This is a genomic window from Vibrio sp. H11 (assembly GCF_004804295.1).
GTDB classification, from domain to species: Bacteria; Pseudomonadota; Gammaproteobacteria; order Enterobacterales; family Vibrionaceae; genus Vibrio; species Vibrio ostreae.
The window spans coordinates 1-107,598 of record NZ_SSHN01000015.1 but is presented as its reverse complement, the minus strand read 5'-3'; the positions used below and the strand labels follow the sequence as shown (position 1 = coordinate 107,598).

Annotated in this window: 96 protein-coding genes, 2 tRNA genes, 1 pseudogene and 1 riboswitch; of the genes and pseudogenes, 61 read left to right on the top strand and 38 right to left on the bottom strand. The window is 47.7% G+C overall.

All coding sequences use genetic code 11. From position 1 onward, the window contains the following. Nucleotides 1-216: 216 nt before the first annotated feature. Nucleotides 217-1,119 (bottom strand): LysR family transcriptional regulator, encoded by a 903-nt coding sequence (locus E6C74_RS18595; protein ID WP_136487549.1) that lies wholly within the window; start codon nucleotides 1,117-1,119, stop codon nucleotides 217-219. A 146-nt stretch (nucleotides 1,120-1,265) separates the two neighbouring features. Between E6C74_RS18595 and E6C74_RS18590 the strand changes: the two genes are divergently transcribed. The 4 genes from E6C74_RS18590 (at nucleotide 1,266) to E6C74_RS18575 (ending at nucleotide 4,491) form a co-directional block, all read left to right on the top strand. Continuing rightward, a complete protein-coding gene (locus E6C74_RS18590) occupies nucleotides 1,266-2,138 on the top strand; it encodes an MBL fold metallo-hydrolase (RefSeq protein WP_136487548.1) in 873 nt (290 codons plus the stop codon). Nucleotides 2,139-2,203: 65 nt separating this feature from the next. Then, complete coding sequence (locus tag E6C74_RS18585) at nucleotides 2,204-2,533, top strand: hypothetical protein (RefSeq protein ID WP_136487547.1); 330 nt, start codon at nucleotides 2,204-2,206, stop codon at nucleotides 2,531-2,533. 25 nt (nucleotides 2,534-2,558) lie between these two features. Then, nucleotides 2,559-3,176, top strand: a complete 618-nt coding sequence (locus E6C74_RS18580; RefSeq protein WP_136487546.1) for a GNAT family N-acetyltransferase — start codon at nucleotides 2,559-2,561, stop codon at nucleotides 3,174-3,176. An 82-nt stretch (nucleotides 3,177-3,258) separates the two neighbouring features. Then, complete coding sequence (locus tag E6C74_RS18575; protein WP_136487545.1) at nucleotides 3,259-4,491, top strand: multidrug effflux MFS transporter; 1,233 nt, start codon at nucleotides 3,259-3,261, stop codon at nucleotides 4,489-4,491. Nucleotides 4,492-4,741: 250 nt separating this feature from the next. Here E6C74_RS18575 and E6C74_RS18570 read toward each other — a convergent pair whose 3' ends face one another. From E6C74_RS18570 to E6C74_RS18525, 10 genes are all read right to left on the bottom strand, one after another. Continuing rightward, complete coding sequence (locus E6C74_RS18570) at nucleotides 4,742-5,575, bottom strand: hypothetical protein (RefSeq protein ID WP_136487544.1); 834 nt, start codon at nucleotides 5,573-5,575, stop codon at nucleotides 4,742-4,744. A 109-nt stretch (nucleotides 5,576-5,684) separates the two neighbouring features. Continuing rightward, nucleotides 5,685-6,347 carry a hypothetical protein gene (locus tag E6C74_RS18565; RefSeq protein WP_136487543.1) on the bottom strand — a complete coding sequence of 221 codons (663 nt, stop codon included), beginning with the start codon at nucleotides 6,345-6,347 and terminating at the stop codon, nucleotides 5,685-5,687. Nucleotides 6,348-6,607: 260 nt separating this feature from the next. Further along, nucleotides 6,608-8,746 carry an AAA family ATPase gene (locus E6C74_RS18560; protein ID WP_240798221.1) on the bottom strand — a complete coding sequence of 713 codons (2,139 nt, stop codon included), beginning with the start codon at nucleotides 8,744-8,746 and terminating at the stop codon, nucleotides 6,608-6,610. A 23-nt stretch (nucleotides 8,747-8,769) separates the two neighbouring features. Further along, nucleotides 8,770-9,207: a VPA1267 family protein gene (locus E6C74_RS18555; RefSeq protein WP_102484573.1), complete on the bottom strand. Its 438-nt coding sequence runs from the start codon at nucleotides 9,205-9,207 to the stop codon at nucleotides 8,770-8,772. Continuing rightward, entirely contained in the window at nucleotides 9,207-9,884 is a 678-nt protein-coding gene (gene gmtX, locus E6C74_RS18550; protein WP_136487541.1) for a gamma-mobile-trio protein GmtX, read from the bottom strand. Before gmtX ends, E6C74_RS18555 begins: the two co-directional genes overlap by 1 nt. After that, nucleotides 9,884-12,541 carry an integrase family protein gene (locus E6C74_RS18545; RefSeq protein WP_136487540.1) on the bottom strand — a complete coding sequence of 886 codons (2,658 nt, stop codon included), beginning with the start codon at nucleotides 12,539-12,541 and terminating at the stop codon, nucleotides 9,884-9,886. The genes gmtX and E6C74_RS18545 overlap by 1 nt, the downstream gene beginning before the upstream one ends. After that, nucleotides 12,541-13,998, bottom strand: a complete 1,458-nt coding sequence (gmtY, locus tag E6C74_RS18540) for a gamma-mobile-trio recombinase GmtY (protein WP_136487539.1) — start codon at nucleotides 13,996-13,998, stop codon at nucleotides 12,541-12,543. Before gmtY ends, E6C74_RS18545 begins: the two co-directional genes overlap by 1 nt. Nucleotides 13,999-14,150: 152 nt before the next feature. Continuing rightward, nucleotides 14,151-14,501: a DUF2750 domain-containing protein gene (locus E6C74_RS18535; protein ID WP_136487538.1), complete on the bottom strand. Its 351-nt coding sequence runs from the start codon at nucleotides 14,499-14,501 to the stop codon at nucleotides 14,151-14,153. A 209-nt stretch (nucleotides 14,502-14,710) separates the two neighbouring features. Further along, nucleotides 14,711-15,271, bottom strand: a complete 561-nt coding sequence (locus E6C74_RS18530) for a DUF1415 domain-containing protein (protein ID WP_136487537.1) — start codon at nucleotides 15,269-15,271, stop codon at nucleotides 14,711-14,713. A 104-nt stretch (nucleotides 15,272-15,375) separates the two neighbouring features. Then, the gene (locus tag E6C74_RS18525) at nucleotides 15,376-16,602 is read right to left on the bottom strand and encodes an MFS transporter (RefSeq protein ID WP_136487536.1); all 1,227 of its coding nucleotides are present in this window, start codon (nucleotides 16,600-16,602) and stop codon (nucleotides 15,376-15,378) included. 118 nt (nucleotides 16,603-16,720) lie between these two features. Between E6C74_RS18525 and E6C74_RS18520 the strand changes: the two genes are divergently transcribed. Further along, entirely contained in the window at nucleotides 16,721-17,590 is an 870-nt protein-coding gene (locus E6C74_RS18520) for a LysR family transcriptional regulator (protein WP_136487535.1), read from the top strand. An 81-nt stretch (nucleotides 17,591-17,671) separates the two neighbouring features. On the opposite strand, the gene E6C74_RS18515 is transcribed toward E6C74_RS18520, so the two are convergent. Then, nucleotides 17,672-17,905, bottom strand: coding sequence for a glutaredoxin family protein (locus tag E6C74_RS18515; protein WP_136487534.1), 234 nt, complete (start codon nucleotides 17,903-17,905; stop codon nucleotides 17,672-17,674). Nucleotides 17,906-18,126: 221 nt separating this feature from the next. On the opposite strand from E6C74_RS18515, the gene E6C74_RS18510 reads away from it, so the two are divergent. Genes E6C74_RS18510 through E6C74_RS18500 form a run of 3 tightly spaced genes read left to right on the top strand, consistent with a single transcriptional unit; the run spans nucleotide 18,127 to nucleotide 20,128 of the window. After that, nucleotides 18,127-18,630 carry a M48 family metallopeptidase gene (locus E6C74_RS18510; RefSeq protein ID WP_136487533.1) on the top strand — a complete coding sequence of 168 codons (504 nt, stop codon included), beginning with the start codon at nucleotides 18,127-18,129 and terminating at the stop codon, nucleotides 18,628-18,630. A gap of 2 nt (nucleotides 18,631-18,632) precedes the next feature. Continuing rightward, on the top strand, nucleotides 18,633-19,844 hold the full coding sequence (rlmF, locus tag E6C74_RS18505; RefSeq protein ID WP_136487532.1) for a 23S rRNA (adenine(1618)-N(6))-methyltransferase RlmF: 1,212 nt from the start codon (nucleotides 18,633-18,635) through the stop codon (nucleotides 19,842-19,844). 53 nt (nucleotides 19,845-19,897) lie between these two features. Next, a complete protein-coding gene (locus E6C74_RS18500) occupies nucleotides 19,898-20,128 on the top strand; it encodes a hypothetical protein (protein WP_136487531.1) in 231 nt (76 codons plus the stop codon). Between the two features lie 66 nt (nucleotides 20,129-20,194). Here E6C74_RS18500 and pilW read toward each other — a convergent pair whose 3' ends face one another. Continuing rightward, the gene (gene pilW / locus E6C74_RS18495; RefSeq protein ID WP_136487530.1) at nucleotides 20,195-20,872 is read right to left on the bottom strand and encodes a type IV pilus biogenesis/stability protein PilW; all 678 of its coding nucleotides are present in this window, start codon (nucleotides 20,870-20,872) and stop codon (nucleotides 20,195-20,197) included. A gap of 312 nt (nucleotides 20,873-21,184) precedes the next feature. Beyond that, nucleotides 21,185-22,126, bottom strand: coding sequence for a homoserine O-succinyltransferase (metA, locus tag E6C74_RS18490; RefSeq protein WP_136487529.1), 942 nt, complete (start codon nucleotides 22,124-22,126; stop codon nucleotides 21,185-21,187). Between the two features lie 140 nt (nucleotides 22,127-22,266). Here metA and E6C74_RS18485 point away from each other — a divergent pair, with 140 nt between their 5' ends. After that, nucleotides 22,267-22,641 carry an ATP-binding protein gene (locus tag E6C74_RS18485; protein WP_136487528.1) on the top strand — a complete coding sequence of 125 codons (375 nt, stop codon included), beginning with the start codon at nucleotides 22,267-22,269 and terminating at the stop codon, nucleotides 22,639-22,641. 86 nt (nucleotides 22,642-22,727) lie between these two features. Here the strand turns inward: E6C74_RS18485 and E6C74_RS18480 are convergent, their stop codons facing one another. The 5 genes from E6C74_RS18480 to E6C74_RS18460 form a co-directional block, all read right to left on the bottom strand. Then, nucleotides 22,728-23,885, bottom strand: a complete 1,158-nt coding sequence (locus tag E6C74_RS18480; RefSeq protein WP_136487527.1) for an ABC transporter permease — start codon at nucleotides 23,883-23,885, stop codon at nucleotides 22,728-22,730. Further along, a complete protein-coding gene (locus tag E6C74_RS18475) occupies nucleotides 23,872-25,119 on the bottom strand; it encodes an ABC transporter permease (RefSeq protein ID WP_136487526.1) in 1,248 nt (415 codons plus the stop codon). Before E6C74_RS18475 ends, E6C74_RS18480 begins: the two co-directional genes overlap by 14 nt. A gap of 2 nt (nucleotides 25,120-25,121) precedes the next feature. Next, a complete protein-coding gene (locus tag E6C74_RS18470) occupies nucleotides 25,122-26,096 on the bottom strand; it encodes a biotin/lipoyl-binding protein (protein ID WP_136487525.1) in 975 nt (324 codons plus the stop codon). Further along, a complete protein-coding gene (locus tag E6C74_RS18465; protein WP_136487524.1) occupies nucleotides 26,093-27,529 on the bottom strand; it encodes a TolC family protein in 1,437 nt (478 codons plus the stop codon). Before E6C74_RS18465 ends, E6C74_RS18470 begins: the two co-directional genes overlap by 4 nt. Before the next feature lie 203 nt (nucleotides 27,530-27,732). After that, on the bottom strand, nucleotides 27,733-27,951 hold the full coding sequence (locus tag E6C74_RS18460) for a hypothetical protein (protein WP_136487523.1): 219 nt from the start codon (nucleotides 27,949-27,951) through the stop codon (nucleotides 27,733-27,735). A 350-nt stretch (nucleotides 27,952-28,301) separates the two neighbouring features. Between E6C74_RS18460 and E6C74_RS18455 the strand changes: the two genes are divergently transcribed. The 5 genes from E6C74_RS18455 (at nucleotide 28,302) to E6C74_RS18435 (ending at nucleotide 33,574) form a co-directional block, all read left to right on the top strand. Further along, nucleotides 28,302-29,927 carry a sensor histidine kinase gene (locus E6C74_RS18455; protein ID WP_136487522.1) on the top strand — a complete coding sequence of 542 codons (1,626 nt, stop codon included), beginning with the start codon at nucleotides 28,302-28,304 and terminating at the stop codon, nucleotides 29,925-29,927. Beyond that, nucleotides 29,924-30,607 (top strand): response regulator, encoded by a 684-nt coding sequence (locus E6C74_RS18450; protein ID WP_136487521.1) that lies wholly within the window; start codon nucleotides 29,924-29,926, stop codon nucleotides 30,605-30,607. Before E6C74_RS18455 ends, E6C74_RS18450 begins: the two co-directional genes overlap by 4 nt. A 187-nt stretch (nucleotides 30,608-30,794) precedes the next feature. Further along, entirely contained in the window at nucleotides 30,795-31,490 is a 696-nt protein-coding gene (locus tag E6C74_RS18445) for a transporter substrate-binding domain-containing protein (RefSeq protein WP_136487520.1), read from the top strand. Nucleotides 31,491-31,513: 23 nt separating this feature from the next. Further along, on the top strand, nucleotides 31,514-32,488 hold the full coding sequence (locus E6C74_RS18440; protein WP_168797059.1) for a chemotaxis protein: 975 nt from the start codon (nucleotides 31,514-31,516) through the stop codon (nucleotides 32,486-32,488). Between the two features lie 399 nt (nucleotides 32,489-32,887). Continuing rightward, on the top strand, nucleotides 32,888-33,574 hold the full coding sequence (locus tag E6C74_RS18435; RefSeq protein ID WP_136487518.1) for a DUF2726 domain-containing protein: 687 nt from the start codon (nucleotides 32,888-32,890) through the stop codon (nucleotides 33,572-33,574). Here the strand turns inward: E6C74_RS18435 and E6C74_RS18430 are convergent. Then, entirely contained in the window at nucleotides 33,566-34,621 is a 1,056-nt protein-coding gene (locus E6C74_RS18430) for a GGDEF domain-containing protein (protein WP_168797058.1), read from the bottom strand. The genes E6C74_RS18435 and E6C74_RS18430 overlap by 9 nt on opposite strands. A 277-nt stretch (nucleotides 34,622-34,898) precedes the next feature. Between E6C74_RS18430 and E6C74_RS18425 the strand changes: the two genes are divergently transcribed. The 7 genes from E6C74_RS18425 to E6C74_RS18395 all read left to right on the top strand — a co-directional run bounded on the left by E6C74_RS18425 (nucleotide 34,899) and on the right by E6C74_RS18395 (nucleotide 41,589). Further along, nucleotides 34,899-34,975: transfer RNA gene (locus tag E6C74_RS18425), tRNA-Val, on the top strand. 37 nt (nucleotides 34,976-35,012) lie between these two features. Continuing rightward, nucleotides 35,013-35,089: transfer RNA gene (locus E6C74_RS18420), tRNA-Val, on the top strand. 544 nt (nucleotides 35,090-35,633) lie between these two features. After that, on the top strand, nucleotides 35,634-36,617 hold the full coding sequence (locus tag E6C74_RS18415) for a tripartite tricarboxylate transporter substrate binding protein (protein WP_136487517.1): 984 nt from the start codon (nucleotides 35,634-35,636) through the stop codon (nucleotides 36,615-36,617). A gap of 100 nt (nucleotides 36,618-36,717) precedes the next feature. Then, nucleotides 36,718-37,212 (top strand): tripartite tricarboxylate transporter TctB family protein, encoded by a 495-nt coding sequence (locus tag E6C74_RS18410; RefSeq protein WP_136487516.1) that lies wholly within the window; start codon nucleotides 36,718-36,720, stop codon nucleotides 37,210-37,212. A gap of 11 nt (nucleotides 37,213-37,223) precedes the next feature. Continuing rightward, a complete protein-coding gene (locus tag E6C74_RS18405) occupies nucleotides 37,224-38,726 on the top strand; it encodes a tripartite tricarboxylate transporter permease (RefSeq protein WP_136487515.1) in 1,503 nt (500 codons plus the stop codon). 299 nt (nucleotides 38,727-39,025) lie between these two features. Further along, entirely contained in the window at nucleotides 39,026-40,663 is a 1,638-nt protein-coding gene (locus E6C74_RS18400) for a sensor histidine kinase (protein ID WP_240798220.1), read from the top strand. A 239-nt stretch (nucleotides 40,664-40,902) separates the two neighbouring features. Then, complete coding sequence (locus E6C74_RS18395; protein WP_136487513.1) at nucleotides 40,903-41,589, top strand: response regulator; 687 nt, start codon at nucleotides 40,903-40,905, stop codon at nucleotides 41,587-41,589. A 58-nt stretch (nucleotides 41,590-41,647) separates the two neighbouring features. Here E6C74_RS18395 and E6C74_RS18390 read toward each other — a convergent pair whose 3' ends face one another. Genes E6C74_RS18390 through E6C74_RS21240 form a run of 4 tightly spaced genes read right to left on the bottom strand, consistent with a single transcriptional unit; the run spans nucleotide 41,648 to nucleotide 44,276 of the window. After that, nucleotides 41,648-42,592 (bottom strand): ABC transporter substrate-binding protein, encoded by a 945-nt coding sequence (locus tag E6C74_RS18390; RefSeq protein WP_240798219.1) that lies wholly within the window; start codon nucleotides 42,590-42,592, stop codon nucleotides 41,648-41,650. 17 nt (nucleotides 42,593-42,609) lie between these two features. Next, nucleotides 42,610-43,398, bottom strand: a complete 789-nt coding sequence (locus tag E6C74_RS18385) for an ABC transporter permease (RefSeq protein WP_136487512.1) — start codon at nucleotides 43,396-43,398, stop codon at nucleotides 42,610-42,612. After that, nucleotides 43,391-44,113 carry an ABC transporter ATP-binding protein gene (locus E6C74_RS18380; protein WP_240798222.1) on the bottom strand — a complete coding sequence of 241 codons (723 nt, stop codon included), beginning with the start codon at nucleotides 44,111-44,113 and terminating at the stop codon, nucleotides 43,391-43,393. The genes E6C74_RS18385 and E6C74_RS18380 overlap by 8 nt, the downstream gene beginning before the upstream one ends. Before the next feature lie 34 nt (nucleotides 44,114-44,147). Next, a complete protein-coding gene (locus E6C74_RS21240; RefSeq protein ID WP_276605447.1) occupies nucleotides 44,148-44,276 on the bottom strand; it encodes a hypothetical protein in 129 nt (42 codons plus the stop codon). Nucleotides 44,277-44,367: 91 nt separating this feature from the next. Then, nucleotides 44,368-44,465, bottom strand: a riboswitch (TPP riboswitch). A gap of 215 nt (nucleotides 44,466-44,680) precedes the next feature. Here E6C74_RS21240 and E6C74_RS18375 point away from each other — a divergent pair. After that, nucleotides 44,681-46,276: an ABC-F family ATPase gene (locus tag E6C74_RS18375; protein ID WP_136487510.1), complete on the top strand. Its 1,596-nt coding sequence runs from the start codon at nucleotides 44,681-44,683 to the stop codon at nucleotides 46,274-46,276. Between the two features lie 193 nt (nucleotides 46,277-46,469). After that, nucleotides 46,470-47,003 (top strand): hypothetical protein, encoded by a 534-nt coding sequence (locus E6C74_RS18370; RefSeq protein ID WP_136487509.1) that lies wholly within the window; start codon nucleotides 46,470-46,472, stop codon nucleotides 47,001-47,003. 23 nt (nucleotides 47,004-47,026) lie between these two features. Here the strand turns inward: E6C74_RS18370 and E6C74_RS18365 are convergent, their stop codons facing one another. After that, nucleotides 47,027-47,491 (bottom strand): Lrp/AsnC ligand binding domain-containing protein, encoded by a 465-nt coding sequence (locus E6C74_RS18365; RefSeq protein ID WP_240798218.1) that lies wholly within the window; start codon nucleotides 47,489-47,491, stop codon nucleotides 47,027-47,029. A 192-nt stretch (nucleotides 47,492-47,683) separates the two neighbouring features. Here E6C74_RS18365 and E6C74_RS18360 point away from each other — a divergent pair, with 192 nt between their 5' ends. Continuing rightward, entirely contained in the window at nucleotides 47,684-48,700 is a 1,017-nt protein-coding gene (locus tag E6C74_RS18360; protein WP_136487507.1) for a 1-aminocyclopropane-1-carboxylate deaminase, read from the top strand. A gap of 219 nt (nucleotides 48,701-48,919) precedes the next feature. Here E6C74_RS18360 and E6C74_RS18355 read toward each other — a convergent pair whose 3' ends face one another. Then, the gene (locus tag E6C74_RS18355) at nucleotides 48,920-49,834 is read right to left on the bottom strand and encodes a LysR family transcriptional regulator (protein WP_136487506.1); all 915 of its coding nucleotides are present in this window, start codon (nucleotides 49,832-49,834) and stop codon (nucleotides 48,920-48,922) included. A 359-nt stretch (nucleotides 49,835-50,193) separates the two neighbouring features. Between E6C74_RS18355 and E6C74_RS18350 the strand changes: the two genes are divergently transcribed. The 9 genes from E6C74_RS18350 (at nucleotide 50,194) to E6C74_RS18310 (ending at nucleotide 60,887) form a co-directional block, all read left to right on the top strand. Next, nucleotides 50,194-51,720: an ABC transporter substrate-binding protein gene (locus tag E6C74_RS18350; protein WP_136487505.1), complete on the top strand. Its 1,527-nt coding sequence runs from the start codon at nucleotides 50,194-50,196 to the stop codon at nucleotides 51,718-51,720. A gap of 96 nt (nucleotides 51,721-51,816) precedes the next feature. After that, nucleotides 51,817-52,734, top strand: a complete 918-nt coding sequence (locus E6C74_RS18345) for an ABC transporter permease (RefSeq protein ID WP_136487504.1) — start codon at nucleotides 51,817-51,819, stop codon at nucleotides 52,732-52,734. A gap of 13 nt (nucleotides 52,735-52,747) precedes the next feature. After that, nucleotides 52,748-53,653 carry an ABC transporter permease gene (locus E6C74_RS18340; RefSeq protein WP_136487503.1) on the top strand — a complete coding sequence of 302 codons (906 nt, stop codon included), beginning with the start codon at nucleotides 52,748-52,750 and terminating at the stop codon, nucleotides 53,651-53,653. Between the two features lie 28 nt (nucleotides 53,654-53,681). After that, entirely contained in the window at nucleotides 53,682-54,671 is a 990-nt protein-coding gene (locus E6C74_RS18335; protein ID WP_136487502.1) for an ABC transporter ATP-binding protein, read from the top strand. Beyond that, the gene (locus E6C74_RS18330) at nucleotides 54,671-55,492 is read left to right on the top strand and encodes an ATP-binding cassette domain-containing protein (protein WP_136487501.1); all 822 of its coding nucleotides are present in this window, start codon (nucleotides 54,671-54,673) and stop codon (nucleotides 55,490-55,492) included. The genes E6C74_RS18335 and E6C74_RS18330 overlap by 1 nt, the downstream gene beginning before the upstream one ends. Nucleotides 55,493-55,637: 145 nt before the next feature. Beyond that, entirely contained in the window at nucleotides 55,638-57,056 is a 1,419-nt protein-coding gene (locus E6C74_RS18325) for a M20 family metallopeptidase (protein ID WP_136487500.1), read from the top strand. Next, a complete protein-coding gene (locus E6C74_RS18320) occupies nucleotides 57,046-58,200 on the top strand; it encodes a M20 family metallopeptidase (protein WP_206208445.1) in 1,155 nt (384 codons plus the stop codon). The genes E6C74_RS18325 and E6C74_RS18320 overlap by 11 nt, the downstream gene beginning before the upstream one ends. Nucleotides 58,201-58,310: 110 nt before the next feature. Then, nucleotides 58,311-59,630 carry a D-serine ammonia-lyase gene (locus E6C74_RS18315; protein WP_136487499.1) on the top strand — a complete coding sequence of 440 codons (1,320 nt, stop codon included), beginning with the start codon at nucleotides 58,311-58,313 and terminating at the stop codon, nucleotides 59,628-59,630. Between the two features lie 180 nt (nucleotides 59,631-59,810). Further along, nucleotides 59,811-60,887 (top strand): iron-containing alcohol dehydrogenase family protein, encoded by a 1,077-nt coding sequence (locus E6C74_RS18310; protein ID WP_168797057.1) that lies wholly within the window; start codon nucleotides 59,811-59,813, stop codon nucleotides 60,885-60,887. Between the two features lie 84 nt (nucleotides 60,888-60,971). Here the strand turns inward: E6C74_RS18310 and E6C74_RS18305 are convergent, their stop codons facing one another. Further along, nucleotides 60,972-61,865, bottom strand: coding sequence for an MBL fold metallo-hydrolase (locus E6C74_RS18305; RefSeq protein ID WP_136487497.1), 894 nt, complete (start codon nucleotides 61,863-61,865; stop codon nucleotides 60,972-60,974). 463 nt (nucleotides 61,866-62,328) lie between these two features. Here E6C74_RS18305 and E6C74_RS21235 point away from each other — a divergent pair. The 3 genes and pseudogenes from E6C74_RS21235 to E6C74_RS18290 all read left to right on the top strand — a co-directional run bounded on the left by E6C74_RS21235 (nucleotide 62,329) and on the right by E6C74_RS18290 (nucleotide 65,789). After that, nucleotides 62,329-63,645, top strand: a pseudogene (locus E6C74_RS21235) (PAS domain-containing methyl-accepting chemotaxis protein). 237 nt (nucleotides 63,646-63,882) lie between these two features. Continuing rightward, a complete protein-coding gene (locus E6C74_RS18295) occupies nucleotides 63,883-64,854 on the top strand; it encodes a calcium/sodium antiporter (RefSeq protein WP_136487496.1) in 972 nt (323 codons plus the stop codon). 77 nt (nucleotides 64,855-64,931) lie between these two features. Then, nucleotides 64,932-65,789 (top strand): mechanosensitive ion channel family protein, encoded by an 858-nt coding sequence (locus E6C74_RS18290; protein WP_136487495.1) that lies wholly within the window; start codon nucleotides 64,932-64,934, stop codon nucleotides 65,787-65,789. A gap of 148 nt (nucleotides 65,790-65,937) precedes the next feature. On the opposite strand, the gene E6C74_RS18285 is transcribed toward E6C74_RS18290, so the two are convergent. Beyond that, nucleotides 65,938-67,581, bottom strand: a complete 1,644-nt coding sequence (locus tag E6C74_RS18285; protein WP_136487494.1) for a BCCT family transporter — start codon at nucleotides 67,579-67,581, stop codon at nucleotides 65,938-65,940. 308 nt (nucleotides 67,582-67,889) lie between these two features. Between E6C74_RS18285 and E6C74_RS18280 the strand changes: the two genes are divergently transcribed. From E6C74_RS18280 to E6C74_RS18240, 9 genes are all read left to right on the top strand, one after another. After that, nucleotides 67,890-69,665 carry a methyl-accepting chemotaxis protein gene (locus E6C74_RS18280; RefSeq protein ID WP_346762939.1) on the top strand — a complete coding sequence of 592 codons (1,776 nt, stop codon included), beginning with the start codon at nucleotides 67,890-67,892 and terminating at the stop codon, nucleotides 69,663-69,665. 277 nt (nucleotides 69,666-69,942) lie between these two features. Beyond that, complete coding sequence (glyA, locus tag E6C74_RS18275; RefSeq protein ID WP_136487492.1) at nucleotides 69,943-71,205, top strand: serine hydroxymethyltransferase; 1,263 nt, start codon at nucleotides 69,943-69,945, stop codon at nucleotides 71,203-71,205. A gap of 48 nt (nucleotides 71,206-71,253) precedes the next feature. Beyond that, a complete protein-coding gene (locus tag E6C74_RS18270) occupies nucleotides 71,254-72,507 on the top strand; it encodes a sarcosine oxidase subunit beta family protein (protein ID WP_136487491.1) in 1,254 nt (417 codons plus the stop codon). Between the two features lie 13 nt (nucleotides 72,508-72,520). Next, a complete protein-coding gene (locus E6C74_RS18265; RefSeq protein ID WP_136487490.1) occupies nucleotides 72,521-72,805 on the top strand; it encodes a sarcosine oxidase subunit delta in 285 nt (94 codons plus the stop codon). A 12-nt stretch (nucleotides 72,806-72,817) separates the two neighbouring features. After that, a complete protein-coding gene (locus E6C74_RS18260) occupies nucleotides 72,818-75,835 on the top strand; it encodes a sarcosine oxidase subunit alpha (protein WP_136487489.1) in 3,018 nt (1,005 codons plus the stop codon). After that, nucleotides 75,828-76,496: a sarcosine oxidase subunit gamma family protein gene (locus tag E6C74_RS18255; protein WP_136487488.1), complete on the top strand. Its 669-nt coding sequence runs from the start codon at nucleotides 75,828-75,830 to the stop codon at nucleotides 76,494-76,496. Before E6C74_RS18260 ends, E6C74_RS18255 begins: the two co-directional genes overlap by 8 nt. A gap of 65 nt (nucleotides 76,497-76,561) precedes the next feature. Further along, nucleotides 76,562-77,431 (top strand): formyltetrahydrofolate deformylase, encoded by an 870-nt coding sequence (purU, locus tag E6C74_RS18250; protein ID WP_136487487.1) that lies wholly within the window; start codon nucleotides 76,562-76,564, stop codon nucleotides 77,429-77,431. A gap of 14 nt (nucleotides 77,432-77,445) precedes the next feature. Then, nucleotides 77,446-78,825 (top strand): L-serine ammonia-lyase, encoded by a 1,380-nt coding sequence (locus E6C74_RS18245; RefSeq protein WP_136487486.1) that lies wholly within the window; start codon nucleotides 77,446-77,448, stop codon nucleotides 78,823-78,825. Nucleotides 78,826-79,279: 454 nt separating this feature from the next. Beyond that, nucleotides 79,280-79,876: a DJ-1/PfpI family protein gene (locus E6C74_RS18240; protein ID WP_136487485.1), complete on the top strand. Its 597-nt coding sequence runs from the start codon at nucleotides 79,280-79,282 to the stop codon at nucleotides 79,874-79,876. Nucleotides 79,877-80,141: 265 nt separating this feature from the next. Here the strand turns inward: E6C74_RS18240 and E6C74_RS18235 are convergent, their stop codons facing one another. After that, a complete protein-coding gene (locus E6C74_RS18235; protein WP_136487484.1) occupies nucleotides 80,142-80,672 on the bottom strand; it encodes a chorismate mutase in 531 nt (176 codons plus the stop codon). Between the two features lie 230 nt (nucleotides 80,673-80,902). Here E6C74_RS18235 and E6C74_RS18230 point away from each other — a divergent pair, with 230 nt between their 5' ends. Beyond that, nucleotides 80,903-81,208, top strand: a complete 306-nt coding sequence (locus E6C74_RS18230; protein ID WP_136487483.1) for a YkgJ family cysteine cluster protein — start codon at nucleotides 80,903-80,905, stop codon at nucleotides 81,206-81,208. A gap of 115 nt (nucleotides 81,209-81,323) precedes the next feature. Further along, the gene (locus E6C74_RS18225; RefSeq protein WP_136487482.1) at nucleotides 81,324-82,265 is read left to right on the top strand and encodes a D-2-hydroxyacid dehydrogenase family protein; all 942 of its coding nucleotides are present in this window, start codon (nucleotides 81,324-81,326) and stop codon (nucleotides 82,263-82,265) included. Between the two features lie 107 nt (nucleotides 82,266-82,372). On the opposite strand, the gene E6C74_RS18220 is transcribed toward E6C74_RS18225, so the two are convergent. The 4 genes from E6C74_RS18220 to ugpC all read right to left on the bottom strand — a co-directional run bounded on the left by E6C74_RS18220 (nucleotide 82,373) and on the right by ugpC (nucleotide 86,247). Continuing rightward, nucleotides 82,373-82,612 (bottom strand): hypothetical protein, encoded by a 240-nt coding sequence (locus E6C74_RS18220; RefSeq protein ID WP_136487481.1) that lies wholly within the window; start codon nucleotides 82,610-82,612, stop codon nucleotides 82,373-82,375. Between the two features lie 194 nt (nucleotides 82,613-82,806). Further along, on the bottom strand, nucleotides 82,807-83,850 hold the full coding sequence (locus E6C74_RS18215; RefSeq protein WP_206208443.1) for a glycosyl hydrolase 53 family protein: 1,044 nt from the start codon (nucleotides 83,848-83,850) through the stop codon (nucleotides 82,807-82,809). 197 nt (nucleotides 83,851-84,047) lie between these two features. Beyond that, the gene (locus E6C74_RS18210) at nucleotides 84,048-85,055 is read right to left on the bottom strand and encodes a LacI family DNA-binding transcriptional regulator (RefSeq protein WP_240798217.1); all 1,008 of its coding nucleotides are present in this window, start codon (nucleotides 85,053-85,055) and stop codon (nucleotides 84,048-84,050) included. Between the two features lie 88 nt (nucleotides 85,056-85,143). Further along, nucleotides 85,144-86,247, bottom strand: a complete 1,104-nt coding sequence (gene ugpC, locus E6C74_RS18205) for a sn-glycerol-3-phosphate ABC transporter ATP-binding protein UgpC (RefSeq protein WP_136487479.1) — start codon at nucleotides 86,245-86,247, stop codon at nucleotides 85,144-85,146. A gap of 223 nt (nucleotides 86,248-86,470) precedes the next feature. Between ugpC and E6C74_RS18200 the strand changes: the two genes are divergently transcribed. The 6 genes from E6C74_RS18200 (at nucleotide 86,471) to lamB (ending at nucleotide 94,655) form a co-directional block, all read left to right on the top strand. Further along, a complete protein-coding gene (locus E6C74_RS18200) occupies nucleotides 86,471-87,709 on the top strand; it encodes an extracellular solute-binding protein (RefSeq protein ID WP_136487478.1) in 1,239 nt (412 codons plus the stop codon). 92 nt (nucleotides 87,710-87,801) lie between these two features. Further along, on the top strand, nucleotides 87,802-89,106 hold the full coding sequence (locus E6C74_RS18195; RefSeq protein WP_136487550.1) for a sugar ABC transporter permease: 1,305 nt from the start codon (nucleotides 87,802-87,804) through the stop codon (nucleotides 89,104-89,106). 3 nt (nucleotides 89,107-89,109) lie between these two features. Beyond that, nucleotides 89,110-89,952 carry a sugar ABC transporter permease gene (locus E6C74_RS18190; protein ID WP_136487477.1) on the top strand — a complete coding sequence of 281 codons (843 nt, stop codon included), beginning with the start codon at nucleotides 89,110-89,112 and terminating at the stop codon, nucleotides 89,950-89,952. A gap of 16 nt (nucleotides 89,953-89,968) precedes the next feature. Beyond that, a complete protein-coding gene (locus E6C74_RS18185) occupies nucleotides 89,969-91,201 on the top strand; it encodes a glycosyl hydrolase 53 family protein (protein WP_136487476.1) in 1,233 nt (410 codons plus the stop codon). Beyond that, nucleotides 91,201-93,270, top strand: coding sequence for a beta-galactosidase (locus tag E6C74_RS18180; protein ID WP_136487475.1), 2,070 nt, complete (start codon nucleotides 91,201-91,203; stop codon nucleotides 93,268-93,270). The genes E6C74_RS18185 and E6C74_RS18180 overlap by 1 nt, the downstream gene beginning before the upstream one ends. Before the next feature lie 143 nt (nucleotides 93,271-93,413). Continuing rightward, the gene (gene lamB, locus E6C74_RS18175) at nucleotides 93,414-94,655 is read left to right on the top strand and encodes a maltoporin LamB (protein WP_136487474.1); all 1,242 of its coding nucleotides are present in this window, start codon (nucleotides 93,414-93,416) and stop codon (nucleotides 94,653-94,655) included. A 104-nt stretch (nucleotides 94,656-94,759) separates the two neighbouring features. Here lamB and mrcB read toward each other — a convergent pair whose 3' ends face one another. The 4 genes from mrcB to E6C74_RS18155 form a co-directional block, all read right to left on the bottom strand. Then, a complete protein-coding gene (mrcB, locus tag E6C74_RS18170; RefSeq protein WP_136487473.1) occupies nucleotides 94,760-97,102 on the bottom strand; it encodes a penicillin-binding protein 1B in 2,343 nt (780 codons plus the stop codon). Nucleotides 97,103-97,255: 153 nt separating this feature from the next. Beyond that, a complete protein-coding gene (locus E6C74_RS18165) occupies nucleotides 97,256-98,293 on the bottom strand; it encodes a GTP-binding protein (RefSeq protein WP_136487472.1) in 1,038 nt (345 codons plus the stop codon). Nucleotides 98,294-98,529: 236 nt separating this feature from the next. Then, entirely contained in the window at nucleotides 98,530-99,123 is a 594-nt protein-coding gene (locus tag E6C74_RS18160; protein WP_136487471.1) for an undecaprenyl-diphosphatase, read from the bottom strand. A 358-nt stretch (nucleotides 99,124-99,481) separates the two neighbouring features. Then, complete coding sequence (locus E6C74_RS18155) at nucleotides 99,482-100,456, bottom strand: integron integrase (RefSeq protein WP_136487470.1); 975 nt, start codon at nucleotides 100,454-100,456, stop codon at nucleotides 99,482-99,484. Between the two features lie 227 nt (nucleotides 100,457-100,683). On the opposite strand from E6C74_RS18155, the gene E6C74_RS18150 reads away from it, so the two are divergent. From E6C74_RS18150 to E6C74_RS18115, 8 genes are all read left to right on the top strand, one after another. Further along, nucleotides 100,684-101,757 (top strand): hypothetical protein, encoded by a 1,074-nt coding sequence (locus tag E6C74_RS18150; protein WP_136487469.1) that lies wholly within the window; start codon nucleotides 100,684-100,686, stop codon nucleotides 101,755-101,757. Nucleotides 101,758-101,859: 102 nt separating this feature from the next. Then, a complete protein-coding gene (locus tag E6C74_RS18145) occupies nucleotides 101,860-102,174 on the top strand; it encodes a hypothetical protein (protein WP_136487468.1) in 315 nt (104 codons plus the stop codon). A gap of 129 nt (nucleotides 102,175-102,303) precedes the next feature. Continuing rightward, the gene (locus E6C74_RS18140; protein WP_136487467.1) at nucleotides 102,304-102,921 is read left to right on the top strand and encodes an SMI1/KNR4 family protein; all 618 of its coding nucleotides are present in this window, start codon (nucleotides 102,304-102,306) and stop codon (nucleotides 102,919-102,921) included. 127 nt (nucleotides 102,922-103,048) lie between these two features. Next, complete coding sequence (locus tag E6C74_RS18135; protein WP_136487466.1) at nucleotides 103,049-103,885, top strand: hypothetical protein; 837 nt, start codon at nucleotides 103,049-103,051, stop codon at nucleotides 103,883-103,885. A 137-nt stretch (nucleotides 103,886-104,022) separates the two neighbouring features. Further along, nucleotides 104,023-104,331 (top strand): hypothetical protein, encoded by a 309-nt coding sequence (locus tag E6C74_RS18130; RefSeq protein WP_136487465.1) that lies wholly within the window; start codon nucleotides 104,023-104,025, stop codon nucleotides 104,329-104,331. A gap of 71 nt (nucleotides 104,332-104,402) precedes the next feature. Next, nucleotides 104,403-105,161, top strand: a complete 759-nt coding sequence (locus E6C74_RS18125) for a hypothetical protein (RefSeq protein ID WP_136487464.1) — start codon at nucleotides 104,403-104,405, stop codon at nucleotides 105,159-105,161. Between the two features lie 79 nt (nucleotides 105,162-105,240). Beyond that, nucleotides 105,241-106,149, top strand: coding sequence for a DUF4365 domain-containing protein (locus tag E6C74_RS18120; protein WP_136487463.1), 909 nt, complete (start codon nucleotides 105,241-105,243; stop codon nucleotides 106,147-106,149). A 103-nt stretch (nucleotides 106,150-106,252) separates the two neighbouring features. Then, nucleotides 106,253-106,864, top strand: a complete 612-nt coding sequence (locus E6C74_RS18115; protein WP_136487462.1) for a hypothetical protein — start codon at nucleotides 106,253-106,255, stop codon at nucleotides 106,862-106,864. Between the two features lie 127 nt (nucleotides 106,865-106,991). On the opposite strand, the gene E6C74_RS18110 is transcribed toward E6C74_RS18115, so the two are convergent. After that, the coding region (locus E6C74_RS18110) for an IS3 family transposase (RefSeq protein WP_136487461.1) at nucleotides 106,992-107,598 on the bottom strand (607 nt) is incomplete at its 5' end.

Here is a 107,598-nt window from a genome sequence, read left to right as displayed (position 1 = left end):
TTTATTTGATTACTTTAAAAGGTACGCTAATGAGTCCCGTCAATTTCCCTCGGTAGTTATTGTAATGACAAAGTCGCTTGGTAATTAAGGTACGACAGAATCGCTTGGTGATCACACACGTAAAAGTACCTTCGTAACTCAGTTTTGGACATAACCGTGTTACCTGTCTTGCTAAATTAGCGGGTAATGGATTAGTGAAAGAATGGAAAACCTTTACTAAATAGACGACCAATCAGGTGATGTCGCCATCTCTTCAGCCAGAAAATCAATAAAGCCTCGTTGAAGCGGTGTCACTTGTTTACGATTGGCATACACCGCATATACTCCTAAGGGTCTCGGCTCCCATTCGGTTAGCAGCTCAACCAGCTGACCACTTTCTATCAGAGGTTTAGCTGCAGCGACTGGCTGTAAACTGATTCCATGTCCCTTTGTTGTCGCTGCCAACAATACTTCAGATAAGTTCGAACTAACATTGCCTGATATTGCGACGGATTCTGGCCCGTTCGGACCATCAAAAACCCACGCTGCTTTTCCATAGTAGGCAAAAGATAAACAGTTAAAGTAAGCCAGTGATTGGACATCGGCAGGCTTACCTCTTCTCTTGATATAGTCAGGTGCCGCACAAACAACCGAACGGCATTCTCCAATACGCTTTGCTACGACATTTGGCTCTAGGTCATTAGTAATACGAATTGCCAGATCAATTCGCGACTCAACCAAATTGACAGGGTCGTCAGTGGTAAGAATATCAATAGAAGTCTGAGGCCAGTTCTCTATAAACTTACCAACTGCATCAATAAGAAAACTTTCCACAAGAGACAAACTGGTTGTCAGCCTTAGTTGACCTTTTAACTCCGTAGAATTCTGACTACGAATATTTTCAAGAGATTCTGTCATTCCTAAAAGCTGATGAGCAACATTTAAAGTTTGTTCTCCAGCGGAGGTCAGGCTCAGGCGCCGGGTTGTTCGGTGTAAAAGCCGCGTATCCATCCAGGTTTCGAGTTCAGCAAGGTAACGAGATACTTTCGCCCGGGAAATGTCTAATTTGTCAGCTGCCCCGCTTAAGCTTCCTTGCTCAACAATCGTTGAAAAAACACTGAGAGCTGTAAGCCTATCCATATCCACCACCTTATTAGACCGAAAAATGAAACAGTAATAATCGAATTATAGGGTATTTGCGTTAATTATAAACCAATATAATCGTCTCCATTGAACAAACACGCGCATTACGTGTTTTCGTTAAACAACACAAGTAAAGGTCACCTATGAAAAAACTAACAACAACTCTTACTGCTGGCGCACTACTTCTATCAGGTCAGGCTCTGGCGTCAGATCTAACGTTGCAACAATACAAACCAGGCGAAGACGCGATCTTCCCAGTCACATCTACATTGGTAAGCGGCCAGAAAGATGCGATTTTATTTGATGCTCAATTTAGCCTTAGCGACGGCCAGGCTCTGGTTAATATGATTAAAGAAAGTCACAAAGAACTAACCATGATTTACATCACGGCTGGTGACCCAGACTACTACTTCGGCCTGCAACCACTATTAAAAGCATTCCCGGATGTTAAAGTGGTTTCAAGTCCTTCAATTGTTGAACACATTAAGGACACCAAAGACGCGAAACTAGAACACTGGGGACCAATCCTCGGTGACGATGTCCCGACAGAACTGTTCGTTCCTCAGCCATCTGAGCAAACAACATTCTCACTTGAAGGCCACGATATCGAAGTTAAAGAAATGGGCACATACCAGGCTTATATGTGGATTCCATCACTAAAAACTGTCTTTGGTGGTGTGTCACTAACCTCTGGCATGCATGTTTGGACTGCAGATACACAAACAGAACAGGCTCGTGGTGCCTGGGTTCAGTCACTGGAGAACATGAAATCGCTTAACCCTGAACTGGTTATTCCTGCTCACTACTTAGGTGATGCACCTGAGAAAGATGAAGCGATTGATTTTACAATCGAGTACCTGAAAACATTCGAAGCTGCATTATCTGAAGCGGACCAACTTGAAAGCAAAAAATCAGAAAAAGTCATTTCTATTATGAAAGAGGCTTACCCAGAGCTACCAGGTGAAAGCGACTTAGAACTTGGCAGCCAGGTAAACACTGGCGAAATGGAATGGTAATTAGCCATTAATTAGCACTTAAGAGTCAGTCAAAAACTGGCTGGCTCTCTTAAGGAGGATGCACTATGAATCCCCAATTAACTCAATTATCAGGGCTGAGATTCCAAATCGACTACCCTGACTTTTCATTTGAAAACCAATATCTGGATGAAAAGACGATTGTATGGAAATCGATCAACGGTCCATCAATGACAGGTAAAGCCGCCGGAGAAGAAGTGACCGAGCAGGCAACGGTTATAAACTTAGCCGTGAATCAATTCCTTGTCAGTTGGGTAGAAGAGAGTGGTTTAGGTGTCACGCAACATCTTAACTTCAGCTCAGGTCAAATCCATTCTCTGATCCGTGATGATAAAAACATCATCGCCGAAACAGGCAAGTTAACCATTCTGAATTGAACCAAACAACAAAAGCAGGTTAAAAATGACGCATATTCACTACCGTAAAGCCGTTCAGCAAGACTTCGAGACGATTGCCGGTATGTTCGCCGCCAATATGGATCTTAGTGTATTCACTTCAGTAAGAGACGCAGACGCTCTTGAACACCTGGCAACCATTTTTGTTGCCGGTGATTTTATGCGCAGTACTTTTATTGAAATAGCAGAACACGACGGAAAAATATGCGGCGTCATCTTAGGTTCAACCAGATTGACTCGAGAAAAGGCGGTAGAATTTGACTACAAAGGGGTTGTCAAACAAGCTAAAGCTGCATTACAAACAACGGCTGCCGGCCAACAAGTGCTTAGAGAACTGAAGCAACAACAAAAATCGTTTGGTCAGATGCCGGAACATGATTGTGACAGTGAGCTATTGTTTTTCTGTGTCGACAACAATTATCGTCGTCACCAAATTGGGACCACCTTAGTCAATGCATTTGAGCATTATTTATCAAACATGAATGCGAAAGGCTACTCATTGCACACGGACAATAAATGTAGCTATCAATACTACGAAAAAAATGGATATCAACGTATTGATACCCGCACTAACAGTTATGATCCTCAGGTGGAACACTACACCTACATCAAAACTCTCGTTTAGAACCTGCAACCGGATATAGATAAAATCAAGAACATAATCCTGATTATTTATCTGTATCCAAAGCAAATCAGGAATTTATTATATGACAACTAAAACTCACTCATCCCAAACCGTGAGTATGTTGCTGGTTACACTGTTGGCTTTACTAACAGCGTTAGATGCTATGGCTATTGATCTGTATTTACCCGCAATGCCAACTATTGCAGAAGCACTACAAGTTTCACCAGGTGAAGTCCAGCAGACACTGGCTGTCTTTTTAGCCGGTTTGGCCATTGGACAGGGTATCTATGGGCCTTTGCTCGACAGATTCGGCCGTAGAAGCCCATTGCTGATTGGTGTCGGAATTTTTGTTGCTGGTTCTGTTATCGCAGCTCTTTCACCATCGATAGAATGGCTTCTAGTTGCCCGCTTTGTTCAAGCATTAGGTGCAGCGGCAGGCCTGGTCGCACCGAGAGCTATTATTGATGATCTATATGAGTTAGAAGATTCGGCACGTATGCAATCCATTCTAATGCAAGTAATGATGGTTGCGCCTATCGCAGCCCCAATTCTCGGTGGGGTACTACTTCTTCACTGGCAATGGAGTAGTATTTTCTGGGTAATGGCAATACTTGGGTTGCTTGGTTTAGTATGGGGAGCTAAAACGGTACCAAACTCTCAACCGGTAGAAGAACGAGTATCACTGAGTATAAAAGCAATAATCCATGGCTATGGCGGGTTACTTCTACAACCACGATTTGTCCTTTATACAATCGCAAGTGGTTTAGTACTTGGATCCTTTTTCTCTTATATCAGTGGCTCTTCTTTTGTCTTCATTGAATACTTTAAATTAAGTGCAACGCAGTACAGTCAAATATTTGCCGCCAACTCTGTTGGGCTTGTTATCGGTGGTGCAATCAGCAATCAACTGATCAAGCGTGGTTTATCAACCCACAAAATTATGATACTTGGTACTCTCGGTTATACACTGTTCGCTTTCCTATTGCTGGTTGTCGTTGAGTTTTCTCTCTCTTCACTGCTCAGTTATGCTGCATTACTCAGTTTAACTATTGCGTGTTTAGGTCTTGTATTCGGCAACTTAGTCGCCTTAACCATGAATGCTTCAACATCACCGGCTGGTGTAACGTCTGCGATGATGGGTATGGCACAATACCTTCTGTCTGCCGTTATCGGATTTATGGTTAGCCTGACACCAACCAGTATTGTTCAGCTTCCAGCGACAATTGCAATTTGTGGAGCGATAACCATCCTACTTTGTATCATTGCACCAAACCTCAGACCACAATCTTCCAATTTAAGAACAATACAGGGTTGAATTTAAATAAAGTTAGATACTTACAAATCAAGTAAGGCGAGGGTCAACTCGCCTTATGTCGAGCATTAGATAAATTTAGTCAAATAATGTTCGACCCCGTTCTAGAGAAACAGCCATAAACACGGAATGGGGCATAAACGTGCTAGCAATGATCACGCAAGCACATCTCTGGACAAAGACGTGTCAGTGACTCTTCTAATTTAGCTATTTATGGATTACTCTGGGTGAGGCAAGCTGTGCGATAGTTTTGTTATAAGCAATTTTCACGTTCGCACGCCATTAGCATTCCAGATGTAGTAAAAGTAAAATTATCATCACTAGCTATATGCAATGTACCGTTACTGTACACGTAGTAAATTGCATAAAGAACTGGCAACTGGTAGTGACGACTACCAATGCCTTTCGGCTTACTCATAAGCTCTTCTTCTAACTCATCTTCTTCTTGTTCTAAAACTAGAGAAAGAATTTTAAGTATTTGCCATAGCTGCAAACTGTTAGAAGGCATACTTATCACCATGTTGGTAGACCGACGCCTCCTTTGTTCGATAAATGACATCATTTCAGAATCAAAGTTGGATAACTTATCACTACTTGAATAGAGATCTTCTAGCGTCTCAATAATTTCAAAGTAATCTTGAGAACCATCAAGTCCCAATGCTTCATTAAGACTTGTTCGCTTCAATGTCTCGTAGGTTACATCAAGAGCTAACTTTTTTTCTTTTAGATGCTCAGTCGCAACATCTCCCTGACTAGCCTCAGTTATGATTGCATCTAAATATGCGATTAAAATACTTGCTGAATTCTTGGTTACAGTGAAATCTGACCGCCCAACATAATCTATTAGCCTATAACTGAGGTCTTTTAAACGAGTGTACTTTTCTTCTTTTTCCTTATCTTTTTTCTGAGAAATAAACGTATGAACAGCCCAAAGAAACACAGCAACTGTTGCGGCTTTTGATGCTACATCGATCCATGTTAAAAAACCTGAGTTTAATTCAAGAAAAACTGTCGAGATAGCTGATAAAATTAAAAGGACACCTTGAAACAACAAGATCGATACCAATGAAATTATAACTACTTGCACAATTCCCCCTTAGCTTATAACGCAGAACATCAGGTGCGCCTCGATGACTCACCAAGCACGCAGAACCCATTAAAAAACAACCAGCGTAACGCGTTCACCTTGATATTTTTTATGCTTTTTCCTGTGACTTACGTCTAAAGTGGTGATTAGGTGTACAAATCATATTAGTGTCCGAACTAATTTTATGAGTAACCGCATACACTGATTTTAACTGCGTCGAAACACCAGTAATAGCTGTATAGAGCTGAAACAAAGACACCTGCTCTGAAATCGACTGATTAATAACGCTCAACTTTTTACGCTTATCAACGTCTGAATGAAAAAAGTCAGAATTAAACCAAAGATTAATTATTTCTCGGTTGCTTACGGGGTGCCCCATTGAGTCACTCATATCACAACCGTTCATCAGTCCATTGTACTGCTTGCGCACTAAATCGAGGTAATTGCATGCCCACTCATCTTTGGCTCGTTTTCTCAAAAGGCTAATAACCGATTCCAGCTTTGTTGGCTCTTTTTCGGCATAGAAAAATCGGAATTTAAGTGCAAGGTTTTGAATATGGTCTAGATCTGGAGTATTAGCTTCAAACGTTGCTTTTTTTACTTCTGGATCGTCTGATATTGCATGTTTCGCGATGGCTCCAACGTAATAACGCTTCATTGCGTTTGCGAAGCTTTCCACTCTTCGCCTAAACTCATATATGCGAAACAACTCTTCTTTAGAAAGTGGTTCAAGCTCACTTTCTCGACTTATCAAATAATCAGGAATGTGCATCTTTTTCCTTGAGGAATAACACTTTATAGGTGGCATTTTTCTGTGTTTGCATTCCGTCTATGTTGCTTCAATTTATTATGAAACTCAACCAGTATCCGTTTGTTGCGCGAATTGAAGATAGATTTCATGAAGAAAATACCAAAACTTTCCGTACAAGTTCCCAGAACATGGATTAGAAAATTTTGATCTACCTGAGTGCGCGTCTTTAGTGAAGGGCATCTACTCTAAACGATTTTGGGGCATAAATGAGTTTAAAACTGTTAACTCAACAGTTCTTTCAGGTAACTATTCCGCTTATGAGAGTGACTAGGTGCCTCGGTGATACGCTTCATATCATCTCTACTACCAACGATATGGATTTCACTTTCAGCTCTCGTAATTGCCGTATAGAGCCATGCTCTATCTACTATTCCTCCGTTTTGCAGAGCGATGATGATGCGTGGAAACTGTGACCCTTGAGCTTTATGTAGGGTGATTGCGTAACCCAACTCCATGCAGTCGAGAACGGATTGTGTTATTTCGACCTTTTCACCTGTATCTAGCGTCACTTCACCGTAACTATCACCAGAAGGTTTGGCGTTGGTTAGAATACCAAGTGAGCCGTTCTGAATACCTTTGTCGTAATGATTCTGAGTAAATAACACCGCATCATTCATGCGAAGTGGCAAAAAGAACTTATCACCATTGATTTCGAACTTAAGGTTAGTGCTATCTGGGTTAACGGCTTGTTGGGTGAGTTTATTGATTTCTGATACGAGTGCCTTGGTTGGAGCCATGACGCGACTGTTTTCAGGACACTGTTGGTAAAGTTCACAACAGACTTTGGCAATGTCTGTTTTACTGGTTTCGTGAAAGTGTATTGCTCCCGAACTTAATCGATCAGGCATCACACCTTGATTGATGAGCTTTGAGTATTCGGGGATACCCGTTGAACCTTCCTGTCTCTTGACGATATCTAACATCGTATTAGCCACCGTTTTTGCTTCAACGATGTCTGCCAACACCTTGCCGCAGCCGATTGGTGGAAGTTGGTCGGGGTCGCCAGTGAATATTAATCGTACAGAGGGGTGAATGTGATTCACAAGACGATACATGGTTGGCAAGTCAATCATGCTTGCCTCATCAATCACCAGTAGGTGATTTGTTTTCTCTACACTGGGTTCTATGGGGTCTTCACGCAGTAATTTGGCAATGGTTGAGGTAACAAAACCGATGGACTCATGAAGTCTCATTGCAGCACGACCGCTGAGCGCAACGGCGTGTATTTCAAATCCAAGTTGATGATATGCCCTGAGAGCCGTTCTGAGTACCGTTGTCTTGCCTGTTCCTGCACCGCCCGTAATACAGCTTAGCGAATTATCCAGACACGTTATGACGGCTTCGATTTGTTTAGGAGTTAATTCGTAGGGAAGCTCCGCAACCGCAGAGCAATACGCAGCATTGGCGTTTTCATCAAACAAGTCATTTCGCTTATTCAGTGTTTTTAAGCGCTTGGCAACGACACTTTCCATCAGAAGTTGCGCCGTTGGATGGTAGGTTCCTGTGTCGGGGTTTAAAATGTACTGAGCTTTATCATGACCTGATTGGAACGCCTGAGTGACCAGTGCTTTGTCTTTCAATAGTTTGTTGAGGTAAGGACGCACATTGGCATGAGTGGTATAGGTGTGACCTTTTTCAATCTCCTTGCGAATCGCCATTTCCAGAGCAGCGCTGAGCCTTCTTGGGTCATCCTTCGCAACTTCGCTCTTAAAATCCATTACCTTGATAATATCTTCAATGGCACTGAACGAAAGACCAAAGCCCATCAGGGTATAAGGATTACCCTTGATAACCTCGATAGAGGCTTCGCCATGATGCTTGAGCAGCCGTTGCTGCACACTGGCGGGGATGTTGTGTTCGCTCATCCAGTTACAATGTGCCAGATTTTTGTATTTGGCGTACCCCTTAAAGAGTGCTTCTACTGAATCTTTACTCAGAATCGATGTCAGAAGCTTTCTGGACTCTGGGGTGTCATTTCTCAGTGTGGCATGGAATTCTTTACCCAAGAGCTGCCAGAGCGCTCTTGCTTTGCTTTCGCCAATACCCTTGAAGTCACTTTCTCTGGCGATAAAGCGTATCAGTTGCTCACCCGTTTCGGGTAAAGTGCATTCAATATGCTTGGGTGATTCATAAGTGTGCTGCTGCATTACATAATCACCCATCTCCATATTTTCTATCTGGCGAGCGCCTTTGACTGACCAATGCTGACCCAGCGTTGGAAGCACAGGGATGCTATCGGGGTCGGCTTTGATGGTGACGTAATACTTCCCACTATTGGTTTTGTAAGAGTCTTTCGCCAGCGGTACACCGCTGAATATCACCATCTTGGTCGAGCGATAAGGGATACTGGTTACACGCATTTGGTCTTCATGCAAAGGGGGATTCATCGTGGCATCAACCCCATTTCGGATAAGGTTTCAGATAGCTCACCAAAGCGCTCAAGTCGCTTTTCAAGCTCCTTGACCTTGGCTTTCAATTCAATGTTCTCAGCTTCTAATGACGACACTCGCTTTGAGTCGAGAAGCTTTCGATTTGCTGTGTTGTCGTAGGCTTGAGGTTTGCCCTCATTCTTCTTGGCAGCGTCGGTCAACGGTGGCAGGACACCTTTACCGCGCAGCTCATCTTCTAAGGCTTTGAGTGCTTTCTTGAGGGCAGGATTTTGGTTTAAAGCCGATTTTCCACAGCCAATACCCTTTGCCACTTCAATACGATTAAGCTGACCTCTGAACACGATTTGTTTAAACTCATCGTCCGTCTGTGTGGCTTTCCAGACCTCAAATGCCTCAAGGTTTTGTTGCGCTTTCTGCTGCCCACTTGCCATTAGTTATCTACCTCACCCAATAGCTTGCGAAGCCCTGTGACAAATCCTCTAGGGAATACTTCGCTGTTGTATTCCATGTCTTTTACCTGACCTGCCTGAGTAGTTTGCCAGTCGTTCTTTTCCATACATTCATCAGAAATGGCATACGCTAAGGCTTTTTTCTCTGATTCGGTGAGTACACCTGATAGGGATGGCAGCACTTCCACGCTTGGTTCTGCGGTGGTGTCAAACTGGCGCACAGGGCGTTTGTCGATGGTAATATTGGCGTGTTGCTTAAGCAAATTAACCTCTTTGCGGTAACGGTTACGCTCGGCAATGATTTGACCAAACAAGGCGCGTACTGCAGGGTCTGGGATGCGCTCTAACAGTTTATTATCCGCAGGGATGGATTTAGACCGTGAGGTGTTGGATAGCGGTTTTTTGGTATTGGTATTGCATTTTGCCGCCCACGCTTCGATGAGTGTTCGGTAGTGCTTGTTACGGGTAGCACGCAAAGCCTCATACGCCAATCCACCATTTTCGGCAGACACCCGTCCAATTTGCGTGATGGAGAAGTCACGCTGACCTGATTCTGCATAGGCTTTCAGTGTGTCATTGAGCTTATCGAGGTTTTGCTGCGTGCGAGGCACTTTGCCTTCTTTTAAGTCAGCCAGAATAACATCAATATCGAGTTCCATTAGTCCTCCAATAAGTTCGGTAGTGCTATGCCATCTAGGTTGATGACTTTATTACTCAGAGCATGAATACCCTGAGAGAACAGCTTGTTATCAGTCAGGTATTCACCCGCTTCGATGTAGCTCGCCACTTTGCGGAAGCCTTCGAGCTTGTCGTCAGGGTCAGCGATTTTTGCCATATGACGCAGCATGGCATTGGCAGCGATGAGTTGTTGTTTGTCGTCCATTTCCATGAAAATTGGTTCAAAGCCTTTTTTCATCAGTACACGGCTAAGTTGCATTGAACGCTTTTGAATCACAGGGGTTTTGCGCAGTTCGTCCTGCAAATCAGGGTAGAATTCTGCATCGTCACAAAGCAGTGATAAATGCAGCAACTCTGAGTCGGTTTCAATAAACTTCAGGGCATGACTGACATCTTGCTCAGAGCCAACTGCAATCAGTTTATCTTTGGTGTCATCGTCATTTCTGGCTTCTTCGACACGCATGATTTTGTTGATAAGCTCAAAGCACGCAATCCAATCTTTTGCGTATTCATCGGCTTCGACTTGCTGTTTTTCCCAGCGGCGCTGTAGGGCTTGCAGTTCATCATGCTTGATAAACGCTTTGCCTTGCTCTTCACAGAAGAACTGCTCGTCTTTCAACGCTTCCAGTTCACCCTCGATTTCCACAGATAGGTTAGCGGCTTGATGCGCTTTGTAACTCAGTTGATTGAACTGGGCATTGAGCGCAGGAAGGTAGCGTGCCTCGGTAATAAACCAGCGGCAGCGAGGGCAGTTTTCAGGCCCGTGTGGCACATTACTATAAACGCGGTTGGTAACAGCTTTTGCATCTCGAATCAAATCTCCACCGTTCCAGCAACCACCAAGGGTACTGACTTCATTCGATTTCACGGTGTTGCCACCGACCAGACACATCCCACACGAGCGCTCCTCCCAGCCTATCGGGTTGCGGTTAACCAATGCCACCTGAATGCTGCCCTCACTGTGATACACCATCTTGCATTGGATTTGCTCCATTGAGGCATCTTTGAGGAAGTTTCGCACCGATTGTTTGGATTTGGCATCCAGTGCGTCATGCGCTTCATCCATTTTCTCTGCCATCACAGATGGCGTAATTTTGTTGTAGTAGATGGTCATCAACAGGCGTGTATGACCCGCCAATAACTTAGAAATCACAGGCAGTGGCAATTGCGTGTCCATCGTATACGACGTGATGAGTGAGACTCGTAAGCTGTGAAGGGGAAAGAGTGTGGAAACCCTAATACTAGTACTTTCTGGGTAATCCACAACCAGTTTTAAGCGTTCACCGTTATCGAGTGTATTCCCATACTCTGCGAGTTGGTTTTCTAGCGTAAATAGGAGTTGATACCAGAAAGAATCTGTTGCTGTGGCCGAAATTGGCTTGTGTTTATCTTCACCCTTTGCTGAAGCATCACGAAACAAAAAGGCAATTTCGCCCATGCTTTCTAGCTGTTGCTCCGATTTCTTTTTGCCAGTGTGCTTTTTCAGCAGCGTGGTGCAGTCGGTGGGCTTTGCAATTGGGTTGTATTTTTCTTGCCAGTTACGCAGTTTTTCCAGCCAGTACAGCACTTCTTCGTTCTGCCAAGGGATGATGTAACCACGTTCCAGCTCATCTTTGTTCTGGTCGGCAGTTTTGTTGGTGTTGATATACAAGCCTGTGGAATACAGTCCTGTCATGGTGTCGTGAATGCGGCGGAAGATGCCTTTTCCGAACGGGCGTTTTTCACTGCCAAGTGCAAAATCATGTTGGCTGTTCACTACCCACTGACCTTGTTCATAGCGCCATGTATCGGCTTCACCACTGTCCAGCATCCGCACCTGATAGGTACGCAGTGGTAGATGGAGTTTCATGAAAATCACCATCGCTTTGACGGGCGACCATATTTGGTGAATGGTGATTTTCTTATCTTTACGAGTCACTTCTTTGGTACGCCACACGCAGTCAGGGTCGGACTTATCAATCAGCTCAGGCTCCACTTCGAACCAATCACCACCACTACCTTGTGCTAATTGCCCTGTTTGCTGCTGCGCCCATGTCCAATGTTTGAAATGTCGGTAGTGATAGGCAGGCAACAAGGATTCATCGTTCTTAAGGTTTTGCTCAATGACGGTCAGTTCGGTTTTATCTGGCAACGGACAAAGGATTTGGCGCAAGTCCTGAATGTAGCGAAAAGGCAAGGGATTGCGAACGGTTTCTGTCGCATTATCTTGCCGTTTGATTTTGATGAGCGGATTTTGAACCAGTGGTACTAACTTGCCATTATCATCTTCTTCCGAGAACACTTTTTCGATAACGAAGTCGATGAAATCACAAGGATAGTTCACGCCTGTTTGGATTTTATTAGGGTAATTTTGCGTTTTTTTAACCAGTTTTTCCAACTCTTCGCTAGAGCATTTGTGTCCTTGGTAGCCCTTAAAAAACAAATCTATATTGTTAATGGCATAGGGTGCATATTCAGCAAGATAGGATTCGAAGAATCGAGCCACAGCGTTTTGTTTATGGTCAATACCAGTGGTTTGTGTCGCCATCCACTCTGCTGCTAATTCCTGCCATTGCTGCCACTCAGCACCGAGCGTGGTTAGCATCCAAGAGAAGGTTAAATCCGATGAGCGTCCGTCATGTTTTCTTTTTTTCGCCATTACTTACCTCTCAATTTTGGATGTTTGCCAGTGAAGTACCCCTGTGGGTCGATGTCATCAAAGCCATGCTCAACCAGTGCTTTCCAGTCGAGTGCTTTGACTTTGGATTCAGGATTTGCCAGTTGCAGTGTCGCTTGGGTGAGTTCGTCAGAGATTTCCTGCTGACCTTTGCCTGTGTAGGGGATTTGTGAATCTAGGGACTTATGGTGCATACAGCGTTGAATCACCAGCGGGTTCAATCCTGAACGCTCTAATCGTCTACCGTAATTATGACGATGCCCGTGAGGGTCTTTACCTTCAGCCTTGTTTGGTTCTAAACCTATGCGCTTCAAACCGTTGGCGTAGTTATCATGAAATGCGTTGATGGTGTAAGGGTTGCCTAACGCGCTGTGATGAAAAGAAATAAACGCATAAGGGTGATGACAGTCGATGCAGGCGCGGTACTTTTGGTAGTTTTTCCACAGTGACATAAACACCTTGCCATAGTCAGTTGGAAACCATTGAACCTGTATGTAGTTATCTTTATGGTCAACCACACGACCTTTCCAACCGAGATGCGCGGTGCCTTTCATGCGTTGACGAGGGATACGCGCATACTTTTCTTTTAAGTACGTTTCTCTATTTTGATTTTTAGAACATACTTCAGGGTCACTTGGTGCTTTGCCATCGACTTCATTGTAAATTCGAACGATTGCACTATCTGGCTCATAGGGGTCTTCAAACACATCTGTCACCCAAAGGGTTAAAGCCTCGCTTTCGCGTAATCCGCCACCGTGCATGAGCAGGAGTATTAATTTGTCCCTGAGTGCCACTCGTGGGTCACTTGCACCACCAATACCATTGATATAAAAATCTTCCCAATGCTTTTCAGGAAAGGCGATGGCGTCATCTTCGGTTTTGGTGAGCGGTGTACGACCTTTAATGGTTCGTGCCTTGCGGATAGTTTTATTGACGGTCTTATCTTCGATATGACCAAGGAAGTCGTTTTGGTTTTTGCGATACCAAGCAGCGTAATTTAATCGCTGCTCATGAGGAGTGGCATCACGCAAGGGGTTCATAGGTACAATGCCTTGCTTGTCTGCCAACCAGTCGGTAAATGTCGTTAGTCGATGAATATGCTTATTCACGTTACTGGTTGAACTTGGCACCCAATATAAACCAGACGGGTCAATCCCATCCTCACCAATGGTTCCTGTATATAAACGTTTAGCAAATGTCTGGAAAAGTAACTTCGGATCGTCAAACAGCCCTCTATTGGCTTCCATATAGTCCAGCAACAAGGACACCGCTTTAAGAAATCCATTCATGACGGAGTTACTCACACCGTCCGCCTCTAGCTTGAGTAGGTAGTCAGTGACCGTACTTAACTCTCCTTGCTCAGTTAGCAAGATTGGCAGTTGGCTTTTGATGCCCGTATTGTCCTCTACAATCGTCGCTCTGACTTTTACTGATGACAAATCATGCTTCCCTTATACATAATGTACATATAATTGACTATATGCCTAAAGTCAGGACTGTGCAATAAAAAGGCAGATTTCTCTGCCTTAATACACAATATACACCCTTTAAGTTACTATATATAAACATCAGGCGCCTTAATTAAAAGCAATTACAGATACAGCTTGGCAAGTTCTACTGGCTCAAGCTCTTTGCCTTCCAGCGTCGCGTTCCAGTTGATACCAACCAGTACACCGTCTTCATCCAGCGTGATCAGCCAGTCTTCAACGAAGATATCAAGCGGGATTTCCAGCACTTCAAAATCGGCCCACTCTTCAACGTTATGCAGCTCTGCATCTTCTTTTGAAGACCAGAAAGGCATGACTTCGCTTTCTTCAAATTCTGTCGACTCACAAGACAACCAGCCTTCTTCATTGCGCAGACCCCAAACCAGGTTGTTTTCTTTGGACTCTTTGATGAACAGCTCAAGGTTAGCTTGAATATCTGTCGTTAATTTGCTCATTTTATTCTCTCACTAAGAATGATGGCGTAAGAGTAGCATTTTCAACGGCTAAATCCCATTAAGAATTGGTTCCTGTCCTGCCGTAACAGCAAGAAATATCCCCTTCTTACTCGAAGCTGCAGCGGTACTGGCTACAACTCCAGATTGTTTGGGTATAGCATCATTTAACCGCCTACGGATATCGGCGGTTAGCTCATCGGATAACGGAATTAACCAAACAGATAAGGAAACAGCGCTTTACGTTCGGCTTCACTCAGGTTGGAGACCCGCTCGATATTGATGTCGGGGATCGCTTCCGGGTTCGGATAGTGCTTGAGCACCTTTTCCATGCTCTCTTCGCGGATCAGGTGAAAGATCGGGTAAGGGGCGCGGTTAGTCAGGTTTTCGGCATCTTCCGGTTCGCTGCCAGCAAAGCAGTAATCCGGATGAAAAGTGGCGACCTGGTAGACACCTTCCCAGTTTTCCTGGCGGATCAGTGCTTCCACCCAGTCGATGAAGAAGTTGTAATCGGTGAAATCATGCAGCATGTCCGGCACCACTACCAGGGTGGTTTCCAGTTCGTCGGGCTGCTTGCTGTCGAGTTCCAGCAGTTGATCCAAGATATCCTGCAGCAGATCTTCTTCGCGGGTTGCGTTGCTGACCTGGATTTTGATCTGCTTATTGCGTTGGGGCTTTGCGGCAAAAGGGCACAGGTTCAGGCCAATGACTACGTCGTCTAACCATTGGTTAACGCTGGCAGCAATGGCTTGATTGTTGATGGTTGAGCTCATGTTATTTTGTCGCCTTTATCGGTAGAAATAGTGTTGCGAATAAAATTGGCGCCAAGAATAACATAATTTGTCGCTTGGATAGCGGTTGCGCGCGAGCACTAAGCTTAATTCTGGTGTGATGAGTTCAGTACTGCCGTTGCGCTGTTGTTAACGATCTTTTTCTGGCGCAGGCTCAGGCGCCAGCACAAAGTAAACAGCATCGCATACAGTGCCATACCACCGCTGGTTACCATCTCCCAACCGCCATGCTGCCAGCAATAGAGCAGGAAGAATCCGCCGATACTACCGCCGACGTAATAGTGCACCAGGTACAGGGCTGTCGCGGTGGCCTTGGCTTCGGTCGCTTTCTGGCTGACCCAGGCGTACGCCAGTGTGTGAGTAAAGAACGCGCCGAAACTGATCAGCATCAGCCCCAGCATCATAAACGGAATAGATTCAATCATCGCAATCAGCATACCGGACATACTGAGCAGAGCGCCCAGCACCATGCCCGGAATCGGCGCATAACGCCTGCTCCAGTTGGCAGTCAGTTTTGAACTCAGTGTCCCGGCCAGGTAACACAGGAAGATCAGCGAAGCCAGACCGATCGGCATGTTGTAAGGTTCAGCGACCAGACGAAAACCCATCACCGAATAGAGGTTAACAAACAAAGCGAAGTTGGTGCCGCCAATCAGCATCGCCAGCCATATTGTGCGGTTGGAAAGGTGTTTGACCAGCGCACGGTTGTGATGAAAGAACATTCCGCGCTGGGGCTTAAAGTGTGCTTGTACCGGCAGACAGAAGAGTACGATGACGGCACCGGCCAGAGTAAAGGCGGACATGGCCATCACGGCTTGCTGCCAGCCCATGGCATCGGTGAGTAGCCCGCCGACGATACGGCCGCTGATACCACCAAGGGAGTTCGCCGCAATATAACCGCCAATCGCTTTACTGAATGCTTGTGGAGACAGCTCTTCGACCATATAGGCGACGGCAACTGAGGCGAATGCAGCTAGCGCGACGCCCATTAATGCGCGTGCCAGAACCAGTACCCAGAATTCGCTGCTGATCAGCATCAGGGCGCCAATAGCCGGCATAGCGAACAGACCAAGCAACATAACGCGGCGTCGCCCAATCGCTTCGGAGCTGATCGCCCAGGGCACCAGGCTGGCGGAAAGCGCGAGTGTTGCGGCGGCGAATACCCAGTTGATCTGGGTTTCAGAGACCGCAAAGTGTTTGGCCATGTAGGGCAACATCGGCTGGAAAAGATACAAATTACAAAAGACCAGGAACGATCCGAAGGCGAGGGCGAAAGTGACTTTACGATACTGTGGACTGTGCAATTCGATCATGTTAACAACTCGGATAAGGCGGTTACGGCAATGTGATCAAACTACCAGTGTGACGCGAATTAATAAAATATATTAAAAATATGGTTGTAATATATTTTATATATGGAGAACGTCAGTGATGGAAACCCGGCACCTGCGTCATTTTGTCACCGTGGCGCGCAATGAAAGTTTTACTCATGCTGCTCAGGCGCTGCATATCGCTCAGCCGGCCCTGAGTATCTCAATCAAGAAGTTCGAGCAGCAACTTGGTGTGGTCCTGTTTAAGCGCGATGAGCGTAAAGTGACGCTGACCCATGAAGGTCAGGTACTGCTGGAGCATGCGACGCGGATTTTACAGCAAATCGAAGATGCACAACTGGCTATCGACGAGCTGAAAGGGTTAGTCAAAGGTGAAGTGCGCCTTGGTGCACCGAGTATGATGGGCTCTTACTTTTTTCCGCAAATTGTGATGGCGTTTAAAAGCCACTTTCCGCATCTTAAGATGACGGTAGTCGACGCAGGCACGCAATCAATTCGTAAGATGTTGTTATCCGGCGAGCTGGATATCGGGGTGATTCTCAATCAGGATTTGCCGCCGGATCTGGAAGTGGATCCACTGCTTGCTTCCCAGATGGTTGCGGTGGTCGGTAAAGAGCACGAACTGGCGCAGCATCAGCAAATTGAATTTGAAGAGTTCTTCCGGCACGAGCTGGTGATGTTCAAACCGGGTTATTTTCACCGTGAATTCATCGACAAGGTATGCAAAGAGCACAAGCTAAACGCCAATTTCTCGTTTGAAACCAATTTGCTGCCGATGATCCTCAGCATTGTGAAGCATGAATATGCGGTAACGGCGCTACTGGAGCTGGTTACGGATAACGAACCGGAGGTGAAAGCGATTCCGTTCCATCCGCCGGTGTGGCTCGATCTGGCGCTGGCATGGCGCAAAGATGGCTACTTATCCAATGCCGACCGGACCTTTATAGAGTTTGTGAAGCAGTACGTGTGATCCCGTGCATGAGTGATCCAGAGGTTCGTCCCACTATGAGTGCCGGTCAATCTTTCCGGCACGGTGGCTTTCTGCGGGCGTTTAGTTTTTGCTGTTGTAAATGCGCTCAAAGTTGCTGGGATTCCAGCCGATCATGACGCGATCGCCGATTTTCAGCGCTGGCAGGCTGCGTGCACCCATAGCGTCGAGCTCTTTACGGCCGCGTTCCATTTTCGCGTTGCATAAACGGTATTTGATGCCTTTGGCGTCCAGGTGGCGCTGGGCATCTTTGCAATGCGGACATTTATCTTTAACGTAAAGTACAACTCGTTTCATGGTTCGGGCCTGTAAATGGAACAAGGGCGCTGAGTTTAACCATCCAGCGGATCAGATGCAAACCCGCATCGGTTTTGTCAGCATTCAATCTTCTGCCCCGGCTTGACGGATTTTTTGAATCCGTGGCGAGTAAATCGCGGATGATTCAGCGCCAGGTTTCGGGTACACTTTGCGCCCCCGACTTTTCGCGAACATGTTTGACCTGAAAAAGCGTTGTCAATATGAATCCCGTACTGAAATATATCCAGGGTTATCCTGATCACATTATCGAATCGGTAGAACGCCTGGTCGACGCCGATAAACTGGTCAGCTGGTTCGAGCAGCGTTATCCGCAGCGCCATGACGTCCAGAGTGAGAAGGCACTGTATGCCTACACGCTGGAGATAAAAAACCAGTACATGAAGAAGACCGCGCCACTGAGCAAAGTAGTGTATGACGGTAAGATTCACCTCATCAATAACGCGCTGGGCCTGCACACCTATGTTTCCCGGGTGCATGGCAACAAAATCAAAGCCAAAAATGAAATTCGAATTGCCAGTGCATTTAAAAATGCGCCGGAGCCGCTGCTGCGTATGTTAGTGGTGCATGAACTGGCTCACCTGCGCGAAAAGGAACACAATAAAGCGTTTTATCAGCTTTGTTGCCATATGGAACCGAATTACCATCAACTCGAATTGGATGCGCGCTTATACATGATGGTTCTTGAACTGAGAGCAGGAAAATAATCATGCCTAAACCACCACTTAAATCATCCGGCAACCACCCAGCTCGTGTCACTGACAAACCGCGTCGTTATAAAAACCGTCAGGATAAAGCAGAACAGCCGAAAGCAGAGCATCAACGTAAGTCGGACGCGAAACCTGGCCGTAAGCCGTCTGGCAAAACAAATCCGCAAACGGCGAGTCAGCGAACGCCGGGTCAGAAGCCCGGCAAATCGCCCTCGGCGAAGCCGCAATCAGCGAAACAGACAGGAAAAGCCGGTCTGCATGTCCGTAACCGTCACAAAGGGAATTATGATTTTGATGCTTTGTGTCAGGCTTTACCGGATCTCAAGCGTCACCTGATCAAAAATCCCAAAGGGGATTGGACGATTGCCTTTTCTGATCCACTGGCGGTGAAACTGCTTAATAAAGCCTTGCTGGCTCATCATTATGGTGTGATGAACTGGGATATTCCGGAAGGCTATTTATGTCCGCCTATTCCGGGACGTGCAGATTATATCCACCGCGTGGCGGACTTGCTCAGCCAGGATTTTCCGGCGCTGAATCATAAAGCCATACGAGCGTTAGATATTGGCATTGGTGCCAACTGCATTTATCCGATCATCGGCGTGACCGAGTATGGCTGGAGTTATGTCGGCAGCGACGTCGATCCGGTATCGGTCAAACAGGCCAACCTGATTGCCAGCAATAATCCGTTATTGAAAGGAAAAATTGCAGCGCGACTGCAAAAAAACAGTAAGGCGATGTTCAGCGGCATTATCGGGGCTGATGAGCGTTTTGATGTGACGACTTGTAACCCGCCGTTTCATGCTTCGCTGGCCGAAGCACAGCAAGGCACTGAACGTAAAATTCGTAACTTGCGTGATAACCAGCGTAAACGTGGAGCGCCGGTCGTGCAAATGACAGCGCCGCAACATAGCGCGAATACGCTTAACTTTGGGGGTCAGAAGGCTGAGTTGTGGTGCCCCGGAGGCGAAGCCGAGTTTATTAAGAATATGGCGCAGGAAAGTCAGCACTTTGCCAGGCAGGTTCTGTGGTTCACGACCTTGATCTCGAAAAGCGATAACGTACGCTGGATGAAAAAACAGCTTCAGAAAGTCGGCGCGGCGTCGATACAGATAGTAGAGATGCAGCAAGGCCAGAAAATCAGTCGTTTTGTGGCCTGGACTTTTCACAATGCGGAGCAACGCAAGCTGTGGTTAAGCTTAAAGCGCTAAACTTATGTAGAAGTTAACCTACTCAACGGAATAAACAGTCAAGGAGGTGTAGAATGGAATTCGAATTCTATTCACCGTGTCAGCCGGATTGGTTGTGTGTGCCTTCACTTTCCATTTTGTCCGTGTTGTTTCTGATCGGATTGGGGCTGTTTATTCGCATCCTGTATCGTGAATACAAAAAGATTAACCGTTCCACCAAGGTGCGTCGCCTGCGCCGGACCCATTATCGGGATCGCAAAGGTGGCAAGGATGGCCGTCCGACCAATATCAACCAAAAACGCTAGTGACTAAATGACAGAGGTAGTTGTTGATTTACATGATAAGTCATTCACTTCAACAGAAGCCGGCGCTCAGCGCTGGTTTTTTTGTGTCTCCGCCCAAGCCGCATTCACTTCCAGCCAAAGTTGTTGCACTGCCTTTGGGTTACCGAAACGCTGGCTAAACCCGCGCAGCGTGTTACGAGCATCTTCTGTGTTACCCGCAGCTAATTGCATGCGGGTCAGTGCCAGCCAAGCGGAGGCTTGAGACGGGTCATAATCCAGGCTGCGGTCAAGATAATGTATCGCTTGTTTTTGGTTGCCGGACTTGTTTGCACACAGCGCCGCATTTTCTAAAGTGGCGGCGGGCTGATTGTAACCCGGCCTTTGCAGCGCCTGATTAAACAGTGTATCAGCAGAAAGGTAGTCGCCGTGCTTACATAAAAATGTGCCAAAGTTGTTCAACACATCCCCATTTTCAGGATGGTCTAGCCGGGCTTGCAGATAGACGTGACGCGCTTTTTCAGTTTCACCGACCTGGTCCAGATAGTGCGCCAGCGCTAATTGAGAACGGGCGTAGTCCGGCGCATGACGCGCAGCGCGGTAAAGATTTTCACGTGCTTTATTCATATTACCTTGGCTGAGATAGCCTAATCCCAGATCAATTCTTGAATCGGCCATCGCCTGAGGATGATTGTCAGGGATATCGGTAACAGTGACACAGCCTGCCGTCGTTATTATCCCCACTAGCATCAGTTGTTTGAATTGCATTCTATCCACCTCTGTATACCCCAACCGCGCGTTGCAGTACAAAGCTAACGATGCTTTGCGCGCTTGCAGCGATACTTTTGCTTGCAGCTAACCCCTTAGCGTCTGCTAGCTTTGTTTCGATTAACAAATAGTAAGCAGCATGGTGGTGGCGCGGCAGCGGTCTGAGAGGATAATGCGAGCCACCCGGCATATTTATTGTGGCTTGTGAGAGAGATGCCTAATGGCTGAGGGGATGAAAAAAGGCCGCGTGATGGGCGGCCTTCCAATGTCATCAAAACATGTTAGTGAACTGTGGCGAATCTCGATGGAGAATTAATCGTCTTTGGTGAACTTATCTTCGCTGAAATGCTCCAGATCGTACGGCGTTTGCTGATAAACGCAGTAGTTCAGCCAGTTAGCGAACAACAAGTGTCCGTGACTACGCCAGCTGGCACGTGGGGTGTTATCAACATCATCATTCGGATAATAGTTCACCGGCATGACCGGTTCCAGGCCCGCACCCAGATCACGAATGTACTCGTTATGCAGGGTCAGTGCGTCGTACTCCGGATGACCAGTCACAAACACGTTACGTTTATCTTTAGTCGATGCAAGGTAAACGCCTGCGACATCAGATGTCGCAAGAATATCCAGGTCGGTATGAGTTTCCAGATAACCAGGCGCAAAATCGGCATAACGTGAATGCGGTGCCAGGAAGGTATCATCGAAACCACGCAGCAGCGGATGGTACGGCTGCAGGTTTTCATGCACATAAACCCCGGACAGTTTCTCTTCACGTGTCTGTTTGGGCAGGTTATACAACAATTTCAGGCCGGCTTGTGCTGCCCAACACACATAAAGTGTTGAGGTCACATGCTCTTTGGCCCATTTCATAATCTGCTGCAGGTGATCCCAGTAGACGACATCTTCAAATTGCACTAAACCTAAAGGCGCACCAGTAATGATCAGACCATCGAAGTTACGGTGTCTGACCAGTTCAAACTGGCGATAAAATTCGTTTAAGTGCTCTTCTGGTGTGTTCTTGCTTGGGCGATCATCGATACGCAGCAGTTCAATATCCACCTGAAGCGGTGAATTTGATAACAGACGCAGGAACTGAGTTTCGGTTTCAATTTTTTTTGGCATCAGGTTAAGAATCAGAACCTTCAGCGGACGAATACCCTGGGTCGATGCGCGGGTTTCCGACATGACGAAGATATTCTCAGTACGTAAAACATCAGTTGCAGGCAGTTGATCGGGGATCTTAATCGGCACAGCTTTCTCCCTAAGCGTTACATTTGGACGTCTATACATCTAGACTTATAACCTAACTGATAGGCGTTGTCGATAGCAAAATGCGTGCGCCACAAAATTAAGTTAGTATGCCGGCTACGATTTGCATAATTTGAACACATATGATTCCGACACTGACCTTAATTCGTGGTTTACCCGGCTCGGGAAAATCGACGTTAGCCCAGTCTTTACCGGCGGTGCATCTTGAAGCGGATATGTTTTTTATCAATGCGCAGGGCGAATATCACTACCGTCCGGAGCAGATAGCACAGGCACACGCCTGGTGTCAGCAAGAGACAGAAAATTGCCTCAAGCAGGGCAAAAGCGTAGTGGTCGCCAACACGTTTGTGCGGCACTGGGAGATGACTGCGTATAAGAAAATCGCCCGTCAGTACCGGGCAAAACTGGTGATTAAGGTATGTCGTGGCGAGTATCCCAACATCCATGGCGTAGAGCAGGCGACCATCGAACGTATGCGTAAAAAATGGCAGGACTAACATCAGCGAGCACGGCTTAATGCGCGCTTTGCCCCACCGTCCCTCATCTCACATCCGCGGTGTTAGAAGGCGGGCTAGCCTGACAGCTATCCTGCTTGACTGACTTTCACAGTTAAAGCGCCGTGATTGCGCTGCAGCTGCCACCAAGCGAGGCTGCCCCATGCCACGGCTTGTGCCCACAGCAGGGTCCATTGCGGCGCGATTTGGCGCCATTCTGCCCCCATCTGATTGAGTGCCAGAAAGCCCTGGATGCCGGGTGTACTCGGGAACAGGTTCGACAGCCAGATGATAGGTGTAGGTATAGCTTCCAGAGGCCAGATAAATCCGGCGGAAAACACCAGCGGCATTGAGCTTATCAGCACGATCAATGTGACCAGTTCGCGGCGTGGTGTCACCGCTCCGAGCCAGATCCCGATAAAACAGGCTGTGAGCAAAAACGGCAGCAGCAGAGTCAGTAATTGTATCGGCTGACCTATCGTACTCACGCCTTGCAAGCTGAAGCTGGCCCCGAAATAGTACATGCTGAGCAGGTAGTAGAACGCCACTATGATGAAGGTACGCATGAAGAGCAGGGGCAGTACCGGAATCTGCTGCCAGTCGCCTGACTCAGCTCGCTGCGTGCCGGTTAACAGCCCGGCAGACATCGCCAGAGTTTGCTGCAGAATGAGGATAAACACCGCAGGAACGACGTAATCGACGTAACCGACACGCGGATTAAAAGTCGGCTTTAAATTCGATTGCACTGCGGCATAGTGATGGGCCGCACTCTCAAGAGGTTCCCCTTGGCTCAGCAGGCGGGTCACCCGGGCACGGGCCGACAGCGTGCCGCCCGCTTGCGCCAGACCTTCAACGATAGTGCCGTAGACCAGAAAGTAGGAAGCGTCTCCGGCAAATGCCAGGGTCGGGCTGGTACCAAGTAGCAGATCTTTATAGAAGTGCTCTGGTATCACCAGTATTCCGCTCACTTTCCGATCCAGAAAAGCCTGCTTTGCTTGTTCCAGCGAATGATCCCGTTGCACCACTTTGACCTGCGGGGTGGCATCGACCATGCGTTCGAGCTGATAGCTAATCTGACTCTTATCCAGATTCACGATGCTGATCGCCTGCTCACGCGGCGTTTGATGGCTGTAGGGGAGTGGATAGAGGAATGAGTAAAACAGCACGCCACCAAACATGGTCAGCATAACGACCGGATTGCTCAATAAGGCCTTTAATTCGGCTTTAAATAAATCAGTCAGTCGCATGGTCACTCCTTACCGGTGTCGTGCGCAGATGCTTGCGCATCAGGACGACCGTTAACAGCAATGGGAATAAATACCCGAACATCGGCAACAGATGTGTTAGCGACTGGAACCCGCCCAGACCGTAGCTGACCTGACTGACCTGCACTTCGATATAGTGACTGACCGGCAGCAGACTGCGCCAGGCCTGGGCAATCGTCCCCATATCGCTGGTTGGAAAGGTAATGCCCATAAAGGCAAAACTGGGGGCGGTAAATGCACCCGCGAAGCTCATAGCACGTGCGGGATCCAGGCTAAGGAAGAAAAAAACGGCGCCCATGATCATACAGCCGATAGTGGTAATCATCTGGGCCAGGATTAAGACCAGCAGGTTACCATGCATCGGCCATTGCAATACGCTGTAGAACCAGAACAGATACGCTGCGCCCTGAATAATGAAAATTGGATAGTAACGCAGCAGTGTCTGGCTCAGATGCAATAAGGGCCGTTGGCCAAGCCAGCGATGTAATCCATAAATTCGAGTATTGGCGCTGAGAATCAGAATGGTGCTCACCACGATAACAATCTGCCAGATGGCCGGAATAATGGCAGACACCAGAAATTGGGCGTAATTGGTGTTCTTATTAAATAATGGCGTGATTTGAGTGCGTATCGGCACGACCTGGCCCATTGCGCTCTGGGTGGTCTGATTGCCGGCGGAGAGGCTTGTGACGATCCCTATTTCAGCGTTGAGCATTGCGACGGCCTGCATGATTGCTGAGCTGATGACCCGTCCGACCAGAATGTACTGGCTGTTGTAAAACGTGGTGACCTGCGGCAATTCACTGCGATAGACCGACTTATCAAACTGGCTGGGAATCACAATAAACGCGTAGATGTTGCTGGTGACCATGTCCTGCTTCGCTGCAGCGACATTCTGGTATTGGCGGGTGACCGCTAAGGTTGACGTCGCATCAAGATGGCGCTGCAACTGACGCGATAGCTGACTGTGTGACAAATCCACCACACCGATGGGCAGGTTATGAACGATACCGGCTGAGAATATCCACCAAATACTGGCCGCCAGCAGGATAGGCAACCAGGTCAGGCAGGCCAGCAACCATTTATCCTTGCGCAGCAGCGGCCACTGTGCAGGCAGGCGACCAGCGTCGCCTGCAGCCGGACTGGTACCGTCGGCAGCACGGCTCGCCACGTGATGAGCGCCGCTATGACTGCGGTCAACCGAAGCGTGCTTCATGGCTACAACTCAACCACCAGGCTCATGCCCATACGTAAATCCGTCTGTGGATTTGTCGGGCGCGCTTCGACTTCAAAAGTCCGTAGATCAAAGCCCTGCGCCGAATCTGTCGAACGCCAGGTGGCAAAATCACCCATGACTTCAATATGGGAAACGGTAAATTCAATCTGCTTATCGAGTGCGGGAAGATAGGCCTTGAACGTGCTGCCTTTTTTAAACTGACTGAGCAGATCTTCACGCACATTGAGTACTGCCCAGGAATCCTGTCTATCCACCACGGTGACCACGGGAAAGCCCTGTGGTGCTAATTCGCCACTTTGCATCAGGACTTGCGCGACTTCGCCGTCAAACCAGCTTTCAATCTTAGTATCGGCAGCGTAGGCCTCAACTTCCGCCACGGCACCTGCTGCGACGTTGACTTTTTCCTGAGCGGCTTGTTTGGTTTCGCTGCGCGCACCTTCACGTGCCATGTTATACATCTGCAACGCTGCGCTTTCGGTGTACTTGGCGGCTTGCCACTGGGTGTTGGCTTCATCGCGTTTCTGTTCAGCCACTACGCCGTCTTTATAAAGGTTATTGACCCGCTGGTAGGTTTTCTCGGCCAGTTCTGCAGCGGCTTTAGCTTTTAACCATTGATCTTGCGCCGCACGTACCTGTTGCTGACGCGCGCCGTTTTCAGCCTCTTTGGCCATGGCACCAGCGGCTTTCTGGTTGGCGACCGCCTGTTCGAGTTTGGCTTCGATTTCCGGGCTGTGCAGGCTGAAGATTAACTGGCCTTTTTTTACTTCATCGCCTTTACGCACGAACACCTGATCAATACGACCGGCCACTTTGGAAGAAATGCTGTATTGTTGGGATTCTATCTGACCTTGCAGGCGCACCGGTTCTGGTTGATAGGCCAGATAAAAGCTGTAACCGATCCAGCCTGCGGCGGCCAGAGCGATAATCGCGAGCAGAGGCGTTTTAACGGTTTTCATGAAATTGGGTTCTCCGTCATCGAAATGGCAGCAGATGGATTCGGCGCTGTACTGAGTGGCTGTGCACTTTGCTGGTATTGTGGGAAAGTGGCCATTTCACTGGAAATAGCCAGTAGTTTGGTCAGTGCGATCAGATAGTGAAAGCCGGCCACCGCCTGTTGGGTACGAATGCTGGCGAGGTATAACTCGGCATCGACTACATCCACTGAGGTCGACAGTCCTTGAGTGAAGGCTTTCTGGCGTAAGCGCAGGTTTTCCTGAGCCAGTTGCAGGCTCGAGTTAAGTCCTTCCACTTCTTCCTGAGCTTGCTCGGCTTCTTTATAGGTTTTTTCAACCAGCACACTGAGATCTTGCTTAGCCTGTTCACGACGGTATTTCACCTGGGTGACCAGACTGCTGGCGGCTTTCACTTGCTCACTACGCCCGGTATTTTCCACCAGTGGCACATTGACGCCGACGCCGACTAACCAGTCCGGGCGCAGGTCACTGGCGAGGGAGTCATCTTCGTATAAGTTGTAAGTGCCGTACAGATAGACTTCTGGGTAGTATTTGCCTTTTTCAGCTTTGATAAGGCTGCTGGCCTGTTTTTCTTTCGCGTTGAGCAAGTCCAGCCCCGGGTAAGTCGCCAGTGTCTGATCGATGAAGGCGCTCATTGGCGGTAAGCTGGGGTTGATAAACAAATCACCGCTCGGCTCAACCATTTGTGGTTGGTTGAGGATTTGGGTGAGGGCGCTTTGAGCAATATCGAGATCTTTTTGCGCTTTTTTACGCTCAACGGTTGCTTTATCAAGCGATGCTTCGGCCTGCAATCGCTCGACTCTGGCGATCTGGCCTTGCTGTTCGAGCTTAAGCGCGTTGTCCCGATGTTGAGTCAGCCCTTTTTCTACTTCAATACGGGTTTGCAGCACTTCCTGCGCTAAGACCACGCTGAAATAATACTTGGCCAGGTCTTCATATCGTGCCTGAACTTCCATCGCCAGTTGGCTTTGTGCTTCTTCCTTTTTGCCTTCGGCAGCATTTTGCGCAGCAGTAATGCGACCACCGGTAAAAATAGGCCAGACTGCCCGAATCGAAGAGCTGAAAATATCGCGTTCCGTGATGGTAGAGGTCAGAGAGCCGAGAGAGGTGAAAAGAGGGGCTAGAGCAGCCGGTGCGACAATGCCCCCTGCGCTGTCTGCGACCTGCTTAAGTGACAATGTCACATCTTGGTCGAGGCGGGTATAATTGGCTCCCACGGTCACTGAAGGTAAATTCAGACTGGAAGTGGCGTTATGCAGGTGCTCAAAATGATCTACGTTGGCGCGCTCGGCGGCTAACGAATGGTTTTGACGCTGCAAAATCTCCCACGCCTGGTCAAAGGAGATCGGCGCTGCAAACGCTGACGGGAGCGCCAACAGAGAAGTTAACAGCACACTGATTGATTTCACTTTCATGCTTTAGCTCAAACGTCGATATTAGAGTTTATACTCTATGTTATCGGTTTTCCGTTGAGTATAACAGCATTTTCCTGATCAACACATCAAGAGTCAAATGCGTAGACTTAGAGTCGATTTAGCGTTGGTTAGGCCAATTTTATGCTGCCTTTGGGCCCTATCGTTGCTGAGGAACCCAGTCCTGTTTCTGCTTGTAGACAGGCTCATCGTCCGGGACAGTGAAAGTCGGCGCGCCACACCAGCTCTTCTGTGCTTTGAATGGTATCGAGCAGATCTTGTCCTGTCATTTGCGGTATCGATAGCACGACTTGCAGATCATCCTGCTGCTCTGATCCGTAAGCACGAACATGAGTAAAAGTTGACTGCAGGTGCTCGGCCAGCATTTGTTGCGACAAACATATTCCAAACGCATCTCTTTCCATGGTGAGTATCCTTCTTACGATAGTAGCGCAAGCGACAAACCAGGATTGAGTTAATTATTATGTTGGCCCTGCCTGCAACGTTTCTGCCCTCACTGCCCAATCAGTATATGACCGAATGAACCTCTACAGGCTAAAAAAAACCAAATCGCATGTGATCTATGTCATGTTTTATTGTTGCAAAAAAATCCAGTTGTTGATGATTTTTTACTCAATTTGATGCTGGCGAGGATGTATGAAAATTTGTCACTAAAATGAGCAAGTTGCTAACACACGCTGTGTTCACAGTTATCGAACCCGCTTTCGCACCTTTGTTAAATTAGTGTTAGTTTTGGGCGGACAGGGAGATATTCATGACATGGAACGATATCAGCTTTCGCAAACGTATGCTGATTATAATGACATTGTCCGGCTTGATTGAGTTGTTGGTCTTGGTCGCCGCCGGCTTTGCCTACATCAAACATTCTCAGGAAGAAGAGATGGGGCTTAAGGCTCTGGGCGTGGCTTCGTTTCTGGCCCGCTCGTCGATAGTGATTGACGTTATTCAACGTGCGGATGACTCTGATGAGATCCAGCAACGTTTCCGCGATTTAACCCAATTGATCGGCGCCACTTTCATCGTGATTGGTGATGATAAAGGGATGCGGATTGTTCATCCGATTGACGCGAGAATCGGTAAGCCAATGGTAGGCGGTGATAATGAGCGCGCTTTGCTGGGCGGTGAAGAGTACATCTCGTTTGCACAGGGCTCTCTGGGGCAGTCGGTGCGCGGTAAGGCCGCGGTAGTTGACAGCAACGGCCAGGTGATCGGCGTTGTTTCGGTGGGGTATCTGCTCGCTCGTTTACAAGACAGGATCGAACCATTTCTGACGTACCTTATCGCGATCACCTTTTTGGTGTTAATTGCCAATGGTATTGTCTCAAGTTATGTGTCACGTCGTTTTCAAAAGGCGATTCTGGGCTTTGAGCCGGAGGAGATTGGCCGTCTGTATGTCGAGTTGGATGTCACCATGAGTACGATCAGAGAGGGTATTCTCAGTATTGATGATAAAGGCGTATTGCGTTCAATTAATAAAAGCGCCTGTGACATTTTAGGTATCGACCGCGATAAGGCCATTAATCGCTTGTTGACCGACTCATTACCCAATAGCGATCTGTACAAAGTGCTGGAAACCGGGGCCATAGACCATGATATCGAGTTGTATCTCAACAAACAGCGTTTGATTGCCAACCGAAGTCCGATTGTTGTTGAAGGCAGAGTGGTCGGGGCGGTATCCAGCTTTCGTTTGCGTGGTGAGATCAACGAGCTTACGGAGCAGCTATCCCAGACCAGAGAGTACGCAGAAATGCTGCGCTCTCAAACTCATGAACATCGCAATAAACTCAATACCATCAGTGGACTGGTGCAAATGGGAGAGCTGGAGGCGGTACAGCAGCTAATTGGTCAGGAAACCGCCCATTACCAGAGTTTGATCGAGTTTCTGCGTGAAACGATTAAAGACCCGTTGATCGCCGGTATGCTGCTGGGTAAGACAGAGCGAGCGCGTGAGATTGGCCTGGAGCTTAATGTCGATGATGGCTCGCATCTGGCCTGTTTACCGGGTTATATCAACGCGGAAGACATAGTGACTATTCTGGGCAACCTGATAGACAATGCCTTTGATGCGACACTGACTGCGATACGCCACTCGCAACGTTTTCCAAAGGAGAGGCGTGTTATCGATGTCTCGATCAGCGACTACGGCAATGAAATCATACTTGAGGTTGAAGACCAGGGTTGTGGTTTGCCTCAGGATTTCAGCCCGGAGCTGTTGCTGCAAAAAGGGGTATCGAGTAAAGCGAAGTATAACCGGGGGGTTGGATTGTATCTGGTCAAGCAGTTATCTGATCGCTATCAGGGTCAATTAGAGATGTATAGTAATGACAAAGAATATGGAACACGTATGACGGTTTATCTGCCCAAGGAAGAACTGCTATGACAACCCGGGTATTGATCATTGAAGATGATGTAGCGATCGCTCAGTTGCATCATAAATATCTTAACCAGACGGGTGGCTTTGATGTGGTCGGGATTGCAACCTCACAAGCGGAAGCCGAGATGCAGTTAGAAGTGCTGCAACCGGATTTAGTGTTACTGGATGTTTATCTGCCGGACGGCACGGGCTTGGATATTCTGCAGTGGGTACGCAACCGTAATGCCCGCTGTGACGTGATCCTAATTACCGCGGCGCGTGATGTGGAAACACTGCAGCAGGCGATGCGCGGCGGTGTGGTCGATTATCTGCTCAAACCCGTGATGTTTCCTCGTTTGGAAACGGCCCTGAAAAAGTATTTGGCACGTCAGGTTGAGTTGGGAAAATTGGCCGACTTGGATCAGGGACTGGTGGATAAGATGTTAACCTCTTCTGCTCAGCAGGATATGTCAGCCTCGCGGTTACCGAAAGGCATAGACAGTGTAACGCTGGATAAAATCCGCCAGTTGTTCGCCGATTCTGTCACTCTCACAGCCGATGAGGCCGGTGAGAAAATAGGGGCCAGCCGCACGACCGCACGACGCTATCTTGAGTATTTGATTGGTTCGGGAGAGCTGGAAGCGGATGTCCGTTATGGTTCTGTGGGCCGTCCTGAGCGCAGCTATAAGAAAGTCACTCGAATATGAGGTCAATCGGACAGCCAGTCATTGCAGAGTAGAATTTTTGCGACCTTGCTCTCGTCTAAGCCCATCTGACTCATCTAGCGTTAAAGTTCAGTAGAGTCGCAAGGGTATCAGAATGAGAATAACGAAACGGTTAGCAAAGTCGGCTGTTGTGTCGGTTTTGGTCTGGTCTGTGTCATCAGCTGCGGATATGAGTGAGCTGACTTTCTACACTGAAGAGTACCCGCCTTATAATTTTTCAAATAATGGCCAGATTACCGGCATTGCAGTGGATTTGTTGCAACAGGCCAGCCAGCAAGTTGGCCGTGAAGTTTCAAGTGAGCAAATTGTCATGCAGCCCTGGCCGAGAGCTTATCGCTCGGTGTTGCTCAAACCCGGTTCGGTTCTGTTTTCTACAACCCGGACTCAGCACCGCGAATCCCTGTTCAACTGGGTCGGACCGATAGGGGAAATCCGGGTTTCCGTGTTGGCTCGCAGTGACACCAAAATAAAAATTGACCAGCCCATTGACCTGGCGAAATATCGCATCGGCGTTATCCGGGATGATGTCGGTGAACAGCTCCTGCTCCAACTCGGCATCCCGCGAGAGTTGATGCAGGAAGCGGCCAATGTCGGCGTGCTGACCGAATTGCTGCTCAAAAACCGTATCGATCTTATCGCCTATAACGAACAGGCGACGCACTGGTGGGCTATCAGGTCGGGCTACCAGGCAGAAGATCTGGCGACAATTTTTGTTTTGCAGCAAGGCTTACTCTATTTCGCCTTCAATAAAGAAATAGATCAGCAGTTGGTGAATGACTTACAAAAAGGGATTGATATAATTAGGGATACTTCCGGTACAGATGGCGTGAACTTATATCAGGCCATTTTAGACAAATACCGATAACTTGCCTAACTGAAGTGACCAATATGAGTAACCCTAGCAGTAACATTCTTCTTGAAAGCGGTACCAACGAATTAGAAATAATTGAATTTCATCTCGAAAAACAACTGGCAAATGGCGAAACCAAAACCTGTTATTACGGCATTAACGTCGCCAAAGTCAGAGAGGTGATCCGTGTACCGGACACCACCGACTATCCCAATGCTCAGCCTCATATGATTGGTGTGTTCTCTTCACGCGACATTTTGACACCGTTAGTGGATCTGGCCGGTTGGCTCGGTGTACCGACCAGTTCGGTAAACAGCAACAAATATGTGATTGTGACTGATTTTAACCGCATGACCAATGGCTTCCTGATTGACAGCATCAGCCGCATTCATCGTATTTCCTGGAATGATGTCGAATCTCCGAGTCAATTTCTGGAGTCAGGTGAACAGGACTGTGTGGTTGCTGTGGTGCGTAAAGAAGGCAAGCTGATCATGATCCTCGATTTCGAGAAGATTATTGCTGACATCAATCCAGAATTGAGTATGGAGAAGTATGATGTGAAAGTTGACCGCTCGGTCAACCTGAATCAGACCATGGTCAGTAAGCGTAATGCGAAAACGGTGATGGTGGTCGATGATTCAGCATTCATCCGCAGTCTGATTCAAGATACGTTAAGTACTGCTGGCTATAACGTTATTGCCAGCAAAGATGGTGGTGAAGCGCATGAGAAATTGATGGACGTCGAGCGTATCGCAAAAGAAGAAAATCTGGCGGTCAGTGAGCTTATTGATGCGATTGTATCTGATGTGGAAATGCCGCGCATGGATGGAATGCATTTACTGAAGCGATTACGCGATACCGAAGCGTACTGTAACACCCCCATCGTGATGTTCTCGTCTCTGATGAGTGACGACAACCGTACCAAAGCTTTGTCGCTCGGAGCCAATGACACCATTACCAAACCACAAATTGGCAAGCTGGTATCCTTAATGGACGGTTTAATCTTCAGTTAAGTCTTCCGACCTGAGCTAAAGCGCGAGCCAGCAATGTGACATGAATCGTCACAGTAATGACGGGGCGCGGCTAAGCTTATTGCGTTTTGTTGAGTGATTGGGGCCCGCATTGGCGGGTCTTCTTGTTAGTTTGGCCGCTTCACCATAGTTGTGTGGCTTCGCGAGCGCTTTTCGGCTTTGAGATAGTTCTCTGGACTGGAGATAGCTCAAGGAACTTAGTGTCAGGTTTACACATTCTGCAAAATCGGAGAAATCTGCTGGCCTTTCGGGAAAACATCAGTTATCTATGAAAGAGTTAGCTTCCGAATCTAATAGTGATGGTGGTGAGTTCGGGGATGATATTTTATCGTTCAGGCTTTGGGAGCAGTGCTTGAATTTTATAGCGGTTAAAGGAACGTCATGACTAATATCTTCATCATTGTGGCACTGCTGGTGGTCTTTTTTGTGGTGATTCAAAAGTACGTGATTCGCCATGATGACAGCAAAAGTTACGCTTACCGTCGTAAAGGGCCAGTTTTGACTAGCGCAGAAAGCACGTTTTATCACGCATTAACCGCTGCAGTAGGAGAGCACGGAATTGTGTTGACCAAAGTCAGTATGACCCAGGTGGTTACCCCTTCAAAAGGTCTGAATAAGAAGCAGTGGTTTATTGCCAACCACCGGGTGGCCCGCAGCCAGTTTAATTTCCTGGTGTGTGATGCCAGAACATTGGAGCCGCGCGTGGTTGTGGAACTCGATGATGGCAAGGAGCTGACCAAGCTTAAGGTTGAACGAGAAAAGTTGCTGATGCAGGTATGTAAGACGGCAAATATCCCTTTAATCGGTGCCAATATCCGTTACAGCTATCAAGTGGGCAAACTGCGCCGGTTACTCGCCGCGCATATTGACTTGATCGAAACCGACAAAGAAGTTCGTTTTTGTAAACGTTGTGGCAGCCCGATGAACATCAAAGTGGCCAGTCAGGGCGAGTTCAAAGGTCGTCGATTTTTTACCTGCAGCCGTCAGCCACACTGTACTTATACAGAAAATTACAATGTGGTATTTGAACTGGATGATGATGGGGAAGACGCAGAATCACTAACCTGATTCAGCTTGCGGTTGGCACTCGGCACATTCGACCGTCTGGCAAATACGAACCTGATTGCGTCCGTTATGTTTTGCCCGGTAGAGCTCTTTATCCGCCAACTTGATCAAATCGGTCAGTTTATCTCCGGCCTGATACTCACAAATGCCCACACTTAAGGTTAAGTGAATTGTCTGCTCGCGATAGTAGAATAAATGGGTTCCAACTGCGCTGCGCAGGCGCTCACCCATCTTCTCCGCCTGTTCGAGATCCGTATCAAACAGAGTGACACAGAATTCTTCGCCGCCGATACGATACAAATTATCTTCGCCCACCACATTGGCCAGTATTTGGGCTGTTTCTATTAATACCTTGTCACCGGAATCATGTCCGTACTGATCGTTAATCTGTTTAAAGTAGTCCAAATCAATCAGCAGAAGGCTGAGTGAATCTACGCTGCTGCGATGCTTCTCAAAGTGGTTAAAGGCCGCTCGCAGTGACAGGCGATTATGGGCCCCGGTCAGAGCGTCGCGTGATGCGAGGTAAGTCAGAGAGTTCTCGATATTCTCGCGGTTGAATTCGTAGCGATGTGAAACAATCCAGACCCCGCAGTAACACAAGATTAAGTTGACCATGGTGGTCAATGCATTTAAAGCCGAAACCTGAATCACGTCATCGTAGACACTCATAACCTGAGCAAGCAGGACAATGCCCGACATAAGGCGGCCCTGGTTGAGGCCGAGCAGGGCATAGAGCACTATCGGGCAGAAGATCGTCCACAAATAGAGGCCATCTGCTAAAGGTTGCAGGTAGGTGCTGATGCAGATGATAAACATCATTAAGTAAACGTAACATTGGATGTGACGATGTTTGTGCTTACGCTGTGCAGCAAGGCGGGACACGTACAGCGAGTAAAGAGTGAAAAACAGGTAAATTGAAGCGAGCACAAACTCCTGTTTGTTGAAGTATAACCAGGAGAAAGCCAGTGCGACTGCGAACAAGAATAGACTCAAACCAGCCAGAACAGAGCTTCGTAGTGTGTGCGAGTGATCAAACAACCGTGAATCCATGTTCTTTTGTCTCAATTGTGCGTTTAGCGACCAATAAAAATTTATACTACCTCTAAGTAGGTAGCAATCAAGAGTTTTGTTGAATTAAAGTCACAAAAGGAGAGCTGCTTCAGCACAGCGCCCACTGTTTTAATATGATAAAACTCAATTAATGACACGCTGTTGGGGTAAAAAATCAACAAAGTGTCTACAGAAAAGCCAATCGATTCAAAAATAAAGAAATTTGACTTGCACGCATGAAAATCTGTCGTTAATATCCATCTCGTTCTCAGGGAAAGCGTCCGTAGCTCAGCTGGTTAGAGTATCGCCTTGACATGGCGGGGGTCGGTGGTTCGAGTCCACTCGGACGCACCATGAGAAAACACTCAGCAAGTGTATAAACATGCAGTGTGCGTCCGTAGCTCAGCTGGTTAGAGTATCGCCTTGACATGGCGGGGGTCGGTGGTTCGAGTCCACTCGGACGCACCAAAATTTCTTACAAAACCCGCTTTTTAGCGGGTTTTGTCGTTTCTGAAGTGTGAGTTTTTCTCTGTGGCAGTTGGTTATCGTTGCTGTTGCTTCATCTGCACTAATACATTTCATTTGCTCGAATGCACTTCAATTTCTGACCGCAGCGGCATTCACGTCTGCATCTTCCCGATATCGTTTACGCTTTCCATTACAAGCCTTAGCCGATTTGTACGCTCGAAGTATAGGCCCGCCGAATCTTTATTCCGCTGCCAGCACCTCGGCCATATCGCCCGCAAAATCTGGCGCAAATAATTAACACCATAAAAACCATAAGCGTCATTATTTGCCACGCGAATGTTGCCCTTTATCGCAACAAATTACCGAATTGTTAATTAGTATCGTCAGGCTTGCAGCAGTTCAGGTTCTCGCTGTGGACTTAGTCGCTGCTTGCCACACTGTCCAACCTATCTGCTCAATAAATGAAGCGCGCGGGTGAGGTACTGTTACCTGCGTGTTGCTCATGAATGGATTCCCAAATACAAAATAATTAAAGGATAGCGCTATGAGAAAGCTAACATTTGCTTTTGCACACCTGCTGATTGCTGCCACTACACTGGGTGCAATGTCTTCGGCATCTGCCAATGATTACCCGCCAAGAACCGTTAATATGGTCGCACCTGCCGGCGCAGGTGGCGGATGGGATTTAACCATTCGTACCGTGGCCAAAACACTGAAAGACGAGAACCTTGTCAGCTCAAATCTGCCGGTTATTAACCGTCCTGGCGGTGGTGGTGCCGTTAACCTGACGTTCATGCAAACTCAAAAAGGCAAAGGCGATTTGATCTCGGTCTATTCTCCGCCAATTCTGCTGACCAATCTGACGGGGATGACGCCATATAGTTACAAAGACACCACGCCTTTGGCGCGTTTGATTTCTGATTATGCCGCATTTGTTGTGCCGCAAGATTCGCCTTACACCTCGATTAATCAGGTGATGGACGCTCTCAAGAAGGATCCTAAGTCGATCAAAATTGGTGGCATCTCCACCGCGGGCTCTATGGACCACATTCAGTTCCTGCTGGTGGCTAAAGCCGCGGGCGTTAAAGACCTGAGAGATATCGATTACGTTTCTTTCCAGGATGGTGGCGTCGTTGCTCAGGTACTGGGTGGTCACATTGATCTGATTTCGACCGGGCTTGGTGATGTCGCGGGTCTGTTGGAAAGCGGTAAGCTGCGCGCACTGGCACAAACAGCTGACAAACGCATTGGCGAGGGAGCGATGGCTAAGATCCCGACCGTGAAAGAGCAGGGCATCGATGTCACGTTTGAAAACTGGCGTGGTTTGTTCGGGCCAAAAGATATGCCAAAAGAGGCGGTGGATTACTGGCGTGATGCACTGCAGAAAATGACTGAAACTGCCGAGTGGAAAGCCGCGATGAAACGTAATGGCTGGGAAGCTGCGTATCAGGATCAGGCTGAATTTGAGCAATTTCTCTCTGCGACCAATGAACAATACAAAACACTGATCCAAGAAGTGTTCCGATAAAAATTATTACAACAATAGCTGTTGGCTCCAGGTAAGGAGCCAACAGATTGATAAAGGGAATTGCCCTTTATGTTTCAGCTGGAATAAGGACTTCATTAACATGAACAAACAAACACAGCCTGCAAACTGGGACGGACTGACCGGCGTGGTCAGTATTTTGTTTGGTCTGGGCTATGGCGGCTATGCCTATTTGTTACCACGGCCCATGTTTGGTAACCCGTGGGAACCCATTTTTATGCCATTGGCGATTGCCGCGCTGACGATTGTGATTGGCATTCTGCTGATTATCAACGGGCGTGTTGCACCATCAGTGGCAGCAGTGCAAGAGTTTATTGCGCAGCACGCGCAACGTAAGACACACCGTTATCGGATTGTTTTGAGCTGTGTAGCGGCTTTTGTCTACGCGCTAATTTTTGAGCATGCCGGCTACATGCTAAGCACGGCGATATTTATGTTCGCGATGCTGCTTATTACCAGCGGTGTCGGGGCATGGAAACGTTCGTTATTGATCGCGGTACTGTTCTCGACCGGTATCTATTTTATTTTTAGTGAGTTGTTGGCAATTAATCTGCCGACCTCTCTGATGTTTAGCTAAGGAGCCAGGGTATGACAGATATTTTTGCTAGCCTTCTGAATGGATTCGGAATTGCTCTACAGCCATATTATTTAATGTTGATCACTCTGGGTGGGGTGATGGGCACCATTATTGGTATGTTACCTGGCCTTGGACCTGCAACCGGTGTGGCAGTACTGCTACCGATGACTTATGCCATGGGACCGACGGCATCACTGATCACCATGACGGGTATCTACATGGGCGCGATGTTTGGTGGTTCCCGTAGCTCGATTCTTATCAATACTCCGGGAGACGGCGCGGCACTGGCGGCGACGTTTGACGGTTATCCGATGGCGATGAAAGGCCGGGCGGAATCGGCGCTGGCGATCTCGGCGATTGCGTCTTTGATTGGTGGCACGATAGCCGCGGTATTAATGACCTTCCTGGCTGAGCCAGTCGCAAATTTTGCGATTCGATTCGGACCTGCCGAGTACTTTATGCTGATGCTGGCGGCACTGTCGATGACCGTGTCCATGTCGAAAGGCAACATGCTAAAAGGTTTCCTCTCTATGGCCATTGGCCTGGCCATTGCGACCGTGGGCATTGACGCTCAGTCAGGATTAAGCCGTTTCACCTTTGGTGTGCTTGAACTGCAGACCGGGGTTGATTTTCTGGTGGTGATTATCGGTATCTACGCCTTGGGCGAAGTAATGAAAAGTATGGAAGCGCTGAGTGATGGCAGTAAAAAAGCGCAGACTAAGTTTAAACGTATCTGGATCAGCAAAGATGACTGGCGTCGCTCGAAATGGCCGATTCTGCGTAGTGCACCGGTTGGTTTTATCATCGGCGCGTTGCCAGGCGCGGGCGGCACCATGGCTTCTTTGATGTGCTACAACAATGAAAAGCAGCTTTCTCCGCACAAGGAAGAGTTTGGCCATGGTGCGATAGAAGGGCTCGCAGCGCCGGAGTCGGCGAATAACTCAGCCTCTATCGGCGCGATGATCCCTATGTTGTCTTTGGGTATTCCCGGTTCAGGTACAACGGCTGTGATGATGGGTGCACTCCTGATGCTGGGTATCCAGCCTGGACCTTTACTGTTTACCCAACATCCGGATACCGCCTGGGGCCTGATTGCCAGCCTGTTTATTGCCAACATTATTCTGGCATTTGTCAACATTCCTCTCGCTGGGATCCTGGTACGTATGCTGGCGATTCCTGCCAACGTTCTTTACCCGATAGTGCTGGGTCTGGCTTTTGTTGGTTGCTATGCAATCAGTAGTGCGGTCGTCGATTTCTACATTCTGATTGTGCTGGGTGTGATGGGAATGGTGATGCATAAAGTGAATATCCCGACTGCGCCTATGATTCTGGCGGTGATTGTGGGCAGCCAGATGGAGCAGTCGTTCCGTCAGGCGTTTAGAATCTCCAACCAGGAAATGGGTATTTTCGTTCAGTCCGGTATTGCTCAGGTGCTGTTGGCGGTCACTGTGATCTCAGTGTTGTGGCCACTGCTGAGTAAACTACGTCGTCAATCCGAGTTGAAAACGGCATAACAACCCCTGAACATCATGCTGCTTGGGCTGATGTGATTGAGTGATTCTCCAAAAGCCAAAGTCATCATCTGATTTTGGCTTTTGTCGTTATTTCACTCGGTGTCAGTGTCTAACGAATCGGTATTGACCTCGCATAGCAGGAAGATGTTTCACATATCAAAGTTTGGTAGTAAATATGTTTCAACCAAATGCCATCCTGTTACCTCCGTGTTATTCTTGCGGGCCTTTGTTGTTGTATATCTGATGTTGTCTCACCTATGACGATCCCAAGCCAAGCCCCTGTTAAAAAGACCCACAGCTTGTTATCGAGCCGTCCTGTTTTAGGCTCTGTGCCGGTGCGCTGGCGTTTCAGAAATAAAATTTTTCTGTTGTTACTGACCTTATTGCTGATCCAGGCATTGGTGATGGCCTGGGGGTTCTATCAGACTTTATCCTCTTCGGTGGATCACCAGGTCAGAACCCGCGCCCTGATTCAGGCTAGGGAAATTGCCAGCGATCCCGAGTTGATTGCCAGCGTCGGGCGCCGGGATAAGCACACCATCAGGGTGATTGCAGAACGGTTGATGCGGGATTCAGATGCCAGTTTTATTGTCATTGGTGACCAAAATGGCATTCGTCTGTTTCATCCGGTGGATGACCGGATTGGGCGTGCGATGCAAGGGGGCGATAATGATGGCGCCTTACTGCGCGGCGAGTCTTACACCTCATTAAGAGAGGGGTTCCTTGGCTATGGTGTACGCGGAAAAGCACCGATCAAGAATGCCAGTGGGCAGATCATTGGTGTCGTTTCAGTGGGATATCTGCTGACTCGCTTTGATCACTGGCTGAAAGAGTATTTGCAGCCTCTCATAGTGGACATGCTGGTTTTACTGATTTTGGTGTTTGCATCGGTGTGGCTGTTTACCCGCCACATTCAGAAACAAATGAACAATATGGAGCCGGAGCAGATAGCTCTCTCCTGGGAAATCCAGCGCTCAATTCTCAATGCGGTTTATGAAGGTATCATAGCGGTGGACCGCCAAGGTCAAATGATGATCGTTAACCCCTCAGCGCAGCAATATTTACCGGAAGCAGCGGCGAACCGGTATCAGGCGAACATCGCTGATTATCTCGATGACTGCGCCTGGCTGGAGCAAACCGAGTTGAATCCGTTGCGTCGTCAGCCAAAAGATGAATTCTATCAGCTCAATGGATTTCAAATTGTCGCGAATCGCGAGCCGGTCATGCATGGCGATGAACTGGTCGGTTGGGTCATCAGTTTTCGCGAACAGAACGATATTCATGCGGTGAGTGCCAGCCTGACCCAGATTAAACAGTACAGTGATAATTTGCGCGTATTACGGCATGAGTTTTCTAACAAACTGACCACTCTGGCCGGATTATTAAAAATGGGTAAGGCGGATGAAGCGCTGCAGCTCATCAACAGTGAAAGCGATGACAAGCAGGCTACCCTGGATTTTATTAAGCAGGCTATTTTACTCAATCAGGTCGCGGCATTTTTGCTGGGCAAAGCCCTGAGAGCAAAAGAGCTGGGGATCACACTGAATTTGGATCCGACTTGCCAGCTTTTAGCGCTGAAAGGAAAACTGGATGAAAATCAGCTGTGTACTATTTTAGGCAATTTGATCGATAACGCGTTTGATTCCTGTCGTCTGAGCGGTGTCGCAGCCCCTGAAGTGGGGGTTCTGATCACGGATGCCGGCCAGGATCTGCTCATCGAAATATCAGATAATGGCACAGGATTAAGCGCGCAAGAGAAGACGGCTATTTTTGCCAGAGGTTCGACCCGTAAAGCCGATGCTGCCAATCATGGCATCGGTTTGTATCTGGTTGAACGGCATGTGGAACAGGCCGGTGGCTTTATCAACATTGATGATGCCATTCCGCAGGGATGTATCTTTTCGGTCTTTATCCCGAATAGCCCGCTTGAACCATAAACTCATAACTATCGCTAAAACCATAACCATAACCATAAATATAAACATAAAACGCCCGGTATTGGATGAGATGCCATTGCAGTCGGGTCAGCACAATTATCGGCTTTAATTCCGAACCAGACGCGGGCCTTCCCGGCTGCGGGTGTACCGCAGTCCGGGGATAAAAGGCTCACGTGTTACGCTGATGCCTTTGGGGGCAGGGGCTTGGCCTTAAAGCCGTTTTGGAACGAGGAAGTGAAATGGACAAAATAGACGTTGTTATCATCGAGGATGATCCTAACATTACCCAAATCTATCAGGAGATCATTAAGACCACGACTCGATTTCAGATTGTCGGAATAGCCGAAACCCTAAAAACCGCCCAAACCATCATTCAGGCTTATCAGCCGCAACTGATTCTGCTCGATAACTATCTGCCAGATGGTCTCGGTATCGATTTATATCGTGATCTGATCAGCCAGAAAAAGAAAAGAAAAATGGATGTGGTACTGATTACCGCCACCGACGATGTTGATTCGGTGCGTGAAGCCATGCAACTGGGATGTTTTGACTATTTACTCAAACCGATCTCATTCGACCGCTTTCAAGAAACCTTGCAGCGTTATCTCAACCTCAACAATGCGATGAAAGCGTACGACAATCTCAATCAGAAGCATATTGATGATCTGTTTAACCTGCAGCACCGAAAACAGCAGGTTAATTTGTTGCCCAAAGGGATTGAGCAGGTCACTTTAGACCGTTTTATCAGCCACTTTTCCCGCCATAGCGGGCAAAAGTTTACCGTTGAACATGTCAGTCAGAGTACCGGTGTCAGTAAAACCACCGCGCGCCGGTATCTCGAGTACTGCTCAACTCATGGTTTGATCGTCAGTCAGAATGAGTACGGTAAAGTAGGGCGACCGGAAAGAGTGTATATCAAGTACTAAGTGTCGCACAGGCAGCCAGTGTTAAGCGGATATATTCAAAACACTGGCTGCAGAGCGGTTATTTAAGTGTCACCACGTAGTCTGCTGCTGCCGGCAGCTTAGCGATCAGCTTGTGCTGATACAAAAACTCCGCGTATTGATCGTAGCGTTGCAGATCAGCAGCAGCCGGGCGCAGGGCAAAGCGGGTCAGGGTATCTTGCCAGGCTTTATGATTGAGCTCATTATCCAGTGTATCGGGTGAGTAAGCGACGAAATCACGCCACGCCTGTTCAGGGTGATTAACGATGTACGTGACCGCCTGCTGCAGTGCCTGATTAAATGCGCCAATCGCTTTCTGGTTATAGTGATCGTGGTTGGCAACAATCACCAGCTCGTCGTAACTGGGTACACCATGTTCTTCCGGGTAAAATGAGACGGCCTTATAGCCTTCCAGCGCCAGTTGGTTAGTCTCGAAATTACGTAGTCCGCCCCAAATCGCATCCACTTTGCCTGAGGCAAGGGATGCAGAAAGTGCCCAGCCGACGTTAATGATGTTCACATCGGAATAGCTAACCCCTGCAGAGCGCAGCATGGTTCCTACGTTAGCTTCTTCATTGCCGGCCAGAGCGATACCGATTTTCTTCCCTTTCAGATCTTTTAACTCTGGCTGCTGTCCGTTATCCAGCATCATCAGGGCGTTGAGCGGTGTGGCGATTAAGGTGGCAGTGCGCACCAGCGGCAGCCCTTCTGCCACGTCCATGGTCAGGTTGGGCTGGTAGGTGATCGCCAAATCGACTTTATTGGCTGCGACCAGTTTAGGGGGAGTACTCGGGTCTGCTGGCTCCTGGATGTCGACGTCAATGCCATGCTGCTCAAAGTAGCCTTTCTGCTTGGCGATCACGATCGGGCCATGGTTCGGGTTGACGAACCAATCGAGCATCAGGGACAACGTTTCTGCACTGGCCGGGGCGGCAAACGCCGTCAGGCTGAGCAAGCTTAGTGAGGTAATCAGATTTTTAAACACGGGGTATTCCTATACGTTTAAGGTTTCCAGGGGATCCATCGCTTGAGTAGTAGGTCGACGGAAAAATAGAGTGAGAGTGAAATCAGTGATAACACCAGCAGAGCCGCAAACATTTCACTGATCATCATGCGGGCATTGGCCTGCAGCATCAAATAGCCTAATCCTGAGCTGGACCCGACCCATTCGCCGGTGATCGCGCCGATGGGGGCGACAACACAGGCCACCCGAATGCCAGACGCTATCGACGGCAGCGCATGCGGAATTTGCAGTTGAATCAGGGTTTGCCAGCGGGTCGCGTTCATGGTTTTGGCCAGATCCAGGTAACCCTGCGGGGTGGAAGTTAAACCGTCATAGGCGCAGGTGGTCATCGGGAAGAAGATAATGATTGCCGCTATCACCACTTTCGAAGCAATGCCGTAACCGAGCCACAGCATAAAAATCGGGGCCAGAGCGAATACCGGTATCGCCTGGCTGATGATAAGAACCGGTAATAACCAGCGTTTCACGGGTTGAAACAGCAGCATCTGCAAGGCGAAAAATAAGCCGCAGCTCAAACCGAGCAGCAGACCAAACAGGATTTCCTGTAACGTCACCCAACCATGGGCCAGCAGGACATCGTAGCGTGCCAGCACTTTAAGGAAGACTTGCTGGGGGCTGGGCAAAATAAAGCTCGGCAATTCAAAAACAGCGATAGCACCCTGCCATAACGCCAGAATAAATATCACGGTTAACGTCAGTTGGATAAGACGCGCAAGTCGGCGTGGTTGGGCTGCCGCTGAGCTGTGCATGAATGGATGATTAAGCATGACGGGCTCCCAAGCGGGCAAAAATCTGATTGTGTAATTCTGTGGTTGCCTGGTCATAGTCTCTGGGGGCTGGCGTGACCGGTAAGTTGAGTGACTCAAGACGGGCGGCGTTTTTGTCCAGGCTCTTTTCCAGAATAAACAGGCGATCAGCCAACCGGCAGGCCTCGGCCGGATCGTGGGTAATCAGCACCACGGTTTTTCCAGCCAGCAACTGGTGAGAGAGCTGCTGCAGCTGATGACGCGTCACGGCATCCAGCGCTGAAAAAGGCTCATCCATCAGCACGACCGGCTTATCCTGCAATAAGGTTCTGGCCAGAGCGACCCGCTGACGCATCCCGCCGGAAAGCTGCCCGGGCTTGTGATGGATAGCTGAAGTTAGGCCCACTAGTTCAAGCAGATGCTTGGCTTTGGTGATGACCTGCCGGCAGGCTTGATTTTTCAGACGCGCTGCAAGGCAGACATTATCCAGTACACTCAGCCACGGCAGCAACAGATCCTGTTGCGCCATATAGGCGATATTGCCTGAGAGGCCTGAACCCGCCTGCGCTTGCCGTCCGCCACTGATTTCACATTCGGCTGGCAGCAGCCCGGCGAGATATTTGAGCAGAGTGGTTTTACCGCAACCGCTCTGACCGAGGATGCAATTCCATTGGCCGACACCCAGCTCCAGACTGAGCCGGTGCAGAGTAGGCTGCGGTTGCTGCGCGTAGCGCACCGTTAAATCCTCGATGGCAAGGACAGGGGATGAGTTATGCACGCTGATTCCCTTGTTCAATCACAGGGAAACACAGTTCGACGTGAGCAAAGCTCAACGCACTGTTCGGGTGACTGACTGGAATGACATTGAGTCGTGCAGAGACTGACTGGATTGGGTTCATCACTGTTCCTTGCTGGGTGTCGTGCGCAGGAACAGTCTGGTGCAGAAATACGGATACCGTATCACAGCACAAGATAATCAATCGATGGAGCCATGCGATTGGATTAGTTCCCTACGCCAGTATTAACTGAATCAGGTTCAACGGGTCTCGCTTTGCGATCTCAGCCAAATGGCCCCCCGACTAACGAGCGCAGCATAGCAATGAATGAATCGGCTGTACAATATATGAAAAGTGATTTAGTGATAATCTTGATTTAGCCGCCTCACGCCGCAGCGATGCTTTGATTATCAATGTGCTTTTTAGGGGTGATGTTAATCACAAAAACTGATAGAATCCGATTACTTTGAAAAGTTGGCCAGTGCCAACTTTTCGCTTATTTACAATCCAACAACTTGGGATTCCCTGTGCTAACGACTGCAAACATCACCATGCAATTTGGCGATAAGCCATTATTTGAAAATATCTCGATTAAATTTGGTAATGGTAACCGTTACGGCCTGATCGGTGCGAACGGTTGTGGTAAATCCACGTTTATGAAAATCCTTGGCGGTGAACTGGAGCCGTCTTCTGGTTCGGTTGCAAAGGATCCGAATGAACGTATGGCCAAACTTGGTCAGGATCAGTTTGCCTTCGAAGCATTCACTGTCATCGATACAGTGATCATGGGTCACAAAGAGCTGTGGAAGGTAAAAGAAGAGCGCGATCGTATTTACGCTTTGCCGGAAATGACCGATGAAGACGGAATGCGTGTGGGCGATCTTGAAACTGAATTCGCTGAAATGGACGGTTACTCGGCTGAAGCGCGTGCCGGTGAATTGCTGCTTGGCCTGGGTATCCCGGAAGAGCAACACTTCGGTCTGATGAGTGAAGTGGCTCCTGGCCTGAAACTGCGAGTGCTGTTGGCACAGGTTTTGTTTGCGCAGCCAGAGATCCTGCTGCTTGACGAACCAACCAACAACCTGGACATGCACACCATCGCCTGGCTGGAACAAACTCTGCTGGCGCGTAACTGCACCATGATCATCATCTCGCACGACCGTCACTTCCTCAACACCGTATGTACGCATATGGCGGATCTGGATTATGGTGAACTGCGTCTGTTCCACGGTAACTACGATCAGTACATGATTGCGGCAGAACAAGCCCGTGAGCGTCTGCATGCTGATAACGCGAAGAAGAAAGCACAGATTGCTGAGCTGCAAACCTTCGTAAGCCGCTTCTCGGCTAATGCATCAAAAGCGAAGCAGGCGACATCACGTCAGAAGCAACTGGATAAAATCCAGCTTGATGAAGTAAAGCCGTCCAGCCGTCAGTCGCCGTTCATTCGTTTTGAGCAGGAAAAAGAGCTGTTCCGTAACGCACTGGAAGTCGAAGGTCTGAAACAGGGTTACGAAGAGAACATTCTGTTTAACGGTGTGAATCTGATGGTTGAAGTGGGTGAGCGTATCGCCATCATCGGTGAAAACGGTATTGGTAAATCAACCCTGCTGAACACCCTGGCTGGTGCGATGGAACCGATGGCGGGTATGATCAAGTGGTCTGAAAACAACAACATCGGTTTCTACGCGCAGGACCACGCTCACGACTTTAGTGAAGATATGTCACTGCTGGACTGGATGGGTCAGTGGAAGAAAGAGGGCGATGATGAGCAGACCGTGCGCGGTATTCTGGGTCGTATGCTGTTCTCACAAAATGATATCAAGAAATCGGTAAAAGTGATTTCTGGTGGTGAACAGGGTCGTATGCTGTTTGGTAAGCTGATTATGCAAAAGCCAAACATCCTGCTGATGGACGAACCAACCAACCACATGGATATGGAATCGATTGAAGCATTGAACCTGGCTCTGGAAAACTACAAAGGCACACTGCTGTTTGTTTCCCATGACCGTCAGTTCGTATCATCGATTGCAACGCGCATCATCGAGATCACCAAAGAAGGTGTGAACGATTTCCACGGTACTTACGATGAGTATCTGGCGAAACAAGGCCTGATGGGTTAACGACGGTTTAATCCGTTCAAGCCAAAGAATTATCTGAACCACCGCATTATGCGGTGGTTTTTTATGCGCGTCGCAAAACTGTCTGACTATCGGAGTATTTTTTGGTCGCAGCATCTCAAGCGCTATCGACTACACTTTTGAGCATAGATTCACAAAGAGGTTATCCGGATCTGGACCGGGGATGGAGGCGGCATTGGACGCGCAAACTCTTGCATCACATGGATTCTTGCTGGTGGCAGGGCTGCTGGTACTGTTGCTGACAGTTTGGGTGGTTTATCAAGTCGGTCAGCATGGGCGGCGAGATCGCCTGGCGCACAGTTATGCACGGCACCGAATGGCGTGGCAGGCGCAACTCAAGCAAGATGTCTCTGCTTTCAGTGCATTAGCGATGAAGCATTACTACAGCGTTAAAGATTTAGACCGCTTGCTGGCTGAGAAAGTCTTTGCCCAGGATGTGCGAGAATTGAATCAGCTGCGGGTCCGGGTACGTCTCAGCCTCGACCCTTATCAAACCATCGACAGTGACGATACCAAGTTGATCCGCAGTATGCGCCGGGTCATCGTCCATTTTGAAACCCAGCACTATAACGGACTGGATTATGAACTATTGCGCATTGAGCGTTGTGCGCAGCGCATCCTGCATCAGGAGCGGCACAAATCATCACGTTTGGCGCGTTTGGGTTCTATAGAGTCGGATACTGCGGTGGGTAACTCACCACGTTCCTGAATCCAGCCTCAATTTCGTCTGGCTCAAAACGCCAGTGGTGCATTCTCTTTGACTTCTTTCATCACAAAAAAGGTGCGGATTTGACGTACGCCGGGCAGAGCCAATAAATGATTGGCGTGCAGTTGATTGAAGCTTGCCATGTCCTTTACGCGGATTTTGAGAAAATAATCAAACTCACCGGCGACCAACTGACAGTCAATGATCATTTTGAGTTTCACAATCGCGGCTTCAAATTCAGCAAAGCTTTCCGGGGTAGAGCGGTCCAGCACCACGCCGACGATAACCAGTGCCCCCAGGTCAATATCGGCCGGATTTAATTCCGCGCGCACTGATTTTACCACGCCTTGTTTAAATAGCCGATCGACCCGGCGGTGACAGGTCGCGGGACTGATGTTGGCCAACTCAGCCAGTTCAGCATTGCTCTTGCGTCCGTCCTGCTGCAACAGTTGCAGTAGTTTGCGATCGGTCTTATCTAACGAAATGTTCATGAAAGAACCTTCCATAATATCGATACATATGATTTTTATTTAAACACTAATGGGTATTTATGGAAATAATTGATTAAAAATAATTCGAAATTAGAAAGCACATTTCTCGTGGGTTTGGGTAGTCTGTATCCATAGACGGCAGACAATGTCTGCTGATGAAATCGGAATCAGGCGACAATAAGGAGATTGCCCATGAATCTGGAAAAATTTGAACGTTACCCGCTCACTTTTGGCCCAACCCCAATTGAAAAGCTGAGCCGTTTGTCTGAGTTTCTCGGTGGCGATGTCGACATTTATGCCAAGCGCGAAGACTGTAACTGTGGCCTGGCGTTTGGTGGTAACAAAATTCGTAAACTGGAGTACATTGTGCCAGATGCGATTGCGTCAGGGGCTGATACCCTGGTTACCATTGGTGGTGTGCAGTCTAACCATACCCGCTTAGTGGCAGCAACCGCCGCGAAAATTGGCATGAAGTGCCGTCTGGTACAGGAAAGCTGGGTACCGTTTCAGGATGCAGTGTACGATCGGGTCGGAAATATTCTCATGAGCCGGGTGATGGGTGCCGAGGTTGAACTGGTCAATGATGGCTTTGACATCGGCATTCGCGAAAGCTGGAAAAATGCGCTGGCGGATGTGGAAGCGAAAGGGGGTAAGCCTTATCCGATTCCTGCTGGTGCCTCGGAACATAAATACGGGGGCCTGGGTTATGTTCAGTTTGCTGAAGAAGTCCGTCAGCAGGAACAAGAGATGGGCATCAAGTTCGATTACATCGTCGTGTGTACTGTTACTGGTTCAACGATGGCAGGTATGGTGGTGGGCTTTGCTGCTGACGGCCGTGCGCGTAATGTGATTGGTATTGATGCGTCGGCAACGCCGCAACAAAACCATGCTCAGGTCCTGCGTATCGCTCAGAATACGGCTGATTTAGTCGAACTGTCGACACCAATCACCGAAGAAGACATTGTCATCATTGATGATTACGCTTATCCGGAGTACGGTGTGCCATCTGAAGAGACCAATGAAGCCATCCGTATCGCAGCCCGCACGGAAGGGATGATGACGGATCCGGTTTATGAGGGTAAATCGATGCAGGGCCTGATTGATCTGACCCGTAAAGGCTTCTTCCCGAAAGGATCTAAAGTTCTGTATGCGCACCTGGGCGGCGTACCGGCTATCAACGCTTACAGCTACATCTACCGTAACGGTTAATATTAACATGACACCGTAGCTAAAGTTGGCATAATTATTTAAGGCCTCGCTGAGCGAGGCTTTTTGCGTTGATATAATTTTATTAAACACAGTGGTGTTAATGGTCGATTCAATATAAATAGTAATGTTTATCATTACTGGTTTATGACGGTGTAAATAAATTTTTTCTTGTGGTTGTATGAATTTATTTTTAAGTCACCATCATATTAAAATAATTTTTCACCGGTTTGGTTCTAGCTGGTTAATTAAAAATTCGAGCACAGATTGCACCGCTTTGGGGAGTGTTCTGCCCGCTAAAACTTGTAATTCAATATTTCTCAATCCCATCGCTTTGTCGGTAATCGGGATGGCTTTCATCCTGCCATTTTTGATCAACTGTCGGACGGATATTTCTCCGGACAGAGAGACCCCCGCCCCGTTGATCACAAACTGATTCAGCGCTGACATATAAGAACTGACCAGCGCAGGCTCATAGGTCAGTTGCTGTTGACTGACGCAAATATCAAACAGTTGGCGCAGGGTCGTATTCGGATAAGGAATCGCAATCGGGTAGGCGAGTAACTGGGCAATACTGATGCGCTTTTTACTGGCTAAAGGATGATCCGGATGGACAATTGCATGAATCGGCGCTGGCTGGGTGTGCACCACCCGGATATCCGCTATCGGGTTAAGGCTAAACGCAATGCCAATGTCAGCATCACCATTACGAATCGCTTCTGAGACTTTAATCGGCGGGTAAACTTCTAATTTAAAATGAATTCTCGGAAAGAACTTCTGATAGCTACTGATCACGTTGGGCAAAAATTCCATTGCAAACCCTTCGGTTGTGGCGATGGTGACCTGACCTTTTTGCAATCCTTCTAACGCTTCGATTTCCCCCAAAACCCGGTCTGTCTCCAGTATCACTTTACGTGCGTAGACTGTCAGCAGCTCACCGGCAGTACTCAATACCATACCGCGCGGGCGGCGCTCGAACAGGGGTGTACCGAGTAAATCTTCCAGACCGGTAATTTGCCTGCTTATGGCGCTGGTTGCCACATTAAGGTGCAACGAGGCTTCGCTGATCGAGCCGCAACGGGCGACTTCAAGAAAGTAGCGTAGCGACGGCGAAGTAAGCTGGTGAACGGCTGCCATGAAGTTCTCCTCTGTGTCGTTCAGGTGATGGCACGGTTAAGTCTTGATAAAGCAATATGTTTGCCAGAACGGCAATGGAATATTGCTAATTCTCTAATTGTGGCAATTGAGAGTTTTAACTAGCATTAATTTAAAGGTCATCAAAAAGGAGTTAATGAAATTTACACATTCATGGACGAAGAATATTAACGCAGTTAAAGGCTAAGTCGTGAATGATGATGAGGTTAAAAATCTGGAAGTGGAATAAATATTGCTGGTATTTTCAATAGCAAGATAAATTTAAATGTTATGGATCGTTTTATCGAAAATATCAGTGAACAACTTGTCGATGATTTTAAATTAAGTATAAGGATGTGCTTATGTGGTTTCCAAGAAAACTAATCTCTCTGGCTGTAACCGGTGCGCTGGCACTGAGTTCGCACAGTGCTCTGGCCAACAAATCTGATGATACCTTGGTGTTTGCCTCCAACAGCTGGCCGGAAAATATCAGCCCGTACCACAACAATTTGCGCGAAGGGACGGTATTAGGGCATCTGGCCTGGGATACCCTGATATATCGGGATCCGGCCACGGGCAATTACCTCCCTATGCTGGCGACCGAATGGGAATGGAAAGATTCCACCCATCTGGTGTTCAAGTTGCGTCAGGGGGTTAAATTCCAGAATGGGGATGACTTTACTGCTGATGACGTCGCGTTCACCTTCAATTACGGCCTTTCTCCCGACTCCAAAGTTGTCACACTGCAAAACATCAACTGGATTAAACAAGTCAACAAAATCGACGCTTACACAGTAGAATTCGAACTCAAACAACCTTTCCCCGCCGCTTTAGAATACCTCTCTGGCCCTCTGCCGATTTATCCGGAAAAATACTTTAAACAAGTCGGGTTAGCCGGCTTCAACAACGCGCCGATTGGCACCGGCCCCTACCAGATCACCAAGGTGACCAATGGTGAATCGCTGGAGATGAAGCTCAACCCGAATTACTTCGCTGACAGCCCAATCAAGCAACCAAGTATTGGTCATCTTAAGTTTGTTCTCATCCCGGATCCGGACACTCAGATTGCTCAGTTAATGACAGGTCAGATTGACTGGATCTGGCGTGTGCCGTCGGATCAGGCAGAGCAATTGAAAATGATGCCGAATTTGTCAGTGCTGAGCAGTGAGACCATGCGGGTAGGCTATCTGACACTGAACAGCCTGGGTACAGACTCAGAAGATTCGCCGTTCAAGAAGCTCAAAGTCCGTGAAGCGGTCAACTACGCCATCAACCGCGATGGTCTGGCGCATGAATTAGTGCGTGGAGGCAGTCGCCCGCTGTATACGCCGTGTTTCCCTGAGCAGTTTGGTTGTGAAGAATCGGCGGCCAAGCACTATGAGTACAGTCCTGAAACCGCGAAGAAGTTGCTGGCAGAAGCCGGTTATCCGGATGGCTTTGAGACCGATATTTACGCATATCGCGACCGCGAATATGCCGAAGCCATCATTGGCGACCTGCGCAAAGTCGGCATCAAAGCCAAACTCAAATACATGAACTATGCGGCGCTGCGCGATTCACTGCGTGCCGGTAAAGTGCCGATGTCGTTCCAGACCTGGGGTTCATACTCGATCAATGATGCTTCCGCTATGGTCAGTGTCTACTTCAAAGGCAGTGCCGATGATGGTGACAAAGATGCTCAGGTCAAAGAGTGGCTGGAGATCGCCGATACCTCCATCAAACCGGAAGAGCGCATTGAGTACTATCAGAAAGCGATTTCGCGTATCACAGAAAATGCCTACTGGGCGCCGATGTTCTCTTTCACCAGTAACTACGCGTTTACCTCGGATCTGAACTTTACCGCGTATCCGGATGAACTGCCGCGCTTCTGGGAAGCAAGCTGGAAGTAACCTTACTGTGGGCTGCGCTATTTTGTGAATACGCAGCCCTGATATCACACGCTTCATTTAATTCATCATGTGAGTGATGGAACAGGGAGGTTCATCATGTTGGGATACTGCATACGCCGCTTTCTCATGGCGCTCAGCGTCGCACTGACCGTTTCCGTGGTCTGTTTTATGTTACTTCATCTTTCGGGAGACTTGGCAACCGCCATCGCCGGCCCGGAAGCCACTTCCGAACAAATCGAGCAGATCCGGGTCCAGTTCGGGCTGGATCAGCCGATGACGCTGCAATACTTCAACTGGTTATGGGGCGCGCTGCAACTTGATTTTGGTGAGTCCTACTATTTTACCAACTCGGTTATTGAGTTGATCAGTGAACGTTTGCCAGTGACGTTGTCACTGGGTGCAATTGCCCTGGCTGTTGCGACTCTGGTTGCCATTCCGCTCGGCGTGATTGCCGCGATCAAACAGGATACCTGGATTGATCGTGTGGCGCTGATGATTGCGGTGTTCGGTCAGGCGATGCCAAGCTTCTTCTTTGGCCTTGTCCTCATCATCATCTTCGCCGTCAATCTGCACTGGTTACCGGCCGGTGGCTCGGGCACCTGGCAGCATTATATTCTGCCGGCTATTGCTCTCGGTTATTACGCCACACCGTCGATCATGCGCCTGACCCGGACCGGGATGCTCGAAGTGCTCGGTTCGGATTATATTCGTACCGCAAGAGCCAAAGGCATCAGTGAAACTCGGGTGGTGGTCAAACATGCGCTGCGCAATGCGGTCATTCCCGTCGTGGCGCTGATGGCGGTGGAACTGGGTTTTATGCTCGGTGGTTCGATAGTGATTGAGTCCGTGTTTTCATTACATGGCCTTGGTCAGCTTGCCTGGGATTCCATTGCCCGTAATGACTATCCGGTGGTGCAGGCTATTGTGTTGCTGATTGCGGTATTTTATATCGTGCTGACGTTCCTGGCTGACCTGCTTAACGCCATGCTCGACCCTAAATTACGCTTCGCTTAACAAGGAGGTTAAGATGAGTACGATCACATTGTCATCATCCGCGAATTCAGCGCTGCCGGAAGTGCCGGCCTGGCGCAAAGGTCTCAATAACATTCTTGGTCATCACAGCCTGGCACTGGGTGCGGGTATACTGCTTATCGTAGCGTTAAGTGCGCTGCTCGCGCCGCTGATTGCCCCGCACGACCCATATGCACAGGATGTTACCCAGCGCATGATTCCACCAGTCTGGAATGAAAAGGGCAGTTGGGAGCATATTCTCGGTACCGATAAACTGGGGCGTGATTACTTCAGTCGCCTGCTGTACGGCGCGCAGATCTCACTCTTGATCGGTCTGGCGGCCGCGGCGATTTCGGGCTTGATCGGCACCGTGATGGGCGTGCTGGCCGGTTACTTTGGTGGCCGCACTGATGCAGTGATCAGTTACTTTATCACCACGCGTCTGGCGATGCCGGTGATTCTGGTCGCACTGGCGATGGCTTCCCTGGTGGGGGGATCTCTCGAGATTGTGATTGTGCTGCTTGGTCTGTTGCTGTGGGACCGGTTTGCGGTGGTGGCCAGAGCGACGACCCAGCAGTTACGTGAAGCAGAGTTTATCGCCTCAGCCAAGGTGCTCGGCGCATCAACGCCCTATATTCTGACCCGCGAATTGCTGCCGAATATTCTCAGCCCTCTGATTGTAGTGGCGACGCTGGAAATGGCGCATGCCATCTTGCTGGAAGCGACCTTATCTTTCCTCGGATTGGGTGTACAACCCCCATTACCATCGTGGGGCCTGATGGTGGCCGAAGGCAAATCTTATATGTTCTTTCAGCCCTGGGTTATCGCGATCCCCGGTATAGCTCTGATGATTCTGGTGCTGGCAATTAATCTGGTTGGTGATGGTCTGCGTGACCTCAATGCGCCGCAAAACCGCAGTTAACTGCTCAAGGATGAAAGGGAGAAACACGATGGAACCGATATTGAATGTTAAAGGACTGACCGTTTCACTGCCCACAGCCAATGGCTCACTCAACGCAGTACGAGGCATTGACCTGACGGTTAATAAGGGCGAAATGCTGTGTATCGTCGGTGAGTCAGGCTGTGGTAAATCGATGACGTCAATGGCATTGATGGATCTGCTGCCTAAGCGCGCCCGGTGCAGCGCCGAGAGCTTGAATTTTGCTGGTCACGACTTGCTGACGATAGGCAAAAAGGAACGTAATGCACTGCGTGGCCTGCGTATGTCGATGATTTTTCAGGAGCCGATGACCTCGCTCAATCCGTCTTACAAGCTTGGCGATCAGCTGTGTGAAGGCATTCTGGCTCATAAAAACGTCACCAGACAGCAGGCGCGTGAGCGGGCGATTTATCTGCTGGAACGTGCCGGGGTGCCGATGCCGGAAGAGCGGCTGAACCAGTATCCGCATCAGCTGTCCGGCGGCTTGCGTCAGCGGGTGATGATTGCCATGGCGCTGATGTGTGAACCGGATCTGATCATCGCCGATGAGCCGACCACGGCGCTGGATGTGACTATTCAGGCTCAGATTCTCAAGCTGATCCGCGAACTGCAACAGGAGTTTGGTACGGCGGTGATTTTCATTACCCATGATCTGGGCGTGGTCGCGCGGATTGCGGACCGGGTCGCGGTGATGTACGCCGGACAAGTGGTGGAAACCGCTTCGACAGAGCAGATTTTTACCTCACCGCAGCACCCTTATACCCAAGGGCTGATCAACTGTATTCCGATTCCGGGCAAAACCAAACCGGGCGAGACATTAGCGACCATTGCCGGCGTGGTGCCGAGCCTTATCGGTAATCAGACCGGTTGCGCGTTTGCTAACCGGTGTCCGAGTGCATGCGCGCAGTGTTCGCAGCAGGATGTCGAACTGGCGTCGGCCGGCGGCGAACACTGGGTACGTTGTATCAATCAGCTTTATCCGATTCAGGAGGCGTCATAATGGATTATGCTCTGGAACTGTGCAATTTGACCCGTCATTTCGACATCAAGAAAGGGATGTGGAAAGAGAAAACCCGCTTTACCGCGGTCAATGAGGTCTCACTGCGTATCAAACCCGGTGAAGTGGTGGGTCTGGTGGGTGAGTCGGGATGCGGTAAAAGTACCCTGGCGAAGATGATTCTTGGCCTGCTGCCACCCAGTGACGGTGATGTACTGATCGAAGATAAGCAAATTGATCTGAGCGATCGACTGGCGTTGGCGAAAGTGATTCAGCCGGTGTTTCAGGACCCGTACTCTTCGCTCAATCCGCGTAAAAAGATAGACGACATTATCCGTCTGCCGCTGCAACTACACAACATCGGCAGCCGCAGCGAGCAGGACCAGCAGGTGCGCGACATTGCCCAGCGTGTCGGTTTACCGGAGCGCTTACTCGAGCAGTACCCGGGCCAGTTGTCGGGTGGTCAGCGTCAGCGTGTGGCTATCGCGCGTGCTTTGATTCTCAAACCGAAAATTCTGGTCTGTGATGAGCCGACCTCGGCACTGGATGTGTCGGTTCAGGCGCAGATCCTTAACCTGCTGCTGGAACTGAAACGCGAACTAGGGCTGACCTACCTGTTTATCAGCCATAACCTGGCGGTAGTGGAACATCTGGCTGACCGGGTCATGGTGATGTATCGCGGCGAACTGGTTGAGCAGGGCGATTGTGAGCAGATTTTCCATCATGCACAGCATCCTTATACCCGTGCTCTGTTGGCCTCGATACTGACGCCGGATCCAAGCCAGGGTCTGCCGGACATCGAAAACTGGCAGGAGGCCAGTTAAGCCAGTATTGCTTCAGCCACGATTGATTGAGCAGTTCCTCAGGTCAGCGTGCTCAAACTGACCTGAGTCCTTTCTTCATTAGTCTTTAATTTCTCTCTGCGTCCGCCAAGGTGGGTGGGACGTACTACGCCTTCAAGGAGTCATTATGAGTCGTGAAAATGCGATTGAACAGATCACCAAATACTTTGATTCAGGTAAATTTCTACAAGAGCTGAGCGCTCGGGTGGCGATCCGCAGTGAAAGTCAGACGCCGGATGGTTTTCCTGCGTTAACCGATTATCTGCGCGATGAAATGATACCGTGTTTAACCGAGATGGGCTTTACTTGCGAAGTGCTGCCAAATCCGGCATCGGATGACCCGGCTGCCTGGCCGTTTCTGCTGGCCGAACGGATTGAAAACCCGGATGACATTACCCTGCTGACCTATGGACATGGTGATGTGGTACGTGGCTATGACGATGAGTGGCGTGATGGTTTACAGCCGTGGCAGGTGACGGTCGAAGGGGATTTCTGGTTCGGTCGTGGTACGGCCGATAACAAGGGCCAGCACTCGGTCAACCTGGCGGCATTGAAAACCGTACTGGAAACGCGCGGTAAACTTGGCTTTAACGTCAAACTGCTGCTGGAAATGGGCGAGGAAGCCGGCTCGCCCGGTCTGGCCGAGTTTTGTGCGCTCAATAAGCAGCGTCTGGCCGCCGATCTGTTTATTGCCTCGGACGGGCCGCGTGCCGGTGCTGAGCTGCCGACCGTGTTTTTAGGCTCGCGCGGTTCGCTCAATTTTGACCTGAATGTCAAACTGCGCGATGGCAGTCATCACTCCGGTAACTGGGGCGGACTGCTGTCTAATGCCGCGACGCGCTTGACTCATGCCTGGGGCTCACTGGTGGATGCAAAAGGCCGCATTCTGGTGCCGGGACTGTTGCCGCAATCGCTGCCCGAGGCGGTGAAAAAAGCGGTGGAGGATATTCCGGTCGGCACAGGGCCGAACGACCCGCAAATTTGTCTTGACTGGGGTGAACCCGGATTATCACCTGCAGAACGTGTAATTGGCTGGAACACGCTCGAGATCTTATCGATGAAAGCCGGTAACCCGGCATCACCGGCCAATGCCATTCCTGGTTCGGCGACTCTGCATGCTCAAATCCGCTACGTGGTCGGCAGTGACAGCAATCGTTTCCTCGAGCACATCAAAGCGCATCTGCTGGAAAAGGGCTTTGATGATGTCGAAGTCAAAGCCGCCGGTGTGGTGCAAATGGAAGCGACCCGTCTTAATCCCGATGACCCATGGGTTGACTGGATTCTTGATTCTGTGGCGCGCACGACCGGCAAACAGCCAACATTGCTGCCTAACCTGGGCGGTTCTCTACCGAACGACTGTTTTGCTAAAACGTTAGGTTTACCAACGGTTTGGATTCCACATTCTTATCCGGCGTGTTTACAGCACGGCCCGAATGAACATATGCTGGGCTCGGTTGCCAAAGAAGCGTTACAAATGATGGCAGGGGTGTTCTGGGAACTGGCAGAAATCGGCAGCACCATTAAGGAGAAGCGCGATGCAGCTTGAGGAACCAATGGATTTTTTGGCGGCCTGGTTGCAGGAAAATCAGCCCCGCATGGTTGAGGTACTGGGCCAGATTGTTAATATCGATTCTTTCAGCCATCAGCCGGAAGGCGTGCAGGCAGTACGCGCCATATTGCAGCAGGTACTGGAACAAAGCGGAATTGCGGTGACTGCGCTGGATGAAAACGATAGCCATGCTCTGCTTGCCTCGGTCGGCAGCGGTAGTGAGCAGAACATTTTTCTGACCGGTCATATGGATACCGTATTTAAAGGCGGTACTGTTAAAGAGCGTCCGTTTCGGATTGAAGGCGATCAGGCGTTCGGGCCGGGTGTGGCCGATATGAAATCCGGCTTGGTGATGAACGTGTTTGTTTTAATGGCGTTCCATGAACTGAATGCTGTCACGCCGCTGCCGTTTCGGGTCAATCTGTTTTTTACCGCAGATGAAGAGATAGGCTCACCCAAGGGCCGAACTCTGATTGAAAAATACCTCAAGCCAGCCACGGCAGTCTTTAATGCTGAGCCGGGACGGGTGTCCGGTAATGTGGTGAAATCACGCAAAGGCGGCGGCACGTATCAGATAGCAGTGACAGGCGTGGCGTCTCACTCTGGCGTGTGTCATCAGGACGGGGCGAGCGCAATTGAAGCCTTAGCTCGTATCATCAGTGCTGTTCATCAACTGACCGATTATGAGCAGGGTATCACCACTAACGTGGGCGTGATTGAAGGCGGGACCACGCCTAATACGGTGGCGCCGTTTGCCTCGGCCAAAGTGGACGTGCGTTTTATGCGTTTAGATCAGGTGGCTGAAATTGAAGCGCTGCTGGAGCAGTGCGTCGCCGGACATGGCTTACAGGGCGCCCGTGCGGTCTTAAGTAAAATCGCTGGCTTTCTGCCGTTTGAAGAGCATGCCAGCGAATCGCTGCTGGCTCTGTATAAGCAGCAAGCGGCGAAGATTGGCCTCTCGGTGGACGGAGAGTTCACCGGCGGCTGCTCAGATGCCGGCTGGACATCGGCAATGGGTATTCCGACGCTCTGTGCCACCGGTCCGGTTGGCGCTTATGCGCATACTGAACGCGAAACGTGCTTTATCGATACCTTCGCTGAGCGCGCAACTGTGGTCGCCCGTTGCTGTCTGACATTGTAGCGCTTACTCTGACGTTATGGTCACTCTGACCAGGTGGCTTTTACTCTACTATACCACGCTCAGGTGCACGTTGGCCGTGACCTGAGCGTCTGAGATCACAAGGAAAGCAAATGAATCAGTCCGAGATTGAACAGTTAGTCAGTCGTTATCCCTTGGTACAGCAGTTGATTCAGTTACAGGAAACCTGCTGGTTCAACCCCGCGGTGACTGACCTAAAAACGGCCCTGCCTGATGTGGGTCTGGATGCCAATGATGTGAAAGCCGCCAGTGAGCGTCTGAGTCGCTTCGCCCCTTATCTGATGCAGGCGTTTCCCGACACCCGCGCCAGCCAGGGTATTATTGAATCGCCCCTGACGCCGGTCAGCCAACTGCAACAACGGTTGATTGCGGAGTCCGGTCTGGCAGCCATCGGCACGGTGTATCTCAAACAGGACAGCCATCTGCCGATCTCGGGCTCGATTAAAGCGCGCGGTGGCATTTATGAAGTGCTGACCCATGCGGAAAAATTGGCTCTGCAAGCCGGGTTACTCAAGCTCAGTGACGATTACAGCAAGTTACTCAGTGAGGAGTGCCGGGCGCTGTTTGCCCGCCACCGCATCGCAGTCGGTTCAACCGGCAACCTCGGTCTGTCGATTGGGATCATGAGTGCAAAACTCGGATTTGATGTCACCGTTCATATGTCGGCAGATGCACGCGAGTGGAAAAAGCGTAAGCTGCGGGCACATGGTGTGACAGTCGTTGAGTATGAGCAGGATTACGGAGTGGCGGTGGCGCAGGGACGTGCAGCAGCAGAAAGTGATCCAGATTGCTTCTTTATCGATGACGAAAACTCCAAAACACTGTTTCTCGGTTATGCGGTTGCGGGAGAACGTCTAAAAGCTCAGTTTGATGAGCAAGGCATCGTGGTCGATGCTGAGCATCCACTGTTTGTCTACCTGCCATGTGGTGTCGGTGGCGGGCCGGGTGGGGTGGGGTTTGGCCTCAAGCTGGCGTTTGGCGATCATGTGCACTGCATTTTCGTCGAGCCGACCCATTCGCCTGCGATGCTGCTCGGCGTACACACCGGCCTGCATGACGAGATCTGTGTGCAAGATATTGGGGTTGATAATAAAACCGCCGCCGATGGTCTGGCGGTCGGGCGTCCGTCCGGTTTTGTCGGCCGAGCCATGCAGCGTTTGATTGACGGCTACTACACCATCAGTGATGAACACATGCTGCGGTGGCTGAAAGCCTTGGACAGCAGCGAGCATATACGGGTTGAACCTTCTGCGGCGGCGGCGGTGTATGGCCCGGTCGTGGTCAGCCAGCACAAGGACTATTTGCGATCGCTCGATGTTGATATGGACCGCCTGGCAGATTGCACGCATGTTATCTGGGCAACCGGCGGCGGAATGGTGCCTGCGGACGAAATGGATAAATATCTGGCTTAACTGATTCGATATTCATTACCCATTCGGTTGAATAATGAAGAACTGGTCCGGTTGGTCCATAATGATGACAAGCCTGAGCGATGAATTTAATTCATGGCTCAGTTGCAAAGAATTCGATACTCATCACCGGGCCTACTCTGTAGATTGGCGCCAGATATAAAGGATACAGGGATTATTACCGTGCAAACTCAAACCGTTTCACTTCCGCACCAAATTCTTAAAGGCAGTCATTGTCTGGATAACGTCTTTTCATCGTTGAGTGATTCGCTGCAACGTGTGTTTATTGTAGCAGGCAAGACCGCGCTGTCAGTGACATTACCAACACTGCAACGCGTAAAGGGCAGCCGTGAACTAACCGACAGCTGGTACGGCGGCGAAGTGACGGAAGTGAATATGAAGCGCCTAAGCGAGCAGGCAAAGCGTGCCGGTGCGGATGTGATCTTTGCTATCGGCGGCGGTAAAGCGATTGATATGGGCAAATGGGTTGCCGATGACCTGCAACTGCCGGTTGTAACTATTCCGACCATTGCTGCCACGTGTGCTGCATCTTCAACCGTGACGGTGATGTACGATGAGTCAGGCCACTATATGGGCATGAAGCAGCTGGCTAAAGCACCGCTGGCTCTGGTTATTGATGCCGATATCCTTGCTCATGCACCACCGCGCTGGCTGTCGGCGGGTCTGGGTGACACGCTGGCAAAACTGTACGAGTTCCGTGCGATTGCCGATAACCTGCCTAAATGCAGCTTTAACTATTCCGCATATTCGAATGGCCGTTTGTGTTACGACCTGATCCGTGATTACGGTGAGCAGGCGATGCAGGATAATGCGAAGCAACAGGCAAGCGACGCACTCGAAGGTGCTGCCGATGCTATCGTGCTGTTTGCCGGGTTTACCTCAATTATGGGCGTGGGTGATCACGTTGCGGCATCGCATGCACTGTTTGACGGTTTTACCACCAATCCGAAAACCCGCGATTTTGGTCACGGTTTGCTGGTCGGTTTTGGCAACCTGGTACTGCAAGTGCTGGAAGGTCGAACAGACGCTGAAATCCTGGCAGAAATTGATTTAGCAAAACGCTGTGGTATTCCGGTCACTCTGGCTGACATTGCCGAACTGACGGAGACGGAACTGTTTGATATTGCCACTGCGTCGGTCAATACCTCAGATATGGGCAATATGCCGCGCACCATCAGTGCACAAGAGCTGGTCGATGCCATTCATTACGTATCGGCGTTGTCAGGACAACTAGGTTAAATCAGCCCATAGTCTAACAAGCCACCTTATATCACGGTGGCTTTTTGTTACTTGCGGTGAGTTGCCGAGGATGGAAAGGCCTGATCAGAAACGGTCGAGGTCATTCCCCAGTACCACAGTACCGCCATACTGGCTCTCTATTTCGGTCTTCACGCTTTCAATCGGTGCAGTGTAGTGCAAGATATGGGTTAAAACCAGGCTGCCGGGCTTGGCCTTACGGGCAATTTGTGCCAGTTTGGATGTGGTGGTGTGGCTACTAGAATGATAGCTTTGCCAGAACGGAGTCAGTTGGGAAAGCCCCTGCTCACTGATGACTTCATGCACCAGTATATCAGCTCCGCTAGCTTTTTCGGCCATGATGTCGGTATAGGCGGTGTCGCCGCTGATCACCACCACTTTGTCTGGTGTGGTGACTTTATAACCAAAGGCAGGGGTGATCGCGCCGTGCGGAACGTTGAAGGCTTCGACCGTGACTTTACCATCGTCAAACACTACCTGACCCTGACTGTACTCTGTGACTTTGGCCTGATAGTAGGTTGGGTTTTTTACTGGCTGTTTACCCGAATTACGTAAATCAGTATCCACCGATAACATATCATAGTAACCATTCATGAACTTTTGGGTGCCCACCGGACCGTAAATTTCCAGTTGATGCTCGCGCCGCCACCAGTAGGTCGCAGCTAATTCAGGGACATCAAGGATATGGTCACTGTGCAAGTGGGTTAAAAACAGATGACGAATATTGGTCGGATAAAGCGCCTCCAGTTGGTATCGCTGCGCAGCTTGTAGGGCACGTTGCACCATGCCGCCGCCGGCATCAAATATGTACGCTTCATTATCAACGACAATGGCAGTTGAAGATCCACTACGCTCCGGATCAGGAACCGGCGTACCGGTTCCAAGTAGAATCACATCCGTTTGAGCAAATGCAGAGACTGAAACAACGCAAAGCATCACGGCTGGCAGACCATTAAGCATAGCAATTTCCTTATAGTTGCGAGGTAAGAGATAGTTATCGGTTTGATAAATAACTATGCACTGACATCGTTCGTCACTTACGATCAGTGGCGGTGCCGTGTTCACTGATTGCGAACGGGTTTTGTCAATGAATCATTATTTCATCTTGTTGTTGAATTGTTATTATTGGTTGTTGGATGGTCGGTGACCATTTCATTCTTGTTGTGCGGTATTCAGTTTTGTGAATGTATCAACGGCGATACACTCTGGTTTATCTGGGTACATGATGGACGTGTATCAAGCGTCAAATTGCCGTTGGTCTGCCATAAAATTATCAACAGAAACAAAAATCTGGCATGTTTTGAGGCTTACCTATTACACTGTTCAATCAGAAGCATTTTTCATCATTCAGGTCAGAATCCGCTCTGTGAACGGTAATGGTCTAGAATTGTTTTTATACTTTCGGCGTTTTAAAAGGGTCACTATGTTTTTCAATAAGTCATTACAGCTGGAAAATCAGCGGCTTCGTGAAGCACTTTATTCTTTAGAGCAGGTACGTGACAGTCTTGACGAAGATATGATGCGAATCAGTCTGGATGCTAATGGAGTCGTGACCTCCGTCAATCACCGTCTGCAAACGGAATTGGGTCTGGCGGCTGAAAAGCTGGTGGGCAAGCCTCTGGTAGAGCTTGTACCCAAGAAAGCCCGAACCACCCAGCATTTTAATCGTATGAAAGCGGCTATTGAGACTAAACAGCACTGGAATGGCGCTCTACAGATCGAAAAAAATAACGGTGATGACGCCTGGATACGCGTCATTCTGCAGCCGATCCTGAACAGTAAAGGTAAGTTGGAAAGCTTTATTCTCTATGGTTCTGAGCTGACACGGACCATCAAAACGTCCCGAGAGCATGAGGATATGCTTAAGGCGCTCAACCGTTCCACCGCGGTGATTGAGTTTTCGCTTGACGGGACTATTTTGCGCGCCAATGAGAACTTTTTGCGTACCATGGGCTATCGCAATAATGAGCAGATCGCGGGTAAACATCACCGTATTTTCTGTGATTCAGCTGAGGTAAATTCACCCGCATACAAAGAGTTCTGGCGTAAACTGGCAACGGGTCAATTTGTCTCTGACCGCTTTAAACGTATAGACAGTCACGGCCAGGACGTTTGGCTTGAGGCTTCGTATAACCCGATTCATAACTCGGAAGGTGAGCTGTATAAAGTGGTGAAATTCGCGACCGTGATCACCGAGCTGGTTAATCAGGAAATTGCGGTGTCGCAAGCGGCAAAAATCGCTTTTGATGTGTCGGAAATTACCGGCCAACAGACTGCGCAAGGGCAACAGGTTGTCAGTACGACTATTGCAAAAATGGACGCGCTGGTCGCACAGATGAAACAGGCCAGTGCGGGCATTGAAGCACTTAATGAGCAGTCTAAACGTATTGATGATCTAGTTGCCAGTATCAGTGGTATCGCTGACCAGACTAATCTACTGGCGCTCAATGCAGCTATTGAAGCAGCGCGTGCCGGTGAACAGGGCCGTGGTTTTGCGGTGGTTGCTGATGAGGTCAGACAGTTGGCATCACGTACCAACAGTACCACGGAAGAAATCAGTACTGTCGTCACCGAAAACCTGAAACGAACCCGTAATGCGGTGGAACTGATTGCTGCCTGTCAGTCCCAGGCCGCCGAAACGCTGGAGCTGTCGACAGAGGCCGGATAGGTGATGGAAGATATTCAGCGTGGTTCACAGCGAGTTGTGGATGCGGTCAGCCAGTTCAATCAGAAGCTCTAGCGTCTATCTCATCTGATTTATCATTCAGCTCATCCGAATGTTCGGCTGGGCTGAATTTTATGCTGACCACAAATTTTATACCGACTGCAAAAATAAGCATGGTGAGCCCAAATTGTTGTCACAATTGAAAGTGATAATTTGGTATACTTATTAGAACAACGCCATAGTTTGATACTGACTCATACATCCTTCTTATTTTCCCGTTTTTAAGCATGTATAGATAGTAGGACTGAAACTATGTTGTTTTCGATACTGGCAATTGTTGCCGGATTCATTCTCCTGATGTGGAGTGCAGACCGATTTATCGAAGGTGCTGCAGTCAGTGCGCGTTATGCCGGTACACCGCCATTGGTGGTTGGTATGCTGGTGATAGGTTTTGGTACCTCAGCACCTGAGATGGTGGTATCCGCGATGGCCGCACTGGATGGCAATCCCTCGTTGGCTTTGGGTAATGCACTCGGCTCCAATATCATCAACATCAGTCTTATCCTTGGTTTGACGGCGATGATAGCGCCGTTAGCTGTGCACTCGACCATTATTCGTAAAGAGTTACCAATTCTGCTGCTGATCACTCTGGTATTGGGGGTGATGCTGTGGGATCACGATATCAGTTCTATTGAGGCCTGGTTGCTCTTAGCGGCGTTCGTCAGCATTGTCGGCTGGTCACTATTGAGTGCTTTGCGCTCGCGGAAAAGCCAGCTACCGGCTGAAGTGGAACAACAGGTGATGCCGCAATCTATGACCTTGTCCCGCGCTATTTTTTGGCTCGTTACCGGTTTGGTACTGTTGGTCGCCAGTTCACGTATCTTAGTATGGGGAGCGGTCAATATTGCACAGGAACTGGGTGTCAGCGAGCTGACAATCGGTTTGACCATTGTCGCGCTGGGTACCTCCTTACCTGAACTGGCCGCCTCATTAGCCGCCGCCCGCAAAGGTGAGCATGATCTGGCCGTAGGTAACGTTGTCGGTTCGAACATGTTTAATTCGTTGGCGGTCGTTGGTATTGCCGGTGTCATTGAACCCATTTCTGATGTTGGCGCGGAAATTTTCTGGCGCGACTGGTCATCGGTCTTGTTCTTTACAGCTTTGTTGTTGCTGACCGCAGTCAAACTTGGCAAAGCGAAAACCATTTCCCGCCTGGAAGGGGGAGTGTTCGTTCTGTGTTATTTAAGTTATAACATTTACCTGATTCAGGGCAGCGTGGGTTAGCGCTGTCAAATGCTGGTGCCCGACGGATATCACCGGGCACTGTTTTACAACATCCATAACCCGTTACGGAGATAAAAATGGAGTTACTCGTCAGCTTTTACGAGACACATCAGGCGTTGATTCTGGATATCATCCAGAACTCAATTTTAACCCTGCTTATTTTAGTGATTGCTTCTATCGCATCAAAACTGCTGCGTGCCGGTATTCAGAAAGCCATCATGAAAGTGAGCAATGGTGATGAGATTGTCGCTTCTCTGATGTCTAAAGTCGGTGGTTATATTGTCTACATTCTCGCTCTGGTCATTATTCTCGACCTGTTTGGTGTCAATACCACCAGTTTGGTTGCCTTAGTCGGTGCTGCCGGTTTAGCAATTGGTCTGGCATTAAAAGATACCCTGAGCAATATTGCTGCGGGGATTATGATTCTGTTCCTGAAACCGATTAAAAAAGGTGAATTCGTTGAGTTTGCCGGTTACAGCGGTACGGTAAAAGATATCGGTCTGTTTACCTCAGTATTTGAAACCGGTGACGGCCTGTATATTTCCAGCCCGAACCGCACTGTCTGGAACGCAACTATTCGTAACTTCAGCCGAAATGGCCGTCGTCGTATGGAAATTGTGGTGGGTATCTCTTACGAGGATTCCATTGAAACCGGCCTGAAAGTGCTTCAGGATTTAGCACTCAGCCATGAAGCGGTCATGCTGGATCCGAAACCTCAAGTGATGGTTCAGATGCTGGCGGACAGCTCAGTGAATCTGCAATTACGTGCCTGGTGTACCACAGACAAATACTGGGAAACTTACTGGAGCATTCAGCGCCAGGTGAAAGGTAAGATTGAGGAAGCAGGCATGACCATTCCTTTTCCGCAGCGCGATCTGCATATTACGATGACACAGCCGCAAGCGCAGGAATTGCTGGGCCAGAACAAGGCCTGATGCTCTGCCGTTAGCGTTTAGTGCTCATATAAAAAGCCTCGCAGTGAAGACTGCGAGGCTTTTTTCGTATCTGTGTCTCTTTATCAATGAGTGGCTCCGTACACAAACTCGGTCACGGAGCCTGCCCATTGTCGTTTAAAGTAAACCGCTATTTGGCTTTCTTAACCCGTGGTTCACTCATCAGGCCTTTAATCAGCGATATTGTCGCGATCAACAAGACGATAGTGAACGGGAAGCCGGTTGTCACCGCCATGGCCTGCGCCGCGGCCAAACCACCACCTAGCAGCAATGCTATCGCGACCAAGCCTTCGAAGGTACACCAGAATACGCGCTGTGGTGTTGGCGCATCAACTTTACCGCCGGCAGCAATGGTGTCGATAACCAGTGAACCTGAATCCGATGATGTGATAAAGAACACAACGACCAGGACGATACCGATGAAGGATGTAATTTCATGCAGAGGCATGACTTCCAGCATTTCGAACAGTTTCAATGGCAGGTCTGCGTCCATCACGGCTTTATAACCGTCGTTGACGTACTGACTGATCGCGGTACCACCGAATGCCGTCATCCAGAACACACACACGGTTGACGGAACAATCAGCACGCAGACGATAAATTCGCGTACGGTCCGACCGCGTGATACACGTGCAATGAACATACCGACGAATGGTGACCATGAAATCCACCATGCCCAGTAGAACGATGTCCAGCCTTGAGAATAGTTCACATCTTCACGGCCAAATGGCATAGACAGTGCAGGGAAGTTGGTCAGATAAGCACCGATATTGTCGAAAAAACCGAGCAGGATGGCGGCAGTCGGACCGATGACTACCACGAAAAACAGTAGCAGCGCGGCCAGCAGCATGTTCATTTCTGACAGGCGTTTTACGCCGCCATCCAGGCCGGCCAATACAGACAGCAGTGCAAATGCAGTGATCACAATGATCAGGATAATTTGCGTGGTGTCGGTCAGTGGGATATCAAACAAGAAGTTTAACCCGGTCGCAGCCTGAGACGCGCCGTAGCCCAGAGATGTCGCCAGTCCGAACACTGTTGCCACGATAGCCAAAATATCAATGATGTGACCGGTCCAGCCCCAAACGCGTTCACCAAACAGCGGATAGAACACTGAACGCATAGTCAGTGGTAACCCTTTGTTGAACGAGAAAATAGCCAGTCCCAGAGCCAGCAATGCGTATATTGCCCAAGGGTGCAGTGCCCAATGGTAAATCGTCGCTGCCATACCGAGCGAACGTGCGGCTTCGCTATCGCCCATCGCACCACCCAGCGGTGCCCAGTCGGTACGCACACCATTTTCTAGAGTGGTGCCGCCCAGCGCGGTTGTAAAATGGGTCATGGGTTCAGAAACGCCAAAGAAGACCAGGCCAATCCCCATGCCGGCCGCAAATAACATGGCCAGCCAGCCTGAATAGCTGTAATCCGGTGTTGCATCCGTACCGCCGATCCGTACCCGGCCGAGAGGAGATATGGCCAGTCCGAGACAGACGACAACAAATATGTTACCAGACAGAAGGAAGAACCAGTCCAGACTGGATGTCAGCCATGCCCGCAGGTCAAGGAACAGCGGTTCGACTTGTTCGCGAAAGATTAGGGTTGCAAATACAAAGATGACAATCGCCAAACCTGATACCGCGAAAACACGGTTATGAATGTCCAGACCAAACGGACCGACGGACAGAACAACATTGTCCTGACCAACGGTGTAATCCGTATCAATCGGGTTTGCTTTGCCACTAGGGTGGGGAACACCACCGTTATCGCTACTCATTTTCTCTCCATTATTGGTTATAAAAATTCACTAGATGTCGTGAGAAGCTAAGCACTCAGATGATATGAGTGCTACTCTTTTTCCAAGAAAATGATTTAGGTCATTTTCATTAGGTATGAAACTCTCTTAATATTAAAGTATCCAGTTAATACTGCCATAAATCACCATTCGAGATGGAAAAATAAATGAAAAACATGGGATTAAAAAGGACTTTATTATTGTCCGTTATCTTACTGGTTGCAATCTCCGTAGCACTGGCCAATTTCGCCTCGTACTACGAGCAAAAAACTTCTTTAACTAAGAGTATTATGGCTCAAAGTAACAGTTTTGTCCTAGAGCAAGCGGCCATGATCAGCTCCTACATCAATGAAAAAGTAGGCGGCGTGAGCAAAATTGCTCAACAGTACAAAAATCAGCAGATGAGCGGCTCTGCCGATCAACTGATTAACCAGACCAAGTTTCTGGCTAACGCACTCAATCTGGAAAGCGCGGTGCTGGCATTTGATAACGGTGATGCCTACTGGAACATCGCGACCGCCAACTGGCCAAACCACAAATTCAATGGTGATGTTACCCAGCGGCCCTGGTATCAGGCGGCGCAGCGCGCTTCCGGCGTGACAGTCACCGATCCGTATAAGGGCACTGACGGAGCTAACTGGGTCACCATCATCGAAAAAATGCAGGGTGGTACCGTATCCGCGGACATGACCTTATCGTTTTTGAACGATATGGTCAAAACGACTATCCCGGGTGCGGTGGCTGTGATCATGAATGAGAACACCACGTTACTGGCATCGTCTTCGACTGTAATCAAAGGTGGCGACAAAGGTACGGATTATCCGTGGTTTAAAGAGGCGGCTTTAACTGCGGTCGGGAAAGACAAAGCCGTGTTTGAGTACAATCTTAACGGGCAGGACAAAATTCTGTTCTCTCACATCATTCATGCCGGCGACAAAAAATGGTATTACGCCATTGGTCTGGATAAGTCGGTTGCCTTCGCTCAATTAGAAGATGCCAGAACCAATGCTATTCTGGTCACTGTGGTGGCGACAATACTGTGTGTCTTGATTGCGTTCGTTCTAATTAATTTCCTCTACCGGCCAATTATTTCATTGCGAGATACTATTGCAAATCTGTCCAGTGGTAACGGCGATTTAACCCAGCGCCTTACCGTAACCTCGAACGATGACATCGGCCAGATTTCGCAGGGGGTAAACCGCTTTATCGAAGATCTGCAGAACATGATGCTGGAAGTCAAACAGGCCAGTGGCTCATTGCAGGACAACGTGCAGCGTCTGCGTCAGCAGTCGAGCAGCAACAGGGATATTCTGCAAAGCCATGTTACCGAAACTGAGCAAATTGTTACCGCAGTAGAGGAGATGGACGCAACGGCGAATTCTATGGCGACCGATGCTGCCAATACAGCCAGTCTGACTCAGCAAGCCAACCGAACCAGTGATGAATCACGGCGTATTGTCGACAAATCGAAACAGACCGTATCGGCCTTGATTGCGGATGTAGACAAAGCGTCACTGGACGTGCAAAAGATGAATGATCAGACGCAAAATATCAGCACGATTCTGACCGTGATTGGTGATATTGCCGAGCAAACTAACTTGTTGGCACTCAATGCGGCCATCGAGGCGGCGCGTGCCGGCGATCAGGGGCGTGGCTTTGCTGTGGTGGCGGATGAAGTACGTAAACTGGCCAGTCGCACCAAAGAGAGTACCGGTGAAATAGAAGAAGCGCTGAGCGACCTGCTGAGCGGTTGTCAGACGGTTGTCGATTCGATGCGCTACACCAAAGAACGCTGTCAGGAAACTGCAGACGGTTCAGTGGATGTGGAAGCGAGCTTAGAAACCCTGACCCGCTTTGTCGATGAGATCAATGACCTCAGTGCCCAGATCGCGACTGCCGCTGAAGAACAGAGTAGCGTCACTCAGGAAGTCAGTCGTAACATGAATGCGATCAGCGACATCGTGAGTAATCTCGACAAGAACGGACAGCAGGCACTGCGTGACGCGGAAGAGATTGCCAGCGTCAATTCTCAGCTTGGTTCTATTGTCGGCCGCTTTAAATTGTAGCGATTTTATCTGTCGTAAAACGGCGTTTTTAGCAAAACCGGAGTTATAAACTCCGGTTTTTTTATATTTAACAAAAGGTTATGTACGTTTTTTGACCTTGTCGCAAATTCGCAATCTAACGGCGCGATTACGCAAGTAGCATGTTACCGATTCGTTACTATTGCGTTGTGATTACGGTTTCTGTTTTTGGATGACACAAGGCTCAACTGTGTACCAGATAACACCAGAATCCGGCATCAATCGAATAAAGGAAAAAAGATCATACCAAGGAGACGACATGTTCAGCAAAGACCAGACAATCGAATCGTACGACAGCGAGCTGTGGGCGGCGATCACTAAAGAAGAAAAGCGACAAGAAAACCACATCGAGCTGATTGCTTCGGAAAACTACACCAGCCCGCGCGTTATGCAAGCTCAGGGTACCATGCTGACCAACAAGTATGCTGAAGGTTACCCGGCAAAACGCTACTACGGCGGTTGTGAATATGTCGATGATGTTGAACAACTGGCGATCGATCGTGCTAAAGCACTGTTCGGCGCTGAGTACGCCAACGTACAACCACACTCAGGTTCTCAGGCAAACGCAGCGGTCTACATGGCGTTGTGTGAGCCAGGCGATACAGTTCTGGGTATGAGCCTGGCTCATGGTGGTCACCTGACTCACGGTTCTCACGTGAACTTCTCCGGTAAAATCTACAATGCCGTTCAGTACGGTCTGAACGAAGAAACAGGCGAAATTGACTACGCCGAAGTTGAAGCGCTGGCACTGGAACACAAACCAAAAATGATCGTAGCAGGCTTCTCAGCTTACTCACGCGTTGTTGACTGGGCTCGTTTCCGTGACATCGCAGACAAAGTTGGTGCTTACCTGTTTGTGGACATGGCGCACGTTGCTGGTCTGGTTGCTGCTGGTGTTTATCCGAACCCGGTTCCTTTCGCTGATGTGGTCACAACCACAACACACAAAACTCTGCGTGGTCCACGTGGTGGTCTGATCATCTCTCGTGACGCCGAGCTGGAAAAGAAACTTAACGCAGCTGTATTCCCAGGTGGTCAGGGCGGCCCGCTGATGCACGTTATCGCAGCAAAAGCTGTTGCGTTTAAAGAAGCATTAGAGCCTGAATTTGCTGAGTACCAGAAACAAGTAGTTCTAAACGCTCAGGCGATGGCGAAAGTCTTCATCGAGCGCGGTTTCGATGTTGTTTCTGGCGGCACAGACAACCACCTGTTCCTGCTGAGCCTGATTCGTCAGGGTCTGACAGGTAAAGCTGCTGATGCAGCACTGGGCCAGGCGGGGATCACTGTGAACAAAAACGCGGTTCCTGGTGACCCTCAGTCTCCATTCGTCACCTCTGGTCTGCGTATCGGTACGCCAGTGGTGACGACTCGTAAATTCGGTGTCACTGAGTGTGAAGCTCTGGCTGGTTGGATTGCAGACATCCTGGATGTGCTCAACGAACCGCAAGCGCTGGCACTTGTGATTGAACAAGTACGCAACAACGTCCAAGCGCTATGTCGTGATTTCCCGGCATACCAGTAAATGTCAGTGATGACATTTGGATTTTGGCTGAAATGAAGGAACAAAACAATGCAGCATTATTCCGGCTTTGGTCTCTTTAAGCACTCGCTATCTCACCACGAAAACTGGCAGAGCGTGTGGCGTAATCCGACTCCGAAAAAGAAATATGACGTCATCATCGTTGGTGGCGGCGGTCACGGTCTGGCAACAGCCTACTACCTGGCCAAAGAGCACGGCATTACTAACGTAGCCGTGATTGAAAAAGGTTACCTGGGTGGGGGTAACACAGCACGTAACACAACTATCGTGCGTTCAAACTACCTGTGGGACGAAGCCGCATTCCTGTTTGAACACTCACTGAAACTGTGGGACGGCCTGTCACAGGATCTGAACTACAACGTGATGTTCTCTAAGCGTGGCTGTCTGAACGTGGGCCACACACTGCAAGATATGCGTGATATCGAACGTCGTGTTGCTGCTAACCGTCTGAACGGTATTAAAGGTGAAGTGCTGGACGCAAAACAGGTGAAAGAAATTGTTCCTCACATGGATTGTTCTGAAAACGCACGTTACCCGGTGATGGGCGCTTCATGGCAGCCTAACGCAGGTGTGGCACGTCACGATGCGGTTGCATGGGGCTTTGCCCGCGGCGCAGACAGCATGGGTGTTGACCTGATTCAGCAAACCGAAGTGGTTGACATGATCATCGAAGATGGTGCGATTGTTGGTGTGAAAACCAACCGTTACGGCAACATCATGGCCGACCGCGTAGGTTGTGTGGTGGCAGGTAACTCTGGCGTACTGGCGAAAATGGCCGGTTTCGATATGCCGCTGGAATCTCACCCGCTACAGGCACTGGTTTCTGAGCCAATCAAACCAATTATCGACACTGTTGTCATGTCTAACCACGTTCACGGCTACGTGAGCCAGTCGGACAAAGGCGACCTGGTTATCGGTGCAGGTATCGATGGCTACAACGGTTACGGTCAGCGTGGTTCTTATTCAACCATTGAGCACACCGTGCAGGCAATTGTTGAAATGTTCCCAATTTTCTCACGAGTTCGCATGAACCGTCAGTGGGGCGGTATCGTTGATACAACAGCGGATGCATGTCCAATCATGACTAAGACTCCGGTCGAGAACCTGTTCTTCAACTGTGGTTGGGGTACTGGTGGCTTTAAAGCGACCCCGGGATCGGGCAACGTATTTGCTGCGAGCCTGGCGAAAGGTGAAATGCATGAATTGGCGGCGCCATTTTCAATGTTCCGTTTCAACAATGGCGCACTGATCGATGAACACGGTGCCGCAGGCGTAGCGCACTAACAGGAGACGTATTATGTTGCTGATCTATTGTCCTCACTGCGGTGAGTATCGTGAAGAAGAAGAGTTCCATGCTAAGGGCCAGGCGCACATTCAGCGTCCTCTGGACCCGGATTCATGCACAGACGAAGAGTGGGGTCAGTACCTGTTCTTCCGTAAAAACCCGCGTGGTCTGCACCACGAAATGTGGGTGCATTCAGCAGGCTGTCGCAAGTTCTTCAACGTAACCCGCGATACACAGACTTACGAAATCAAAGAAGTCTACAAAATTGGAGAGCAACCATCAGTGGTTGCGGAGTAAAGGAGTGTTAGGATGACACAGGTAAATCGTATTGCAGCGGAAAGCCGTATTGATCGCACACAACCTGTTACTTTCCAGTTCAACGGAAAGTCTTATCGTGGTTTTAAAGGCGATACGCTGGCATCGGCACTACTGGCGAATGGTGTTGATGTTGTTGGCCGCAGTTTTAAATACAGCCGTCCACGCGGGATTGTCGCGGCGGGCGCAGAAGAGCCAAATGCAATTTTCCAAATTGGCGCCACTGAAGCGACTCAGGTTCCAAACGTTCGTGGTACACAGCAAGAGCTGTTTAACGGACTCGTCGGTCAGTCGACTAACGGCTGGCCAAATGTTGAAACCGACGCGATGGGTATCATTGGTAAAGTCGGTGGCAGCATGATGCCTCCTGGTTTCTACTACAAGACGTTCATGTATCCGAAGTCTATGTGGGAAACCTACGAAAAATTCATTCGTCGCGCTGCAGGTCTTGGCCGTTCTCCACTGGAAAACGATCCGGATCGCTACGAAAACGTGAACCAGCACTGTGATGTTCTGGTTGTCGGTGCCGGCCCTGCAGGCCTGATGGCAGCTCTGGCTGCAGCACGCAGCGGCGCACGTGTCATTCTGGCTGATGAACAATCTGAAATGGGTGGTTCACTGCTGAGCTCAAAAGAGAAAATCAACGATCGTCCTGCGACCGAGTGGGTAAACGACGTGGTCTCTGAGCTGAAATCTTGTCCGGAAGTGATGCTACTGCCTCGTTCCACAGTGAACGGCTACCATGATCATAACTTCCTGACCATTCATGAACGTTGTACTGATCACCTGGCTGATCTGGCTCCGGTGAATACTGTCCGTCAGCGCATGCACCGTGTCCGTGCGAAATGGGTTGTACTGGCAACGGGTGCGCACGAGCGACCACTGGTGTTCGGTAACAATGACCTGCCAGGCAGCATGCTGTGTGGTGCGATTTCAACCTACATCAACCGTTACTCGGTTGTACCAGGCGAAAAACTGGTCGTCATGACCACTAACGACAGCGGTTACCAGACTGCACTGGACTGGCATGAAGCCGGCCGTCAGGTTGTGGCTGTGGTTGATACCCGTGCTCAGGCTGACAGCGTTCTGATTCACAAAGCAACTCAGGCTGGCATTCGTGTCATCAAAGGGTCTGCAGTGGTTGAAGCACAAGGTAGCAAACGTGTGACCGGTGTTCGCGTGGCTCCAATCGACGCCAACGGTAATGCTTTGCGTGGTAAAGGTGAAATCCTGTCTGCCGATACCATTGCAACCTCTGGCGGTTTCAGCCCGGTTGTGCACCTGTCTTGTCACACTGGCAGCCGTCCGGTTTGGGATGATGAAGTGATTGGTTTTGTACCGGGTGCAACTAAGCAGAAGCAACTGATTGCCGGTGCTATTACTGGTAAGTTCACCACTGAAGCGGCAATGCAGCAAGGTATCGAAGCTGGTATCAAAGCGATTCAGGAAGTTGGTTTAAGCGCGGTTGACGTTGCTATGCCAGCACTGAACACTGAAACTCCAGCAAAACCGATGGCGCTTTTCCATATCCCGCACGATAAGAAAACGTCTAAAGCACCCAAACAGTTTGTAGATTTCCAGAACGATGTCACTGCCGCCGGTATCGAGCTGGCGTGTCGTGAAGGTTTCGAGTCAATCGAACACGTAAAACGTTACACCGCTATGGGCTTTGGTACTGACCAGGGCAAACTGGGTAACATCAACGGTATGGCAATCACTGCGAAAGCACTGAACAAGACCATCCCTGAAACAGGGACTACCGTATTCCGTCCAAACTACACACCTGTGACGTTTGGTGCGATTGCCGGCCGTAACTGTAAAGAGCTGTTTGATCCTAAACGCTACACTGCAATGCATCAGTGGCACCTGGAGAACGGCGCGAAATTTGAAGATGTCGGTCTTTGGAAACGACCATGGTACTACCCGAAAGGTAATGAAACCATGCAACAGTCTCTGGACCGCGAATGTCTGGCAGTCCGTGAGTCAGTGGGCATTCTGGATGCATCAACGCTGGGTAAAATTGATATCCAGGGTAAAGATGCCCGTGAGTTCCTGGGGCGCGTGTACACCAACGCCTGGGCGAAACTGCCCGTCGGTAAGTGTCGTTACGGCCTGATGTGTGGTGAAGACGGTATGGTATTCGACGATGGTGTAACGTCCTGCCTGGGCGAAAACCACTTCCTGATGACGACCACTACTGGCGGCGCAGCACGCGTTCTGGAATGGCTTGAGCTTTACCATCAAACAGAATGGCCGGATATGGAAGTGTACTTCACTTCTGTGACTGATCACTGGGCGACAGCAACGATTTCCGGCCCGAACAGCCGTAAACTACTGGAAGAGCTGACTGACGCAGACCTGAGTAAAGATAGCTTTGCGTTCATGGACTGGCAGCAAGCGACAGTCGCGGGTATTCCGGCTCGTATCTTCCGTATCTCGTTCACCGGCGAACTGTCATTCGAGATCAACGTTCAGGCTAACTACGGCATGCACGTTTGGAAGAAACTGATTGAACACGGCAAGAAGTACAACATCACGCCGTACGGTACTGAAACCATGCACATTCTGCGTGCAGAAAAAGGCTTCATTATCGCAGGTCAGGATACAGACGGCAGTGTTCATCCACACGACCTTGGCATGAGCTGGTGTGTGGCGAACAGCAAACCATTCAGCTACATCGGTAAGCGTGGTATGGCGCGTGAAGACTGTGTACGTGATGACCGTAAACAGCTGGTTGGTCTGAAAACGATTGATCCAAACGTGGTACTGCCGGAAGGTTCACAAGGCGTCTTTGACCCGAATGCACCAATTCCGATGCCAATGGTAGGTCATATCACTTCAAGTTACTGGAGTGCGAACCTGAACCGCAGTATTGCGATGGGCTTTGTGAAAGGTGGCCTGAACCGCATGGGTGAGAAAGTATTCTACCCGCAGGTTGATGGCTCTGTTATCGAAGCTGAAATCTGTAGCCCTATTTTCTTGGATCCAAAAGGAGAGCGCCAACATGTCTGATTCTGTTGTGATTGATAAAGCAAACGTTCAAGGTGGCGTTGACCTGATGAACCAGCTCCCTGGTGGCGAAATCCTGGGTGAATCGCCACTGCACCACGCTGAGCTGGATAAACTGGCCAGCATGCCGGCGAAAGGCAAAGGCGTGGTCCTGAAAGAGCTGAAACTGATGGGTCACCTGACACTGCGGTGTGATGCATCTAATGAAGAGCAAACCAGTGCAGTGGAGTCCATTCTGGGCTTCCCGCTGCCACTGAAACCGCTGACTTCAACCTCAAAAGGTGACTACGCAGCGCGCTGGTTATCTCCTGATGAGTGGCTGATCACCGTTCCTGGTCTGGCAGCATTTGATGTCGAAGCGGCTTTCCGTGAGCGTTTGCCAGGACACTACTCGCTGGTCAACGGCAGTGGCGGCTCAACCATTCTGGAACTGTCTGGCCCATTTGCGGTCGACGTGCTGAAGAAATCGTGTCCAATCGATTTCCACCTAAGCGAGTTCCCGGCAGGTAAAGTGGTATCGAGTGTGTTCGCAAAAAGCGGCGCAATCATCCGCCGCATCGAAGATGAGCGTTTCGAGTTAGTGATTCGCCGCAGCTTCGCTGATTACCTGTGGTTGTGGCTTCAGGATGCGAGCCTGGAATACGGCTTAGCGATTGAAAAATAATACTTACCACAACATCTAATCTCACCGGCACTTTATGTGCCGGTCTTATTTGAGTAGAGGGATCTATGACGAATATGACTCAACCGTGGATTTTTACTGCCCGCTGTCCAAGTGTTGTCGGAACGGTCGACGTAGTAACACGTTACCTTGCTGAAGCAGGGCATTATATTGAAGAAATTCAGTCATTTGATGACCGAGCTTCTGGCCAGTTCTTTATCCGTATCGAATTTTTGCCGGCCGAACTGGATGCGTTTGCACCCGAGGCATTTGATGAAGCGTTTGGCGCTCGTGCGGCAGACTTCTCTATGGAATGGAATTTGACGGCTCCGGGTCATCGTACCCGTATGGCTATCATGGTGTCGAAATACGATCACTGCCTGAACGATCTATTGTATCGCTACCGTACCGGCCAGCTCAAAGTGGAAGTGCCACTGATCATTTCTAACCACCCAGATTTGGAAGAGTTAGCGAAATGGCACAACATCCCTTACTACCATCTTCCGGTTAGCGCAGAAACCAAACCACAGCAAGAGGCTGAAATTGTTCGCCTGCTTGACGAATATGATATCGAACTGGTGGTCCTGGCGCGCTACATGCAGGTACTGTCGCCTTGGTTGTGTGAGCAGTTGGACGGCAAAGCGATCAACATCCACCACTCATTGCTGCCTGGTTTTAAAGGGGCACGACCTTACCATCAAGCCTGGGAAAAAGGCGTGAAGATGGTCGGTGCGACCGCTCATTATGTCAACAATGACCTGGACGAAGGTCCGATTATCGCACAGGGCATTCAGGAAGTGGGGCACGCTCATTATCCGGAAGATTTGATCGCAAAAGGTCAGGACGTCGAACGTATCACGCTGTTTAACGCGCTTAAGCATCATGTTGAACGTCGTGTGTTCTTGTCTGGTGATCGCACAATTATTCTTAGCCACTGACAGGAGTTGGGGCAATGTCAATCAGTGTATTTGATCTGTTTAAAATTGGTGTGGGGCCTTCGAGCTCCCACACGGTTGGTCCAATGGTTGCGGCCAAGCGTTTTGTCGACGAACTCGACGAGAGCAGCTACTTGGAACAGACCGGTCGTATCGTAGTAAAACTTTTAGGTTCGCTCAGTGCGACCGGGGTTGGACACGGTACAGATTCCGCTATTTTGGTCGGGTTGATGGGTGAACTGCCGGATACGGTCGACACCTCAATTATCCCTCTGGTCACCAAAGAGCTTAAAGAAGGCGGCAACCTGTGGGTAAAACGCCAGAAGTCGATTCCATTTAACTGGAAAGACGATATGCAGTTCTTGAATGATACCCATGCTTATCATCCCAATGCGATGGAAATTATCGCGTTGGCGGATGATGGTAAGACACTTTACCGTAATACCTACTTTTCGGTTGGTGGTGGCTTCATTCTGGATGAGAAAGAAGCTCAGGCCACTAACGAACATCCGGCAGAAGTATCGGCACCGTACGATTTCGGTAATGGTGAAGAGCTGCTGCAACTGTGCAAACGTCATAATATGAACATTGCGCAGCTGATGATGGAAAATGAAAAAAGCTGGCGCCCGGAAAGCGAAATCCGTGAAAAACTGATTGGTATCTGGCGTGCAATGGAAACCTGTATTGCCAATGGCCTTAAGGCCGAAGGTATTCTGCCGGGCGGTTTGAACGTTAAACGCCGCGCCAAAAAACTGCATGAGTCTCTGGTGTACTGCACCAAGCCGAATGTGATCAGTTCTACGCTGAACGCGATGGACTGGGTCAACTTGTATGCATTGGCGGTGAACGAAGAGAATGCCGCGGGCGGGCGTATGGTGACTGCGCCGACCAACGGCGCGGCGGGGATCATTCCGGCGGTGCTGATGTACTATACCGAATTCACGCCTGAGGTTACGGATGACAACATCGTTGACTTCCTGCTCGCTTCGGCAGCGATTGGCATCTTGTGTAAGAAAAACGCGTCGATTTCTGGTGCGGAAGTGGGCTGTCAGGGTGAGGTGGGGTCTGCGTGTGCGATGGCCGCGGCAGGTTTGTGTGCGGTACTGGGCGGAACGCCGGGCCAAATCGAGAATGCGGCGGAAATTGGTCTGGAGCACAACCTGGGTCTGACGTGCGACCCGGTTGGTGGCCTGGTTCAGGTACCGTGTATCGAGCGTAATGCGATTGCAGCAATGAAAGCAATCAACGCAGCCCAAATGGCATTACGTGGTGATGGCGAGCACTTTGTTTCTCTGGATAAGGTGATCAAAACCATGCGTGATACCGGTATGGACATGCAGGACAAATATAAAGAGACATCACGTGGCGGCCTGGCGGTTAACGTGATCGAATGTTAATCGCGACATTCACGTGTGCCCTTTTCATCTCAGGGCGGCAGTAAGTGTGACCAGCTGCAGTGCTATCGAAAATTCTCTGTGATCTCGTCTTTTACTGCCGGCCAAGATGAAACGGCGTCCCTCGGGGCGCCGTTTTTCTTTTCCGCCGCGAAGCTCGCTTGTATCGTGAACAAGCCGCACAGGAGTATCCAGCCGGCGTTGAGCAGGTAACCTGCAGCAACAACTCGGACCCAGATTTAAATATACTCAGTGGTCTTTTTAACCTGCGATGAAACGGGAGATAAGTAACCCAAAGCGAATGATAAACGCGCCGGGTGTATCGAGGATTAATGCTTGTTAATACAAGATAAGTTGCTTATTTTGAATACATCAAAAAGTCACTTCAGCCGAGGAGCCGTGTTAAAGCTCGTCAGAAGCCGGATTGTTACCTGCAGAGAATATAAAGGAAGCCAATATGAATATCGCAGTACTCACGTTTGATGGTTTTAATGAACTGGACTCCTTTATTGCCGCCGGCATTCTTAACCGGATGAAGCCCCACGGCTGGAATGTGCAGATCTGCAGTCCAAGTGAACGAGTGACATCAATGAACGGAGTGACGATTGAAGCGCAGCAGCCGCTGGAGTTTGCCAATCAGGCGGACGTGGTGTTGTTTGGCAGTGGTATCTATACCCGGGATATTGCGCATGATGAACAGGTATTGTCGCGTCTTAAGCTTAGTCCGGAGACTCAACTGATCGGCGGCCAGTGTTCCGGCACTTTGTTGATGTCGGTACTGGGTCTTCTCAATGATATTCCGGCCTGTACCGATCTGACCACCAAACCCTGGGTGATGGAATCGGGTGTGACTGTGCTGGAACAAGCATTTTATGCCCGTGGCAATATCGCGACGGCCGGTGGATGTCTGGCCTCTGAGTATCTGGCTGCCTGGGTGATAGCAAAACTGGCAGGTACTGAGCAGGCACGTGTGGCACTACACTATACGGCTCCTGTAGGGGAAAAGGAGCAGCGGGTGAATCATGGCTTGTCGGTGGTTTGCGCGTATTTATGATTTTTGTTTAACCTGCTGACTGATATATGGTTTTTATCATTAACTATTGAACAAACACGCAGAGAAGTGAGTTCATGGACAGCGTTATTCATGGCAGTTGCTACTGCAGTCGTGTTGCTATCAATCAAAGGTGGCCTATGCTCTGGCTGGTGGCGAAATATTTTGGTGTGCGTCTGTGGTAATTTAACGGGGATGTTGATTCATCAACAGATAAACGGGCACTGACGGTGCCCATTTTTCAATATTCATTTTGCGCGGCGCAGTTCTATTGCAGTTTGATCTCAGCCAAAGCGGCAAACAGCATTTCTTTATCACTGTCACTCAGATAGCGGGCGGTGAGTGCCTGTTTGAAGCGGGGAAGTTCATCGGCGCTGAATGTCCCGCCTTGCAGCAGAAAATGCGCGATTTCGCTGTTAATCTGTTTACCCAGTTTGAGAAGTTCCGGACGGATGACCTGATTTAAATCACGTGGTTGAGCCGTGGTGTTCTGGCTGAGCAAATCAGCGCGGTAGCGATATTGAATTGCCTTTGCTGCTGAAATCTGAGCTTGAAAAAATCCCACAATGCTTTGCTTGTTAAGCCCTTGCTGCTGGGCGGAATCACTCGCTTTGTCGATCACGACCGCTTCGCGCTCAATATCTTCAATCGGCCTGTGGTGATTCGCTTTGTATAATGCAACGTCTTCCATGTAGCTCAGGCGTTGATTGATGGTTGAAAAAAGTTGATCCGGTGCCGGTGCGGCAAACGTGTTGAAAGACAGCAGAGCTGAGGCGATTAAAATCCTTGTTAAGCGCATAACGATCCTATTTATTTGATTATGGTGGCGAGTGAGTGAGAACAAGTCGTTATGTTAGTGTAAATTTAAAATTATTCAAAACGTTGCATCGCCAGTTCTCAACCTGCACGCATCTGACAATTTCTTGTATGGTCGCTGACATAGAATGACGGTCGTGAAATAACCCGCGATCTCGGGTTACAGCACAGGTGATAACAGGTATGATGGCCAATTGAACCAAGGCCTGTGCTATGAATATTCCCGTTAAAACCGATACCAACCCGCCTGTTTTGTGCTCTAACTGTAAGGCCTGCTGCTGCCGTCTGGAAGTCATGATCCTTACCGATACCGGTGTGCCTGATGAATTCATCAGCCGTGATAAGTGGGGTGGTGAAACGATGAAACGCCTGGATGATGGTTGGTGCGCGGCCATCGACCGAGAAACCTTCATGTGCACCATCTATGAGAACCGCCCCTGGATTTGTCGTGAGTTTGAAATGGGATCGTACGAATGCCGTGACGAGCGCGACGAGTTTTTTCAAACCCAGTCATCATAATTGCTCCACAACCAGATTTTTATCCGAATCCAGATGCTATGTTATTGGCGGAGCTATTGAATAAGCACCGTGCTTATTCATCGGCAATGATGTTTTCAGTATAAGGATGAAACTGTTGAATATAGCGATTTTGGATGATTATCAGGACGTCGTGCAATCACTCGACTGTTTCGGCTTACTGGCCGGACACAATGTGACCGTAATCACGCGAACACTACCCGAGAGTGTCTTAGTTCACAAACTGGCGGATATGGATGCTCTGGTGCTGATTCGCGAACGAACACAAATTACCGCCTCCTTATTAAACGCACTGCCTAAGTTGCAGGTGATTAGTCAGACCGGCAAGGTCAGCAATCATATTGATCCCGAACTATGCGCCCGCTTTGGGGTTCAGGTTTTGGAAGGAATCGGTTCACCTGTCGCTCCGGCAGAGTTGTGCTGGGCGTTGATCATGGCGGCATCACGCTATATTCCCGCTTACAGCAGCAACCTGTGGCAAGATCGCTGGCAGGACAGCAACCAACTCGGTCTTGGCCGTAATCTGCATGGCCTTACGCTCGGCATCTGGGGCTATGGCAAGATTGGTCAGCGAATTGCCCGCTATGCAAACGCGTTTGAAATGCAAGTGTTGGTGTGGGGCAGTGAAGTGTCCCGGCAGCGCGCCACAGAAGATGGCTTTGTGGCCGCAGAGTCCAAAGCGGCATTTTTCTCGCAAGCCGATATTCTCTCACTTCATCTGCGTTTGAATGAGGTCACCAAAGGCTGCGTGACTGCAGACGATCTGCGGCAGATGAAACCGGACTCGCTGTTTGTCAACACCAGTCGTGCCGAGCTGGTGGAGAGTAACGCACTGTATCAGGAATTGAATGCCTGTCCGGGGAAGCGGGCCGCGGTGGATGTGTTTGCACACGAACCTGCTTCAACGCAAAACGAGCCTTTATTATCACTGCCTAATGTCGTTGCCACGCCCCACTTAGGCTACGTGGAACGCAACAGCTACGAGCTCTATTTTCGTACGGCGTTTGAAAATCTGCTGACCTTTTTCGCCGGGCGGTAATTATTCCCGGTGGTAGTCGTGGTTTAGGACGAGACAATTATTCATCAAAAATGTTGAATCAGCATAAATGTTGAATTGGCACCGGCACGTATTTGGTGGGCTGTATCTCAAATCGACAGTTGTGATATTAAGGCTTCACGGCGCAGATCGAGAATTTCACTCAACAGTTGCTGCTGGGAGTTCAAACCAAAATGTTCTGAGTACAGTTTCACTTTCTGGATTTCATCCGGGTTAAGCCGGTACACCTCTTGTTTCAGTACCGCTTTGGCTTCTTTCTTAAGCAGGCCGCGCTTTTCCTGCATCAACTTGATGATTCGCTTGTCCAAAGGATGTGATTCTTTCGTCATGCATGCTCACTTATTTCACACCTAACTTTACGATGTGAAAGGATAAATTAGTAATGGCCGCATAAGTTATCTATCGGATGTGACATTAGTATTGCATGAGTCGAATCTAAGACTGCTTGTAAAGAAGTTATAGGCTGGTCGGACACTGACAGTAAGGGGGAACTGGTCCCCTTACTGTGCACAAAGAGCAGAATTCACTCCAGAAAAGCATCAAGGGCTTCGGTTGGTTGTTTCGTTTCAGGGTTCCAGGCTCCTAAAGTGTAACCTTGCCAGCTATAGGCTTGCGGCTCCCAATAAAAGATACCGCTTCCTTTGCCTTGGTTGACACTTCGGATCTTGTGAATGAGGTCAGCGACTATTGTTTTAGATTCTGGATCGTCCCATGGCACGCCAATTTCACTGATCATGACTTCTGTTCCATATCGACTAACGAGGTCATTTAAGTTGTTAAGACATTGGTTGTTGGCTTGTTGCCAGGTAATCCCCGCGGCATTCTTGGGGTATGAAGATGCACCAATCACATCCCACCATGCACCATTTGACTGTAGTCCGTCCAGAATCCAGCGGAAATTACCATTGTCGTGACAGTTGGCTAAGTGTACGACGACTTTTGCATTAGGGAATATTTCCTTGGCGGCATTTCTGCCACTATTAAATAGCCAAGTGAAGTTACGCATATTACTAGAGGCTAACCCATCATTCCAAAGCATTCCGTTGTTGGTCTCGTTACCAATTTGAATCCATTTAGGAGTGATTCCTGCCTCTTTGAGGGTAATCAGGGAATCTCTGGTGTAAGTCCAGACTTTATCCATTAGTTCTTCAAAGCTGAGACTATTCCACGCAGAGGGTTTCCATTGGTTTGCAGGATCTGCCCATGTGTCGCTGTAGTGGAAATCAATCATCACATCCATACCGGCAGCTTTGGCCCATTGAGCCTTTACCAGCACGTCCTGTAACGAATTATAATATCCGTCACTTGGATTGACCCAAACGCGAAGACGTATGGCGTTCATACCATGATCTCGTAGTATCGACAGTACATCTTGCCGATAGCCCCAGTCGTTGTAAAACTCGTAACCACTGTCTTCCATTTGGGTTATCCAACTGATATCCGCACCTTTCGTAAATGCGTTTGCATAAGAGGTAGACGCTAAACAGCAGAGCAATACTGAGTGTTTTACTTTTCTTAACATATTTTTGCCTTGTGATTTATAAAATTGATATTGGGTTAATATCATTTAAAACCTAGCAACTAATGTAAAAAATAAACCTGACTAGGATTATTATTAAGATATGAATAATGAATTAATGTTTAGTTTGTGATAGTTGATCCAGGTTTTATTAAAATTTACCTAATTAAATGTTATCACGGCATCATAAAGTTAAGGATGGGGTGCCTTGATTTTAGTCCTATTAACCAAGGCGAAGATAATATCTATTTTTTTGTAAAACTATCACGCCAAATAAATTCATGACTAAATAGAACGGTTTTTTTGTGCCTGCGCCCTGCTAGTGTTTCTATAAACATATCAATCGCGGCTTCGCCCATTTCAAAGGGAAAAAGCCGCATCGTTGTTAAGCTGGGGCTCATATGCCTGGCTGATGAGATATCATTGGTACCAATCACCTGGATATCTTCAGGGATGGAAAGGCCATGTTCATAAATGGCACGATATACTCCTACTGCGACCATGTCGGTGGCCGCATACACTACATCTGGTGATGTCTTGTGTTGTAGCATCTCTTTCATTGCCTGGTAACCAGATTCAATACAATACTCTTTACTGACTTTACACAGACTTTCAATATACAAGCCATAACTTTGAGTAACTTCTCGAAAAGCATGGAGTCTTTCTTCATTATTTCCAATAAATGCGGGCTTTTTACATTGACTGGTGATAATAAAGCTCATGACATCATGTGCAAGTGCCGTACGGTCGATTAACACTGAATCTGTTTTTAATCCGAGCGGATTTGAATCGACGAAGATTAAATTTTTGTTGGTATGATATAATAACGAAACTTCTTCATTGGAGAAGTGTCCGACAGCAACAACTGCTGCTGCATTTCGCAGTAATACATGATTGGCTTCTATCTGATGGATATGCAAACTACGTAGGGTGATGCCTTTTTCAAGGCAACGGTTTTGAATTCCGGCTCGTATTGAAGTGAAGTAAGGGTCATCTATCTCTTGAGTGGGAGTCAGAAAATTCACTAAAACCAATTCGCAATTAATCTCACAATCTTGAGTATCATCAGAACTGGTTTGATTAAAGTTCTTCTTACTTCGTTGTGGGGACTTGTAGCCAAGAGCATCAACCGCTTCAAGAATCGCTTGCTTCTTCTTATCGCTAACGGAGAGAGTAGGGTCATTATTTAAAAAGCGTGATATCGTCGAAGTCGAAATATTCGCTCTTACAGCTATGTCCTTTAAAGTTGTCAAAATAATAGCCTTCTTATCGTATCTAAACTGACTAGGCCAAAGGATTCGCAACATTCTTTGGCCGAAACTTAATGGTTTGAATATCCAACTAGTGTAAGGAATCAACCTGAGTAAAATTGATAGCTTCTCCGCTGGCTTCAAACAGATGCAATGCTGATGGAGATGCAAACAAAGGCATAATATCACCCGGTCTAACTAGAGTATCACCATGCTGAAGGTATTTGAAATCGTCTATACCACCACATTGACCGAAGACATAAGTCATGCCACCAAGTCGTTCAATGACTTCGCATTGGAAGTTTAACTTAACAATATTCAGCTCTGTGGAAAGGTGTTCCGGGCGAATCCCGATGGTTAAGCTTGTACCGATTTGCAAAGATTCAGTTTTTATCGGTAGTGTTAATGAATCCCCCACATGAGGTTTCACGGTTAAGCTTAATTCATCCCAATGTTCGACCTTGCAATCAATGAAGTTCATTTTTGGAGAGCCAATAAAACCCGCAACGAATTTGTTTTTTGGGTGTTGGTAAAGGTTCATTGGTGAGCCAACTTGTTCTACTTTTCCGTCTCTCAATACCACGATTTTATCGGCGAGAGTCATTGCCTCTACTTGGTCATGGGTAACGTAAACCATGGTTGAGCGTAAGTCCTGATGCAATTTTGCTATATGCAGACGCATGTCGACACGTAATTCAGCATCAAGGTTAGAAAGAGGTTCATCAAACAGAAACACCTTAGGATCTCGGACAATCGCGCGGCCAATGGCAACGCGCTGACGTTGGCCTCCCGATAGTTGGGCGGGTTTTCTATCGAGTAGATGTTCCAGTTGCAATGCTTTACTGACTAACTTGACCTTTGACTGACGCTCAGGTTTTGGCACCTTATTCACTTTTAACGAGTAACCCATATTTTCGGCTACGGTCATATGGGGATATAGAGCATAAGATTGGAAGACCATCGCCACACCACGTTCAGAAGGTGGCGTGTCATTGACAATATTTCCCGCAATAGAAATGGTACCATCACTGATATCTTCCAGGCCCGCGATCATTCTTAATAATGTTGACTTACCACAGCCTGATGGGCCGACAAACACAACAAATTCACCTTCTTCAATAGACAAATTGACATCATGGATAGTTTGATTGTCACCGAAGCGCTTAACTACGTTAGATAGCAGAATAGAAGACATTTTGTTTTCCTTATTATCAGATAAAATTTTAGTAATCGCTGTGATCAGATTCTTTGTTATTTAGTAAATTTTATTTATACATGTTTGGGTTATCACAATCTTTACTACATACAGTGATTTAAATCACATCTGTAGATAACCTTTGTAGGAAAAAATAACACAATACAGCATATTTGCACCATAAATTTTATTTCTGCTAATAAAAAATAAGGTGTGATTTTTCATGGATAGTAAAAAATTTAGTAAAAAAATAAATCTTATTTCTGCCACTGTTGCCCTGTTTTGTTCACCATTAACCTTCGCACAGCAATCGCTATTGGTTTGGGAAGATATTCAAAAATCCTTTGGTAATGAAGAAGCCGTTGCAGCGTTTGAAAAAGAACATGATGTCAAAATTAATGTCGTTGAAATGCCTTACGGTGGGCAAGTCGAATCTCTCCGAATGGATGGACCGGCTGGCACTGGTCCGGACGTAATACTTATTCCACATGACCAGATTGGCGGTGCCGTGATACAGGGTTTGCTCGCGCCAATTACTGAAAGTGAAAACGTAGTGGATACATTCAGTGAGTCTTCGATAGAGGCGTTAACTTATAATGGTGTACTGTATGGTTTACCAAAATCAGTGGAAACACTGTTTATGGTTTACAACAAAGATATGATTGATAAATTGCCTGAAACACTGGATGAAATATACGAACTTTCCAAGAGTTTCCGGGCAGAAGGTAAATATGGCCTATTGGCGAAATGGGATGAGCTTTATTATACCTATGGGATCCTCAGTGGTATGGGTGGTGATGTCTTCGCCAAGAAAGAAGATGGGTCTTATAACTCAAATAAAGTATTGCTCAACGAGTCAGGGGCAATCGAAGGTGCTAAATATATCCAGAAGTTTTATCAGTCAAAAGTATTTCCGGCAGGTATTGTTGGAAATAATGGCCTAAATGCCATCGATTCGTTGTTTACTTCAAGTAAAGCTGCAATTGTACAGACAGGTCCATGGTCACTTCAGCCATATAAAGAAGCGGGCATTAATTATGGTGTAGCCCCACTACCCAAACTGCCTTCAGGTAAACATATGGGCGCATTCATGGGAGTGAAAAGCTACAGCATTTCTACTTTCTCTCAGAATAAACCTCTGGCTCAAGAATTTATCGAATTCATCAACAATTATAATAATGCCAAACGCCGTTTTGAATTGACCGGTGAGGTTCCTGCTGTAAAGGCTCTCATCGATGATCCTGTGATTAAAAATGATCCTGGTGCACGAGCTGTGGCTATGCAATCTATCTATTCAACCTCTATGCCATCTATTCCTGAAATGAATGAGGTTTGGGGGCCGGCTAATAGCGCATTACAACTCATTGCAACTAATAAACAAGATCCGAAAAGTGCATTAGATGCGGCGGTTGCTAGTATCAATATGCAAATCGAGGCAAACCACGCAATGATGGGCCAATAATCGATTGAGATTACTATGTATTGGTCGTCTCCCCCGTTTTTATTTTCGCGGGGGACATTAACATGATGGTCTCTTGTAAGGAGTTGTAAGTGATGTCTGATATGAGTGGACACATAGAACCTGGAGTAGGCTTCTACCGTTCCCAGAGGTTTATGGCCATGCTTTGCGCTTTGATACCTGGTATGGGGCAGTTTTATAACCGCCAGTTTGCCAAGGGATTACTGTTCTTTGTGCTTTTGATGAGCTTTTATGGTGTTAGCCGAGAATTTATTTTGCATGGAATGTGGGGGATTACCACACTAGGGGAAAACTTACCTGAGGACAATTCTGTCTTTCTATTAGCAAAAGGTGTTATCGCACTATTAGTGTTGTTATTTGGGTTGACACTTTACGGATTGAGTTTCTTTGATGCGTATAAAAATGGCTTAAGAATTGATGAAGGCCGACCGCTTAATTCAATTCGTATTCAATACCGGAATGTTATAAATGCAGGATTTCCGTATTTGATGATAAGTCCCGGATTTATACTGCTTGTTTTTGTTGTTGTATTCCCGATCATTTTTGGTTTTGCTATTGGATTTACAAATTATAATTTATATAACTCGCCGCCAGCAAAGTTGGTAGATTGGGTCGGTCTCAAGAATTTTTTTAATATTTTTCAGATAAATCTCTGGAGAAATACATTTTTCGATGTCTTGCAATGGACGATAGTCTGGACGCTGTTGGCCTCGACCTTACAGTGTGCCGTGGGAGTACTTTTGGCGGTTTTGGTCAATCAGAAAGATCTTAAGTTTAAACCGTTAGTTAGAACAATATTTATTTTGCCATGGGCAGTGCCTGGCTTTGTTACCATTCTTATATTTACCGGTATGTTCAACGATAGCTTTGGCGTCATTAATAATGTCATTTTGGATTTTTTTGGTATCGAGCCAAAAGCTTGGTTAACCGATCCTTTCTGGACTAAAGTTGCGTTAATTTTGATTCAAACGTGGTTAGGTTTTCCATTTGTATTTGCAATGACGACTGGTGTACTACAAGCGATACCGGATGATTTATATGAAGCCGCCACTATGGATGGTGCAAGTAAGATTCAGCAATTAAGGACAATAACATTACCATTAGTTTTCTACTCAATTGCACCTATTCTTATTACTCAGTACACATTCAATTTTAACAACTTTAATATTATTTATCTTTTTAATAATGGTGGTCCTGCGGTAATCGGGGGTAATGCAGGAGGAACGGATATCTTGGTGTCGTGGATTTATAAACTGACGATGTCATCATCTCAATACAGTATTGCCTCTGCCATCACTTTATTATTATCAATATTTGTAGTAGGGATAGCTCTGTGGCAGTTCCGTATGACGAACTCATTCAAAGAAGAGGCAAGATAGTTTATGAGTATTAAACGTCGTAATCGAATTCGATTGGCACTAAGTTATTCTCTGATTCTAATTGTTTCTATTATTATAATTTATCCACTTATCTGGACGGTTGGGGCTTCTTTTTATCCGGGTAACAGTATTATGGGTGAATCAATTTTTCCTGATAAACCGACCTGGAGTCATTATGCAACTCTTTTTGCTAATGACAAAGTTGCTTATTTAACTTGGTTTTGGAATAGCATGAAAATCAGTTTCTTAACCATGGTGTTGACATTGTTTAGTGTGTCTTGCACTTCCTATGCGTTTTCTCGATTTCGCTTCAGAGGTAGAAAAAATGGTCTGATGTTGTTTCTTTTACTTCAGATGATTCCACAGTTTTCCGCTTTGATTGCTATTTTTGTACTTGCTCAGATGTTGGGGCTAATCAATAGCCATCTGGCTTTAGTCTTAGTTTACGTTGGCGGAATGATACCTATGAATACGTACTTAATGAAAGGCTACCTGGATGCTATCCCTATTGATCTGGATGAATCAGCAAAGATGGATGGGGCAAGTAATATAAGGATCTTTATTGAAATAATATTACCAATTTCCAAGCCAATTATAGCAGTAGTAGCATTATTCTCTTTCACGGGACCTTTGGGAGATTTTATTCTTGCAACGACAATATTAAGAACTCCAGAAAATTACACCCTTCCTATTGGGTTATATAACCTTGTGGTTGAAAAAATGGGAGCTAGTTATACCACTTATGCTGCAGGTGCTGTAATTATTTCTATTCCCGTTGCATTGCTTTATTTATCACTACAAAAATATTTCGTGTCAGGTTTAACCGCTGGTAGTACGAAAGGCTAATTTCAGAGAGAACGATATGGATACTAAATTTATAATTGCATTAATTGGTGCAGTACTGGCTATTGCTGGCTGTCAGTCTTCCAGCCAAATTAAGTCAAACACTGCAAAGGTAGGATTGATCAATGAAGATATTTCTATCAGCGCTCCTAAACTGAGAGATGATTTTATTAAGGGTATGGATATCTCGATGTTACCAGAAATTGAGTTACTGGGGGGAAAGTACTTCGAAAACGGCCATCAGGAAGATTTACTTAAAATCTTGAAGGAACATGGAGTCAACTCAATTCGAGCCAGAGTATGGGTGAATCCTGAATCTGAAAAGGGCATCCAATACGGAGGTGGTAATAACACTTTGCAGCGTTCGATTGAACTGGGCCAGAGAGCCAAAGCTTTAGGAATGAGTTTCCTGCTGGATATTCATTACAGCGATTTTTGGTCTGATCCTAAAAAACAAAAAAAGCCTAAATCCTGGGATAGTCTTAATTTTGAACAACTGAGTAGCAAAGTTTATCAGTACACGTCGGAAGTTATGCAGGCCCATATCAGCGCCGGTGTAATTCCGGATATGGTTCAGGTTGGTAATGAACTTAATGGTGGAATGCTTTGGCCGGATGGAAAAAGTTGGGGACAGGATGGGCATGAATTCGACCGACTTTCAGTGCTGCTAACATCGGGAATTAGAGCCGTACGTGAGAATAGCGCCGGCCAAGAGATTAAGGTCATGCTACACCTGGCGGAAGCGGGAGATAACGGTTTATTTCGTTGGTGGTTTGATGAAATTACCAAGCGCAATGTTGAGTTTGACGTCATAGGCATGTCTTATTATCCGTGGTGGCACGGGCCTATTTCTAAAGTTAAAGCCAATATGACGGATGTTATCAATCGCTATCATAAACCCGTGATTATCGTTGAAACTGCATTTCCGTTTACCAGCGAAAATGGTGACGGATTATCTAACAGTTACTCTGAGTCAGGGCCAATCGACGGATATGACGTCAGTGTTGAAGGTCAGGCTCAATATTTATCCGACATGATGAAACTAGTTAATTCTTTACCTGAGAACAAAGGGTTGGGTATCTATTACTGGGAACCTGCCTGGTTACCTATCAATGGGGCAACTTGGTCAACGAAGGCTGGAATGGATTATAGCGGTGACTCTTGGGATATTGGTAATTCATGGGAGAACCAAGCGTTGTTTAACTTTGAAGGTAATGCTTTGCCATCATTAAACGTATTTAAAGGTAAGTAATGAAAAGCAAGAAATTGGTTATTCCCAAGATGAAAGGGCTGCTCCATGGAGCAGATTATAACCCGGAACAGTGGTTAGACCGACCAGATATCCTCGAAAAGGATATCGAGTTAATGAAGCAAACGAAATGTAATGTCATGTCAGTAGGCATATTCAGTTGGTCTGCACTTGAGCCATCAGAAGGTGAGTTTCACTTTGAATGGCTCGATCAGGTACTGGATAGCTTAGCGCAGCACGATATTTCTGTTTTCCTGGCAACGCCGAGTGGTGCACGTCCGGCTTGGTTATCACAACGTTATCCGGACGTTCTACGCGTCAATAGTCAACGAGTGAAACAGTTACATGGAGAGCGACATAACCATTGTTACAGTTCACCGAACTATCGCGCTAAAGTCACAGCCATTAATACGAAACTGGCTGAACGATATAGTCATCACCCAGCAGTTATCGGATGGCATGTATCAAATGAGTATGGTGGTGATTGTCACTGCCACTATTGCCAGCAAGAATTTCGGCTTTGGTTACAGGATAAATATCATACTTTAGAAAACCTTAATAAGCGTTGGTGGAGCTCATTTTGGAGCCATACCTATAGTGACTGGGAGCAAATTGAGTCCCCGTCGCCAATCGGTGAGAATTCAGTTCATGGATTAAAGCTGGATTGGAAGCGTTTCTGTACTGATCGAGTGGTTAATTTCTGTCAGCACGAGATTACCCCGTTGAAGGCCATCAATCCTGAGTTGCCGACGACTGCAAACTTTATGGAATATTTCTACGACTATAACTATTGGCAATTAGCTAAAGCTATCGATGTTATCTCCTGGGATAGTTATCCGTTGTGGCATCGGGACCATGATGAAGTGGCATTGGCCTGTTATACGGCGATGTATCACGATCTTATGCGCACGTTGAAACAGCAGCCGTTCCTGCTGATGGAATCGACACCAAGTCAAACTAACTGGCAACCGATTACTAAGTTAAAACGAGATGGTGTGCATTTGCTGTCTTCATTACAGGCAATCGCTCATGGTTCAGACTCGGTTCAATATTTTCAATGGCGAAAAAGCCGTGGTTCAGTGGAAAAATTTCATGGTGCGGTCGTCGACCATGTCGGTCACGCTGATACGCGCACAGGCCGAGAAGTTACAGCGCTAGGAGAGTATCTCAAGCAGATACATTCAGTGGCGGGATCTCAAATCAATTCGGATGTTGCCATTATTTTTGACTGGGAAAATCGCTGGGCATTGGATGATGCTTCTGGGCCACGTAACCAAGGTATGCATTATGAACAAACCGTTTGTGATCACTATCGTGGATTCTGGGAACAGGGAATTAATTGCGACATCATTGAGCAACTGAGTGACTTTACCCCTTATAAAATTGTGGTCGCGCCAATGCTATATCTGGTTAAACCCGGGGTAGCGGAACGTTTAAAAGCATTTGTTGAAAATGGCGGCATTCTCGTTGCCACCTATTGGAGCGGCATTGTTGATGAAAACGATCTTTGTTTCCTGGGTGGTTTTCCTGGCGGTGAGAATAGTCCGTTACGAGAGGTGCTTGGGATCTGGGCTGAAGAGATTGACTCTATGTATGATCATGAGCGGGTAGAATTTGCTATGACATCAACAGCTGAATTTCCTTTAGAGGGTGAGTTTGAAGCAAAGCACTTGATGGAACACATTCACCTGGAAACCGCGCAAGCTCTGGCATGCTACAGATCAGATATGTTTGAAGGTAAACCGGTGGTTACACGAAACACCTATGGTAAAGGGTGCAGCTATTATATCGCCGCTAGAACCGAACATGGCTTCAATAGCCAGTTTTATCAACAACTCGTTAGGTTGTCTGATATTAAACCGCTGGTTGATAACGTTCCGTATGGCCTTTCAATCAGTTTAAGGCAAGACGATGCCAATCGTTACTTGTTTATTATGAACTTTTGTAATGAAGTCCGTTGGTTTAATTGTCCTGATGGTGAATGGATTGACCAAGACAATAATAATTTATGTGGGGAGATAAAAATAAACCCATATCAAGTTGTGACAATAGTAAATAAGTTAAACCTGTAATAATACCAGCCCTAAATTTAAGGCTGGTAAACCTAATAAAAAGAATAAGAGAAATTATTTTCTCTGGGATGAGTATTGCCCGAATATCTGCGCGGGCAATATTTTCCACCAATAACCATTTATTAAAACAAAAGGAATTCACAATGAAGAAGACAACGCTGATCGTCGCAATACTCGCATCATTGATGGCAACACAAGTTTCGGCGGTAGATTTTTATGGTTACGTTCGCGCCGGGCTCGGAGCAAGTGCTGATGGCGGTGGCACGGAAGGAGGCGATGAATTCAACAAAACTAAACTGGGTCGCCTGGGTAACGAATACGATACCTATTCTGAGATAGGTCTGGGTCAGGAGTTATTCAATCAGGATGGACATTCAATGTATTTTGAAAGTATGTTTGAAATGTCATCAGATGGTAATCTTGAATCTGAGTCGACAAAAGACGATAGCGCTAACTTTGCCATTAAGCAGCTCAATATTCAGGCGAAAGGTTATATACCGGCATCCCCTGAGGCCGTTATTTGGGCTGGTAAGCGTTTTTATCAGCGTCACGATCTGCATATTATCGATACTAAATACTGGAACATTTCTGGTTACGGTGTCGGTATTGAAAATATTAAGTTAACCTCGGGAGCGATATCAGCAGCTGTGGTACGAGCGGATAGTGATGTTGATGACACAACAGGCGAGCTTAATACCTACTACATGGATTTACGCTACGCTGGATTTAGTCCTTGGGAAGGTGCATGGACAGAAGTCGGTGTTGACTATGCAATCGTCAATCCAACTGACGAACAGGAAGCCGCGACAGAAGATTTTGACGATGGTCTAATGGTGACCGCCGAGTTAAGTCAGAGTTTTTCATTAGGGTATAACAAGTTTGTTATGCAATATATGACGAGTGGTTTAGCACAGAATGCCATTTCGCAAGGTGGTGGTTGGTATGATTACTGGAGCGGTGATGTCAGCGATGCAAAGGCTTTCCGTTTTATCAGTACTGGTGATTTGAAGCTCAGTGACAGTATCGTTATCAATCATGTTCTGACTTATGGTAAAGCTCAGGACCATGGTGATTGGCTGGATAAAGAAGAAATGTTCTCTTTTGTCGCCCGCCCGACTTATAGCTGGTCATCTTATAACAAAACAATGTTAGAAGTTGGCTACTTTGATCAAGAGAAAACCTGGGATTCAGGCGTGAGTGAAAAATCTGGCGGGACTAAATTTACCATCGCCCACGCGCTGTCTACCGGTGAGGACTTCTTCGCTCGACCAGAGATTCGCTTCTACGCAAGCTATTTTAAAGACAACGAAAACGGCAACACATTCAATAGTGGTAAAAGTGATGACACGATTAACTATGGTGTACAAATTGAAGCCTGGTGGTAATCATGTTTAAGCAGGGTCTATCAGTTTGAACGTTCTATTTTAACCCTTAAAAAGCGGGCGGCTAAGTTTCTTAGATCGCCCGCTGCTCTATAAGACTTAAGAAATTAATTAAATAAACTTCTCAGGAATCCGCCAATCTGGCGACCGGCTTCGTTGATTTCGTTACCTAGATCGTTGAGGCCATCTTCCAGCGGTGTTAAGCAATCATCTTGCGACTCGCCGGAGATGTTCCACACTGGCAGGTTTATCTGGCCAAGACAGCTGCGCTGCAGGAAGCCATTTGCATCTGAGCGGTAGTCGGCAAATTCAATTTGATCGGGTTGCGGCGTGTCCAAAGAACGGTAACCGTTGCGTTTTAAGAAATCGGCGTAAATTCGCAGCGGACCACTCGAACCAGTCAGATTCACGGCTTGGTTGTCATCGCGCCCGACCCAGACGGTGACCACCTGGCTGTCATCAATGCCGGCATACCAACTGTCACGCCCCTGATCTGAGGTGCCGGTTTTTCCTGCCAGCTGTGTGCGCGAAGGGACAATAGTCTTCAGATAGCGCGCCGTACCTTGCTCGACGACCTGTGTCATGGCGTATTCGGTCAGCCAGGCGGCACGCTCATCCACCGTTTGCTCACCATCAGGCTGATAACGATACAGAACACTGCCATGCTCATCCAGTACCGCGCTTAAGGCATATAACGTCTGTCGTTTCCCCTGATTCCCTAGGGTCTGATACATCTGAGTGACTTCAAGCGGTGTCAGCGTCACAGCACCAAGCAGCATCGAAGGCAGTTGTGGCACCTGCTGCGAATCGATCCCCAGGGCGCTCAGGGTCTGAGTGACCCGCCCCAGGCCGAGAGCCATGCCGAGGTTCACAGTCGGAACGTTGTAAGAGTGGGCCAGTGCCTGATAAAGGGCAACCTGACCACGATATTGACGGTCATAATTGCGTGGTGACCATAGCTCATCATTTTCGCTACGAATACTGATCGGTCGGTCTGATAACGGAGTAGCCAGAGTGTAAACCTGTGGCTGCGATAGCGCAGTCAAATACACCGCCGGTTTAATCAACGATCCAATCTGACGTTCGGCGTGTAAGGCGCGGTTAAAACCGTGGTAGGTCGGGTTACGGCTGCCAATCATCGCACTGACTGCACCGCTGTGTTTGTCGGCAATAATCATTGCGGTTTCCAGCGACTGGCCGGTTTTTTTCTCCAGTTGAGGCATGATCTTATACACCGACTGCTCAGCATGCTGCTGGATATCAGGATCAAAGGTTGTAAACAGACGCAGACCGCGCCCGCTGTTATAGTCGATGCCGTGTTCCTGCAGTGATTGTTTCACATAATCAAAATAGGCCGGTTGCAGTGCATTTTCGTTGCCCTGTGCTCGCAGAGAGAGTGGCTTGTCGATGGCACGCTGGTAATCATCGGTTTCGAGTGAGCCGGTTTCGACCATCATTTTCAGTACCAGGTTGTGGCGCGCTTTGGCGCGCTCCGGATAGCGCCACGGGTTATAATATGAAGGTCCTTTGACCATCCCTACTAACAAAGCTTGCTGATCCAGGCGCAGTTCAGAAAGGGGCAGGGCAAAATAATGGCGTGCAGCGAGGGCAAAACCATGAATGGAATCATTGCCGTTCTGGCCCAGATAGACCTGGTTAAGATACGCATCCAACAACTGATCTTTGCTGTAACGATAATCCATAATAAGCGCGAGATAAGCTTCTTTGACTTTTCGGGTCAGGCTGCGCTCACGCGACAGAAACAGATTTTTGGCCAGTTGCTGGGTGAGGGTACTGCCGCCCTGCACATTATGCCCGGCGCTGATATTCGCCATAAATGCGCGAGCGATAGCCAGAGGTGAGATGCCATCATGCTGATAGAAATCACGATCTTCGGTGGCCAGCAGTGCGGCGACCAGTGTCTCGGGCATATCGTCTTTTGCCATATAGAGACGTTTTTCCGTGTTATCGTCGTCCAGCATGCCAAGGATTCTCGGCTCAAGCGACAGCAGGCCGATTGGATGACCGCTGGCTTCATCGCTCATGGAAGCTACCCCTTGTCCGGCAAAGCGAATCTTGACCTGCACCGCGGGTTGTTCACCATCTGGAAAAACAAACGGGCGGCGAATCAGACGGACAGTTCGCCCCGAGACACTGTATTCACCGCTGCTGACCGGATTGGCCACTTGACGATAGTGTAATTCGGCCAATTCTTTGAGTACGATTTGCTGGCTGACCGGACTATCGGGACTCAGGATCAGCGGACGGGCATAGACTACATTTGGCAACTGCCACATCTGACCTTCAAACTTATCTTTAACCAGGTTGTTAAATTGAATTCCGGTATAAATCGCGGCTAAAAGCAACACAACCGTCAGCGCGCAAACAAGTTGCGTGATGCGGCGTAACCAAGGGGATTTGATCGGTGGAGATGAACGTCTTCTAGGCATGGGCAGGTACAGGTTTCACTCAGAAATATCTGTCGCGAAGCCTAGCCGCTTGGTGGCGGATTTGTGTCAATGATAGGTAAACAGTCGTTATCTTATTATTACTTTTGACACTAATTCAGAGGCCCAGCGCGTTCAGGACGCGCTGGGTGGCGCTTAACCTTTAATCTGGCACGCCAACATAGCGCGCTCGATCTGCTGCCAGTCTAATTCCCGGGTAGTGATGATTTCGATACGGCTGTCGCGGCGATAGGCGACTTTATCGAAGTCGTGCTCGTCATTAACCCGGTTATAGAAGACCCAGGCGTTACCGATGCGGATCACCCCTTTGATACGTTGCACATCGGTCAGGCCGGTTAATATCTCTTCCAGCGCCCAGTAGTCAAAGCAATCGTCGCGGTGGAACAGCCAGCCGCAGCTGTATAAACCGCTGCCGTGACCGGTTTTACGCACCGGTTTACCCGGTTCAGGAACAGTCTCATGACGATGTTCGTGGGCGTGCTCGTGGTGATGGTCATGATGTTCGTGTTCATGATCATGACTGTGAGCATGAGCATCCGGGAACTGCGCTTTGAGCTGACCATTGCGCACCAGATCGAGCAGAGCAGGTTCAATCCTGCCGCGAATTGTCCGGCCCAGATGCTGTTTCGGCGGAAACATATTCCCTAAGCTACTTTCTGCCAATTCAATTTGCTGCTCTTCTGCCAAATCGCACTTGTTGATCAGAACCACATCGGCCAGGTTAAGCTGATCGTGGAAAATCGGATTGCTGAGGACTTCCTCCTGCGCCAGACAGCGCGGGTCGAGCAGGCAAACCGTAGCGCGCAGATCCAGCACGTTTTTAAACCCCGGTCCCATCAGTGTGTCGATGATACCTTCCGGGTGGCCGATACCGGTCGGTTCAATGATCAGACGATCAGGATTGGCGTGTTCGATTAAAGCTCGCACAGTCTGACCCAGCGAGGCGCCAAGTGAACAACAAATGCAGCCACCGGCTAACTCTTTAATATGCAAACCCTCTTCGGTTGGCATCATCTCCTGGTCAATCCCTACCTGACCAAATTCATTGACCAGCACAGCCCAAGATTCACCTTGCGGCTTTTTCGCCAGCAGGGCGTTGATGGTGGTGGTTTTTCCGACCCCAAGAAATCCGGTGATGATATTGGTCGGGATAGTGTTTGCTTGTTCATTCATAGTGATTTTTGCTCACGTCCAGGGCTTGAGTTGCAGCGATGCGAAGTTGTTATTCTGATTTAGTGTTACAACATAACAATATTGCGCGGGGTCTGGCAACTTAAACTGGTTGGATATCAAGGGCAGAGACTCTGAAACCAGGTGAAAGAGCAGGCTTTTGCCGTCAGGAACAACAAAAGCCTGTGGGGGGATGTGTCGATAAATTTAAAATGGCAGTTAGTATTTGCGCGGTAAGCTTACAAAGCAGACTTCTTCATTCTGACCAACCAGCCAGCGATGTGCTCACTTAACTCAATCATCAAGTTCACCAACCCTGCAAACTGAGTGGCTAAATACTGCTTGAATAGCAATGCAGTCAGCGCGCTAATCAGGTATCCACCCAAGATATCGAAAGGATAGTGCACGCCGACGAAAACCCGCGCCCATCCGGTGCTTAACGACAAGGCTAAAAGCACCAGCCCTAACTTGCGCAAGGATTTTTCGAAGGACAGATAGAAAGCAACACTGGCGAACAAAGTGATGTGATCACTGGGAAATGAAGAATCACTGGCATGACTGATCAGCTTGATGCCTAAATGATCGACAAACGGGCGGTTGTGATACCAGACAAGTGAAATGGCATAGTTTATCGCCAGCGCCAATACGGTCGTTAACCCGGCGTTAAATGCCACCGTTTTAGCGTGTTTATCGCGCATCCAGAGCAGCGCCAGGCACAATGGGATGAGAAAAACCGGCAGTTCTGCACACAGTTTTGCGACTTGCAACAGCGCAGGACTGGGTTGATGAGAAGGGTTAATCAGCAGAAATAGCCAGTGGTTTAAGGATTCCATAACAAACTCGTTGAATATCTAATGAAAACTTTTAAGCAAAGCTACGCAACGAAACTTAAGAAACGCTTAAGGGACTGAATCAATGAGGTTTTTCAATCCAGGCATACTCGAGTCGGAACCACCTCAAGCGGATGTTGGTAACGATAATACATAAACGCAAAGTGCCAGGTTCATCTAAGCCTTCTCCTTTGGCGTTCGCCTCTGTTAGCAGTATTCTCCAACGTAAATTATCACGCCGACTGCCTTTTCTTTGATATTGCCGTAGGAATGAGGTCGGTAATTTGATATAAACTTATGCATTCTGTTGTCATTCATCGACTTTGCTATCGACAAGGTATGGCGGTAGCGTTTCTGAAATTCAGGGTTCAGAGAACAACGCAGATAAAGGGCTTTTCACGCCTGCGGCTCCGCGATCAATGACATGGGTATAAATTTGTGTCGTTCTCACATCGCTGTGGCCCAATTGTTCCTGCACTGTGCGGATATCGGCTCCACTTTCTAATAGATGAGTTGCGAATGAATGGCGCAGAGTATGACAAGAAATTGACTTGTTTAACTTAAGTTTATACTGAGACCTCGTGATCATTTTTTGAAGAGAGGTCTCGTGAATATGATGGCGATACCAACCTTCATTGAGTCCATATTGAGTAAGATACCGAGCAGGGAAAAGAAACTGCCAACCCAATGATTTATCAGCGTTGGGACATTTCTCTTTCAAACGAGTGGGTAAGTTAACACCTTCATAAAGCGGATTTTGTAGATCGAGCTGGTGGAGTTGACGGACAATTTGAATTTGTTGATGTAAAGCAGGATATAGCTCTTTTGCCAAAGTAACCACGCGGTTTTTTCCACCTTTGCTTTGCCAAATTCGCAGCGCGCCATAATCAAAATCGATATCTTTAACGCGCAAGCGAACGGTTTCCATCAAACGGAAGCCAGAGCCATACATCAACTGATAAGGCAGCAAAGATTGAGACGGTATAGCATCGAATAATAGCTTCACTTCTCGTGGAGTAAGAACAACGGGTAACTTCTTGTGTTTGTTTGACTTTCTGAAACGCAAATCCATATCAAGGGGTTGTTGGAGATACTCTTTATAAAGAAAAACCAATGCGTTTAACGCAATATTTTGCGTCGAAGCCGAAGCATGTAGCTGGGAGACGAGAAATGTCAAAAATGTCTCAACATCGGCATTGGTTAGTTTACTCGGGTGCTGATTCCGATGAAAACGGATGTACTGAACTATCCAGTACCGATACGTTTGAATGGTTTTACGGGCGTAATGTCGCGCCAACATGAACTCTTGTAGACTCGTCAAAAAGGGCGATTTCATACAAACACCAATGCTGTTTAAATGTACAGTTATTGTAAGTGATGCCTGTGGATAGATTAAACAGACAATGTCGGTATTTTGTGATCCCAAAAGCGTAAAATCCTACTTCTCTCATACTGGCGCCCTAATGGTGAAAGGAAAGTGGCGAGAAAAGTACATCAAATATAGATAGACAAGAAAATACAGACATTGTCTGTCTAAGAACTGTTAGGCTAAAAGGATCAACAATGAGAAATAATGCACTTTACTTTCCTTATATTTCGATTCCGGAAAGTCAATGGACAATAAAAACTCTACTTTATTGGGACAAGTTGAGCGCCATAGTTCCTATGGATCATATTGATAACCCAGAACAACTAAGTCCGTTCATGAGAGCTTTATTGGAAAGGGATTTAGCTGTGCAAATATTTCCGTCACAATACTTATATGAGATTCCTCAGTTTGAACAGAGTTTTATTAGATATTTAGAGCCTAAGGTTAGGGCGTATAGAAATACGCCAATACGAAGATTTTCTTACGCTGGTCGAATGCATGCAGAAAAATTCGGCTCTCATATCCATCAGGAAAAAATGATGCCAGTGACGGGTATTCATGTAGAAAAAATGGGAGAACTACCACAGTTTTTAGTAGAAGAGGGATTAGCCGACCAAGTGGATGGGACTTGGTTCAATGTGGATAGCAGAGTTGCCAATATGTTTATGGCTTACTTAGCTATATGCTTAGGTGCTCTCAACACTGTAAGTGCTGCTCCTATTACGAGTGAAGGAAAGTACTCAAACTTTCTTGGTCACAACCTTTTTCGACAACGAGGTGGTAGATTTAATCATCACCAAAAGGCACAGGATGTTGTGATAAACAATATCTTACCGACCCCTACTGGGGCCATTGATTTGGATGTACTAGCTAAGTTTAAAATGGAGCATGGACACCTTCTACCTAGATTGCGACAGAAGGTCGAAAGTGAAACGGCCTATATTGCGCTCCTTGAAAATGCAGATGATCGATTAGATGCGACTAATGACTTTATTAGGCGTTGTAAAGAAGACACTGATGAAATCATTGATGCAATGAAGCCATCATGGTCAAAGGTTATGTTTGGCTCTATAGCCCCTTTATTCGGGTCGGGATTAGCTATGGTAGCTGCTGAAACTGGAAATAAAGCTGCCTATACAGGAGCAGGGCTCTCCTTTGCTGCCACAGCATACCAAGCTTTAAATAGCATTCGCGCCGAGAGGAAAAGAGCGGAAGCATTACCATTAGCATATATTGCCCACCTTAGAATGCGCGCGGATTTTGCCTAACAATGCGCTTCAATAGACCTCGCAATGTCACGCATTTTGCGAAGCAAAATGACGCGCCGGAGCTCGGCTACTGAGCTTAGCGTTATGTGGTCAAGGAAAGATATGAGTTGCGATAAGTGCCAGGGTATAAAAAAGGTTATTAAAGTTCCAAGAGATCTTACGGAAGCAATCCTTTTGGCTAGGCTTAAAATCGAAGATGGAACTTTAAAATATCTTGGAGCAGGTTCTTATGGTGATCCATTTAAACGTATAGCTTCAGGCAAAGGTTGGAGTGACTTCGTAAACAACTATTTCTCATGTACCTATTGCAACCAAATTTTCAATCTGCACGCAGAAACATATCATGGTAGCGGTGGTAAGTTAGAGGCAGTAGAAGAAGTTCAAGGCGAGTTAAGCAATGATGTATATCCCACATAACAAGCGCCTTATGTTGCTCGTAAACTCGCTGGGACAAATTTTCGCGGGCTTTTCGCTTTGCTCAAGTTTAGCCCACTCAATTTGCCCCATAGGCGGGCGTTAGGCCCTAAAGAACACGGATATCGTTCCATGAAATATAGAAACTTACTCATTGAAGATACTAATCAGCAGGCTACTGATGCTGAGATAATGTCTATCGAAAATGAGTTGGGGACGAGTCTTCCAAATGATTATAAGAAGTTCCTGAAATCATGTAATGGAGGCTATCTCGAATACGACATTTTAATCAATTTCGAGAACGAAAAGTCAGAATATCTATGCTTCTCTAGTCTATACAGGGCAAGTAAAGATGATGATTGGGAGTGCAACCCTTTCGAATTGAGGCAGGCTAGAAAACAAGAAGGATTCCCTGAAACTGGAGTTATCCCAATCGCAAGAGATGGTGGCTCGAGCATGCTTTATCTTGATATGAGAGAAGGATGTAAGGTCGTTGCATTCGTGCAAGGGCTTCCTGAATGGACAGGTTTACGCCAAGAAGATTCTCTTGTTGTAGTGGCTAACTCATTTGATGAGTATCTCGATAAATTAACCATTTCAGACGAAATGATCAAAGACCATATAGAGAACTTTGAGATTACAGAGGATAGTGTAAATGCCACTATCGAGTGGTTTGATTCGATTGGGCTCGAATGGCGTGATAAATTCAGGGAGCAATGGAATGAAAGAGTCCCATTTAATCAAGTGTAATGGCCTAACAAGGCGCTGCAATAGACCTCGCAATGTCACGCATTTTGCAGAGAAAAATGACGCGCCAGTGCTCGGCTATTGAGCTTAGCGTTATGTGACCTAGGGTAGTTTGAGGAACCTTCAAAAAATGAAAATGGATATTACACCTGACAATTGGCCAGATCATTATTGGAATTACCTTGCTCAGCTAGAAGTTCATGCAATTGATAAAAATCACCACGCTTTAAAGCCTTGGGATGAACTTGCCGAAAAATGTATGAATCTAGCAATTAAAGCACCATTTTTAAAAGGTAAAGAAACTGGTAGTAAATCTCTTAAATTGGCTGCCGCTTTTCTAAAAAGAGTAATGAGTGATTTCAGAGGGGTTTGGTTGCTTATTAATTGGGGTTATCCTTATCAAGCTGCGTGTGTCGCGTCTTCTCTTTATGAAAATGCTCTTGTAGTAAATTGTATTAGCGGCAGAGATGATTTAGCCGAAGAAATTCTTGGCGATGAAAATGGTGATGTTCCATGGAAACCTCAAAGGCTATCCAAGATGGCTGCACAAAGAGATTTATTTGGTGAAATAAAAAATAATCCCCCAAGTGACAAAGACTTTGAACAAGCTTGGAAGCTTTGTTATCACAACTATAAACTTTTGTGCAAAATGAAGCATCCTACTCTGCAACAAATAAAAGACGAAACAAGTCACGCTACGAACAAACAAGGCCAGTTTGCTGTTATCCCTCTGCCAGATACTAGAGAAAGTTCTGTGGGTCTAAAGCAAATGATAATGGTAATTGCCATATCAAAGTTGTTTTCTGCGGCTAAGTGCTTCGCTCAGTCATCTAACTGTTCCGATGACGATGAGTTTCATCAAGAGTTTTATAATTTTGCTGCTGAAGTATACTCAGACTTGAAAAATCATATAAGTACGAGCGGTATCGGTAGCATTCCGATTAAAGCAACAGGGTTTAAGTTTTAAGCACATCGCCACATAACAAAGTGCTTAAATGGCGGACACAAAAAGCTTGGCTGTGCTCGTTCCTCGCATAGTTTAGCCAAGCATTTTGTGCCGTTTAGCACGGCGTTATATCACTAATCATAGTTATCGAGTTTCTAATGAATAAAGAGCAGATCGAGTTTAATAAAACTTTAAGTATGAATCGTAAAAATGCCAGTATCAAGTCTTGTATTTGGTCTGAGAATGATTGTGGTGGTAAAATTATTGATGCACATTCGATTCAACGAGGGAAAATTTTATCTGCTATTGCAGATAAAGGAAAAATATATCATTTGGGGATGCAACCATCTGATGACATGATGGAAATGGAAGCCATTTTTAAACCTGAAGGCATAAAAAAATTTAGTACTTTTACTGGTTTTTGCGGTGTACATGATAAAAAATCTTTCAGCCTATCGAAGATGTAACTTTCACCGAAACAGATGAACAGAAATACATATATGCTTACCGATCAGTAACTAAAGAGCTTCATGCTAATTTGGAGTCTGTTAAATTAAATGAGGCTCTACTTGGAGATAAGCTACATGAGCCTCCAACGCCTTCACATTTAACAATGACATTACCTGATATATTGAGTGGCTCATTGATTGTTCCTGATTACATTAAAGATATGATTGTCGATGGTGTAAAAAATGATTTTATCAGACAGAAGTGCAAGCACAGTAAAATGAATGCAGTAGAACTTAAGAGCATTAGTGATTTTATAAAAGATAAGTTGGTAAATAAAAATTACATTGGTCTTACACATAAATATTATAGTTTTGACGAAGAATATCCTGTTGCATGTAGCTCTTCTTTTATCCCGTATTTTGATTCTGAAGGAAAACGTATATTAACAAAAGAACAAGTATACTCATTGTCAAATAAAGCATCTGAGAATCCATCTGATTCTTTAAATGTGTTCCTGAATATATTCCCTGAAAACGGCAAAACACACGTATTGTTTAGCTTCTTCTCATGTAATAAAAATTTTTCTTTATCCTTGGAAGAGTTGTTTCAACAAGATGATTGTCACCTTAAAGTCTCCTTATCAAATATAATTCTCAATTATGTAGAAAATATTGCATTTAAACCTTCATATATTGAGGATTTATTTACAAAAGAAGAAAGAGAAAAAATAAAATTAGGATTTATGAATAATATGATTGACCCAAATGTTTTTACTAATGTGAATATAAGTCTATTTGTAAATCGTGATATAACAAGCGCTTTAAACGGAACAAAAACAGTTGGTTAGGTTCCGCTTCGCTCCACATTATAACCAACTATCTTTGTCCGCTTAAGCGAGCGTTAAGCAGCAGAGTATTTAGAAAGTTATGAGTAATAAAGATTTACTTGCTGATGAAGGTGTTTATTCAGTAGGAAGGGTATTCCAAAAGGAATTAAAGTGGATTTTTAGAGATCAGCCAAAGGCAGACCATGGGATTGATGCTCATGTAGAAGTTTGTAATGGCGGAATTCCAAGTGGTCAGCTTGTAGCTGTTCAAATAAAATCAGGTGAAAGCTTTTTTTCAGAAAGTTGTGACTCTGGATTCATATTCAGGTTTGGTGATTGGCATCATAAATACTGGTTGGGTCATTGCCTTCCTGTAATCATTGCTCTTTATAACCCTATTGATGAGCTGATTTTTTGGCAGGAAATTAGCAATGAGACCGTAGAGTCAACAGGAAAGAACTGGAAAATAACTATTCCTTATGAAAATTTGCTTAACCATAGATCTGGTATTGGTATCTCTCAGGCATCAATCTCTAATACAGGTGGTTATGAAAATATTGATCAATTTGAGTATTTTAGGGATTTGGGAGTTGTTCACGCAGAAAAAATGATTGCTCCTTTAATGAACTGTATAAGAAATACAAGAAAAGAAATATTGGTTTGTGCGCCATACATAGACTCTGACTTTCTAAGTGTATTAAATGTTCTATCGTACACTGAAAAAGTTAAGTTAATAACACGAATTGGATTGCAAGATCATATTGAAAGCACTATTCGATATCACAACAGCAGGAGTGACAATTTTTCTATTAAGCGGAACCCTCATGTTCATAGCAGGTTTGTCGTCATAGATAATAAATTTTCGTTTACGTCATCTATGAATTTTACTCAATCAGCATTTGATAAGAAAATTACTAACATGGAGTTGATATTTCCAACTACAGATGAAATAACGGTAAACCAATACGCTAGTAGTTTTAAATCCATTTGGGAAAAAAGTACTGCTTAACAAGACGTTCCAATTGACCTCGTACTGTCACGAATTTTGGTGCCCAAAATATCGCGCCAGCACTCGGCAAATGAACTTTGCGTTAGCCAATAGGAGGTTCCTGTTGATTTATCTGGAAAGGGAAGCATCTGAGCTTTATTTTGAGCTATCCCGATTTTACTTCCATGCTGATAAGCTCAGTTGGACTCATTACCTTGACAGAATGCTGGCACTTAAAAGTATGTGCGAGCCGAGCGATCCAGTCTTTGAACAAGCGAAAAGAATTCTCCTTGTCGAAGAATGGAATGACGATGAGGAGTGGCCTCTCGAAAATGATGAGGGTAATGGCGCTTCATCTGAATCAGGCTCGAATAACTCTGATGAAGGGGAAATCCAACCTGGCTTGAGAAGGGACAAGAAAGGTTACTTTCAGTTTCTCTCAAGAAAGAAGGGGTTAAATGACTGGGTCTTTCATCAATATGATCCTGATTTTCATCCGTCAATACCACATGGACACTTCAAGGGTATAAGTCAGCCCAAACTAGACTCCTATTTAGGCTGGGTGTATCAAGGCTCTAAACAAATAAGAAGACTAAGCAGAAACCTAATAGTTGATTTGTGGAATGATGAAGAATTTCGGAATTTTGCTCAAATTGCAATTGAGTGGTATATGCTCGAATTTCCAAGTTATAACTGGCGAGTAAACAATCCGCTAATGTTGCCGAGGCGTAGGTAATGGCTAACAAAGCGTTGCACCGGACAAGCCGGTGAACGCGGCGTTATAACTCAGAGGTGGCTATGTCAGAAAAATGGCATGAAATAGAGCAAATTTTAACTGATTTACTTGTGTAAAGCTCCCTTCATTAGTTACATCCATAATTAGAGGTTTCGGACTGTTCATGTTTCATCAAGTATTCCCATGGTGTCAGATCCTTGAGCGCATCATGGGGACGTTCTTCGTTATATTCTGTCATCCAGTTCTCAGTCAGCTCACGGACTTCGTTCAAGGTTTTGAAGACATACATGTTGAGAATTTCCGTTCGATAAGTCCGGTTGAATCTTTCAATAAAGGAATTCTGCGTGGGTTTTCCAGGTTTAATGAATTCCAGAGCGATACCATGCTCCTCTGCCCAACTAGCCAGAGTAACTGAGATGAATTCCGGACCGTTGTCCATACGTAGCTTATTGGGATAACCCCGCCAGGCAACCACACGTTCCAGTACCCTGACGACGCGCTGTGATGGCAGGTTCAGGTCAATTTCGATAGCGAGGGCCTCGCGATTAAAGTCGTCCACCAAGTTGAACGTACGGAATCGCCTACCGCATTGCAGGCTGTCACACATAAAATCCGTAGACCAGCAATGGTTTGCCTGAGCTGGAACAGCCAAAGGCTCAGGATTTCTCGATGGTAGCCGACGCTTACCACGACGACGCTTATTCAGCCTTAGTTCACAGTAAATCCGGTGCACG

Excerpts from the sequence above, each read along its gene's own strand:
- E6C74_RS18215 (WP_206208443.1), bottom strand. The coding sequence starts at position 83,850 with ATGATATTAACCCAATATCAATTTTATAAATCACAAGGCAAAAATATG.
- E6C74_RS18435 (WP_136487518.1), top strand. The coding sequence starts at position 32,888 with ATGACTAATATCTTCATCATTGTGGCACTGCTGGTGGTCTTTTTTGTG.
- E6C74_RS18155 (WP_136487470.1), bottom strand. The coding sequence starts at position 100,456 with ATGAAATCGCCCTTTTTGACGAGTCTACAAGAGTTCATGTTGGCGCGA.
- E6C74_RS18395 (WP_136487513.1), top strand. The coding sequence starts at position 40,903 with ATGGACAAAATAGACGTTGTTATCATCGAGGATGATCCTAACATTACC.
- glyA (WP_136487492.1), top strand. The coding sequence starts at position 69,943 with ATGTTCAGCAAAGACCAGACAATCGAATCGTACGACAGCGAGCTGTGG.
- E6C74_RS18195 (WP_136487550.1), top strand. The coding sequence starts at position 87,802 with ATGTCTGATATGAGTGGACACATAGAACCTGGAGTAGGCTTCTACCGT.
- purU (WP_136487487.1), top strand. The coding sequence starts at position 76,562 with ATGACGAATATGACTCAACCGTGGATTTTTACTGCCCGCTGTCCAAGT.
- E6C74_RS18325 (WP_136487500.1), top strand. The coding sequence starts at position 55,638 with ATGAGTCGTGAAAATGCGATTGAACAGATCACCAAATACTTTGATTCA.
- E6C74_RS18410 (WP_136487516.1), top strand. The coding sequence starts at position 36,718 with ATGAACAAACAAACACAGCCTGCAAACTGGGACGGACTGACCGGCGTG.
- E6C74_RS18590 (WP_136487548.1), top strand. The coding sequence starts at position 1,266 with ATGAAAAAACTAACAACAACTCTTACTGCTGGCGCACTACTTCTATCA.
- E6C74_RS18145 (WP_136487468.1), top strand. The coding sequence starts at position 101,860 with ATGAGTTGCGATAAGTGCCAGGGTATAAAAAAGGTTATTAAAGTTCCA.
- E6C74_RS18350 (WP_136487505.1), top strand. The coding sequence starts at position 50,194 with ATGTGGTTTCCAAGAAAACTAATCTCTCTGGCTGTAACCGGTGCGCTG.
- E6C74_RS18185 (WP_136487476.1), top strand. The coding sequence starts at position 89,969 with ATGGATACTAAATTTATAATTGCATTAATTGGTGCAGTACTGGCTATT.
- E6C74_RS18545 (WP_136487540.1), bottom strand. The coding sequence starts at position 12,541 with ATGGCGAAAAAAAGAAAACATGACGGACGCTCATCGGATTTAACCTTC.
- E6C74_RS18280 (WP_346762939.1), top strand. The coding sequence starts at position 67,890 with ATGGCTCAAAGTAACAGTTTTGTCCTAGAGCAAGCGGCCATGATCAGC.
- E6C74_RS18135 (WP_136487466.1), top strand. The coding sequence starts at position 103,049 with ATGAAAATGGATATTACACCTGACAATTGGCCAGATCATTATTGGAAT.
- E6C74_RS18560 (WP_240798221.1), bottom strand. The coding sequence starts at position 8,746 with ATGCGTGTAACCAGTATCCCTTATCGCTCGACCAAGATGGTGATATTC.
- E6C74_RS18565 (WP_136487543.1), bottom strand. The coding sequence starts at position 6,347 with ATGCACATTCCTGATTATTTGATAAGTCGAGAAAGTGAGCTTGAACCA.
- E6C74_RS18285 (WP_136487494.1), bottom strand. The coding sequence starts at position 67,581 with ATGAGTAGCGATAACGGTGGTGTTCCCCACCCTAGTGGCAAAGCAAAC.
- E6C74_RS18515 (WP_136487534.1), bottom strand. The coding sequence starts at position 17,905 with ATGAAACGAGTTGTACTTTACGTTAAAGATAAATGTCCGCATTGCAAA.
- E6C74_RS18385 (WP_136487512.1), bottom strand. The coding sequence starts at position 43,398 with ATGCTTAATCATCCATTCATGCACAGCTCAGCGGCAGCCCAACCACGC.
- E6C74_RS18465 (WP_136487524.1), bottom strand. The coding sequence starts at position 27,529 with ATGAAAGTGAAATCAATCAGTGTGCTGTTAACTTCTCTGTTGGCGCTC.
- E6C74_RS18405 (WP_136487515.1), top strand. The coding sequence starts at position 37,224 with ATGACAGATATTTTTGCTAGCCTTCTGAATGGATTCGGAATTGCTCTA.
- E6C74_RS18140 (WP_136487467.1), top strand. The coding sequence starts at position 102,304 with ATGAAATATAGAAACTTACTCATTGAAGATACTAATCAGCAGGCTACT.
- E6C74_RS18520 (WP_136487535.1), top strand. The coding sequence starts at position 16,721 with ATGGAAACCCGGCACCTGCGTCATTTTGTCACCGTGGCGCGCAATGAA.
- E6C74_RS18580 (WP_136487546.1), top strand. The coding sequence starts at position 2,559 with ATGACGCATATTCACTACCGTAAAGCCGTTCAGCAAGACTTCGAGACG.
- E6C74_RS21240 (WP_276605447.1), bottom strand. The coding sequence starts at position 44,276 with ATGAACCCAATCCAGTCAGTCTCTGCACGACTCAATGTCATTCCAGTC.
- E6C74_RS18355 (WP_136487506.1), bottom strand. The coding sequence starts at position 49,834 with ATGGCAGCCGTTCACCAGCTTACTTCGCCGTCGCTACGCTACTTTCTT.
- E6C74_RS18525 (WP_136487536.1), bottom strand. The coding sequence starts at position 16,602 with ATGATCGAATTGCACAGTCCACAGTATCGTAAAGTCACTTTCGCCCTC.
- E6C74_RS18335 (WP_136487502.1), top strand. The coding sequence starts at position 53,682 with ATGGAACCGATATTGAATGTTAAAGGACTGACCGTTTCACTGCCCACA.
- E6C74_RS18500 (WP_136487531.1), top strand. The coding sequence starts at position 19,898 with ATGGAATTCGAATTCTATTCACCGTGTCAGCCGGATTGGTTGTGTGTG.
- E6C74_RS18460 (WP_136487523.1), bottom strand. The coding sequence starts at position 27,951 with ATGGAAAGAGATGCGTTTGGAATATGTTTGTCGCAACAAATGCTGGCC.
- E6C74_RS18245 (WP_136487486.1), top strand. The coding sequence starts at position 77,446 with ATGTCAATCAGTGTATTTGATCTGTTTAAAATTGGTGTGGGGCCTTCG.
- E6C74_RS18190 (WP_136487477.1), top strand. The coding sequence starts at position 89,110 with ATGAGTATTAAACGTCGTAATCGAATTCGATTGGCACTAAGTTATTCT.
- E6C74_RS18365 (WP_240798218.1), bottom strand. The coding sequence starts at position 47,491 with ATGAACATTTCGTTAGATAAGACCGATCGCAAACTACTGCAACTGTTG.
- E6C74_RS18200 (WP_136487478.1), top strand. The coding sequence starts at position 86,471 with ATGGATAGTAAAAAATTTAGTAAAAAAATAAATCTTATTTCTGCCACT.
- E6C74_RS18585 (WP_136487547.1), top strand. The coding sequence starts at position 2,204 with ATGAATCCCCAATTAACTCAATTATCAGGGCTGAGATTCCAAATCGAC.
- E6C74_RS18415 (WP_136487517.1), top strand. The coding sequence starts at position 35,634 with ATGAGAAAGCTAACATTTGCTTTTGCACACCTGCTGATTGCTGCCACT.
- E6C74_RS18450 (WP_136487521.1), top strand. The coding sequence starts at position 29,924 with ATGACAACCCGGGTATTGATCATTGAAGATGATGTAGCGATCGCTCAG.
- E6C74_RS18295 (WP_136487496.1), top strand. The coding sequence starts at position 63,883 with ATGTTGTTTTCGATACTGGCAATTGTTGCCGGATTCATTCTCCTGATG.
- E6C74_RS18230 (WP_136487483.1), top strand. The coding sequence starts at position 80,903 with ATGAATATTCCCGTTAAAACCGATACCAACCCGCCTGTTTTGTGCTCT.
- pilW (WP_136487530.1), bottom strand. The coding sequence starts at position 20,872 with ATGCAATTCAAACAACTGATGCTAGTGGGGATAATAACGACGGCAGGC.
- E6C74_RS18240 (WP_136487485.1), top strand. The coding sequence starts at position 79,280 with ATGAATATCGCAGTACTCACGTTTGATGGTTTTAATGAACTGGACTCC.
- E6C74_RS18475 (WP_136487526.1), bottom strand. The coding sequence starts at position 25,119 with ATGAAGCACGCTTCGGTTGACCGCAGTCATAGCGGCGCTCATCACGTG.
- E6C74_RS18130 (WP_136487465.1), top strand. The coding sequence starts at position 104,023 with ATGAATAAAGAGCAGATCGAGTTTAATAAAACTTTAAGTATGAATCGT.
- lamB (WP_136487474.1), top strand. The coding sequence starts at position 93,414 with ATGAAGAAGACAACGCTGATCGTCGCAATACTCGCATCATTGATGGCA.
- E6C74_RS18510 (WP_136487533.1), top strand. The coding sequence starts at position 18,127 with ATGAATCCCGTACTGAAATATATCCAGGGTTATCCTGATCACATTATC.
- E6C74_RS18480 (WP_136487527.1), bottom strand. The coding sequence starts at position 23,885 with ATGCGACTGACTGATTTATTTAAAGCCGAATTAAAGGCCTTATTGAGC.
- E6C74_RS18255 (WP_136487488.1), top strand. The coding sequence starts at position 75,828 with ATGTCTGATTCTGTTGTGATTGATAAAGCAAACGTTCAAGGTGGCGTT.
- E6C74_RS18330 (WP_136487501.1), top strand. The coding sequence starts at position 54,671 with ATGGATTATGCTCTGGAACTGTGCAATTTGACCCGTCATTTCGACATC.
- E6C74_RS18165 (WP_136487472.1), bottom strand. The coding sequence starts at position 98,293 with ATGAATGAACAAGCAAACACTATCCCGACCAATATCATCACCGGATTT.
- E6C74_RS18555 (WP_102484573.1), bottom strand. The coding sequence starts at position 9,207 with ATGGCAAGTGGGCAGCAGAAAGCGCAACAAAACCTTGAGGCATTTGAG.
- E6C74_RS18340 (WP_136487503.1), top strand. The coding sequence starts at position 52,748 with ATGAGTACGATCACATTGTCATCATCCGCGAATTCAGCGCTGCCGGAA.
- E6C74_RS18455 (WP_136487522.1), top strand. The coding sequence starts at position 28,302 with ATGACATGGAACGATATCAGCTTTCGCAAACGTATGCTGATTATAATG.
- gmtX (WP_136487541.1), bottom strand. The coding sequence starts at position 9,884 with ATGGAACTCGATATTGATGTTATTCTGGCTGACTTAAAAGAAGGCAAA.
- E6C74_RS18575 (WP_136487545.1), top strand. The coding sequence starts at position 3,259 with ATGACAACTAAAACTCACTCATCCCAAACCGTGAGTATGTTGCTGGTT.
- E6C74_RS18440 (WP_168797059.1), top strand. The coding sequence starts at position 31,514 with ATGAGTAACCCTAGCAGTAACATTCTTCTTGAAAGCGGTACCAACGAA.
- E6C74_RS18320 (WP_206208445.1), top strand. The coding sequence starts at position 57,046 with ATGCAGCTTGAGGAACCAATGGATTTTTTGGCGGCCTGGTTGCAGGAA.
- E6C74_RS18530 (WP_136487537.1), bottom strand. The coding sequence starts at position 15,271 with ATGAGCTCAACCATCAACAATCAAGCCATTGCTGCCAGCGTTAACCAA.
- E6C74_RS18445 (WP_136487520.1), top strand. The coding sequence starts at position 30,795 with ATGAGTGAGCTGACTTTCTACACTGAAGAGTACCCGCCTTATAATTTT.
- E6C74_RS18430 (WP_168797058.1), bottom strand. The coding sequence starts at position 34,621 with ATGGATTCACGGTTGTTTGATCACTCGCACACACTACGAAGCTCTGTT.
- E6C74_RS18345 (WP_136487504.1), top strand. The coding sequence starts at position 51,817 with ATGTTGGGATACTGCATACGCCGCTTTCTCATGGCGCTCAGCGTCGCA.
- E6C74_RS18265 (WP_136487490.1), top strand. The coding sequence starts at position 72,521 with ATGTTGCTGATCTATTGTCCTCACTGCGGTGAGTATCGTGAAGAAGAA.
- E6C74_RS18260 (WP_136487489.1), top strand. The coding sequence starts at position 72,818 with ATGACACAGGTAAATCGTATTGCAGCGGAAAGCCGTATTGATCGCACA.
- E6C74_RS18220 (WP_136487481.1), bottom strand. The coding sequence starts at position 82,612 with ATGACGAAAGAATCACATCCTTTGGACAAGCGAATCATCAAGTTGATG.
- E6C74_RS18305 (WP_136487497.1), bottom strand. The coding sequence starts at position 61,865 with ATGCTTAATGGTCTGCCAGCCGTGATGCTTTGCGTTGTTTCAGTCTCT.
- E6C74_RS18535 (WP_136487538.1), bottom strand. The coding sequence starts at position 14,501 with ATGAGCAAATTAACGACAGATATTCAAGCTAACCTTGAGCTGTTCATC.
- E6C74_RS18290 (WP_136487495.1), top strand. The coding sequence starts at position 64,932 with ATGGAGTTACTCGTCAGCTTTTACGAGACACATCAGGCGTTGATTCTG.
- E6C74_RS18120 (WP_136487463.1), top strand. The coding sequence starts at position 105,241 with ATGAGTAATAAAGATTTACTTGCTGATGAAGGTGTTTATTCAGTAGGA.
- E6C74_RS18160 (WP_136487471.1), bottom strand. The coding sequence starts at position 99,123 with ATGGAATCCTTAAACCACTGGCTATTTCTGCTGATTAACCCTTCTCAT.
- ugpC (WP_136487479.1), bottom strand. The coding sequence starts at position 86,247 with ATGTCTTCTATTCTGCTATCTAACGTAGTTAAGCGCTTCGGTGACAAT.
- rlmF (WP_136487532.1), top strand. The coding sequence starts at position 18,633 with ATGCCTAAACCACCACTTAAATCATCCGGCAACCACCCAGCTCGTGTC.
- E6C74_RS18150 (WP_136487469.1), top strand. The coding sequence starts at position 100,684 with ATGAGAAATAATGCACTTTACTTTCCTTATATTTCGATTCCGGAAAGT.
- E6C74_RS18270 (WP_136487491.1), top strand. The coding sequence starts at position 71,254 with ATGCAGCATTATTCCGGCTTTGGTCTCTTTAAGCACTCGCTATCTCAC.
- E6C74_RS18235 (WP_136487484.1), bottom strand. The coding sequence starts at position 80,672 with ATGCGCTTAACAAGGATTTTAATCGCCTCAGCTCTGCTGTCTTTCAAC.
- E6C74_RS18595 (WP_136487549.1), bottom strand. The coding sequence starts at position 1,119 with ATGGATAGGCTTACAGCTCTCAGTGTTTTTTCAACGATTGTTGAGCAA.
- E6C74_RS18180 (WP_136487475.1), top strand. The coding sequence starts at position 91,201 with ATGAAAAGCAAGAAATTGGTTATTCCCAAGATGAAAGGGCTGCTCCAT.
- mrcB (WP_136487473.1), bottom strand. The coding sequence starts at position 97,102 with ATGCCTAGAAGACGTTCATCTCCACCGATCAAATCCCCTTGGTTACGC.
- E6C74_RS18360 (WP_136487507.1), top strand. The coding sequence starts at position 47,684 with ATGAATCTGGAAAAATTTGAACGTTACCCGCTCACTTTTGGCCCAACC.
- E6C74_RS18315 (WP_136487499.1), top strand. The coding sequence starts at position 58,311 with ATGAATCAGTCCGAGATTGAACAGTTAGTCAGTCGTTATCCCTTGGTA.
- E6C74_RS18485 (WP_136487528.1), top strand. The coding sequence starts at position 22,267 with ATGATTCCGACACTGACCTTAATTCGTGGTTTACCCGGCTCGGGAAAA.
- E6C74_RS18470 (WP_136487525.1), bottom strand. The coding sequence starts at position 26,096 with ATGAAAACCGTTAAAACGCCTCTGCTCGCGATTATCGCTCTGGCCGCC.